We start from the raw sequence: 113,107 nt of genomic DNA, 5'->3' as shown, positions 1-113,107 counted from the left end.
CGTCCGGCCAGGTCGCCTGGTACGCGACCACCACCGGGGTCTCCGGCGGGTAGCCACCGGCCAGCAGCTCGGCCTGCGCCTGCCCAGAGCGGGCGGCGGAGAGGAAGAGCGCCATGGTGGTGCCGTGCCGGGCGAACTCCCGGACCCGCTCCCCCGCCGGCATCGGCGTCTTGCCACCCTCCAGCCGGGTGAGGATCACCGACTGGGCCACCTCGGGGATGGTCAGCTCCCGGCCGACGAGGGCGGCGACGGCGGTGAACGAGGAGACCCCCGGGACGATCTCCACGGCCAGGCCGAGCGCCGCGCAAAGGTCGAGCTGCTCCTGCACGGCACCCCACAGCGCCGGGTCGCCGGAGTGGATCCGGGCCACAGTCAGCCCCTCGGCGGCGGCCCGCTGGTAGAGCGGCAGCACCCCCTCGATGGGTAGCTGCGAGGAGTCGACCAGCTCGGCGCCCGGGCGGGCGTGGGCGAGCACGTCGGCGTGGACCAGGCTGGCCGCCCAGATCACCACGTCGGCCGTACCGATTACCCGGGCGGCGCGCAGGGTGAGCAGGTCGGCGGCGCCGGGACCGGCCCCGACGAACCAGACCTTCCCGGTGGTGGTCACAGTTTTCCTCCCCGGCGGTCCCGGCGGGCCGGCACCAGCAGCGTCGACAGGTACGGCAGGTCGGCGGCGTCCGCGTCCACCGACCCGACCCGCTCGTCGGACATGCCGAGCGCACGGCCGAGCACGGCGTCGCCGAGCCGGCCCTGCCGGCGCAGCTCGTCGACGAGGTCGGGGTGGCGACGCCAGCCCTTGTAGACGACGACGGTGCCGGGGCCGGCGAGCGCGTCGGCGACCGGCGCGAGCCCGGCGGTAGCGGGCAGCAGGGTGAGCGGTTCCCGCCCCTCGCAGAGCGGGACGCCGGCGCGGGCGGCCAGCTCCTGCATGGCGGTGACCCCGGGCACGGTGCGCACCCGGACCGCCGGCCGCAGCGCGCGCACCCCGTCAGCGAGGTAGCCGAAGGTGGAGTAGACGTTCGGGTCGCCGATGGTGGCGAAGGCGAGCGCGCGGGCGCCGGCATCGACCGCGGCCAGCACCGCCCGCGCGGCGGCGTCCCAGGCCCGCTCCCGGCGCGCGGTCACCCCGCCCCGGTCGTCGAGCGCGAACGGCAGCCGGCGCAGCCGGTCCGCGGCCACGTGCACCCGGACCACCGTCTCGGCCCGGCCGCCGGGCGCGTCCGGGTCCGCGGCGTGCCGGTCCAGCACAGGTACGAGGACCACGTCGGCCTCGCGCAGCACCCGGACCGCCCGGAGGGTGAGCAGTTCCGGGTCGCCCGGGCCCACCCCGACCCCGGTCAGCGTGACGGTGTCGGCGCTCACCAGCTCGCCGCCTCGACCAGCCGGCGGGCCGCGTACGGGTGTCCGGCCCAGTGGGTGTGCAGGTAGGAGGCGTGCACCCGGCCGGCGACGAAGCCGTGGGCGGTGTCGTCCCAGCGCCAGGCCGGCCGGTCGCCGTGCCCCGGGTCGGTGACGGTGCGGTGGAACTCGTGTCCGCGTACCCGGTCGCCGGCGCGGTGCACCGGGGAGTCGGCGGCGGCCACGGCGTCGCGGTAGCCGAGAGTGAGCCGGCCGGTCATCCGGGCGGTGTGGCCGAGCCGCCCGCACATCGGCACCCCGTCCAGGGAGCGGCCGAGATAGAGCAGCCCGGCGCACTCGGCGACGATCGGACCGGCGAAGTCGGCCAGCTCGGCACGGAGCGCGGCGTTGCCGGCGAGGGCCTCGGCGTACACCTCGGGGAAGCCGCCGCCGACCACCACGGCGCGGGTGCCGGGCGGCAGGGCCGGGTCGCGCAGCGGGTCGACGATTGCCACATCCGCGCCGGCCGCAGTGAGCAGTTCGGTGGTCTCGGCGTAGGAGAAGGTGAAGGCCGCGCCGCCGGCGACCGCGACGACCGGGCAGGCCGTGCCGGCGGGCCCGGCCACGGCGGCGACCGGGTCCCAGGCCGGCTCGGTCAAGGGCGGTGCGGTACGCGCCAGGTCGAGCACGGCGTCGAGGTCCACCGTGGACGCGACCAGGTCGGCGAGCGCGGCCACCACGGCGACGGACTCGGGCGCGCGTTCGGCCACCGGCACCAGCCCGAGGTGGCGCGCCGGGGCGCTCACCTCGACGGCCCGGGTCACCGCCCCCAGCACCGGTACGCCCACCTCGGCGAGCGCGTCGCGCAGCAGCGTCTCGTGCCGGGGCGAGCCGACCCGGTTGAGGATCACCCCGCCGATCCGCACACCGGGGTCGAAGGCGCGCATGCCGAGCACGAGGGCGGCGGCGGACCGGCCCTGCGCGGTGGTGTCCAGGACCAGCAGCACCGGTGCCGCGATGAGCCGGGCGACGTGCGCGGTGGACGCGTATCCGCCGTGCCCCACCGCGCCGTCGTGCAGCCCCATCACTCCCTCCACGACGGCGACGTCGGCGGGGGTGGGGACGCTGGCGCCGTGGCGCAGCAGCGGGGCGACCCGCTCCGGCCCGACCAGCCAGGGGTCGAGGTTGCGGCCGGGGCGGCCGGCGGCGAGGGCGTGGTAGCCGGGGTCGATGTAGTCGGGGCCGACCTTGTGCGGGCTGACCGTCAGGCCCCGGCGGCGCAGCGCGGCGAGCAGCCCGGTGGCCACAGTGGTCTTGCCGTGCCCGCTGGCCGGGGCGGCGACGACCAGCCGGGGCAGCTCCCACGGGTCCGCCGGGCCGCGCGGCGGGCTCACCATTCGATGCCCTTCTGGCCCTTCTGGCCGGCGTCCATCGGGTGCTTGACCTTGGTCAGCTCGGCGACCAGGTCGGCCGCCTCGACCAGGCGCGGGTCGGCGTTGCGGCCGGTGATCACCACGTGCTGGAAGCCGGGCCGGTTGCGCAGCGTCTCGACCACCTCGTCGACGTCGACCCAGCCCCAGGTCATCGGGTAGGTGAACTCGTCGAGCACGTACAGGCCGTAGCGCTGCGCGGCCAGGTCGCGCTGGATCTGCCGCCAGCCCTCCCGGGCGTCGGCGGCGTGGTCGGCTGTCTCGCCGCGCTGGATCCAGGACCAGCCCTCGCCCATCTTGTGCCAGGTCACCGGGGCGCCCTGCCCGGTCCGCGCGTGCAGCTCGCCGAGGGCGCGGAAGGCGTTCTCCTCCCCCACCCGCCACTTGGCGCTCTTGACGAACTGGAACACGCCGATCGGCAGCCCGGCCGTCCAGGCCCGCAACGCCAGCCCGAAGGCGGCGGTCGACTTTCCCTTCATCTGTCCGGTGTGGACGATGACCAGTGGCCGGTGCCGCCGCTGCCGGGTGGTCAGCCCGTCCTCGGGCACGTGGGTCGGCTTCCCCTGCGGCATCAGGCGGCGCTCCTTGTCGGCGTGGTGGTGGCGACGGCGGCCAGGGAGTCGCTGGCCACCCGGTCGAGGGGGTGGTGCTGGGCCCGGAGCTGGGCGGCGAGGCGGCCGGCCAGGCCGAGGCGGACCGGGCCGGACTCGCAGTCGACGACGACGCAGGGGGCGCCGGTCGCGGCGAGCACCGCGGCCGCCCGGGCGGTCCGGTCGAGCGGCTGCGGTCCGGCGGTGGCCCGCCCGTCGGTGACGACCAGGACCAGAGGGCGCCGCTTCGGGTCGCGCAGCCGCTCCATTCGGAGCAGGTCGGCCGCCGCGAGCAGGCCCTCGGCGAGCGGGGTACGCCCGCCGGTGGGTAGCTCGGCCAGCCGGGTCGAGGCGGCGAGCACCGAGGAGGTGGCCGGGAGCAGGGTCTGCGCCCCGGTGCCCCGGAAGGCGACCACGGCCACCTTGTCCCGGCGCTGGTAGGCGTCGGTGAGCAGGGCGAGCACCGCCCCCTTGACGGCGCTCATCCGCTGCCGGGCGCCCATCGATCCGCTGGCGTCGACCACGAACAGGACGAGGTTCCCCTCGCGTCCCTCGCGGACCGCCTCGCGCAGGTCGTCCGGGTGCAGCCGCAGCGGGCCGCCGTGCCGGCCGCGGGCCGCCTGGTGCGGGGCGGCGGCCCGGACCGTGGCCGGCAGGTGCAGCGCGCCGGGCCGCCCGGCGGGCACCCGGGCGCCGGTGGTCCGGCCGCGTCCGGTACGGGCCCGGGAGCGCCGGCCGGGCACCCCCTCGCCCACGCCGGGCGCCGTGAGCAGCCGCGCCCGCAGCCCCCGATCGGGTACGGCCACCGGGCCGGGCCCGTCGACGCCGTCCGGCTCGCCCGGCCGGCCGGCGTGCCCGTCCCGCCGGACGCGCGGTCCGGCCCGGTCGGCGCCCTGGCCCGGGGTGTCCTCACCCGCCCGCCGATCGGCTTCGGAGTCCCCGCCGAATCCTTCGGCGTCGCCCGCTCGGCCGGGGCCCTCCGAGGCGGACGCGTCGCCGCCAGCGCCGCCCCAGCTGTCGCCGCCCGACTGGTCGAACGGGTCGTCGCGGCCGACCTCGCCGCGGCCGTCGTCGCCGGCCCGGCCGTTGACCGGCCACCGGCCGTCCCGGCCGGTCCGTCGCCCGTCATCCGGCGCACCCGGGTGCTCGCCCGAGCCCCGCCCGTCGGGCGCCCCGCCCTCGGCACCCCCGCCCAGGCCGCCGGCCGGGCCGCCGGGACCGCCGTCGGGGCGGGATCCGCCGCCCGGGCCGTCGTCGTCCGGGTCGTCGTCCGGGTGCTCGTCCCGGGCCCGGCGCAGCGCCTCGTCCAGGCGCTGCTCGTCCAGGCCCGGCGTGTCGAAGGGGTCCCGCCGGCGACGGTGCGGCAGGGCGAGCCGGGCGGCGACCCGGACGTCCTCGGCGGTCACCCGGTCCCGGCCCTGCCACGCCGCATGGGCGACCGCGGCCCGGGCGGTGACGATGTCGGCCCGCATGCCGTCCACGTCGAACGCGGCACAGACCTCGGCGATCTGCCGCAGCGCCGCGTCGGGCAGCGCCACGGCGGGCAGCCGGTGGCGGGCGGCCGCGACCCGGCGGGCCACCTCGGCGTCCGCGTCGGCCCAGCCGGCGGCGAAGCCGGCCGGATCGGCGTCGGCGGCGAGCCGGCGGCGGACCACCTCGACGCGTACGGCGGGGTCGCGGCTGGCGGCCACCTCGACGGTGAGCCCGAACCGGTCGAGCAGCTGCGGGCGCAGCTCACCCTCCTCCGGGTTCATGGTGCCGACCAGCAGGAACCGGGCGGCGTGGCTGACCGAGACACCCTCCCGCTCGACGTGGCAGCGACCCATGGCGGCGGCGTCGAGGAGCAGGTCGACCAGGTGGTCGTGCAACAGGTTGACCTCGTCGACATAGAGCACGCCGCGGTGCGCGGCGGCGAGCAGGCCGGGCTCGTAGGCGCGTACCCCCTCGGCGAGGGCGCGTTCCAGGTCGAGCGAGCCGACCACCCGGTCCTCGGCGGCGCCGACCGGCAGTTCGACCAGGCCGGCCGGGCGGCGCTCGACCGCCGACCCGGCCCGGTGCGGCCCGTCCGGGCAACCCGGGTCGGGCGCGGCCGGGTCGCAGGCGAAGCGGCAGCCCTCGACCCGGTCGACCGGCGGCAGCAGCGCGGCCAGGGCTCGCACCGCGGTGGACTTGGCGGTGCCCTTCTCACCCCGGACGAGCACCCCGCCGATGGCCGGGCTGACCGCGTTGAGCAGCAGCGCGAGGCGCATCTCGGCCATGCCCAGTACCGCACTGAACGGAAAGCTGGTCATTGCCGCTCCTTCGTTCGCGACTGCGGGGCTCGCAAACCCGGCTCACTCCTCGCGCTCACTGCCGCTCCTCCAGGTCGCCCTCGCTGGCCAGGTACGTCTCGTGCAGCCGGTCGAGAGTGGCCGGCTCGGGGGCGGCCCACAGCCCCCGATCGGCGGCCTCGAGCAGGCGTTCCGTGATGCCGCGCAGCGCCCACGGGTTGGACTCCGCCAGGAAGGCGCGCGTCGTGTCGTCGAACAGGTACGCGTCGGCGAGCCGCTCGTACATCCAGTCGTCGACGACCCCGGCGGTGGCGTCGTAGCCGAACAGGTAGTCGACGGTGGCGGCCAGCTCGAAGGCGCCCTTGTAGCCGTGCCGGCGCATCGCGGCGATCCAGCGCGGGTTGACCACCCGGGCCCGGAACACCCGGCGGGTCTCCTCGCCGAGCGTGCGGGTACGCACGTCGTGCGGCATGGCCGAGTCGCCGACGTACGCGGCCGGGGCCGTGCCGGTGAGGTGGCGGACCATCGCCACCATCCCGCCGTGGTACTGGAAGTAGTCGTCGGAGTCGACGATGTCGTGCTCGCGGGTGTCCTGGTTCTTCACCGCGACGGCGATCCGGGCGAAGGAACGTTCCATGTCGGCACGCGCCTCCCGCCCGTCCAGCCCGGCCCCGTACGCGTAGCCGCCCCAGACCGCGTACACCTCGGCGAGGTCGGCGTCGGTGCGCCAGTTTCGGGCGTCGATGAGCGGCAGCAGCCCCGCCCCGTACGCCCCGGGTTTCGAGCCGAAGACGCGGGCGGTGGCCCGCCGCTCGTCCCCGTGCTCGGCGACGTCCGCGGCCACGTGCGCCTGCACGTAGTTGTCCGCGGCCGGCTCGTCCAGCGCGGCGACACGCCGGACCGCGTCGTCGATCAGGGCGACGACGTGCGGGAAGGCGTCCCGGAAGAAGCCAGAGATGCGGACGGTGACGTCGATCCGCGGGCGGCCGAGTTCGGCGAGCGGCACCACCTCGACGCCGGTGACCCGGCGGGACCGGTCGTCCCATGTCGGACGGACACCGAGCAGTGCCAGCACCTCGGCGATGTCGTCACCCTGCGTCCGCATGGCGCTGGTCCCCCAGACGGTGAGCCCGACCGAGCGTGGGTACGCCCCGGTGTCGGCGCGGTGCCGGGCGAGCAGCGAGTCGGCGAGGGCCACCCCGACGTCCCAGGCGTTGCGGCTGGGGATGGCCTTCGGATCGACCGAGTAGAAGTTGCGGCCGGTGGGCAGCACGTTGACCAGTCCCCGGGTGGGTGAGCCGGACGGGCCGGGCGGGACGAACCGGCCGTCGAGCGCGCCGAGCACCCGGCCGATTTCGTCGGTGGTGCGGGCCAGCCGGGGCACCACCTCGCGGGCGGCGAAGCGCAGCACCTCGGCGGCGTCGGGCACCGCGGTGCCGACGACCTCCTCGACCACCGCGTCCGCCTGGGCGCCGTCCCAGCCGAGCGTCTCCATGCCGAGGACGAGCCGCCGGGCGAGGGCCTCGATCAGGTCGACGGCGTCGGCGGCCGTGGCGGCGGGGCCGTCGACCGCCTCGGTCAGCGCCACCGGCACGGTGATCCGCTCCCCGGGCGCGGCGAGCAGCGCCGCCTCGTCGAGGCCGACGTGGGCGGCGAGGGCCTGGCGCAGCCCCGGCAGGGCGCGGACACCGCCCCAGACCTGCGGGGCGCGCAGCACGGCGAGGACCAGGTTGACCCGCGCCTCGCCGGCCGGCGCCTCGGCCAGCACGTGCAGGCCGTCGCGGATCTGCACGTCCTTGACCTCGCAGAGGTACCCGTCCAGGTGCAGCACGAAATCGTCGAAGTCGTCCTCGGCGGGCATCTCCGCCTGGTGCAGGTCGTGGTGCAGCTGCGCGTCCCGCACCAGGTCCCAGATCTGCCGCTGGACCGTGGGCACCTTGGCCGGGTCGAGGGCCTGCACGGTGGCGTACTCGTCGAGAAGCTGTTCGAGCTTCGCCAGCTCGCCGTACGTCTCGGCGCGGGCCATCGGCGGGACGAGGTGGTCCACGACGACGGCGTGCGCACGGCGTTTGGCCTGCGTTCCCTCGCCGGGGTCGTTGACGATGAACGGGTAGACCAGCGGCAGGTCGCCGAGCACCGCGTCGGGGGCGCAGTCGGCGGCCAGCCCGAGTCCCTTGCCGGGCAGCCATTCCAGGGTGCCGTGCTTGCCGAGGTGGACCACGGCGTCCGCGCCGAAGCCGTCGTCGGCGACCGGCGCGGCCAGCCACCGGTACGCGGCCAGGTAGTGGTGGCTGGGCGGCAGGTCCGGGTCGTGGTAGATGGCGACCGGGTTCTCCCCGAAGCCGCGGGGCGGCTGGATCAGCAGCACCACGTTGCCGAAGCGCAGCCCGGCGAGGACGATGTCGCCGCCGTCGGTGTAGAGCTGCCCCGGCGGCTCGCCCCAGTGGTCCCGCAGCCGCGCGCGCAGCTCCGCCGGGAGCGCGCCGAACCAACGCCGGTACGTCTCCCCCGGCACCCGGGCCTCGGCGGCGGCGAGTTGCTCCGGGGTGAGCCACTCGACGTCGTGCCCGCCGGCGGCGATCAGGGCGTGGATCAGCGCGTCCCCGTCGTCCGGCAGTGGCCCGGCACCGAGGTCGTAGCCGGCGTCGGCGAGGGCGGCGAGCAGGCGTACCGCCGAGGCCGGGGTGTCCAGGCCGACCGCGTTGCCGACCCGCGAGTGCTTGGTCGGGTAGGAGCTGAGCACGATCGCCAGCCGCTTGTCGGCGTTCGGCACGTGCCGCAGCCGGGCCTGGCGGACGGCGATGCCGGCGACCCGGGCGGCCCGCTCCGGGTCGGGCTCGTAGACCGAGAGCCCGTCGGCGTCGATCCGCTTGAACGAGAACGGCACCGTGACGATCCGGCCGTCGAACTCGGGGATGGCCACCTGCATGGCCGCGTCCAGCGGGGAGAGCCCGGCGTCGCTGGCCGCCCACCGGTCGCGGGTGCTGGTCAGGCAGAGGGCCTGGATGACCGGGACGTCCAGGGCGGCGAGCGCGCCGACGTCCCAGGCGTCCTCGTCGCCCCCACCGGACGCGTCCGCGGCGACAGTGCCGCCGGCCGCCAGCACCGTCACCACGAGGACGTCGCAGCGGGCGAAGAGGCCCGTCGGTCCGTCGCCGGGGGTGAGCCCGCGCAGCGAGCCGCAGAAGATCGGCAGCGGACGCCCGCCGGCCGTGGTGACCGCGTCGGCCAGGGTCTCGACGAACGCGGTGTTCCCGGCCAGGGCGTGTGCCCGGTAGAAGACGATCCCGACCGTGGGCCGCCCGTCCCCGGCCGACGCCGGGTCGGGGCCGAGGATGCCGTACGGCGGGGTGGGCGCGGGCGGGGCGAAGCCCTCCCCGGTGAGCAGGACGGTGTCGGAGAGGAACCGGGCCAGCTCGGCGAGGTTGTCCGGGCCGCCCTCCACCAGGTAGGCGAGGGACTCGGCCGCCACCCCGGCGGCCACCGTGGACGCCGCCATCAGCTCCGCGTCGGGCAGCGCCTCACCGCCGAGCACCACGGTCGGCACGCCGGAGGCGAGCACCGCGGCCAGGCCGTCCGGCCACGCCTGCCGGCCGCCAAGCAGGCGCACGACGGCCAGGTCGACGCCGTCGAGCAGCGCCGGCACCGCGTCGACGGCGAGCCGCGCGGGGTTGGCCAGCCGGTAGTCGGCGTCGCTGGCGCGGGCGGCGAGCAGGTCGGTGTCGGCGGTGGACAGCAGCAGGATGCGCACGGACGGCTCCGGAGCGTGACGCCCGGCGGCACGGCAGGGCCGGCGGCGGGCGGGGGTGGGCGCGGGTTCAGCGGGTACGCGGGTCCGGGCGGGCGGCTCACCGACGGCGGGCCGGCAGGGACGCCCGGCCGGGCGCGAAACCCGGCGGGGCGGAACTCAGCGGCGGACGGCGCGACCCCGCCCGGCGGCGGGTTCGAGGACGGCGCGAGCGACTCCGGCGACGCCCGGACGGGCGGCGGCGCGGCGAACGGTCGGGTGCGCGGGACCGCGCGCTGCCCGCGGTGCGGCGGGGCGAGCGGTCAGCGGCACGTCGGTGCGCGCCGGCCGGATACGACGATCACCGTCGATGGCGGAAAGGCCGTGCATCGGGTCCTCCTCGGGTGTCCACGCCCTGGGGCTCTCCGACGGCCGAAGTATCCTGGCTCCCGGATCGACGCTCTCCCCCGGCCTTCCAACCGCGCACGCACGGCCGTGACTCACGAGGGGGGATCGCTCCCCGGTGACAGTGGCGGGACCGCGCCGGATTCACACCGGCTTCCTTCACTGCCGTCTGGCCGCGAATGCTGCCACAGCCTCCGGCCCCGGGTCAACGGCAGGTCGGCGGCGCCACCGCGGCCACGACCGATGGACTCTGATCGATCAGATGGATCGGCGAACAGTGCCGCTCGCAATGACGCACACCGATCGGTAGGTCGGTTTAACCCGCCGCCCGGCACCTTAACCAACACCGTTCCGTCGGACGGCGCGGCACGGTTCGGAAACCACGTCCGTGCTGGCGGGGCGGTCTGGGACGCGTCGGGCCGATAGCATCGCGATCGACTACGGACCGCACTTCCGCCCGGCGAGAGGAATGGCCGCCATCGACACCGTCACGCCCCGACAGTTGGCCGGCCGGGTCTGGTTGTTCCCCGGCGACCCGGACCCGTACGCGGTCCGCCCGACCGTCGCCGTCGTCGCCGACGAGCGCGGAAGTGTGATCGTCGACGCGGGGCAGAGCCCGGCCCATGCCCGCGAGGTCCAGGCCGGACTGCGCGCGGCCGGACTGCCGGCTCCCCGCTGGCTGGTCTACACGCACTGTCACTGGGACCACGTCTGGGGCGCCTGCGCCTGGCCGGGGGTGGAGATCGTCGGGCACGAGGCCGGCGTCGCGCCTCTGCGCGCCGAGGCGGCCCGGCCGTGGAGCCACCGCTACCTGCGCGATCAGGTACGCGAGAACCCCCGGCTCGGGCACAGCTTCCGGGCCCGGGCCCTCACCATGGACTCCTGGGACGGTTTCACGGTTCTCCCGCCGACCCGCACCTTCACCAACGACCTGACCCTGCCCACCGGGGTCGTGGTCCGGCACGTGGGCGGCCGGCACGCCCCGGACTCGTCGGTGGTGCTGGTGCCGGACTCGGGGGTGCTGCTGCTCGGCGACTGCTGGTACCCGCCGCCGGCCCACCTGCGTGCCCCGGGGGACAGGCCCGACCTGGCGATGGCGCGCGGCCTGCTCACCGACGACGTCGAGTGGTACGTCTCCGCCCACGACGAGCCGGTACGGCTGGCAGAGGCGCGGGCCGCGCTGGCCGGCTGACGGCAGCGCCCGAAGGGGGCCCCGCGACGCAGCGGCCCGTCCTATCCTCGGTCGATGCGGGACCGCCGGGTGCTTCTGCTGTGGACCGGGTTCGCGTTGGCCGCCGTGGTCTCCGTCGGGCTGGTGGCACGACGCCCCGACCACCTCTCCGACCTGCACATCTACTACGGGGCGCTGACCGACCTGCGGGCCGGGCGGCCGCTGTACGGGTATGTCGCGAAGAACGGGGGTCCGTTCACCTATCCCCCGTTCGCGGCGCTCGTGCTGGCGCCGATCACCGTGCTCCCGGAGCCCGCGCTGGGCGTGCTCTGGCTGCTGCTGACGGTCGTGGCCGTGGTCGCCATCGCCGTACCGGTCGGTGGGGTGCTGGCGCCCGAGCGGTCCCGACGGCCGCTGGCCGTGGCCGCGGTCGCCACGGCGCTGATGCTCTCCGCGCCGGTGCAGAGCAACCTGCGCTTCGGCCAGGTGAGCATCTTCATCGTGCTGCTGGCCCTGCTGGACGGCATGGGGGTGGTTCCGCCCCGCTGGCGCGGGGTGCTGGTCGGGTTGACCGCGGCGATCAAGCTGACGCCGCTGCTCTTCGTGGCGTACTTCCTGGTCAGTGGCCGCTACCGGGACGCCGGTCGGGCGGCGGCTGCGTTCCTGGTGGCGGCGGGGGTCGCCGCGGCGGTGTTGCCGGCGGAGAGCTGGACCTACTGGACCGGGACGGTGCTGCAGACCTCCCGGATCGGCGACCTCGCGTCGCTGGGCAACCAGTCGCTGCACGGGATGCTGCTCCGCGTCGGCGTCGCCCCGGCCACCCTGCCGCTGCTCTGGGCCGCGCTGGTGGGCGTCATCTGCGCGGTGGCGCTGCTGCGGGCCCGGCAGCTCACCGGGCTCCGCCGGCCGGGGCACGCCGCCGTGCTGGTCGGCTGCGCCACCGTGGCCGCCTCCCCGGTGTCCTGGACCCACCACCAGATCTGGCCGGTGCTGGCCGCCATGCTGCTGGTCGGCGCGTCCGGGGTGGCCCGCCGGATGGCCGGCGCCGCCCTGCTGGTGGCCATGGTGGTATCCCTCGGCGCGGCGCTGGGCCCGGTGTCCGCCCGGCCCGGCGTGCAGTTCCTACTGGAGAACGCCCGGGCGCTCGGCGTCGGCGCGCTCTGCCTCGTCGGGTTCGGCGGCGTCGCGGTCACCGCCACCCGGGCACACCGCCGGGCCACCGCCCGCCGGGCCTGGCTACGGGTGGGCGTGGCCGCCGCCGCGACGCTGGCGTTCTTCGCCGTGCAGCCGCTCCCGGCCGGCGCGGACCCCACGTTCAAGGCGTACGCCCTCGACGACGTGGCGAACCCCCGATACTTCTTCGTCTGCCGTGGGGCCGCCGAGTGCGACGCGTACGGCGGGGACGCGGCGGTCTCCTTCGGCACGGCCGTCGAGCCGACGAAGGTCCGGGTCAACGGGGTGGTCTCCGGGCAGGTGGCCCGGTTGGCCTACTACTCGGCGCCGGGCGGGGCACCCCGGGCCATCCCATTGCTCGACGCCTACCCAGGGTCCCGGATCTTCTCGTTCCGCGCCGCGACCATGACGCACGGCCGGCTGGTCGCGTACGCGGCCGACGGCCGCCCGATCGCCACCTACGACGACGAGCTGGCGGCGGCGTTCCGCGCGCACCGCTGACCCCCGCCGGCGGCGGTCAGCGGGCCCGGCGCTCCGGATGGGCCCGGTTCCAGGCCCGCATCCGCTCGGGGTAGCCGGTGCGGGCCGCCTCGTACAGCGGGATCGCGTGCCGCTGGGCGATCTTCCCAGCGGCACGGGGCGAGCCGGTGCGGCGGCGGATCCACTCGCCGTCGTACGCGATGGCGACCACGGTGGTGTCGGTGGCGGTGGTCTCCGGCTCCAGGTAGAACTCCACCCCGCGGCGGCTGGTCACGAAGGCCTCCAGCGCGGCCAGGTCCTCCGCGGTGGCCTCACGGTCGAGCTTGGTCGGGGTCGTCCGGTCGGCGCCCCGTCGGCTGAACCAGCCCATGCCCGCCTCCTCTCCTCGGCGTCGCTCCCAGTGCAGCAACATCACCTGGCAGGTGGCTGGGAGCGCCGTGGGAGTCCGCTGACCGGCCGTGGTCACCCGGTTCCGGTCGGATCCGGCCCGTCCGGGCACCGCGACAGGCCGTGGCCCGGGTCGATCAGCCCTGGCCCGGCGGGGTCCCCGGAGCGGGCGGGCGGAGCACCGGGACCAGCGCCAGGGTGGGCAGCAGCAGGAGCGGCACGACACCGAGGGCGGGCAGGATGCCAAGGTGGTCGCCGAGGAAGCCGAGCAGCGGCGGCCCAGCCAGGAAGGCGGTGTAGCCGATCACGGCGACCACGCTGACCCGGGCCGGCGCCCGGTCCTCGTCGTCGGCGGCGGCGCTCATCCCGACCGGGAAGCCGAGCGACGCCCCGATCCCCCAGAGCGCCACGCCGACCACGGCGAGCGGCCCGGAGCCGGCCAGCACGGCCAGGGCGGCGCCGACGGCGGCCAGCCCGATGGTGCCGAACAGCACCGCCACCCGCCCCCACCGGTCGATGGCGATCGTGCCGACGGTCCGGCCGAGCGTCATGCCGACCACGAAGACGCCGAAGACGACAGCGCCGACCGCCTCGCTGACGCCGTACCCGTCGACGAACGCCACCGCCAGCCAGTCGTTGGCGCTGCCCTCGGTGAATGCCATGACCAGCACCAGCAGGCCGATGAGCAGGGTGCGCGGCTCCCGCCAGGTGGCCAGCAGCGCCCGGCGCCGGGCCGCCGGGTCCGCCGTACCCTCCGCCTCCGCGGGGGCCGGCAGGAAGGCGCGGGCACCGAGCAGCGCGCCGACCAGGACCACGACCGCGAGCGCGGGCAGGTGCACCCCCACCGGTACGCCCAGCCGGGCCGCCCCGGCGCCGATCCCGGCCCCGGCCACCGAGCCGAGGCTCCAAGCGGCATGGAACCGGGGCATGATGGTCCGGCCGAGGCGTTTCTCCACCGCCGCGCCCTCGACGTTCATCGCCACGTCCCAGGTGCCGGAGCCGTAGCCGAAGGCGAAGAGGCCCACGGCGACCCCCAGCACCGACCCGGCCAGGCCGGCGGAGAGGCCGGCGACGACCGTGCCGAACGCGACGAGCAGGACCGAGGCCGCCACCGTGCGGGCCGGTCCGAGCCGCTGGGTGACGAGCCCGGCCATCGGCATCGCCAGCACCGCGCCGGCCGACAAGGCCATCAGCAGCAGGCCGAGCCGCCCGGTGCTGAGCCCCAGCGCCTCGCGTACCGCGGGCACCCGGGAGAACCAGGTGCCCACCGCGAGCCCGTTGAGGGCGAACACGACCGCCACCCCGGTCCGGGCGGCCAGGACCGCCCGGGGCACGACCGGCCGGTCGACGCTCGACGCGTCGATGGTGCTGCTCACGCGATGTCTTCCTCTCCCCCGAGGGCTGCTCGCCGATCATCCCATACCTGGGAGCGCTCTCACGGCAAGCGCTATCACCCTTACCGTCGGCGGCCCGGACGCGGCATGATGCCGACAGTGGCCGGCGCGGGGGGCGCGGCCGGTAAGGAAGGACGACGCATGGACACGCCGACGGCACGTCCCGCCACCCTCGACGACGTCGCCCAGGCGGCCGGGGTGTCGCGGGCCACCGCGTCCCGGGTGCTGGGCGGCTACGGGTTCGCCTCGCCGGCCGCGCGGGACCGGGTCACCTCCGCCGCCGACCGCCTCGGCTACGTGCCGAACACCACGGCCCGCGCGCTGGTCCGGGGTGCCGGGGTACGGCTGGTGGTGGCCGTCGCCGGCACCGACGCCGCGATCCTCGACGACCCGTACGTGGACCGGGTGGTGAGCGCGGCGGCCCGGCTCTGCGCCCCGCACGGAGTCGGGGTGGCGCTGGAGTGGCTGCCGCTGAGCTCCCCGGCCCGCCTGCGCCGGCTCGGCGACGACCGCAGCGTCTGCGGGGTGCTGCTGATCAACACGACCGAGCGGATGCTCGACGCGGTGCCCGCCACGCTCCGCGGCCGGGTCGCCTCGATCGGCATCGGTTCGGCGGCCGTCCCCGCCTTCGACGTGGACAACGCCGCGGGCTCCGACGCGGTGCTGCGCCACCTGCACGCCAACGGTCGCCGCCGGATCGTCATGGTCACCGGCCCCCGCTGGCTCAGCTGCGCGGAGCGGTCGGTGACCGTGTACCAGGCGTTGATGCGGTCGGCCGGGCTGCCGGTGCGTCTGGTGACCGGCGACTTCACCGCCGCGCGGGGCGGCCGGGCGGCGATGGAGGCGCTCACCCGCTGGCCGGACACCGACGCGATCTACGCGGCCAGCGACACGACCGCGCTGGGTGCGATCGCCGCGCTGCGTGGGCGTGGGATCCGGGTGCCGCACGACGTGGCGGTGGCCGGCTTCGACGACATCCCGTACGCGGCGGTCAGCAGCCCGGCGTTGACCACCGCCACCCACCCGGTCGCCGGGATCGCCACCGCGGCGGCCACGGCGGTGCTGGAGGGCCGGCGGGTACCGCCGGTCACCGCGTTCCCGTCGGCGCTGGTCGCCCGGGAGAGCGCCTGAGCCGGCGGGTGGTCAGCGCCGAGGCGGCCGCCGGACCCGCGCGGCGGGCCGCTCCCGGCGGTTGAGCCGGCACCAGCCGGGTATGCGCCGGCGGACCGACCGACGACCGAGGGGCGAGCATTGACCGAGCCCGCGCCGCCGCACCGGCAGCCCGAGGAGGGGCATCGGCACGGCCGGCTGACCGCCCGCCCCGCCGTGGTGGCCGCGCCCGGCCCGACCGGGCTGACGTCGGTCCCCGATCCGGAGGGCGGGACGCCGGCGCTGCGGTACGCGCCGGCCGTCGGCACCGGGCCGTACCGGGTGGTGGTGCTGCTGCACGGCGCCGGCGGGTCGGCCCGGCAGGGGCTGGACCTGCTGCTCCCGCTGGCCGACGCGCACCGGCTGCTGCTGGTCGCGCCGCAGGCCACCGCGAGCAGCTGGGACCTGATCGCCGAGGGGTACGGCCCGGACGTCCGCCGGATCGACGCGCTGCTGGGCGCGGTCCTCGCGGCGTACCCGATGGCCGGGGTGACCCTGGGCGGCTTCTCCGACGGGGCGTCGTACGCCCTCTCGCTGGGCCTGACCAACGGCGACCTGGTCGACGCGATCGTGGCCTTCTCCCCCGGGTTCGCCGCGCCGCTGGTCACCCACGGCCGGCCGCGGGTGTTCGTCTCGCACGGCACCGACGACCGGGTGCTGCCGGTGGACGTGTGCAGCCGGCGGCTGGTCCCGCGCCTGCACAGCCTCGGCTATCCGGCCGAGTACGCCGAGTTCCCCGGCGGCCACGAGGTGCCGGCGGAGATCCGGCAGCGGGCGGTGGACTGGCTGGTCGGCTGACACGACCGTCGGGAGACTCGCGGCCCCGAGGGCCCCGGCGGTCTCTGGTCCGGCGTCAGTCCGGGGGTCCGGCGACCGCCGTGTCGACCCGGGTGAGCACCGACGCGTCGTCGTCGGCGCCGACCCCGCGCAACAGGTCGATCGCGGTGGCCCGGACCTGGCCGATGATCATGGCGAGGGGCAGCGTCTGGCCGGGGGTGAAGAGCCGCCCGGCCGCCCGGACCGCCTCCAGCGCGGCGACGTCCGCCCGCTCGGCGTGCCGGTCGGCGATCTCGTCCTGCCCGGTCAGGTCGGCGGCGAGCGCATCCCCGGCCGAGCGGACCGCCCCGGCCAGGGTCCGCACGGCGGCGCCCAGTTCGGGTGGCACCGGCGCCGGGCCCCGGGTGAGGGTCACCGCGGCGCGGGCCAGCACCCGCACGTTGCGGACCGCGTAGTCGATCTGCCGGATAGAGCTCTCCACCGAGCGCAGCCGCCCGAGGTGCTGCCGGCGGCGTACGTGGAGCCAGAGCGCCTCGCCGGCGGCCTGCACCGCTCCGCGCAGCCGCTCCACCCCAGCGTCGGCGTGCCGGGCCCGCTCCAGCGCGGCCAGCGCCGCCTCGGCGTCGGTCCGGTCGAGCGCCGTCGCGATCTCGTCGAGCACCCCGGCCAGTTCCTCGAACGTGTGCCGGAACTCGGCGACCAGCGGGGCGAGCGGGCGGCGGGCGTCGATGAGCAGGCTCGCCACGATGGCCACCCCACCCCCGATCAGCGCGTCGACGAACCGGAACGGGACCAGCGTCTCGGTGGGCGGTGCCACGACCACCAGGTAGAGGGCGGACACGGCGGCCTGCACCACGGTGACCGAACTGGCGCCGACCGCCACCGCGAGGGCCACGGTGAGCAGGATGACGGTGAAGACGGTCCAGCTGGCGTGCGGGCCGAGCGCCTGCACGACCAGGTCGGCGACGAGCACCCCGGCGGCCACCCCGAGCACCACCTCGACGGCCCGGCGCAGCCGTTGGCCACGGGCCTGGCCGAGCACGATCAGGGCGGCGGCCGGTGCGAAGAACGGCTGCGGGTGGCCGACCAACCGGGTGGCGAGGACCCAGGCGACGGTGGCGGCGAGGGTCGCCTCGACCACCGGCAGCCAGCCCCGCCGCAGCCGCCCCACGGCCGCCCGGACGGCCGCTCCGGGCCGCGGCGTGGTGTCAGACCCGCCGAGCCCGAGCGGCCGGAGCCTGCCCCACCGCGCCATCGCCGCCTCCCGTCGCCACTTCGACCACCCATGGTGCGCTGCGGCCGGTCCGGCCGCAGCGGCCGGGCTCACCGACGGCGAGTGGCCTCTTTCACGTGAAGCTGCGCCCACGGCCGCATCCGTGGCGCGCGGCGGGGGATCAGCGGGTGAGGCGGGCGTATTCGGGCGAGGCGAGGAAGCGGGCAAGGACGTCCGCGGTGCCCGGGGTGTACGGGCGGCCGTCCAGGACCTCCGCCGGGGCGGTGAAGACGAGCGCGGCGCCCTCGCCGAGCACCACGTCCTCCTGCCCGGCTGTGGTCGTGCCCCAGAAGTAGTGCTTGATCCGGCCGGCTTCCGAAATCTCCTGCTCGGTGAAGAGCCGCAGCCGGCCGTCCGGGCGCAGCCCGGACTCCTCCCGCAACTCCCGCAGCGCCGTCTCCTCGATCGTCTCTCCCGCCTCCCAGTGCCCGCCGGGCAGGCACCACACGTTCGGGTGGTACGTCGCGTGCTCGTCGCGGAGCTGGAGCAGCAGCCGGCCGGCGGGGTCGACCAGCAGGATGCAGGCGATCGGGTGCATCCGATCAACCTAGTCCGACCCGCCCGGGCCGCTGCCACCTGGCGACCAGCAGCGCCGCCTGCCCGCGCAGCGGGTAGTTGGTGCCCCGATGTATCGCGGCGCCGGACGGGGCGTTCACCCGCCCTGCTGAGGAGTGATCCCGGCCCTCACCCGACCGGGCGGCCCTGGCCCGCCGGGGACTCGGCGTACTCGGTGAGGACGGCATTCAGCATGTGCCGGGCCTCGGCGGCGCGGACCGGATCGGGGTTGTCGAGGGTGATGAGGGCCTTCCAGAGCACCCACCCGCGCCCCCGGGCCCAGGTCGCCTCGTCCACGCCCAGTTTCGTGCGGAACGCCGCCCGGCTCGGGCCGGACAGCAGCGTCCAGGCGATGGCCAGGTCGCAGGCGGGATCGCCCATCCCGCAGCAGCCGAAGTCGATGACCGCGGCGAGCCGGCCGTCGCGGACCAGCAGGTTGCCCCAGGCGACGTCGCCGTGGAACCAGACCGGCGGCCCGGTCCAGGTGGACGCAACGCGTTGGCCCAGATCCGGTTGACGGTGTCGGTCGGGATCCGTTCGCCGAGCAGCTCGACCGCTCGCCGGGTCTCACCGTCGTAGGTGGCCAGCGGGGCACCCCGGAACGCGCTGTGCGCGCCGGCCGGCGGGCCACCCGCCGGCTCGGTGCGGTGCAGGGCGGCGAGGAAGCCCGCGAGGTCGGTGGCGAAACGGACCGGGTCGCCGATCCGGTCGGTGGCGGCGGTCTCGCCCTCGATCCAGCGGCACACCGACCACGGGAACGGGTAACCCTCGCCGGGCTTCCCCTCGGCCAGCGGGGTGGGCACCGGCAGCGGCAACCGGCGCGCGAGGACCGGCAGCCACCGCTGCTCCTTCCGCACCTGGGGCACGTACCCCTCGGCGCTGGGCAGGCGCACCGTCAGCTCATCGCCCAGGTGGAAGGTCCGGTTGTCCCAGCCACCGACGGCGACCGGCCGTACCGGGAGGTCGGCCCAGCGCGGAAACTGGCTCGCGATCGGCCGGCGGACCAGCGCCACGTCGATCGGGGGGACGGCGGGTCGCATCGCCGTCGGGTCCGTGGTCTCGTCCTGCCGCGCCATCCCGGCCATGATCACGACCACCACCGGACGCGGCAACCGATTTCCGCCGGGAGCACCGTCCGCTGGCCTCCCATCCCCGGCGCTCGCCCGGACCGTCCGGTCGGGAAAAGGATCACTGCGAAGGCAGTGGAATGGTCAAACCTCCAGAATATCGATCGCCCAACTTTTCCGGGTCGGCCGAATGGGAGCAGCGACCGGTAAGATCGGCGACAGGCTTGTGACTGATCGCTGACTGCGGGATGTGATAGCGATCACACAGACTGGTGTCCATGAATAGGAGACTCCACCGCGGCCAAGCATTCCGCCTCGCGGTGTGTCTCGCCCTCGTGGCGGCGTTGAGCGGCTGCATGCAGCTCAACCTCGGGCTGACCGTGAACGCGGACGACACGGTCACCGGCCAACTCCTGGTGACCGCCGACAAATCCCTGCTCAGGGACCGGAACCCGGACGTCGAGGCGGCCTTCACCGACATGCGCCGGCAGCTCCCCACGCTTCCCGCCGGCGACGAGAGCCGCTACGAGGACGCCCGGTTCTACGGCGTGCAGGTCGTGTACCGGAAAAAGCCGCTGTCGCAATTCACCAGCGACAGCGTGAAACTGGTCCGCACCGGCGACCGCTACCGCTTCTCGTTTCCGCTGGACCCGGAGAAATACGCCGGGAAGATCCCCGAACGGGATCCACGGAATCGGCAGCTGTTCGTGCGGTTGATGTCGTTCGAGATATCGGTGACCTTCCCGGGCCGGGTGCTCACCTCCAACGGCACGGTCACCGGCCGGTCGGTGACCTGGAAGGTGGACGCCAACCAGCCCAAACCCGCGGAGCTGGTCGCCGAGGCGGAGGCGCCCGCGAGCCCCTCGACCACCGGCGCCGCCGAGCCGGTCTCCGGCGGCGGCTTCCCCTGGCTCCTGATCGTCGGCGGGGTGGTCGTCCTGCTGCTGGTCGCCGGGGCCGTCGTACTCCTGCTCCGCCGCACCCGCGGCCCGGCCGCCGCCCCCACCGCCACCACCCCCGCGCCGGCGCCCCCGGTCGACCATCCGGGGCCGGTCTGATCCGGCGCGACACCGCCACCCGGGCGGCCCCGGCCCGGACGGACCCGGCCGCCGCACCACCCACCCCGACCCGCACCACCGCACCATCCGAAGGGAGATCGCCGTGAACGATCTCTTCACCTTTGCCGCCCTGGGCACCCTGACCGGTGCCAGCGCCGCCACCCTGCTGGCCGCCAACGTCATCGGCGGTCTGATCGGCCCGGGCGGCGACAAGGCACGCAAATGGATCGCGCTGGGCATCGCCCTCGCGCTGTCGTACGTCGCCGCGGCGTTCGCCGATGCCGGCCCGGAGAAGTGGATCGTCGCGTTCTTCAACGGGCTGGTCATCTTCTCCGCCGCGCTCGGCGTCAACCAGCTGCCGCCCGGCAACCGGCAGGCGACGAGCGCGTCGCCGACCCAGCTCGCGCAGGGACGCGAGCCCCGCTACATCCGCTCGTGGGTCTGAAGGAGGTGGCCCCGATGGTCTTCGGCATCGTCAGCGCCGCCGTCCACATCGTCCTCGGCGCCCTGCTCGGCCAGTGGGCCGGCGGCACCCTCGGCCTGGTGATCGGCGCGGTGGTGGGACTGCTCGTCGGCGCGCCCTTCGGCTGGGCGGTCGCCGCCGCCGGCAGCTACGGGGCGGACCCGAAGGGGGTCTTCCTCTTCGTGGTCGACCACACCTGGAGCCTGCTCAACACCGTGGTCGGGGCGGTCTACCTGGCCCTGCACCTGGTCTTCGGGCACCAGCTCGACCGGGTGGTCTCCGCCGCCAGCGGCCGGGTCAACGTGGTCGAGGGGGTCTCGCCCCGGTACGCCACCACCATCGGCACCGTCTGCGCCGGGTCCAGCCCGGGCATCCAGCGGCACGAGGACGTGCACATCCTGCAGGCCCGGCTGCTCGGCCCGCTCTACCTGCCGCTGGTGGTGCTCAACTACGCGCTGTTCACCATCGCTCCGGTGTGGCTGCTCTGGCACGACCACACCAACGCGCCGATCAACCGGTTCACCCGGTACTTCGAGATCGGCGTCTACCCGCACGTGTGGAACGAGGCCATCGCGTACCGGATCCAGGGGACCCCGCCGCGATGACCGGCGCGATCGAGGCGGCCGTCGCGGACCTCGCGGCCTGGCTGACCGGGGCGGCGGGCGACCCCGTCCCGGTCGGCCCGCCCCGCGACGACCCGGCGGACGGGCTGACCGTCTGGCCGCTGGAGCTGCGGCCGGCACAGCAGACCGTGGGCAGCGGCGGGGCCCGCGAGCCGTACCGGTTCGTGGTCCGGCTGCTGGTCAGCGGCGCCGGGCTGGCCGCGCTCCCCGCGCTGGACCGGGTGCTCGCCGCCGCCGCGACGGCCGGCACGCCGGAGGTGGTGCTGACCGCCGGCGACCCCGCCCTGTGGCGGGCCTTCGGCGTGGCGCCCCGGCCGGCGCTGCTGGTCGACGTGCCCGCGCAGATCGTCCGGCCGCGGCCGCCCGCACCGCCCGTGCGGCACCCGCTGCGGCTGCGCCAGCTGGACATGCTCACCCTCGACGGCCAGGTGGTCGGGCCGGAGCGGCAGCCGCTCGCCGCCATGCGGGTCGAGGTGGTCGGCACCCCGTACGCCACGCAGACCGACCACGCCGGCCGGTTCCGGCTGGTCGGTGTCCCGCACGACCCCGACGCCCCCGGCCGGCCGGTCCGGGTCCGCCTGATCGGCCGGGGCCGCACCCTCACCGCCGACCTCGATCCCGGCGACCCCGACCTCGTCATCGTCTGCGCTCCCGACTGAGCCGTCTCCTCAAGGAGGACCGATGCCCACCTACTTCTCCCCCGGCATCTACGTCGAGGAGGTCCCCAGTGGTGCCCGCCCGATCGGCCCGGTCGGCACCAGCACCGCCGCCTTCGTCGGGGTCGCGCCGAACCGCACCGCCCACGTCGACCAGGCGCTCGCGGTGAACAGCTGGTCGGAGTTCCTCCGGCTGTACGCCGACGGCGAGGACCTGGCGAGCACGGACCTCGCCCGGGCGGTGTTCGGCTTCCTCGACAACGGCGGTACCCGCTGCTGGGTGGTCAACGTCGGCGAGGGCGGCCAGCTCACCGGCACCGGCGGGCGGCGCAGCGGTCTGCAACTGCTGGAGGCCATCGACGAGATCTCCATCCTCGCCGCCCCCGGCTACCACGACCCGGTGTCCCACGACGCACTGATCAGCATGGCGGAGCGGCTGCGCACCATGGTGGCGATCTGCGACCCGCCGCCGGACGTGGACGACGTGTCCGCGCTGACCCGGGTCGCCACGCCGGGCAAGCCGCCCGGCAAGCCCACCGACGGCCCGCCGAAACCCGCCGACGACGACGGCCCGGGCGCGCACCGGCCCCGGCAGTCGGACTTCGCCACCTTCTACTTCCCGTGGATCCGGGTACGCGACCCGCTCAGCGGCGAGCTCGTGCTCACCCCGCCGAGCGGGCACGTGGCCGGCATCTGGGCCCGCACCGACGCGCTGCGCGGCGTGCACAAGGCCCCGGCCAACGAGCCGGTACGCGGCGCCGTCGACCTGGCCTGCCTGGTCACCCGCCCCGAGCACGACGTGCTCAACCCCAAGGGCGTCAACGTGATCCGCTACTTCGCCGGCGAGGGCATCCGGCTCTGGGGCGCCCGTACGCTCGCCGCCGAGGCCAGCGAGTGGCGCTACCTCAACGTCCGGCGGCTCTCCATCGCCATCGAGCAGGCCATCGCCAACGGCACCCGGTGGATGGTCTTCGAGCCGAACGACTACACACTCTGGCGCTCGATCCGGCGGGACATCGGCGCGTTCCTCACCCGGGTCTGGCGCGACGGCGCGCTGCTCGGGCGTACGCCGGAGGAGGCGTTCTTCGTCAAGTGCGACGAAGAGACCAACCCGGCCGACGTCCGCGACGCCGGCATGGTCGTCGCGCACATCGGCATCGCGGTGGTCAAGCCCGCGGAGTTCGTGGTGTTCAAGCTGAGCCAGTGGGCCGGCGGCACCGAGACCGAGACGATCGGAGGCTGACATGCCGACCACGGCCACCCCGCAGCCGGGCGCCCCCGTCGACCCCTACCGGGCGTACCACTTCAAGCTGCTGATCAACGGGATCACCAACGGGCACTTCACCGAGGTCAGCGGCTTCGACGTGAACATCCCGTCGCTGGCGTACCGGGAGGCCGGCAACGAGCGGATCCGGGCCGTCCCCGGGCAGGTCGAGTACGCCCCGGTCACCCTCCGCTTCGGGCTCACCTCGTCGCGGGAGCTGTGGGACTGGGTGAACGCGGCGGCGAAGGGGACGGTGAGCCGGCGCAACGTCTCGGTGGTGCTGCTCGACCCGGCCGGCACCGCCGAGGTACTGCGCTGGAACATGATCAACGCGTGGCCCACCCGGTGGCGGGGCGCCCACCTGAACACCCTCGCCCAGGAGATCGCCATCGAGGCGCTGACCCTGGCGTACGAGGGACTGGAACTGGAGTCCGGCAGTGCGGCCGCCCCGACGACCCCGTGACTGGCTGGCCCGGGCGCTGCGCGTAGCGGCCGACCGCCTCTCCGCCCCGCCCCCCGACCGCCTCGCCACCCCGACCCGCCGGCTCGCCTCCCCCGCTGCCGAACGGCACGCCGCCCCCGCTGCCGAGGGGCTCGCCGCGCCGACCGCCGACCGGCCCGCAGCCTGGGCCGCGGTGGACCAACCCGCGCTCCGCCGCCCCGGCGAGCCCCCCGAGCACTGGCTGCGCCTCGTCGCCGCCCACGCCCCCGGTCTCCTCCACGACCTCTCCCCGGCCGATCTCCCCCTTCTCGACCTCCCCGCTGTTGATCAAGGAGTTTCGGTCGGATCCGAAGCGTCGGTCGACGCGAACCCCTTGATCGACGGGCGGGAGGGCGGGGCGGGTGCGGACGGGGCGCCCGGAGCGGGCGGGTGGGACGGTGGGTCGGGGCGCCGGGGGGACCGGACCGTGGTCGGGACTAGGGGCGGGTGGCGGCGGCCGGTGCGGTCCGGGCGCGACGTTCGGCGCCGGTGGAGGCGCCCCGACGCGGTCTCGACGGCCGGATCGGACCGGCCGGTCCGGTCGGACCTGGGCACGGCGTCCGGCCAGCGCGATGACGGGGAACGGCTCGCTCCCGCCGGTGGCTCGCAGGGCCGCGCCGAGACCGCCGGGCAGCAGGGGTTGTCCGCCTTCGGCCACCACGGCGACACCGCTGGGACGGCCTCGGGTATCCGGTCCGATCCGGCGCCCACCGGCTCCCCGGACCGCGGCGAGTGGACGACTGGCGAGCGGGGGTCAGGCGCCACCGCCGGGACCAGCCGTGCCTCCGGACCGGGCGAGCAACCCGCCACGGTACGTGGCACCCGCCCGGGCGAGCGCACCACCCGGACCGGGCCCGGCGAGCGCACCACCCCGACCTGGTCCAGCCTGAGCACCGAGCCCAGCCAGAGCGCCGGGCCCCCGACGATCACCGGGTGCCCCGGCCACGGTGACGGCCTGACTGTTGCCGGGTACCGCGACGGGCCCGCGTCCCGGGCGGACCGGGGGACCGACGGGAATGCGCCTGATGCCGGACCGCCACCGCGCGACGGTGGACCGCTCGGCGTGGGCCGCGCCGATCCTGCCGCGGGCCTTCGGATACGTCTGTCGGCGCTGGGGGGACAACAGATGCACTCGAACGGCGGCTCGGGCCGGACGGCAGTGCGGGCCGACGGCTCCGGTGCGGCGAGCGGACCGGCGGTGGCCGCTGCGGAGTGGAGCGAGCGGGCCGCGGCGTCCGCCGCCCGGCAACGGCCGCCGCGCACCGCCGCCGGGACGTGGCCGGCGCTGCCCGACGAGACCCGGGGCGCACCCCCCGCCGGGGCCCCCGGCGCCGTACCCGATGGCCGGGGCCGGCGGGACCCGTGGCCGACGCTGCCCGACGACCGGGAGCTGTGGCTGCCGGCGGCCAGCACGGTCGACGCCGCGCGGCTGCGCCGGCTGGACCGGGAACAGGCAGGTTCCTGATGGAACGCGTGGCCTTCCTCGTGGACGAGTCCGGCGCCCGGGTGGACTGCCTGCTCAACCCGGAGACCGTGCAGGTCGCCCGGCTGGCCGGGGTACGCCCGCGGGGCACCGCCGACGGCCGGCTCACCGGTGCCGGCCTGGCCGACGACCCGCTGCTGTTCACCGGCGGCGGGCGCACCGAGCTGGTGCTGGACCTGCTCTTCGACACCGACCTCGTCGAGTCCCAGGTACGCCCCGAGGACGTCCGCACGCTCACCCGTCCGCTGTGGATGCTGGCGGAGAACTCGGCCACCGAGCACGGCTGGCTGCGACCCCCGCTGGTGCGGCTGGTGTGGGGCAAGACCTGGAACGTGCCCGGAGTCATCGTGGCGATCGCGGAACGCTTCGACGCGTTCGCCCTCACCGGCACGCCCCGCCGCTCCTGGCTGCGGTTGAAGCTGGTCCGGGTGGCCGAGTCCTCCGAGGCGGCCCAGGCGGGCTTCGAGGAGGAGCTCGCCGCGGCGAGCACCCCGTTGCCGCCCGGGTCGGCGGTGGTCGCCGCGGCGGACGGCGCGGCCGAGCCGGGCTGGTCCGGAGTGCGCTTCGACCTGCTCGCCCACGACGCGCTCGGGTCGCCGCTGCGCTGGCGGCTGCTCGCCGAGCACAACCGGATCAGCGACCCGCTGACCGTGCCGGCCGGCGCGGCGCTGGCCGTGCCGCCGGCCACCCCGACGGTCGCGACGCCGACCGACGGCGGGACGGGAGGGACCACGCCGTGACCGCACCGCAGCCCGCCGGAACGAACGAACGCCGCGCCGTTTCCGCACCCGGGCTCGCCGGCCCGGCCGGACGCCACGCCCCGAGGGAACGCGACGACGCGAGGGGTGGTGCGGCGTGAACCGGGCCGCCACCGTGACGATCGACGGCACCCCGCTGGCCGAGCCCCGGCGGCTGCGGGGCGTCCGGGTGGCCGCCCGCCTCGACCAGCCGACCCAGTGCGAGCTCACCCTCGCCGCCGGGCCGGGTACCGCCGCCCTCGACCCCCCGGTACGCCCCGGCGCCAACCTCGACCTGCGCCTCGACGGCCAGCCGGGCGCCCTGTTCACCGGCGAGGTCACCGCCGTAGAGGTGGAGTACGCCGCCGACGGTGTCGCCCTGCTACGGATCCGGGCGTACGACCCGCTGCACCGGCTGCGCAAGCGACAGGAGCTTCGGGTCTTCGAGGCGGTGACCGCCGCCGAGCTGGCCGGGGTGCTCTGCGCCGACCTCGGGCTCACTGTCGACGCGGAGACCGACGGGCCACGGCTGGACCGGCTGCTCCAGCACCGGCACAGCGACCTGGAGCTGCTCCGCGAGGTCGCCGGCCGGGCCGGCCTGCACCTGGCCGTGGACGACGACCGGCTGCGGCTGCTGACCCTCGACGGCTACGGCGAGCCGGTCCCGCTGACCCTCGGCGACACCGTCCACGCGCTCCGCGTCGCGGAGAACCTGGACCGGGCCGGCGCGGAGTGCGCCGCCCTCGGCTGGCATCCGCAGCGCGCCGAACCGCTGCGCCAGCAGGTCGACGCGGCCCGCTCCGGACGGCGCATCCCGCTGCGTCCCGAGCCGGGCGAGGTGGGCGCGGACGGGGTACGGACCGCCGTGGACCAGCCGGGGCGCAGCGACGACGAGCTGGCCGCGCTGGCCCAGGCCGGGCTGGACGCGCGGGTGGCGGCGCTGGTCACCGCGGAGGGAACGGCCGAGGGCGACCCCGCGCTGCGCCCCGGTCGACGGATCGCCCTGGCCGGCGTGCCCGCGCCCGTCGCCGGGGTGTACGTGCTCACCGAGGTGGTGCACACGGTCGACGCGAACGGCCACCTGACCCGGTTCTCCACCGTCCCGCCGGAGCCGCCGCCGGCCGCCGCGCCCGCCCCGGCCACGGTCACCCTCGGCACGGTCACCGACGTGGACGACCCCGACCGGCTCGGCCGGGCCCGGGTGACGCTGCCCGCGTACGGGGATCTGGACGCCGGCTGGCTCGCCGTGGTCTGCCCGGGCGCCGGCCGGGGCAAGGGCATCGTGGCGCTGCCCGACCCGGAGGACACCGTGCTCGTGGCGCTGCCCGGCGGCGAACCGACCGCCGGTGTCGTGCTCGGTTCGCTCTTCGGGGCGGTCGAGCCGTACGACGCGGGGATCGTGGGCGGGCGGTCCCGGCGCTGGTCGATGCGGACCGGCACCGGCCAGTCGATCGTCATCGACGACGACGGACGCACCCTGCGCCTGGCCACCGACGCCGGCAGCTTCGTGGAGCTGCGACCCGAGCTGACCACCGTGCACGCGGCCGGCGACCTGGTGCTCTCCGCGCCGGGCCGGGCCATGGTGGTCCGCGCCCGGACCGTCGACTTCCTGCACGCCGACGCGGCCGAGGACGCGGACACCGCCGCCACGCAGGCCCGCACCCTCGCCCGCGCCCACGGAGGTGGCTGATGCGCTGGATCCACCACGACTCGCTGATCACCTGCGACCACGACGGCCGGGTCGCCAACCGCGCCTCCCAACAATGGCTCACCGTCGAGGGCGTCCCGGTGCTGGTGGCGACCGACCCAGAGGGGCGGGACATCACCGCCTGCCCGAACTACGGCCCCACGATCAAGCCCTGCGCCAAGACCCTCCAGGTGACCGTCGGCTACAGCACCTGGCTGCGCGTCGACGGCCACCGGATCGTGCTGTCCCACCTGGACGGCCTGACCGACGGCACGCCGCCCGGGCTGGTCCACCACACCGCCCGCGACCCGCGGCAGAGCTTCCTGGAGGCGGACGCATGAGGGCCTTCCGCTTCGTCGGCGCCGGCTTCGACGCGGGCCGCACCGGCGGCCTCGCGTTGACCGCCGCCGGCGGGCTCGCCATGACCGAGGGCGACGAGACGGTCCGCCAGGCGCTGTACCTGCTGCTGTCGACCACGCCGGGCGAGCGGCTGATGCGCCCCGGGTACGGCTCCCGGCTGCACCGGCTGGTCTTCGCACCCAACGACGACACCACCGCCGGCCTGGCCATCCACTACGTGCGGCAGGCGATCCGGCGCTGGGAGCCCCGGGTCGAGGTGATCGACGTGGACGCCGGCCCCGACCCGGACGCCCCGTGGCGGCTGGTGATCCGGCTGGACTACCGGGTCCGGGCCAGCCTCTCCCCCGGCCAGCTCGTCTTCTCCGTCGACCTGCTGCCCGCCGACGACGGCGAGGAGGGAACGTCATGACGCTGCCCGTGCCGCACCTCGACGACCGCGCCTTCCTCGACCTGGTCACCGAGGCGCGGGAACGGATCCACCGGTCCTGCCCGGACTGGACGGACCTCTCCGCGCACGACCCGGGCATGGCGCTGCTGGAGGCGTTCGCGTACCTCACCGAGGTGATGATCTACCGGCTGAACCAGTTGCCGGAGAAGGCGTACGTCGCGTTCCTCAACCTGCTCGGCGTGACCCGGCACCCGCCCACGGCCGCCTGGGCGGACGTCCGGTTCAGCCGGACCGGCCCGGACCAGGGCACGGTCCGCGTCCCGGCCGGCACCCGGGTCGCCGCCGCCCGCGGCGCCGACCCCCGGCCGATCGTCTTCGTCAGCACCGAGCCGGCCCTGCTCCCCGAGGGGGAGACCGAGGTGACCGTACGCATGCACCACTGCGAGCCGGTCGAGGCGGAACTGCTCGGCGTCGGCACCGGCCAGGCCGGGCAGGTGTTCCGGGCGGCCCGGGCACCGCTGACCCGGACCGCCGAGGCGCTGGACCTGCTGCTCGGGGTGGAGGTGCCGGCAGGCTCGGTGGAGCTGGGCGCGGCCGCCCGGGAGCACGAGGGACGCACGTACGAGATCTGGCGGCCGGTGGACAGCTTCGCCGGCACCGGCCCGCAGGCCAAGGTCTACCTGGTCGACCGCGCCTCCGGGGTGGTCACCTTCGCCCCCGCGCTGGACCTGCGCCCGCCGGCCGGGCCGGAGACCGGGCCGGGCGTCGAGGGGGCGCCCGGCCCGGCATCCGACGGCGGCCCGGCCGGCGGCGATCCCGGCGCGGCGGGACGGGCCCCGCGCGGCCTGGTGACCGTGGCGGCGGTGCCGCCGGCCGGACGGCAGATCCGACTCTGGTACCGGTGCGGCGGCGGGCCGGCCGGGAACGTCGCCGCGGGGACGCTGACCAGCCTGCGCGACCCGCTGCCGGGGCTGCGGGTGGACAACCCCGAGCCGGCCGGCGGGGGCCGGGACCTGGAGTCGCTGGAGTCGGCACTGACCCGCGGGCCGTACGAGTTCTTCGCCCAGCAGCGCGCGGTCACCGCCCGCGACTACGAGATCCTCGCCGCCGGCTCCGGGGCGGTGGCCCGGGCCCGCGCGTTCACCCGGGCGGCCGTCTACAGCTTCGCCCGCCCCGGCGAGGTCGAGGTGGTGCTGGTGCCGTACGTGCCGGAGCAGGCCCGCCCCGGCGGCCGGCTGCCGGTGGACGTGCTGCGCGAGCACGAGGTGGAGGAGGCCCGCCGCCGGGTGGAGGCCGACCTGGACCGGCGGCGGGCCCTGGGCACCGCGGTCCGGGCCGGCTGGGCCCGCTACAAGGCGGTGTCGATCCGAGCCCGGGTGGTGGTCCGCCGGGAGGAGGACGTCGACGCGGTCCGCCGCCGCATCCACGACCGGCTGCACCAGACGCTCAGCCCGCTGCCCACCCCGCTCAACCCGACCGGCTGGGTGTTCGGTGAGCCGCTGCGGGCGTCCAACGTGTACCGGATGCTGGAGCACGCCGAGCCGGGCGTGCGGTACGTCGAGTCGGTCCGGTTCGTGGTCGACGAGGCGCCCGACGCGCAGGTCCGGACCGTCGCCGTCGACCAGTACCAGCCCGGCACCTGGTACGCGGGCCGCGGCCCGGTGCTGTTCCGCTCCACCAACGCCGGCGCCGGCTGGGAGCCGGCCGGCCGCTTCGACGCCGAGACCGTGGTCCGGGTGGTTCCCGCCCCCGCCCCGGTACGCCCCGGCATCGTGCCCCGGGCCGGCTCGGTCGCCGTGGTCACCGCCCGCGACTCCGGCGGTTCCCGGGTCCGCCTGAGCACCGACCTCGGCGAGACCTGGACCCTGCTGACCGACCTGGACTCCCGGGTGCAGGACCTGGCCTGGATCGACCGGGACGGCGCGGGTGCGCTGCTGCTCGCCACCGACGCCGGCCTGTACGAGGTCTCCCTGCTGCCCGGGGCGGTGCCGCTGCAGATCCTGGTCGACCCCGCCGACGCCGACCGCGGCTTCTACGCGGTCCGCGCGTTCGTCTCCGAACGGGGCGCCCCGGGGGTGGCGGTGGCCGCCCAGGCCGGTTTCGGCGTCTACCTGTCCACCGCGGCCGGCCGCCCCGGCACCTTCGCCCACGTGGGCCTGGCCAACGTGGACAACCGGGTCCTCGCGGTGCAGTACGACGGCCCGGCGACCCTGCTGTGGTGCGGGGCCGGCGAGCCGGACCCGAGGAAGCCCGGCCAGGGCTGCCACCGCACCCGGCTGTTCGAGTCGGACGTCAAGTGGCAGGCCGTGCAGGCCGGCTGGATCGGCGGCACCTGCCGGGACCTGGCGTTCAGCGGCACCCTGGCGGTCGCCGCCACGCAGAGCGGCGGGGTGGTCCGGCTGGACACCCTCGCCGCCCAGCCGCAGTGGCAGCCGGTCATGGTCAACTGCGGGCTGCCACTGCGGGACCGGACCCGATTCGTCCCGGTCGACGCGATCGCCGCCACCGTGCCGTCCGCCGGCGCTGATGGCGCCGCCCGGCTGATCCTCGCCGGCGGGGAGCGCGGGGTGTACCGCAGCGGCGACGCGGCCGACTGGACGGCCAGCGCCAACCAGGCCACCGCCGACGTGGTCACCGTGCCCGGAACCTGGCTGCTCTGCTCCGGCGAGCACGACATCGAGGTGGTGCGGCAGGATGCGCCGAGCGGCGATTGAGCGGCTGCTGCCCGCCGCGTACCAGCGGGCCGCCGGGCCGGGCAGCGTGCTGGGCGCGCTGCTGGACGTGATGGAGGCGTTGCACGCCCCGGACGAGGCGGTGCTCGCCGACGTCGACGCACTCTTCGCGCCGTACCGGACCCGGGACGGCTTCGTCGCGTACCTGACCCGCTGGGTGGCGATGGACCACGTGATCGCCGCGCCCCGGGCCGACGCGCCACTGCCGCTGCCGGTGGGCCGGCTACGGGACCTCGTCGCGCACGGCGCGCTGCTGGCCCGCTGGCGGGGCACCCCGTACGGGATGCGCACCGCGCTGGAACTGGCCACCGGAGTGAGCGGCTTCCTGCTCGAGGAGCCGGCGGACCAGCCGTTCCACGTGGTGGTCCGGGTGCCGCCGGCCGCCGCCGACCAGCTCGCCGTGATCACCCGCATCGTCGAGGCGGAGAAACCGGCCGCGGTCACCGCCGAGATCGTCACCGCCGAGATCGTCATCGCCGTCCCGTCCCCGCCGTCCGTGCCGTCCCCAGAGGAGCCGTCATGACCACCGAATGGGCGGTCGTCGCCGCCGCCGAGCAGTTCACCCTGGACGCCCGCAACAGCGGCGAGCTCACCTTCACCGTCTCCAACCCGGGCACGGCACCGGACACCGTGGTCTTCGACGTGGCGCCCGGCGAGGGCAGCCAGCGCGCCTGGTTCACCGTCGCCGAGCCGCAGCGGGTGGTGCCCGGGCAGGGCTCGGTCTCCTTCCTGGTCCGGCTCACCGTGCCGCCCGGCACCCCGCCCCGGCGCTACGACATGACCGGCTTCGCGTACTCGGCGAACACCGCACCCGAGGAGAGTTCCCGCTCCAGCGGTCGGGTGACCTACGACGTGCGGGCCGCCGTACCGCCGAAGCGCCCGCTGTGGCCATGGCTTGCGGCAGCGGCCGCGCTGGTGCTGGTGGTGGCCGGGGTGGTCGGCTGGCTGGTGACCCGCGGCGGTGACCCGCCGCCTCCGCCGCCCCGGGCACAGGAGGTGACCCTGGAGGCGGAGAGCCTGGTGCCGGACGCGGTGGTCCAGTCGGCGGGCCCGGTGGCGGCGACGGTGGTCGAGCAGAAGAACTGCTGCCTCGTCACCTGGTCGGGCGACGCCCAGCTGTTCTTCCAGGGTCGGACGGTCGGCGACCGGGTGACCGTCACGGTGGACCTGCCGGTCGACGGGACCTGGCGCTTCGCCACCGTGCGCACCACCTCGTTCGACTACGCCAACACCATCTTCCTGGTGGACGGCCGGCAGGTCGGCGACACCTTCTTCGGCTTCAGCCCGACCGTGGTGAAGACCGACTGGATCGACGTCGGCACGCTCACCCTGAGCAAGGGCACCCACCAGGTCACCCTGGTGGCGGTGAGCAAGACGCAGGGCACCGACCGGTACTTCGCCGGTGTCGACCAGCTCCGGTTCAGCCAGCTCATCCAGCCATGAGCGAGCAAATCATCCGACGGAGCGCCCCTCAGGGCGGGTCGGAGCGAAGCGGAGATCGGCCATGAGGGGGCGGCAGAAGGTGCTGCTGGCGGCGCTGGCCGGGCTGCTGGTGGCGCTCTACCTGATCGCGGTCGGCGGGGGCCGGCACGACCGGGGGGACCCGGCCGCCCGGCCGGGCTGGCTGAGCGGGCTGGGCGGCGGCACCGCCACAGTCGACCCGGCCACGGTCACCGTCGCCTGCGCGCCGCCCGCCGCGCCGCCGACCACGTCCCCCGACGGCGCGGTGGTCACCTTCCGCACCGGCTGCCTGCTGCGGGTCGCCGACCCGGGCGGCCTGCGCACCCTGGTGCTGCGCAGCCCGGCGTCGTTCGAGGTGTCGGCGCCCGCGCCGGGGGACGCCGAGGTCACCGTCCGCGACGAGGTGAGCCCGGGTGACGACGGCACGGCGGTGGCGAAGGTGGCCGTCGACCGGGCTACCGAGGTCGCCCTGAGCTGCCCGGGAGGTGGCGGATGCACGGTCACCGTCGCCAGGTCCTGATCGGACGGACGGCCGGGGTCGCGCCAGGGAGGGAGGCACGTCATGGGTGAGCTGCGCAAACCGTTCCTGCTGCTGGCGCTGCTCGCGGTGGCGCTGGTGGTGGGGCTGGAGCTGGGGGCGGCGCTGCTCGCCGGCGGCGGGGACGCGGGCGGCGCGCTGCGGGACAGCGCCGGGCAGTTGGGCGTGGACCTCGGCGACGTCGGGACGGTCACCGAGCCCGCCGGCCGGGGCACCGGCTACCTGGCGCTGATCGACGTGGTGGCGCTCTGGACCACCGGGCTGTTCAGCCTGAGCCTGGTGGTGCCGGACCGGATCCAGGGCCGGCTGCAGGGGGTGGCCACCCTGATCTTCGGGATCGTCCTGCTGATCGTCTCGGTGGTCCTGCTGATCGTGGCCTTCGTCGAGCTGACCGTGATGGTGTCGCTGTTCCTGGCGGCGCCGTTCGGCACGCTGGCGTACCTGGCGGTGTGGGGGTTCTTCCCGGTGGGCGACGCGGCCGTGCTGCTCGGCCTGGTGCTGCTGCTCAAACTGGTCTGGGCCGGCCTGCTGCTGCTCGCCCAACCGCGCTTCCTGCAGAACAAGGGCCTGGTGCTGCTGGCACTGACCACGTTGGTCTGCACGGTGGTGCTGGTGTTCCTGCACCGGCTGGTGCCGGGGATCCTGGTCAGCATCACCGACGACCTCGGCGCGCTGGTCTTCGCCGTGGTGGCGGCGGTCTGGGCGCTGGTCCTGCTGGTCGGCTCCATCCCCGCCATCGTCAAGGCGGTGCGGACCACCGCCACCACCTCCCGACCCGCCGTCCCGTCCCGATGACGCGGGGTTGGGGGGAGGTCGGCGTCCGCCGATCAGGCAAGGGCTTTCCCGACCATCCTGCGGTAACCTCTCGACCGGGTAGGAAAAGGGGTGGTATGGCGACGCTGGCCGACGTCGCCCGCCGGGCGGGCGTCTCCCCCGCGACCGCGTCGCGGGTGATCAACCGCAGCAGCAAGCCGGTCGCGGACGATCTGCGCGAGCGGGTGCTCAGGGCCGTCGCCGAGCTGCGGTACGTCCCGAACGCGCACGCCCAGCTGCTGGCCCGGCCGCAGCGCAGCGTGGTCGGCGTGGTGGTGCACGACGTCTCCGACCCGTACTTCGCCGAGGTGACCCGGGGGCTGCAGCGGGTCGCCACCGAGCAGGGCCGGCTGGTCATCATCTGCAACAGCTACCGCGACCCGGAACGCGAGCTGGAGTACGTCGACCTGCTCCGTGCCCAGCAGGTGGCCGCGATCGTGCTGGCCGGGTCGGGCTACCACGACGAGGGCGTCAACGCGCTGCTCGACGAGCGGCTCACCGCGTACGTGGCCACCGGCGGGCGGGTGGCGCTGGTCGGCCGGCACCGGCACCGGGGGGACGCCGTGCTGCCGGCCAACGAGGAGGGCGCCCGCCTGGTCGGGGCGGAACTGCGCCGGCTCGGCCACCGGGTGGTCGGTGTGATCGCCGGCCCGGACCAGTTGACCACCACCACCGACCGGCTCGCCGGCCTGGCCGCCGGCCTCGACGAGGCGCTCCCCACCAAGCGGATCCGGTACGCCGACTTCACCCGCGACGCCGGGGCGCGGGCCACGGCGGAGCTGCTGGACGCCGTACCGGAGCTGACCGCGGTCGTGGCGCTGAACGACTCGATGGCGGTCGGCGCCCTGTCCGTGCTCCGGGATCGCGGCGTACGCGTGCCGGACGAGGTCTCCGTGGTCGGTTTCGACGACATGCCGATCGCCGCCGACGTGACACCCACCCTGACCACGGTTCGGCTGCCGCTGGCCGAGCTGGGCGCCCGGGCGATGACCCTGGCCCTGGACCCGGACGCCGACGGGGACCGGATCGAGACCCTCCCCGCCGAGCTGGTCCGCCGCGACAGCCTCGGCCCCGCCCCAACCTGACCGGCGGACAGCCTTGCTGGCCAAGGAGCTCGCGTCAGCCAGGGCCGGGAGTTCGACGCCAACTTCTTGATCAACCGGCGTGGGTGTCCGGCGAAGACTCCTGCCGGGCGCGGCGGGCGGCCCGGCGGGACCGGACCACCCGGACCAGCACCAGCAGCACCACCACGGCCAGCACCACCTCGCCGCCCCAGCCGAGCCGCCGCTCCAGCAGCCGGTACGACGCCCCGGCCAGGTAGCCGAGCACGGCCACGGTCGCCGACCAGAGGGCCCCGCCGGCGATGTTCGCCACGGTGAACGTCCGGCGCGGCATGTGGCTCGTCCCGGCCAGTCCCGGCACCAGCGCGCGCAGCGCCGCCGCCCACCGGCCCAGCACCACCGCCAGGGCACCCCGGCGGCGTAACAGGTCCAGCGCCTGTTGCAGCTCGCCGGAGCGGACGAACCGGCGGGGCACCCGGTCCAGCAGCCGCCGGCCGTAGCGGCGGCCGACCAGGTAGCCGACCTGATCGCCGAGGGCCGCCCCGGCGATCGCGGCCACAATCACCGCCCAGAGCGGCAGCCGCCTCTCGTGGGCGAGCACCCCACCGACCAGGACCGCGATCTCCCCCGGCACGAGCAGCCCGAGGAAGGTCGACGCCTCCAGCGCCGGCAGCAGGAAGACCAGCGCCAGAACCAGGGCGGGCGGCAGCGCCACCAGCAGGTTCAGCAGCCGGTCCATCCGCCGATTGTCGCTGCCACCCCGGCCGTACGCACAGTCAACCAGCGTTCCGGCGGCGAGTGCGGGACGTCGGGTGGCCGACGGCGCGACCCCGGTGGCAGCGAAGATCAGTTATAAGTGGACCATGGAGTTCCCCGCGTACCTGGCCACCATGCCGATGCACGCGATCACCGAGATCCACGGCGAGCCGGGCCTGCTGGCGCGGTTCCGGCTGGAGATCCGCGCGTTCGACGACGCCGCGCGGGCGCGGCTGACCGAGGCCCTCGACCTCGCCGCCGAGCTGCACCGCGACGACCGGCGGGTTCGCGAGCCGTACCTCAACCACCTGCTGCGGGTGGCGATCCGGATGATGCACCACTACCAGGTCCGCGACGTGGACGTGATCGTCGCGGGCCTGCTGCACGACGCGGTCGAGGACCACCCGGCGGAGCTGGCGAGCCTGGACCCGCGACAACTCCCGCTCGGCGCGTCCGACACCGCGCAGCGACCTGGAGCCGTCGGGGGCGACGCGACGGCGGCGGCGCTGGCCACGCTCGCCGAACGGTTCGGCCCGCGGGTCGCCCGGCTGGTCGGCGCGGTCACCAACCCGGCGTACGACCCGGGGCGCGACCGGCACGTCCAGTACCGGGAACACGTCGCAGCCAGCCTGGACCGGGAACCCTGGGCCCGGGTGATCAAGGTGTCGGACTTCACCGACAACGGGGTGGGCGTGATCCACACGGTGGGTCCGAAGGTGGCCCGGTCGGCCGCCAAGTACCGGCCCCTGGTGCCGGTGTACCGGGACCTCATCGCCCGGCCGGACACGCCGCTGTCCGCGCCGGTCAAGCGGCACATCTTCGCCCAGCTCGACCTCGCCGAGGAGCGGTTCAGCGCCATCCTCGACCAACCCAACTGACGTCCGCACAGATTCACGGAAAGTGTTCTCATCTCGTACCCGGAGGCCATTCTTTCCCTGAAGTAGGGGCTTGTCCGGCACCGCCCGGCTGGCGCGCCCGTCGGCGGGCGGCATGGGGCGGGCACGGGGGCGCCGTAGGGCGGGCCCGGTCAGTGGGTGTCCGGTGGCTGAGCGGGAGCCCGGTTGGCCATGGCGGTGGCGATCCGGTGCCGGAGCGCGGGCAGCCGGTCCGGGTGGTCGCGCAGCACCACGCGCAGTGGCGCGTGCCCGATGGCGGCGACCCCGCCGAGCACGTCGAGCAGAGCACCGAGCTGCGCGGGTGGCTCCTCGGCCAGCAACTCCCCTGCGTCCCGGACGACAAGCGTCAGCGGACCGGTGTCGAGCCGATCGGCCAGCACGTCGGCGAGCGCGTCCCAGTTGCGTCCGAAGTAGTCGGGTAGGGGCAAGGCCGTGGCCAGCGCGTCGAAGAGGCCGGCCCGGGTGCGGGCGACCGCGCCGGCAAGGACGACCCCGGCAGGCTCGACGTCCGGCCCGGCAGGCTCGGCGTCCGGCCCGGCGTCGAACGTGAGCCAGGCCGGCGGGTGCGCCGCCGCTGACGCCATCCGCATCTCCTTCGCGGTCGCGTGGGTCGGGCCGGCGGACGGCCCGACCCGCGACACCCTGATCAGAGCCGGTAGAAGTTCGCGTAGTGGTCGGGCGAGAACCAGGTCACGCCGGTGCTCTTGTTGACCACGATCCGGTACGCGTCCCGCGCGGCGCCGCAGGCGCGCGGGTGGACGTCGAATTCGTAGTAGGTGGCGTTGGCGGGAAGCTGGCCCTCACGGTTGTAGAACTGGCCACCGGCGAAGTTGCACTGGCCGCCGCTCCAGGAGTACCAGCCCCGGCTGGTCGGGAAGCCCTTGCCGGACCAGCCGGAGCGCGCGGTGCGGGCGTCCGCGCAGCGAGTCATCGTGCAGGAGCTGTAGACGGCCGCCTGAGCGGGGTCGGCGAGGGTGGGCGACACCACCGACGGGCCGACGAGCGCGGTGGCGACCATGGCCGTGAGCAGCGCGAACGCGCCGAAGATACGACGTACGCGAGCAGCGGGGGAAGGCAGTGGGGCCGCGAGCGTGGTCAAGGGATCCTCCCTGTCCTGGGGCGACTTGACATCGATCAGCTCCGATCGGGCCCCAGTCTGGCGGTGATCCGCTCCGGCGTACAGCCCCCGCACGGAAACCGTTTCCACCGTGCCGGTGAACGATTGATGATCGACCACGGGCCAGACACTCGCGACGGGTGGCCCGGCGCCGTCAGGCCAGGGCGCGGGGCGGACGGCCGGTCCAGGCCCACAGCTCCAGAGACTGCCGGTCCACCAGGTTGATCCCGAGCCGGCGAGCAAGGTGGACGCCGTCCCCGTTGGTGAAGTACCCGTTGGTCACGATCATGCAGAGTTCGCCGCCGTGGATCTCCCGGCAGGTGCCGGCAAACCGCTGGATCGCCGCGCTTCCCACCCGGTTGCCGGCGCTCTGCCGCTTGCACTGCGCCACCACCCGCCGGCCGTCCGGGGCGACTGCCGTGACGTCCGCGCCCCGGTCGCCCGACCCGCCGCAGACGCGTACCTGGCGGAAACCCGAGCCGGCGAGTAGGCGGGCGAACCACTGCTCGAACGCCGCGCCGCTCATCACGTCGGTCACCGCGATCAGCCGGTCCCGCTCCGCCTGCTCCGCTCGCTGGCGGCCGCGCTCCCGCACCGTCAGCGCCAGCACCGCCGCGACCGCCATCAGGACGAGGGCGACCACGAACGCCGACCAGTACGGGTGCCGCCCGACGAAGTCGACAATCAGGACCACCAGCGCCACCGCCCCCAGGACGGCGAGCCCGACCCCCAGGTTGACGCCCGACGATCGGGACCCTCGACGCCGACGAGCAGTCGACGCCGATCCGGCACGGCGGCGCTTCCGGTAGTGCGCCCGGACCCGGGCGCCGTCCCTTCTGGTGTGCGACTTGACGTAGGGCATGGGCACCTCCGGCGGCGGGAGGACCAGTCTCCCGCCCGGGTCCGACACTCAACGGCACCGCCGTCGATACTGTCAGCTACCCGTCAGTTCGCCAGCTGACCGTCAAGGTTTGCGCATCCAGGCCTTCGGGTCGGTGACGACGAAAGGGTTGCCGGGCATGACGAGCAGTCGAACACGAACCAGTCACCGGAGGCAGCGTTAAGCTGATTCGCGAACCCCAGAAGCAAGGAGCGGGTTAGGCAGCCTTGAAAACGGTGTCCAGGTGCCACTCGAGGAATTCGGCATTGGGCCTGTCACGCCGCCGCTCCGGCACTGCGATGGTGGTGCCGGCCATGGCGTAGAACTGGTCACCGTTGCCAAATTCGCTACGCAGCCGAGGGCTGACCAGCAACCGGTGCTTCGGATCTACGCCGAGGTACCCCCGGTCGAAGAGGATATGGACGTCTGACTTGAGCAGCAGTCCATTGTCGACGCGGTGCTCTCCACCGTTAGGGAGTGGCCGGATGTGAGCTGCCTGCAGCACCGGCTGAACCTTGTTTCCAGTGATCGCGCAGCGCCGCCCATAGACACCAAGGACCACCGCCTTAAACGACTGCTGGCCGAGACGCTGCGGCACGAGCCGGGAATCACCGTACACCGGTCCGTGTCGATGCCAGGGCTCGCTAAGATCCAGTTCCACAGTCACACCACCTAGGAGGCGGTGCAGCAGAGGCTCGAAATACCCGGCCACGGACCGATCAGCAAGATCATACGTTTTCCCCTGCACCACATTAGACGCGAACCCCGGAGGCGGGTCGGCCGTCGAATCATCGGGGAAATAGACAGTATCCCGAACGAAGATGCAGCCGATGATCGGGTCTTCGTCGAGTCCGATCGGCTGCTTTCGGTACCGGCCGACGCTGCGGCGCATCTCATCGAGGCTCGCGACGCCGTTGGCCACACCGAATAGCTCCCACGCCTCGGAAATCCTCAACTGAGTGAAGCCGCTGAAGAAGCCTCCGCCGACTATTCGGTTGAGCGGGTAGTGCGCCTTGAAGAAGAAGGGCTCACCGGGCGTGAGAGCACGGAAGCTCCCGCCGGAGGGCCGCCAGAAGTTGACCTCTGTCAGGCCGGGACGCGCGGCCAGAAACCGATACCACTTCTCGTCCGTCACGCCGACGAAGGTCTTCACACCGGTAAGGGTGCACCTGATTTGATCTCGTCGCCACCCCCTGATCGGCCGCCACCCCGGAAGGCGCAAGTTTCAGGGCTCGCGCATCCAGAGCCTGGGGTCGTTGACGAAGATGCCTTTGCCTTGGTGGCGCCAGATAACTCGCAGCGCTTCGAGCCGCACGTATACCTGCTTGACGGTTGACGGGCTGACCTCGTGCATCGCGGCGAGCTGCGCGATCGAGGGCAGCTTGTCTCCCGGCTTGAGCTTGTTGGCTCTGATGTCGGCGACGATTTCGTCGGCGATGCGGATGTAGTCGGCGGTGATCGGCATGACTCCCCCTGCGTGGCATGCCAATTCGATCACGCAACGACACCTCACAACAACTCATCGTTTGACTCAGACGACTGGGACAGCTAAGTTGAGAACCGCCTCTCCCCTTGCGTGGCAACAAGGAGCAGAGGCATCCCCCTGGTCGGGGCGGGTGCGCGTGCCCGTCCCGACCCATCGGACTGCTCCGCTGTCGTACCGCTGATCAGAGCTGCGGCGGCGGAGCCGGGCGGGCCGCCCGCGGCCGGCGTGCGGACGGCCCACCCTTCCAGACCCACCGCACTGACCTCCGCGCTCCCGCGTGTTCTGGAAAGGACTGACGTGGCCCAGGTGTATCGAGGTGGCCAGCTCTACGGGACCGGCCAGCCGGCCCGGTTGACCCCGCACGAGGTGCGGACCCACACGTTCGACCCGCGTCGCCGTGGCGCCGACCCCGATCAGGTACGTGAGTTCCAGGCCCAGCTCGCCGACGAGCTGACCGACCTGCACGGGCAGATCCGCCGGCTGAGCGAGGAGAACGACCGGCTCAAGCGGGCGCTGCGCGACTGGCAGACCATGCACGCCCGGGAGTGCCGGCCCAACGAGGGCCACTGGTAGCGGTGCGGCCAGAACCTGGCGACCTGCTGCGGATCGACGGCCGCGCCTCGGTGCAGTTCGCCGGCGGCTGCGCCCTGACCTTCCGCGTCGTGTCGGTCTGCGACCGCCCGACGTACGCCGGCTGGGTCTGGCTGACCGGCTACGTCATCAACCGGCGCGGCAACGCGACCGCCAAGCGGGAGATCTACGTCCAACTCGCCGGCCTCCGCCGCGCCACCGCACCCCTCGACGGCAGTCCGGCACCCCGGTGCATCCGCTTCCCGAACAGATTGCCCCGTTGTCCCTGTTCACCGGCACAAGCCAGGTGATCTGTCGCGCCGCCACTCACCGACGCGCCACGAGGGCGCGGATATCAACGGCGCTGGCACCACGACGAAGAAGGCGACGGTGAACGCCGCCCTTGGGGCCGTGGTCAAGCGGGAAAGCGCCGCGAGTTCGGCGGCTTCGAGTGGCTGGCCATGCCCGACGAGATCTGGGATCGGAGCCGGAGGACGACGCACCCTTGCCCGTCACAGCGGGCCGCTTCACGCTCGGCGCCGCGCGGCTGCCGGGGCCGGCGTCTCCGGGTTGTTAGCGTGGGCCGGCAGAGCGGCGCGACACCCCTCGACCGACCGCCGGACGGTGGCACGTGCTCAGGAGGGGTGAGATGACCGACGCGTCGGGCGGGAAGGCGCCCTCGCCGGACCGGCGGCCACCGTGGATCGACCGGGGTCGAGACTGGGCCGGGTGGGCCGGCCCCCGGCTGAAGGCGGGCGTGCGTACCACGTGGGCGCGGCTGCTTCCGGCGCTGCAGAGGTTGTGGGCGGCGGCGGACGGGGACGTGCCGTCTCCCTCTTCCGATGAGACGCACGAGCACCGGGAGCTGTCCTACCCGATCGTCGTCGCGGCCAAGGGGCACGTGTTCACGTTCACCGTCCGGGCCGTGCTCACCTGGTCGATCACGGGCGAGCGGCCCGAGGTGCCGATCTGGTACGTGCGCCATTTCACGCCCAAGGTGATTCAGCAGTTGCGGCGTGCGGCCGCGGACTGCGCGCGCGACTTCGCCCCGCACCGGGCGGGGGACCTCGAGGCGGCCCTGCAGAAGGCCCTGACCGGGCAGGATCCGAAGCTGTGGCGCTACACGCGCGGCCGTGTGACGGTCCAGTGCCGGCCGGAGGTGTGGTGGGTTCGCCACGACGACCGGGTCCTGCAGACGCTGCGGCCGCACTGGGACCGCATGATCGAACTGGAGTGCGAGTACGAGCTTTACCTGGCTCGGGCCCGGTACGCCGAGGACCTGAACCGGCGGTGGATGACGATCCTCGACGAAATGCTCGACGATCCCCCAGGCGGCGAGGAGGCGGAGGCGATCAACGAGGAGTTGTCCCGGGCGCGCCGGCACATGGCCGCGGAGCAGCGGGCTGCCGCCCAGTGGAGCGCGGAACTCCTGCGGGACCGGCGGAACTTCGACCAGATCTTCGAGCCGTTCACTGCCATCCCCATCGTCCCGCAGCAGGCAGCCGGCCCCGATCGAGACCCCTCGGGCGACGCACCGAAGGCGACGTCCGGCGACGCCACCGCGAAGGCGACATCGACCGAGGCCGCCTCGAAGGCGACGTCAAGCGAGGGGACCGATCCGAAGGCAACGCCCGCCGAGGGGACGACGCCGGAACGAGGTCAGGACGGGCGGCGCTGACGTCGCGCCGCTCCGGTCCGCGCTGTCGGGCTCGCCTGCCGGTTGCGCAGGAACGCGCCCAGTCCCTGCCCGTCCTCGTTGGCCAGGAACGCGCCACGGGCGTTGAGCAGGGTCTCGTCGGCGTGCGCCAGGCAGCCCCACACGGTGTCGCCCCACGAGTCGGCGAGCTTCACCTCGGCCGGCTCCGGGCACGCCTCGCCGCGTGGGCCGCCGATCTGGCAGCGGGCCGGCGCGCCGCCGTGCTGTCGGACCCGCTCGGCGGCCTCGCGGATCAGCGAGAACCGGACCTCTTTGTCGGCCTCCGGGCTGCGGGCCTGCTCGGGGACCGCCCGCCGCTGCCCGAACAGGACCACGTTGCCGTCCGGGTCGGTGGTGCGGCACTCACCGCCGGGGGCGTGCTCCGGATACCCGGACCGCTCGACGGCGTACCCGGCGGCGGTCAGCCGGTCGATCGTGGCGGTGAGGTCGTCGACGTAGAGGTAGATGAGCAGGGGCAACTCGACGGTGACCAGGCGGGGCGTGATCGCGGCCAGCAGCAGGGTCAGCTCCCCGCACTGCAGATAGGACCAGCGGGACTCACCGTCGCCCCCGGTGCGCAGCTCGGCGTAGCCGAAGACCTCGTAGAACCGTCGCGCGGCATCGGCGTCCGCGACGTACAGCACCGGCACCTGGGCCTGCACTCCGTTGGGCACCGCACCACTGTACTCGTAGTGGAAGTCTAAATCACGTTTTTGACATCGGGTTTTCCTGCCGAAGCAGCGCCGCGTGGGACCGTCAGGCGTCGTGCCACATGGGGACCGCGCGGCGCAGGGTGAGTGCCACGATGTCCGGGGCCCGAAGCACCCTGGCGAGCCGGTACGCCACGCCGAGCGCCAGCGGCCCGAACATCGGATGCCCGATCAGCCGATGACAGGCATGCAGGCCGATCTCGGCGAACTCCCGGCGGGTCAGCACCGGGCGGTTGCCGCGCCCGCGCTCGGCGCTGACCGCGACACGGATCCGCCGCAAGGTCTCGGCCCGCTCGTCGGTGACCCGGCGTAGCACCGCCGCCGACCACCGCCAGGTCTCGACGAGCGGGAGCAGGTCCGACCCGGCGGGCAGCAGGTCGGCGAAGTACAGGTCGTACCGGCAGATCGCCACCGCCTCGGTCGGCTGCCCCTCGGCGAGGGTCAGCCCGGCCAGCAGCCCGGCGGCCAGGGGCGCGGACCACTCGGCGTCAAGTCCGGCGGACCGCACGGCGTCGACCAGCCGTTCGCACGCGTCCCGCGCCGCCACGTCGCCGGCGGCGTACCGCAGCACCGCCTGGAGTTCCGCGGTGGCCGGCTCGGGCCGCCCGCTCCGCTCCTCCCGCGCGGCCAGTTCGTCGGCGGCGGCGAGCAGTTCCCGCACCGGGGCGTCTCGGCCGACCAGCTCGGCGATCACCCGCCGCTGCTCCTCAACCGGGGTACGGGCCGCCCCGGTGGCCGGCGGCGCCGGGAGCTGGGCGAGCAGGTCGGCCAGGCCGCTCCAGTGCCCGGCCGCCGCGCCGACCAGGACCGCCCGGCGCAGGGCCACCCCGGTGCGATCGTCGTCGAGCCCGATGTTGGCCGCCCGGGTGTCGGCGACGCCGGCCAGCGTCTGGAACGCTTCCGGCCAGTAGCCGGCCCCGGCGAGTTCGACGGCGAAGTCCTCACGCAGCCGGCTGCCGCGCCGGCCGGCCACCGATCCGGCGGCCAGCCGGGCCTGCAGCCGGCCGTGCCGGAACCGGTAGGCACCCGCGCCGTGCCGGAGCAGACCGACCGCGTCGGCGTGATCGAGGAAGGCCAGCAGGTGGTACGGGAGCCGGTTGCGCGCGGCGAGCACGAACCGGGCCACGCCGAAGCGGAACCAGGCGCTGCCGCCCCGCCGGTACAGCCACCAGCCGAGGCCCAGGCCGAGCCCGGCGTACCCCTGTGCCACCGGCGGCGGGAAGTCGGACAGGCCGGCCAGCCACAGGGCGGCGAGGCCGAGGAACCACAGCGCCACGGCCCGGACGGCGGTCAGCGGCAGCGCCGCGATCGTCGCCGCGCGATCCGCCCGCAGCGTCCCCGCGGGACTCAGCGCGCTCAACTCCGCAGCTGGGACGGACAGGTCGACGCGCAGCGCGGAGCGGACGACGGTGAATCCGCACCAGCCGACCCCCACGGCCAGGGCGCACTGGGTGGGCACCGACCAGTGCGTCACGGCGGGCACGGCGCCGAGCAGCGTGCCGAGCCGTGGCGGCGGCCCGATCGCCACGAACAGCGGCCAGGTCAGGGCGCCCCAGAAGGCACCGCCGACCAGTCCGGCCACCAGTCCCTCGAGGAGGGCCCGGAATCCGCCGGTGAAGACCGGCCGTACCGGCGGCACGCCGTGGTGCGGGTCGTCGCGGAGCGCCGACCGGACGGCCGCCGCCAGGGCCGCCAGGACCACCAGCAGGGACGGCCGGGCGGTGACGCCGTGCAGCAGCTCCCGGACCTGGGCGTGACCGGTCACGGCGACGAGGGCGCCGAGCGCCTCCCCGACCGGCGACAGGGCGATCCACGCCGCAACAGCGGCCCGCAGACCGTCGAAGGCGACCCAGAACGGACGCGGGAGCGCGACGGGGAGCTGCCACCAGCGGAACTCGCGACTGTCCAGGGACTCCAGGTGGCTGGCCAGCTGGGCGAGGTAGCGGCGGGACCGGTCCGGTTCCCAGCGGCGCAGGCCCTGCCCGCCCCGCCGCGACCGTAGGGCCGCGTCGACCGCGCGGGACAGCACCTCGTCCTCCACCGAACGCCGGCCGCGCTCGGCGGCCAGCGGGAGCAGTTCGCGCGGGTCCGTGCCGGGCTGGTCGAACGCGGTCCGGGCCAGGGCCACCAGCAGCGGGGTGGACAGCGCCGCGGCCAGCTCGGGGTCGGCGTCGAGCCGGTCGGCCACCGTGGACCAGTTGCCCACCTGGTGCAGCGGCGCGGCGTCCCGCAGGTACCGGCCGACCTGCGCGGCGGTCAGCGGCGCGAGGGTCACCACGGCGGTCGCCCGCAGCCGCTCGCCCTGGATCAGGTACGTCTCGTAGACGGCGGAGCGGCAGGTCAGCACGAACCGTTGGGTCGGCAGCTCGTTGAGCTCCTCCAGACAGGCGCTGAGCCGGTCCTCGGGCAGCTCGTCCAGGCCGTCCAGCACCGGCACCACCAGGTCGGCCAGCAGCAGGTCACGCACCACCGCCTCACGGCGCGGATGGCCGCCGGCGAGGTACGGGTACCGCCGGGTGATCCGGTCGGCCAGCCAGTCGTGGAACCCCTCGGCGCCCGGGTCCCAGGAGTCCACTGGCAGCAGCACCGGGATCGGCGCCTCCGGGTCGCGCCGGGTGGCGAACTGCCGGACCAGCCGCAGCGCGATGATCGATTTGCCGGATCCGGGTGGTCCCAGCACCAGCAGGCGCCCTGAGGGCACCGAGCGGTAGCACTCCCACAGCGCTCCGTCCCGCCCGGCGAGGTCGACGGGTCCGGCGTCGGCGGACCGGCCGATCGAGCGCCAGGACGGCATGAGCCGCTCCGGGGCGTTGTGCCAGGCCACCGGCAACGGGTACGGCTCGTCGACCGCGCGCAACAGCGTCTGCTCGGTGGGCTCCCGCCGGATCAGCTCGGCGAGCTCGTCGGCGGCGGCCCGCCGGTGCACCCAGGCCGTCGGCGGGGCGGCCTCCCGCCCGGCGAAGAGCTGGTCCACCACCACGTAGACCGCGATGACCCCGGCGACCACACCCCAGAGCCAGTTGACCTTCTCGAAGTCGTACCGGAGCCAGACCCAGGCAGTGCCGCCGGCGCCCAGCAGGGTCACGACGGTGACGAGACTCCATTTCCACACGCCGCGCCGCACCGGACGATTCTGCGGGGCCGAGGAATCCCGCGCAGCCCCACCCTCCTGTCCGGACGGCGGACCGGCTGCGGGGCGCCGGGGGCGCTCACGGAAGCAGCAGGTCGCGGACCCGTCGCAGGTGGGCCTGCTCGGCGTGGTTGTCGGTCCGCGCGATCGCCGCGTCGTACGCCGCGGCCGCCTCCCCCGCGCGGCCGAGCCGGCGCAGCAGGTCGGCACGGACCGCGTGGAAGACGTGGTAGCCGGCCAGGTCCAGGCCGTCCACCTGGGCCAGCGCGGCGGCCGGCCCGGCCACCTCGGCCAGCGCGACCGCCCGGTTCAGCGCCACCACCGGCCCGGGAGCGTGCCGCATGAGCTGGTCGTACAGGGCGAGGATCTGGGCCCAGTCGGTGTCGGCCGCCGTCGGGGCGTCGCTGTGCACGGCGTTGATCGCCGCCTGGATCTGGTACGGGCCGGGCCGGTCCCGCCGCAGGCAGCGCCGGACCAGGCCCTGCCCCTCGGCGATCAGTGCGCGGTCCCACCGGCCGCGGTCCTGCTCGTCCAGCGGCACCAGAACGCCGCCGGGGGTGGTACGAGCTGCCCGCCGCGCCTCGGTGAGCAGCAGCAACGCCAGCAGTCCGAGCACCTCCGGCTCGTCGGGCATCAGCTCGCCGAGCAGCCGGCCCAGCCGGATCGCCTCGGCGCAGAGCTCGTCGCGGACAAGCTGGTCCCCCGAGCTGGCCGTATGCCCCTCGTTGAAGATCAGGTAGACGACGGCCAGCACGGCTCGCAGCCGGTCCGGCAGGTCCGCGTCGCGCGGCACCCGGTACGGGATCCGGGCGTCCCGGATCTTGGCCTTGGCCCGGACCAGGCGTTGCGCCATGGTCGGCTCCGGCACCAGGAAGGCCCGGGCGATCTCGGCGGTGCTCAGCCCGCCGAGCAGCCGCAGGGTCAGCGCGACCCGGGCGGCGGCGGCCAGCGCCGGATGGCAGCAGGTGAAGATCAGGCGGAGCCGGTCGTCCCGCACGGGTCCCTCCTCGGCCGGCGCGTCGTGGGCGTACAACAGGGCGGCCTGCGCCTGCCGGTCGGCGCGGGACGCCTCGCGGCGCAGCCGGTCGATGGCCCGGTTCCGGGCGGTGGTGATGATCCAGCCGGCCGGGCTGGGCGGCGGCCCCGCGGCGGCCCACCGGTCGACCGCCGTGGCGAAGGCGTCCTGGACCGCCTCCTCGGCGAGGTCGATGTCGCCGAGGAGGCGGACCAGCACGGCGACCGCGCGCCCGTACTCCGCGCGGAAGAGCCGTTCGACGTCGGTCGGGTCGGGCACCCCTCAGACCTCGCCCTGGAACGGGCGCACCTCGATCGGCAGCGTGGTCGCCAGGGCGTACCGGCGGCCCCACTCCAGCGCCGCGTCGAGGTCGGGGGCGGTGATGATGGTGAAGCCGCCCAGGTACTCCTTGCCCTCCACGTACGGCCCGTCGGTGATCAGCACCTCGTCACCCCGCGGGTGCAGCACGGTGGCGGTCTCCGGGGCGTGCAGGCCGTTGCCGAAGACCCAGGACCCGGCCTCGACGAGCTCGTCGTGGATGGCGTCGATCTTGCGCATCACGTCGGCCAGGAACTCGGGGTCCGGCAGCCCCTCGCCGGCCGGCTGGTACATGCTGATCAGGTACTGCTTCATGCGCTTCTCCTCGCCCGTCCGGGCCGGCCCGCCGCCGGCCCCTTCACCCTCCATACGAACGGCCGGCGCCGGGATCGACACGCCGGCCGAAGCGTTCTACGCGCCTGGTGTGTGCGGGGGCTGCCCGAAAATCATTAAGATGATCTTCCATGTATCTATTGAAATTTGTCTCCATCCTGTGACGTAATACTGACAGTTCCTTTCACCAACTCCCGCCGCCGCGAGCGGCAGACCCCCCGGGAGGGAAAGATGAACCGTCCCCTGCGATCGGCGCTACGTACGGCCGCCACGGCCGTGCTCGCCACCGTCACCCTGGCCGCCTCGGCCCTCCTCGGCGCGACTCCCGCCAGCGCCGCGCCGGCCGGCCTGCCCGGCATGGACGTCTCCAGCTGGCAGGGCAACGTGAACTGGTCCGCCGCCTGGAACAACGGCGCCCGCTTCGCGTACGTGAAGGCGACCGAGGGCACCGGCTACACCAACCCGTACTTCGCCCAGCAGTACAACGGCTCGTACAACGTCGGCATGATCCGGGGCTCGTACCACTTCGCCCGGCCGGACGTCTCCAGCGGCGCCACCCAGGCCAACTACTTCGTCGACCACGGCGGCGGCTGGTCCAAGGACGGCAAGACCCTGCCGGGTGCCCTGGACATCGAGTACAACCCGTACGGTGCCACCTGCTACGGGCTGAGCCAGGCCTCGATGCGCAGCTGGATCGCCTCGTTCGTCAACCAGTACTACGCCCGCACGGGCCGGTGGGCCACCATCTACACCACCACCGACTGGTGGACCACCTGCACCGGCAACACCTCGCAGTTCGCCGCGAACAACCCGCTCTGGATCGCGCGCTACTCCAGCAGCGTCGGCACCCTGCCGGCCGGCTGGGGGACGTACTCCTTCTGGCAGTGGGCCGACTCCGGCGTCTTCCCTGGTGACCAGAACGTCTGGAACGGCACCCTGGACCGGCTCAAGGTGCTGGCCTGCAACGGACCCTGCTGATCCCGCTCCGGTGGCGGGCGACCCTCTCGACCACTGCGGCGCGGCGTGTCTGACGCCACGCCGGGCCCCGGGAGCAGCCGCCCGCCACCGGCGTCCGTACTCCTGAGGAGGCCCCGATGTCCGTCCCCGTCCCCCGGCGGGCCGTGCTGCGCGGCGCGGTCCTGCTCGGCGCCGCGGCCGGCGCCACGGCGTTCACCCAGTTCGGCGACGACCGCGACGCGCGGGCCGTCGCCACCCGGGTCGACCAGCCGGATATCGCCAACTGCGCGACCTGGGGCGCCCGCCCGCCCTCGACCAACGTCAGCGTCGTGCAGAGCCGCCCCAACAAGATCATTATCCATCACACGGCGTTCCCGAACACCACCGACTACAGCCTGGCGCAGGCCTACCGAAACTCGCGCGACATTCAGAACCTGCACATGGACACCAACGGCTGGCTCGACTCCGGGCAGCACTTCACCAACAGCCGCGGCGGCTACCTGACCGAGGGCCGGCACGGCAGCCTGTACGCGTTGCTGCACGGTCAGACCATGGTCCAGGGCGCGCACTGCGTCGGGCAGAACAGCCAGGCCATCGGCATCGAGAACGACGGCATCTACCTCGACGTGCAGCCACCGAAGGCACTCTGGGACAGCCTGGTGTGGTTCTGCGCCTTCACCTGCCAGCAGTACGGCATCCCGTCCAGCGAGCTCTACGGGCACAAGGACTTCAACAACACTCAATGTCCTGGCCTGCTGCACGACCGGCTGCCCGAGCTGCGCAGCGCGGTGGCCGCCCGGCTCGGCGGCTGACGGCCCGTCGCGGGGCGCCTCACCGGGGTGCCCCGCGACCGCCAGATCCTCTTCAGCCGCAGCCCTGTCGGGGCCGAAGCCTGACGACTCACGAGCCAGGCGGGTAACGTGCTGCGGCGTGACCGTCACACCGTACTCACACTGCTCGTACTGCGGTGCCGCCTATCCGGCCAAGGCCGGCTGGCCGCGGGTCTGCGCGGCCTGCGGCGGGACGGTGTGGCGTAACCCGCTGCCGGTCGCGGTGGCGGTGCTGCCGGTCCGGACGCCGGCCGGGCTCGGCGTGGTGGCGGTCCGCCGGGACATAGAACCGGCCGCCGGGCAGCTCGCCCTGCCCGGCGGCTTCATCGAGTACGGCGAGGAGTGGTCGGAGGCGCTGGTCCGGGAGCTGCGCGAGGAGACCGGCCTGCTGGCCGACGCCGAGCAGGCGCGGCTGTTCGCGGTGCACGGGGCGCCGGCGGGCGGCACCATGATGGTCTTCGGCGTACTGCCCGAGCGGGCGGTCGGCGACCTGCCGCCGTCGGCACCGACCGAGGAGGCCACCGAGTGGCTGGTCCTCACCGAGCCCGTCGAGCTGGCCTTCTCCACGCATACCCGGGTGCTGGCCGACTTCCTCGCCGAACGGTGGGCGGCCTGACCCTCGTCTTCGAGGGCATCGTCCGCCACCTGGTCACCGCGATCTGACCTAGTTGTCGCCCGTCGGCGGGCCGTGGCGACAGCTTCACGGTCAACGCGGTGCGGGCGCGTCAGGCGGTGAGGTAGGCGGCGGGCACGACGTCGGTGAGCCAGACGCCGTTGGCGCTGCGGTAGAAGAGGTAGCCGTTGCCGGCCATGGCGGCCGCGTCCACGGTCAGCACCACCACCGCGCCACCCCGGCGCGCCCCGACCCGGCGGGCGGTCGCCCCGTCCGGCGACAGGTGTACGTGGTGCCGGCGGCCTCGGCGCAGCCCCTCGACCCGGATCGCCGACAGGACGCTCTCGCTCGTGCCGTGGTAGAGCCGGTCCGGCGGCGGGGCCGGCGTCAGGCCCAGGTCCACCGGGACGGAATGGCCCTGGCTGGCCCGGATCCGGTCGACACCGTCGGGTCCACGCTCGACGGCGAAGCGCTGCTTGTCGTTGCCGGCGACCACGGCGTCGAGTTCGCCGCGGCTGATCCGCAGCGCGGCGAGCAGGTCGGCGACGGGCACCCAACCGGCCCGGTCGAGCGCCAGGCCGAACCGGTCCGGGCGGTGCCGCAGCGCGAGCGACATCCGTTTGCTCACCCGGACCAGATCACGATGATCCACACCGTCAGTGTGGCGCACGCCGGCGTACCGGTCGACGGATATCAGCCGCCGGCGGCCGGCGGTCAGGCGGCGGCGCGATCCGCGAGGGGGCGGCGCCGGCGGGCCGGGTCGGTGAGGACGGGCGACGACCAGGCGCCGTCCGGCTGGTAGAGGTTGGTGCCGGGCGGGACGATCTCGTCGATCCGGTCGAGCATCGCGTCGTCGAGGGTGAGCGACGCGCCCTTGAGTAGCCCGTCGAGCTGCTCCATGGTGCGCGGTCCGATGATCGCCGAGGTGACCCCGGGGTGCGCGACGGCGAACGCGACGGCCAGCTCGGGCAGGGTGCAGCCGACCTCGTCGGCGAGCGCGACGAGTTGCTCGACGGCGGCGTACTTGGCCGCGTTGCCGGGCAGCGCCGGGTCGAAGCGGGCCGGGGTGAGCGCCGGCCGGCCGGCGGTGAGGTCCACAGTGCGGCCCTGCCGGTAGCGGCCGGACAGAAAACCGGAGGCCAGCGGGCTCCAGACCAGCACGCCCATGCCGTACCGCTGGCAGACCGGGAGCACCGCGGTCTCGATTCCACGGGCCAGGATCGAGTACGGCGGCTGCTCGGTGCGGAAGCGGCCGAGCGCCCGCCGCTCGGCGACGTGGTGCGCCTCCACGATCTCCTCGGCCGGGAAGGTCGAGCAGCCGAAGGCACGGACCTTGCCGGCCCGGACCAGGTCGGTGAGCACCCCGAGGGTCTCCTCCACGTCGGTGGTGTGGTCGGGCCGGTGCACCTGGTAGAGGTCGATCCACTCGGTGCCCAGCCGGCGCAGGCTCTCCTCCACCTCCCGGACGATCCAGCGCCGGGAGTTGCCTCCCCGGTTGGGTCCCTCCCCCATCGGGAAGTGCACCTTGGTCGCCAGGACCACGTCGTCCCGCCGGCCGCGCAGCGCCTTGCCGACGATAACCTCGGACTCGCCGGCGGAGTACATGTCGGCGGTGTCCACGAAGTTCACGCCCTGGTCGAGGGCGGCATGGACGATGCGCACGCAGTCGTCGTGGTCGGGGTTGCCGACCGCGCCGAACATCATGGTGCCGAGACAGTGGGTGCTGACCTGGATGCCGGTGCCGCCGAGAACGCGGTAGCGCACAGGGTTGTTCCTTCCTGAGGGGGTACGCCGCGTTGACCGGGCGGCGGCCGGTCCGGCAACCCTAGGAGTTCGAGTGCACTCGAGGTCAACTGGTCAGCCCGGACCCTCCCCCGCCCCGGCCAGGTAGCCGGCGGCCTGGAGTTCGAACAGCTCCCGATAGGGCCCGTCCTGCGCCATCAGCTCGTCGTGGTTGCCCTGCTGGATGAGGCGGCCGTGGTCCAGCACGAAGATCCGGTCGGCGTGCCGGACGTTGGCCAGCCGGTGGGTGATCAGGACCACGGCGCGGTCGGGGTGCCGCCGCAGGTGCTGGAAGAGGGCGTGTTCGGCCCGGGCGTCCAGGGCCGCCGAGGGTTCGTCGCAGATCAGCAGCCGGGCGTCCCGGTAGAGGCCGCGGGCGGCCACCAGCCGCTGCCACTGGCCGCCGGAGAGGTCCTGGCCGTTCTTGAACTGCCGGTCGAGCAGCGTGTCGTACCCGAACGGCAGCCCGGTGATCATGTCGTGGGCGGCCGCGCCGCGGGCGGCGTCCTCGACGGTCGGGCCGGCGGGCCCGGCGGCCCGGTCGTGCCGGCCGATCCGGATGTTCTGCCGGGCGGTGAACGGGAACTTCCGCCAGTCCTGGCTCATCACCGCCACCTGGCCGGCAGTCTGCCGCGGATCCAGCTCGGCGAGGTCCACCCCGTTCCAGCGGATCATCCCCTCGGTGGGCCGGTAGAGGCCGGCGATGAGCTTGGCGAGGGTGGTCTTGCCGGACCCGTTCTCGCCCACCAGGGCGATCACCTCCCCCCGCCGGATGGTGAGGCTGACGCCGTCCACGGCCGGGACATTGGTGTCCGGGTAGCACATCGTGACCTGGTCGAGCTCGATGTGTTCGACGGCGTCGACGCCCCGGTCGCCGCCGGCCGGCACCCGCTGCCCGGCGCGGTCGACGAAGTTTCGGTAGTCCTGGTAGTAGAGCGCGTCCTCGTAGAGCGAGTTGGTGGCGAACACGGCGGTCCGCAGCCCGGCCCGGGCGGACTGCACCGCCAGCAGGGCGGTCGCGGCGGCCGCGAGGGCCACCACGCCGGTCAGCAGCAAGCCGCCGAGGACCGCGTAGAGGGCGAACGCGGCGACCCCGGTGATCGACAGGCCGACCGCGCGGGTGGCGGTCAGCGCGCGGGCCAGCCGCAGCTCGGCGCGGGTCTCCAGACCGATCACCCGGCGATACTCGGCGAGCAGGAAGTCCCGCATCTGGTACGCCCGGATCTCCGCGGCGGTGTGCCGGTCGGCCATCAGCTCGGCGAGCATCCACATCCGACGGCGCCGGGTGATCCGGCCCAGCCAGTCGAGGTGCCGGCGGCGGGCCATCTTCACCGCGGTCACCGCCTCCGGCGCGGCGGCGAGCAGCAGGCACGGCAGCAGCACCGGCTGGATCACGGTGACCGCGGCGGCGGTGGCCAGCACCCCCACCAGCCCGGTGACCAGGTTGACCGTGTCGTCGACGATCGACGCGGCCTCGGCCATGCCCCTGTCCCGGGCGCGGTCCATCTCCTCGGCGAAGCCGGCGTCGTCGAAGGCGGCCAGCTCGACCGCCGTGGTGGTCTCGAAGAGCCGCAGCTCCACCTGGTAGTTGATCTGCGGGATGAGCCGGGCCTGCGCCCAGCCGGCGGCGATGGTGAGCGCGCCACGTGCGGTGACCGCCAGCGCGGCGAGGAGCAGGGCCGGCAGGGCGGCGCGGATCCGGTCGGGTGTCGGACCGGCGGCGAAGAGCTGCCGCAGCACCCCGGTGGTGGCGAGCAGCCCCAGCGTGGTGAGCACGCCGGCGGCGACGTTCAGCCCGATCGAGGCGAGGGTGTCCCGGCGGCTGGTCGCCCAGGCCAGCGCGACCGCCTCGCGGACCAGGGCGGGGAGCCGGCGGGCCACCGAGCCGAAGCTGGTGTGGGCGAACTCGGTGGCCCGGTGCATCCAGTGGCCGTCCTCCAGTTCCGGCAGCGGCTCCGCCGGACCGTCGGCCGGCTCGTCCTCGTCGGACGGAGGCCGGGGCCCGATCACCGTCGTCATGGGCCCTCCTCACCGGTACGGTCAGTGACCGGAGCGTACGATCCGCTACCGCACGCTGTCTCCCCGCAGTCGACGTGTCGAACAGGTGTCGCAACCGGCGCGGCGCGTGGCGCCCGTTCCAAGGGATGGGTGATGCCAGGTCCCGTCGCGCGCACCTCCGGCGGGTGGCAGGCTGGTGGGGTCGCCGGCAGCGGGGCGACGACGGCCCGCTGGCAGACCCCGTCGTGAAGGAGAAGATCGGCCCGATGACTGTGGACATCACCACCACGGACGAATGGCAGGCCCTGCGCAAGCACGCCGAGGAACTGCGCGGCACCCACCTGCGGGACCTGTTCGCCGCCGACGGGCAGCGGGGTGAGCGGCTCACCGGCGACGTCGCCGACCTGCACGTGGACTACAGCAAGAATCTGCTCACCGACGAGACGCTGCGCCTGCTCACCGCGCTCGCCGAGCGGGTCCGGCTGATCGACCGGATCGCCACCATGTTCGCCGGGGAGCACATCAACTCCACCGAGGACCGGGCCGTCCTGCACACCGCGCTGCGCCTGCCCCGCGACGCGTCGCTGGTGGTGGACGGGCAGGACGTGGTCGCCGACGTGCACCGGGTGCTGGATCGGATGTCGGCGTTCGCCGAGCGGGTCCGGTCGGGCGCCTGGCGCGGATACACCGGCGAGCGGATCACCACCGTGGTCAACATCGGCATCGGCGGCTCGGACCTCGGGCCGGTGATGGCGTACGAGGCGTTGAAGGCGTACCGGGACGCCGGGATCAGCTGCCGGTTCGTGTCCAACATCGACCCGACCGACATCCATGACAAGACCACCGACCTGGACCCGGCCAGCACGCTGTTCGTCGTGGTCTCCAAGACGTTCTCCACCCAGGAGACCCTCGCCAACGCCGACCAGGCTCGGCGCTGGCTGCTCGCCGGGCTGGACGCCGACGACTCCGCGATCGCCCGGCACTTCGTCGCGGTCAGCACCAACGAGCAGCGGGTCCGCGACTTCGGCATCGACCCGGAGAACATGTTCGGCTTCTGGGACTGGGTTGGCGGCCGTTACTCGCTGCCGTCGGCGGTCGGCCTGTCGGTGATGCTGGCGATCGGGCCGACGCGGTTCCGCGAGATGCTGGCCGGCTACCACGCCGTGGACGAGCACTTCCGCACCGCGCCGGTGGAGCGGAACGTGCCGGCGCTGCTGGGCCTGCTGAACGTCTGGTACACGGACTTCTTCGACGCGGAGACCCACGCGGTGCTGCCGTACGCGCAGTACCTGCACCGGTTCCCGGCGTACCTGCAGCAGCTCACCATGGAGAGCAACGGCAAGTCGGTGACCGTCGACGGCCGGCCGGTGACGTACCCGACCGGGGAGATCTTCTGGGGCGAGCCGGGCACCAACGGCCAGCACGCCTTCTATCAGCTGATGCACCAGGGGACGCGACTGATCCCGGCCGACTTCATCGCGTTCAGCCAGCCCAACCACGACCTGGGCGACATGCACGACCTGTTCATGTCGAACTTCTTCGCGCAGACCGCCGCGCTGGCCTTCGGCCGCACCCGGGAGCAGGTCGAGGCGGAGGGCACCCCGGCCGACGTGGTGCCGCACCGGGTAATGCCGGGCAACCACCCGACCACGTCGATCATCGCGCCGAAGCTGACCCCGTCGACGCTGGGCCAGCTGATCGCCCTGTACGAGCACATCGTCTTCACCGAGGGCACGGTCTGGGACATCAACCCGTTCGACCAGTGGGGCGTGGAGCTGGGCAAGGTGATGGCCAACCAGCTCGCGCCCAAGCTCGCCGGTTCCCACCCCGAGCTCGGCGACGTGGACTCGTCGACCGCGGCGCTGATCCGTCGCTACCGAGCCCAGCGCGGCCGGGACTGACCCGCATTCCGGCGTGGTGACCGCCATGCCGAGGAGCGACCGCTAAGGGCTCCGCGGTGTGGCGGTCCGGCGGGCGCCGGGCCGGTCGCGCGGGTCAGTCGCGGAGGAACTCGGCGTGGGCGGCCCGGAGCCGGGCCAGCGCCGGGTCGCCGGCCGGGACGCGGCGCTCCAGCTCGGCCCAGACCTCGGCGAGGGCGTCGGTGAGCGCGCGCCGCTCGGCCGCGTGCCGCCGGCTGCTCTGCCGGTGCAGCTCCTCGAGGCGGCGGGACCAGCCGGCGCTGATCGCGGCGATCCGCTCGGCGTCGGCCCGGGCCTGGGCCGCCGTGCGCGCGGCCGGGGCCGGCACGATCGCGGCGACCGGGCGGGTGTCGCCGTCGCGGGTGACGATGGTGACGGTGTCGGTCAGCTCGGCGAGGGCGACGAGCTGGGTGAGCCGGGTGCGGACCTCGCGCAGCGGCAGGGCGCGCGGCTGGGGGGACCGGTCGGCCAGGGCGGGGGCAGCCATGGACAGATGTTCACGCCCGGGTACGACAAAACTGTGCCGCGTGGCGGTGGCGCGGGTCAGTGGGCGGCCGGCGACCCTGCCGTCCACTCCGGAGCCAGCACCGACCAGACCTCCATGTCGGCCCGGCCGGTCGGGCCCGGGGCGGCGGCGCGGAGGACTCCGTCGCGGCGCATGCCCAACCGTCGGGCGACGGCGATGCTGCGCTCGTTGCCGGCCTTCGTCACCCACTCCACCCGGTGGATGCCGCGCTCCCGGACCGCCCAGTCGATGATCACCCGGGCGGCGCGGGTGACCAGGCCCTGCCCCTCGGCGCCGGGCTCCAGCCAGCAGCCGGCCTCGCAGACGCCGGTGGTGGTGTTGAGCGACACGAACAGCACCCCGCCGACGAGCGTGCCACGCTGCCAGATGCCCCAGATGCCGCCGTCGTCGCGCGCCCACCGGTCGGCGTAGTTCTGCAGGACCCGGCGGGCGGACTCGGCGTCGATGGCCACGAAGGACGCGCCCACCCAGGGGGCGATGTGCTCCCGGCACCGGTCGAGATTGGCGAGGAACTCGTCGGCGTGCCAGGGCTGGAGCGGCCGCAGCTCGGCGTCGTCGGTCAAAGGCAGGGCGAACACCGGAGCAACCTAGCAACCGGTAGGCGGATCACGCCGGGCACCTCGGGCGAGCGGAGATCGGGCGTCCCGCCGCCGGTGCCGCCACCTCAGATGATGAAGTGCGTCCAGTAGGTCAGCCACACCACGAACAGCGCGCCCTGGGTGAGCGCCAGGGCGGCGGTCAGCCAACTGTCGAGGGTGGCTCGCTGCGCCCAGCGGGCCAGCACCAGCGCGACCGGGAAGGCGGCGAGCAGGTAGCGGAGCAGGCTCCGGTACACCAGCGGTCCCATCGACAGCGGCACCAGCACCACGATCACCGTGTAGACCAGGTAAGGCAGCTCGACCCGGCGCAGGCCGACGAGCGCCATCACCAGCACGGCGACGGCGACCCAGGCCCGTAGGGCGTCGCCCGACGAACCGGTCAGCCCGTGGATGATCACCCCCAGCGGGTTCTGCACGCTGATGCCCCAGCCCTCTTCCTGGGCGTGCTTGTACGCGTACCAGTCGCCGCTCTGCCACTTGCCGAACGCCATGAAGGTCAGCCACCCGGCCGGTACGAGCAGCAGCGGCCAGCCGATCCTGAGGTACCGACCGATCGTCCGGAGCCCGAGGTGGTAGCCGTGCTGGCGCAGCAGGACCAGGGCGAGCGGGACGACCACCAGGAAGCCGATCGAGCGACTCAGCGCGAGGAAGTAGCCGACGATCCCGACCAGCGCCCAGCGGCCCCGCTCGGCGTACCAGAAGGCGGCCAGGACGAGGCAGAGGAAGAGCGACTCGGTCAGCGCCGCCTGAAACAAGAAGGCGGCCGGCAGGAGCAGCAGGTAGCGGGTGAACCGACGCCCCGCGGCGCCGGCGGCGTCCGCTCCGTCGTCGCCGAGCAGGCGGCCGCCGAGCTGATGGGCGTAGTAGAGCTGGAACACGAGGGCGACGTTGCTGACCAGCAGCAGCGCCCACGCGGTGTGCCCGCCGAGCAGCACGGCGAAGGGCCGGGCGAGGAACGGGTAGAGCAGCGGGAAGCCGAAGTCGCGCCAGGGCCGGTCGAGCGGCACTTGGGCCAGATGGTCGTAGAGGAACGAGTCCCACGCGAACCAGAGGGAGATCCACCGGTGCGGTGAGACATCGTGCTGCTGGGCGCGCATCAGCGCCTCGTCTGGGGGTGGCGCGCCGGGCACCCCGTCCCAGGCGGCCAGCACGGTCACGCCGATCAGGCTGAGCACGACCTTCGACCCGACGAAGACCGCGAGCACGAAGCCCCAAGGGGTGGGCACCCGGGCGGCGAGCCTAGACGCCGCGCGGGCCAGCGACCGCAGCCGGTCGCGGCGGCGGGAGCACCGCGCCACCGGGGCCGCTTGGCCCGCCCGCAGCCCTTCACCCATCCGTCCCCCACCGGTCGTCGCGGCCGCGACCGACCGCCGGACCGCGGAGGTCCCCGGCATCCCCGCTGGCACCTCGCCCACCCGTGGTCGTCGCCGAACCGAGGGGATTGTGTCCACGGGCGAAGCCGCGGCGGACCGGATGCGGTGAGATTCGCCCGGCCGACACAGGTGAGACGGGGTGCCGGACGGGTATGCGCGCTGCCGCATCAGACACGGCGGGGGGCTCCGGGCAGCATGGGCGACAACAACGGCACCGTGATCATCGGCGCGGGACCGGCCGGTCTGACCGCCGCGTACGAGCTGCTGCGCCACGGCGAGCCGGTCCGTGTCTTCGAAGCCGACGACATCGTGGGCGGCATCAGCCGCACGGTCGAGCGGGACGGCTGGCGCTTCGACATCGGGGGGCACCGGTTCTTCACCAAGGTCGCCCGGGTCGACGCCTTCTGGCACGAGATCCTGCCGGACGAGGACTTCCTGCTCCGGCCCCGGATGAGCCGGATCTACTACCGCGGCGCGCTCTTCGACTACCCCCTGAACGCCGGCAACGCGCTGCGCAACCTGGGCATCGCCGAGGCGGTTCGCTGCGTCGGCTCGTACGCGTGGACGCGGCTGCGGCCGCCGAAGGACCAGTCGCACTTCGAGGGCTGGGTGTCCGCCCGGTTCGGGTGGCGGCTCTACTCGATCTTCTTCAAGACGTACACCGAGAAGGTCTGGGGGATGCCCGCCGACCAGTTGCAGGCCGACTGGGCGGCGCAGCGGATCAAGAACCTCTCGCTTGCCAAGGCGCTGCGCAACGCCCTGCTGCCCGGGCACAGACGCACTGACGTGACCAGCCTGATCGAGGAGTTCCAGTACCCGAAGTTCGGGCCGGGGATGATGTGGGAGCGCTGCGCCGAGGAGGTGGAGAAGCGGGGCGGATCGGTGGCTACCCGCGTCCGCGTGACCGCCGTGCACCGGGATCCCGCGGCCCAGCGGGCGACCGGCGTGACCGTGGCCGACGCGGACGGGGAACGCACCGAGCGGGCCGACCATGTCGTCTGCTCGATGCCGATCTCCGCGTTGGTCCACGCCATGCGCCCGGAGGCCCCGGCCGAGGTCCGTGCCGCCGCCGACGACCTGTGCTACCGGGACTTCCTGACGGTCGCCCTGGTGGTGCCCGCCGAGTTCTCCTTCCCCGACAACTGGATCTACGTGCACGATCCGGCCGTGCGGGTGGGCCGCATCCAGAACTTCGGCTCCTGGTCGCCGTACCTGGTCAAGGACGGGCGTACCTGCCTCGGGCTGGAGTACTTCGTCTTCGAGGACGACGAGATGTGGCGTACCCCGGACGAGGAACTCGTCGTGCTCGCCACCGCGGAGCTGGAGTGGCTCGGCCTGGTCCGGCCGGAGTGCGTGGAGGCCGGCCACGTGGTGCGGATGCCGAAGGCGTATCCGGTCTACGACGAGCGGTACCAGGGAAACCTGGACGTGATCCGCGACTGGCTGGCCCGCGAGGTGCCGAATGTGCACCCGGTGGGGCGCAACGGGATGCACCGCTACAACAACCAGGACCACTCGATGCTGACGGCGATGTTGACCGCCGAGAACATCGCCCGCGGCACCCGACACGACGTCTGGACCGTCAACGTCGAGCAGGAGTACCACGAGCAGCGGTCGTCCGGCGACGGCCGGCACGGCACCGGCCGGGACGCCCCGATCGTGCCCGCCCGCCCGCGCGGCCGCGTCGGGTACCGCCGGATCGGGTTGGTCCGGACCGTCCAGCCCGCTCCGGTACGGCGCCCCTGAGCCGGCCGGGTAAGGGCTGTGACGTGAGGGTGGTCATAACGGCTGGACGTCCCGGGTGGGGCTGCTGCTAGCCTTCTCGCCAGGTCATGAGCGCCAGCGCCAAGCCCCGGCTCGCTGGCCGGCAACCCTCCTCCGCGGTGGGGTGCCCCGGGTGAGGACCAGGCATCGGCAGCACGCCGGTGCAAGCGTGGCCTGGTACCCAGGTCATCACCGACCAGGGAGAACCATGTCTGCTCACCTCCGCACCCTGCCCGCTGACGGCGTCGCCTATTCGGCCGGTTTCGCGCTGGTCAAGCGCCGGCACGTCGACCTGATGCGGGTGTGCAGCGACGCCTGTCGCCGAATGCGCTAAGCGCCCACCTCCCTTCCTTCCGCACCATCCCTTCCGGCTCGTCCGTCGCGGCGCGCCGTCGGCGGCGTACGCCCACGTCGCCATTCGACCCTGGAGACACCTGTGCGATTCCTTCCTGCCCTGACTCGCGTCGCCGCGCTCGGCGCCGCCGCTGTGCTCGCCGCCACCGCCCTTACCGCCTGCGGCGGCGACGGCGCCACCAGCGAGGCCGCCAACCCGTACGGCCTGCTCCAGGCCGGCGTGCTGCGGGCCGGCACGCTCACCGACGCCCCGCCGAACGTCTACCTGAAGGACGGCAAGTTCACCGGCTTCGACAACGACCTGCTCAGCGCGGTCGCCGCCAAGGTGGGCCTGAAGGTCGAGTTCGTCGGCACCGACTTCTCGGCCCTGCTCTCGCAGGTCAACAACCGCAAGTTCGATGTGGGCAGTTCGTCCATCACCATCACCGAGGCCCGCAAGAAGACCGTCGACTTCGGCAACGGCTACGACTTCGGCTACTTCGGACTGGACGTGCCGGCCGGCTCGTCGATCACCAGCTTTGACCAGCTCGCCGGCAAGCGGGTGGTGGTCGTGCAGGGCACGGTGCAGGACGACTACGCCACCCGGGAGAACCTCAACCCGGTGCGGGTGCCCGACTACAACGGCGCGATCAACCAGCTCAAGGCCGGCACCGCCGACGCCTGGATCGCCCCGGCCGAGATCGGCGACAAGTCCGCCGCCGACAGCAACGGCAAGATCAAGGTGGCCGCCAAGCAGCTCAGCCCGGCCCCGACCGCGTACGCGGTCGCCAAGGGCAACGACAAGCTGCGCGAGGCGCTGGACAAGGGCCTCGACGAGGTGATCGCCGACGGCACCTGGAGCAAGCTGCAGGCGCAGTACTACCCGGGCCGGCCGATCCCGGCCGACTTCAAGCCCGGCAGCGGCACGGTCGCGGTGCCGTCGCCGTCGGCGGCTTCCTGACGTACGTACGACGAACGAGCGGGGCGGTAGGAGAGACGTCTGATGGATCCGTTGAGCACCCTGTGGGAGACCTTCTTCGACTGGGACTCCATGCGCGAGGCGCTGCCCGAGATGCTGACGGTCGGGCTGCCGAACACGCTGATCCTGGCGGTCTCCGCCGCCCTGCTCGGCTCGGTGCTGGGCATGCTGCTGGCGATCGCGGGCATCTCGCGTACCCGATGGTTGCGGTGGCCGGCCCGGGTCTACACCGACGTGTTCCGCGGCCTGCCGGCGGCAGCGACCATCCTGCTCATCGGCGTCGGCCTGGCGCCGCTCGGCATGCAGGTGTGGGGGCCGAACCCCTATCCGCTCGGGGTGCTGGCGCTGTCGCTGATCGCCGCCGCCTACATCGGGGAGATCTTCCGCTCCGGCATCCAGAGCGTGGAGGCCGCCCAGTTGGAGGGGGCCCGGGCGCTCGGCTTCTCCTGGGGCGAGGCGATGCGGCTGGTCATCGTCCCGCAGGGGGTACGCCGGGTGCTGCCGGCGTGGGTCAACCAGCTGATCGCCCTGATCAAGGACTCCAGCCTGGTCTACTTCCTCGGCCTGGTGGCCAGCCAGCGCGAGCTGTTCCGGATCGGCCAGGACTACGCGGCCACCACCGGCAACGAGTCGGCGCTGCTGCTGGCCGGCCTGTTCTACCTGGCGCTGACCGTGCCGCTGACCCACGCTGTCAACTGGATCGACCGCCGGCTGCGGCAGGGCCGCAGCGTCGCCGTCGCCCCGGACGACGCCGACGACGCCGGCCTGGCCCTGGCCGGAGAGACCGGCCTGCCCACCACCGGACGGAGGGACCCGCGATGAGCACGACCGCCACCACCGCCACCTCGGTCAGCCTGGCCGTCCGGGACGTGCACCTGGCCTTCGGCGCGCACCAGGTGCTGCGGGGCGCCGACCTGGACGTGGCGCGGGGCGGCACCACCTGCGTGATCGGCCCGTCCGGATCCGGCAAGTCGACCCTGCTACGCACCATCAACCGGCTCATCGAGCCGGACCGCGGCGACGTGCTGCTGGACGGCCGCAGCGTGCTGCGGGACGACCCGGACGCGCTGCGCCAGCGGATCGGCATGGTCTTCCAGCAGTTCAACCTCTTCCCGCACATGACCGTGCTGCGCAACATCACCCTCGCGCTGCGGAAGCTGAAGAAGCTCTCCGAGGACGAGGCGGTGCAGGTGGCCCGGGCCCAGCTGGAGTTGGTCGGGCTGGCCGCCAAGGCCGACGCCCGGCCGGCGCACCTCTCCGGCGGGCAGCAGCAGCGGGTGGCGATCGCCCGGGCGCTGGCCCTGCGGCCGCAGGTGATGCTCTTCGACGAGGCCACCTCGGCGCTCGACCCGGAGCTGGTCAAGGGCGTGCTCGCGGTGATGGCCGACCTCTCCGCCGCCGGCATGACCATGGTGGTGGTAACCCACGAGATGGGGTTCGCCCGCGAGGTGGCCGACACGGTGGCGTTCATCGACCGGGGTGTCGTGCTGGAGGCCGGCGAGCCGGCCGCCGTCTTCGAGACGCCGGAGCACCCGCGGCTGCGCCGGTTCCTGTCCCAGGTGCTCTGAGCGCCCCACCGGTTCGCCAGTTCGGCGAGGCGGCGGTGTCCGGCGCGTCGGGACACGGCCACCTCGCCGACCTCGCGCCGCTACCCGCCGCTGAGCCCCCCGCCGCGTCCGTCGCAACGGTCGGAGAGGGCGTAGCGGGTGAGCACCACGTCACCGATCTGGCGTACCTCGACGATCCGGGCACGGCGGCCCGGATGCCAGGGGTAGCGCCCGTCCGCCACGAAGCGGGGCGCCCGGCCGTCGCCCACGAAGAACGGCGCCACCACCAGGTGCAACTCGTCGGCGATGCCGGCGGCGAGGAACTGGGCGTGCACGCTGCCGCCGCCCTCCACCATCAGCCGGCGTACGCCCCGCGCGGCGAGATCGGCGAGCACCGCCTCCGGGGTGACCGGGTCGCCCGCGTCGACCACGGTGGCCACCTCGCCCACCTGCTCCCGGGTCTTCTCCACCGCGCCACCCGGGCAGTAGACCAGCTTCGCCCCGTCGCCGAGGGCGAAGAAGCGGGCGGCCGGGTCGAGGTCGCCGCTGCCGGTGACGGTGACCTTGATCGGCGACGGGGGCAGGCCGCGCGCCACCCGGTCGGCGCGCCGCCGCGCGGAACGCACCAGCAGCCTCGGATCGTCCCGGCGGACGGTAGCGGCACCGACCAGGATCGCGTCGCACCCGGCCCGGACCTCGTCGATCCGATCGAAGTCGGAGTCGTTGGAGAGCAGCAGCCGCCCGGTGGAGGCGTCGTCGATGTAGCCGTCGATCGACATCGCGCAGCTGAGCAGCACGTACGGCCGGGCGGTCACGGCACGAACGGCAGGTCGAGGGCATGGTCGGCGCGGCTCGCCTTCGCCGCCAGGTAGCTGGCGTTCGCCGGGGAAAGGTGCACCCCGGTCGGCACCCGGTCGACCACCGTCACGCCCAGCCGGTCGAGCTGGGCCGCCTTGTCCGGGTTGTTGCTGAGCAGGTCCACCCGGGTCACGCCCAGCGCGGCGAGCATCTGCGCGGCCACCGTGTAGTCGCGCTCGTCGGCGCCCCGGCCCAGCGCCACGTTAGCCTCATACGTGTCGAGGCCCCCGTCCTGAAGGGCGTACGCGTCGAGCTTGGCGTACAGACCGATGCCCCGGCCCTCCTGGCGCAGGTAGAGCAGGTAGCCGCCGGCCCCGGCGATCCGCTCGACCGCCTCCCGCAGCTGCGGCCCGCAGTCGCAGCGCTGGCTGCCGAACACGTCCCCAGTGAGGCACTCGCTGTGCGGGCGCACCAGCGGCGGGGACGCGTCCAGGGCGGCCCCGTCCCCGGCCCCCGCCCGGTCGCCGAGCCCGAAGGCGAGGTGCTCGCGGCCGTCCACCAGGCCGTGAAAGGAGTAGACCCGGGCGGCCGTCACGTACCCGTCGGGGAACCGCAGCGGGACCGTGACCTGGGTCCGGACCGTCGCCGTGGGCAGCGCTTCGTCCATCCGCTCTCCTTCGTCCGGGGCCGCCGGACGCGCCGGCAACGCACACCTCGCACCCTCACCGTAGGCGGGATCACCGACAGTCGCCGGACACCCGCGAAGGGAACCGGCGCACCAGCAGCACCGCCGCGCCGGGCAGGCTGGCGACCAGGACCAGCGCCCCGTACACCGTGGCGGTCGCGACGCCCTGGGCGGCGGTGAGCCCGGCGGCGGCGAACGCCCAGGCCGCCACCCCCTCGCGCGGCCCGAAACCGGCCACGTTCGCCGGCACCCCCATGGCGAGCAGGGCCAGCAGGGTCAGCGGCAGCAGCCGGGACAGCGGCGCGTCGGCGCCGGCGGTGCGCGCCGCGATCAGGAAGGTGGCCAGGTGGCCGGCGACCACCACGACGGAGGCCAGCACCACGCCGAGCCAGGTCCGCCGGGCGAGCAACCCGGCCCGGACGTCCGCCACCGCGGTACGCGCCGCCCGGGCCCACCGGGACGCGCCGGAGCGGGGCACCGCCCGGGCCAGCAGCACCAGTCCCAGCCCGGCGGCGACCAGCCCGGCCACCACCGCCGGCAGGTACGGCCGGACCGGGGAGGGCAGCACGGCCAGCACGGCCACCGCGATGACCAGCTGCACCACCTGCCCGGCGGTACGCTCCCAGACCACCGCCCGGACGCCCCGAAGCACATCCCCGGCGTCGCGGCCGTGCCGGACCGCCCGATGCACGTCACCGAGCACCCCGCCCGGCAGCGTGGAGTTGAGGAAGACCGCCCGGTAGCAGTGGGCCACGGCGACGGGCAGCGGCAGCCGGATACCCAGCCCGCCGGCGACCAGCGACCAGCGCCAGGCGCAGCAGACCGTGGTGACCGCCCCGACGGCGGACGCGGCGGCGAGGGCCGGCGCGTCGATCAGCCGCAGCCCGGCCAGGAACGGGCCGGTACCCACCGACCAGACCAGGACGGCGAGCACCCCGAGCCCGCCGAGCGTCCAGACCCACGGCCAGGGCGACCGGGCCGGCGGGATCGGGCCGGCCGGGACGGGGCGGGCGACCGGCTGCTCCGGGTCGCGGCGTGGCGTCAGACCCGCCGAGCCGGAGTGGCCGGAGGGAGGGTCCGCTAGCGCCTGGGTGGGCGCGACGGTGGTGGCATGTGACAACCGGCCCTCCCTTGATCTACCTGTTGTCACGTGCCGCAGGGTCGCGCGGTTCACCCGGCCAGCAGGTCGGCGTGGTGCAGCACCACCCGCAGCCGGCCGGCCGCCGCCTCGGCCAGCCGCCGGTCCCGGTACGCCCCGACCGCGCCGGCCAGCTCCGGCCGCTCCGCCACGGCCGCGTCGAGCCAGCCGACCAGCCACTCGGCGGTCAGCGCCGCCTGGTCGGGGCCGAGCCGCCACGGGCTGGCGCGGACAAGCACGCCGACCTCCCGGCGGCGGAAGGCCGCCACGGTGGCGTCCACCGCGTCCGGCCCGAGCAGGGCCCGCCCGTTGACGGTGCGGCGCTGGTGGGCGTTGAACGCGGCGGCGAGCCTGGCGTCGAGCGGGTCGGCCGGGCTGAACTCGACCCGGCCGAGCACGGAGATCGCGAAGAGGGTGGGGTGGCCGGCGCAGGCGGCCACGATCTGCTCGATCTCCTCGGCGGTGAGCATGTCCAGCAGCGCCGACGCGGTGACCAGGTGGGCGTCGGCGAGGTCGGCGGCCCGCAACCGGGTGATGTCGGAGCCGCAGGTCTCCACGGTGACCGGGCTGCCATCGGCGGCCATGTGCACCAGCTCGGCGGCGGCGAGCGCCCGCAGGTCGGCGTCCCGCTCGTGCAGCACCCAGTGCTGCGGTCCGGGCAGCCGGGGCGCGAGCCAGCGGGCCATCGAGCCGGTGCCGCTGCCCAGGTCGTGCACGACCACCGGGCGGTGGGCCGGCAGCCGGTGGCGGACCGCGTCGACCAGCTCGGCCGAGCGGGCCGCCGCGTCGGCGGGCTCGCGCAGCCGCAGCCAGTCGGCGAAGTCGGGTGGGAGCAGGGTGGTCATGCCGTCGCCTCCGTCAGGGCCGTCGCCAGCCGGTCCGCGGTGACCGTCCAGCCGCTGAGGGTGTCCCGCCGGCGCCGGGCCGCGCCACGCAGCCGGGTCCGCAGGTCCGGCCCGGTGAGCCAGCCGCGCAGCGCTGCGGCCAGCGCCGCGGGGTCGTCGGGAGGTACGAGCAGGCCGGGCCGGGCGCCGTCCGGGGCGCGCCCGAGCGCCTCCGGCAGCCCGCCGGTCGCGCTGCCCAGCACCGGTACGCCCCGCGCGAGGGCCTCGGTGACCGCCATCCCGTACGTCTCCTGCCGGGACGGCAGGACCAACAGGTCGGCGGCGGCGTACGCGGCGTCCAGCGCGGCGCCCGTGCACGGCCCCGGCAGCCGGACCCGGTCGGCCAGGCCGGCGTCGGTGAGCTGCCGCCGCAGCCGGTCGACGAAGCCGGGATCCCGGGTGAGCGCGCCGACGCAGACGCAGGTCCAGGGCACGTCGGCGAGCGTGGCCAGGGCGGCGGCGAGCACGTCATGCCCCTTGACCGGGGTGACCGCCGCGACGCAGAGCAGCCGGCCGCCGGCCGGTGAGCCGGGGGCGACCGGCGCCGGGTCCACGCCGGGCGGGGCGGACCACACCCGGCCGGCGGGCAGCGCGTACCGGTCGAGCAGCCGGCGGCGGGTCCACTCGCTGGTGGTGACCACGCCGGCGGCCAGCGCCAGGGTCCACGCCTCGGCCTCGTCCTCCAGCGGCAGGTGCACCAGCACCACCAGGCGCAGCCGTATGGCGTGCGGTGCCAGCACCTCGGGTACCACGGACGCGACCAGCCCGTCGAGCAGGACGAGCGCGCCGTCGGGCAGCCCCGCGAGCACCCCGGCGAGGGCGGCCCGCTCCCCCGGGCCGGGGCGCGGCCAGCCGCCGGGCACCGGGTGCTCCCGCACCGCCCAGCCGAGGGCGGTCAGGCCGTGGCATGCTCGCCGGTCGTACGTGTTGCCGCCGCTGGGGGTGGCCGGGTCGTCGATGTCGCCCGGCAGCACCACGTGGACGACCCTCATCCGGCTACAGTGACCGCTCGTAGCTGGCCCAGGCGACGTGCGACTCGTGCAGGGTGACGGTGATCCCGGCGATGCCGCGGGCGCCCGCGCCGAGGCGGCCGGCGTGCACGGCCTCGGCGAGCCGGTCGGTGACCGTGCGGGCCAGCACCTCGGTGGTGGTGTTCATCCCCGCGAAGGCCGGCTCGTCGTCCAGATTGCGGTAGGTCAGCTCGCCGAGCACGGCCTTGAGCTGCTCGGTGGCCAGGCCGATGTCGACCACGATCCCGTCGGCGTCGAGCTCCGCCCGGCGGAAGGTGGCGTCGACGACGAAGGTGGCGCCGTGCAGCCGCTGGGCCGGGCCGAACACCTCACCCCGGAAGCTGTGGGCGACCATCATGTGGTCCCGGACGGTCACGCTGAACACGGATCACTCCTCGTCGTAGGTGATGAGGTGGCAGAGCGCGGGCAGCCGGCCCGAGGCGAGCCGGTCCAGCACGTCGGGCAGGTCGGCGAAGCGGGACCGGCCGGTGAGCAACGCGTCGAACACCGGGTCGGCGAGCAGTTCCAAGGCCAGCGCCAGCCGGTCGGCGTAGCCGCGGTCGGCCCGCCGGGGCGACACCGTGCCGACCTGGCTGCTGCGCACGCCCAGCCGCTTCGAGTGGAACGCGCCGCCCAGGGCCAGGGTGACCTGGCGGTCGCCGTACCAGCTCAGTTCGAGCACGCTGCGCTCCGGGCGGAGCAGGTCGAGCGCGCGTTGCAGTCCAGCGGCGGTGGCGCTGGCGTGCACCACCAGGTCCCGGTCGCCGGCCGCGTCGGCGGGGAGGGCGAAGTCGACCCCGAGCGCGGCGGCCACCTCGGCCCGCGCCGGGTCCGCGTCCACCAGCTCGGTGCGTACGCCGGGGAACCGGGCCAGCAGGGCGGCCACGCAGCAGCCGACCATGCCCGCGCCGATCACGGTCACCCGGTCGCCGACCAGCGGCGCGGCGTCCCAGAGCGCGTTCACGGCGGTCTCCACCGTGCCGGCCAGCACCGCCCGGGCCGCCGGCACGTTTTCGGGTACGGCTACCACCGCGTCGGCCGGCACCACGTACCCGGTCTGGTGGGGGTGCAGGCAGAAGACGGTCCGCCCGCGCAGCGTGTCCGGGCCCTCCTCGACCGTGCCGACGCTCAGGTAGCCGTACTTCACCGGGGCCGGGAAGTCGCCCTCCTGGAACGGGGCGCGCATGCTGGCGTACTGGTCGGCGGGGACCCGGCCGGTGAAGACCAGGGTCTCGGTGCCCCTGCTGACACCGGAGAAGAGGGTGCGGACCAGCACCTCGTCGGGGCCGGGCGGGGGGAGTTCGACCGGGCGCACTTCACCCTCGCCGGGGGCGCGGAGCCAGAAGGCGCGGGCTTGCCGGGTCACCGATTCTCCTCTGCTCCGCATCCGGACCGAACCGGTCGGCCGGATTGCCCGTGTTGATGGACAGGGGTTGCCGATCATAGACACGGAGGCAGGGTGTCCACGGTTCGAAACGGCCCACTGGTCGGGCTGATCGTCCAGTTCGTTCTGCTGTCCGGGCTCGCCGGCACGGTGGGGCTCGGCGTGCCGGGCTGGCTCGCCGGTCTGGCGTACGGCGGGGTGCTCTGCGGCCTGCTGTGGCGCGGCCTGCGCGCGAGCGGCGCGGAGCGGCTCGGCCCGGCCGACCGGGTGACCCTGACCCGGGCGCTGCTGGTCGGCGGGGTGCTGGCCCTGGTGGTGCCGGGCGGGGCCGGGCCGGCACCGGCGGCGGTGCTGGTCCCGCTCACCGCCGTGGCGCTGGCGCTGGACGCGGTCGACGGCGCGGTGGCCCGGCGTACCGGCACGGCCAGCGCGCTGGGCGCGCGGTTCGACATGGAGGTCGACGCGTTCCTGATCCTCGTGCTCAGCGCCCACCTGGCGCCGTCCGTCGGCGGCTGGGTGCTCGCCATCGGCGGCATGCGGTACGCCTTCGTCGCGGCGAGCTGGCTGCTGCCCTGGATGCGCGGCACGCTGCCGCCCCGGTACTGGCGCAAGGTCGTCGCGGCGGCGCAGGGCGTGGTGCTGGCGGTCGCGGCGAGCCACCTGCTGCCACCGGTGGCGACCGCCGCGCTGGTCGCCGGCGCGCTGGCCCTGCTGGTCGAGTCGTTCGGCCATGACGTGGCCTGGCTGTGGCGGCACCGCCCGGCCCGCGCCACCGCTCCTGTCGCGGCACTGGCTGCGATTCGGCCGGCCTCGGCCGTCCCCCTCGACGCGGTCGGTCCGGCCGCGCCGGGCAGTCGCCCCGCGCGGCCGCCCGTTCCCGCCCGGATCGCCGCTCGCCAGCCGGTCTGAGCGCATCCCCGCAGGGAAGGACGTGGCGTGTCACCCCTCATCTCCCGGCGGCGGCTGGCCGTGGGCCCGCCCGTCCCGCCGCCCCGCACCCCGACCTCGGCGACCTCATCCGGCGAGGCCGGCCCGCCGAAAGAGCCGACGTTGCCGGGCGAAGCCGGCACGCCGGATGAGCCGACGTTGCCGGGCGGGGCGATCGCGCCGCAGGAGCCGACCGCGCCACGCGAGGTGGCGGCGTCGCGGGGACGCCGGATCCTGGCCGGGGCCGGCACCGGCCTCGCCCTGGTGCTGGTGGTGGCGGCGCTGGTCGTACCGGACGAGCCGCACCGGCTCGGGCCGGGCGCGTTCCTGCGGATCCCGCTGGAGGGGCTGGTCGCGGCAGGGCTGCTGCTCGTCCTCCCGGCCCGGGCCCGCCGGCCGCTCGCGGTGCTGCTCGGCCTGGTACTCGGGCTGCTCGGCCTGCTCAAGCTGCTGGACATGGGCTTCTTCGTGGCCCGGGGCCGGCCGTTCGACGTGCTGCTCGACTGGGCGCTGTTCGACGACGGTTTCGGCTTCCTCGCCGACTCGGTCGGCCGGGCCGGCGCGGTCGCCGCGGCGGCCGGGGCGCTGCTGCTCGCCGTCGGCCTGCCGGTCCTGGTGGCCTGGGGTGTGCTACGGCTGGCCCGGGTCGCCGTCCGGCACCGGGCCACCTCGGTGCGGGTCGTCGCCGCGCTGTCGGTGCTCTGGCTGGGCTGCGCCCTGTTCGGGGTCCGGCTCGCCGCCGGCGTACCGGTCGCCGGCCGGGACGCGACCGCGCTGGTCGCGGCACACGCCGGGCAGATCCGCGCCGGGCTGCGGGACCGCGTCGCGTTCGCCCGGGAGGTGTCCGTCGACGCGTACCGGGACGTCCCCGGTGACCGGCTGCTGACCGGGTTGCGGGGCAAGGACGTGCTGGTCGCGTTCGTGGAGAGCTACGGCCGGGACGCCGTCGAGGCCCCCGGGCTCGCGCCGGGCGTGGCCGCGGTGCTCGACGACGGCTACCGGCGGCTGCGGGCGGCCGGGTACGACGCGCGTAGCGGCTTCCTCCGTTCGCCCACCTTCGGCGGCGGCAGTTGGCTGGCGCACGACACCCTGCTCTCGGGGCTGTGGATCGACAACGACCAGCGCCACCGGGACCTGCTGGCCGGCGACCGGCTGACCCTGAACGGTGCGTTCCGCCGGGCCGGCTGGCAGACCGTCGGGGTGATGCCGGCCGCCACCCAGCCGTGGCCGGAGGGGAGGTTCTTCGGGTTCGACCGCTACTACGACGCCGAGAAGCTCGCCTACCGCGGCCCGAGGTTCAGCTACGCGCCGATGCCCGACCAGTACGCCCTGGCCACCTTTCAGCGGCTGGAGCGGGCGGAACCGCACGCCCCGCTGATGGCGGAGATCCCGCTGATCTCCAGCCACTCGCCGTGGTCGGCGATCCCCCAGCCGGTGCCGTGGGGGGCGGTCGGCGACGGCACGATCTTCCACCGGGCCAGGATCGAGGGCCCGGTGCAGCGGGACAGCGCCGCGATCCGCGCCGGCTACCGGCAGTCGATCGAGTACACGTTGCGCACCCTTGTCTCGTACGTGCTGACATATGGCGGGGACGACCTGGTGCTGGTGTTCCTGGGCGACCACCAGCCGGCGGCACCGGTGACCGGCGAGCACGCCAGCCGGGACGTGCCGATCACCATCGTGGCGAAGGACTCGAGGGTGCTGGACCGGATCGCCGGCTGGGGCTGGCAGGACGGCCTACGCCCCGGGCTTCAGGCCCCGGTGTGGCCGATGGACGCCTTCCGGGACCGGTTCCTCGCCGCCTTCGGCCCGACCCACTGAGCCGGCCGCGCCATGCCCCTGTCGGCAGGCCTGAGGGCCGTGGCGGACGAGCCGGACATTCTGGCGGGTGCGGCGGGCGCCGCACGGCGGGCTCCTGCTCGGCGCTACGAACTTGATGACGTAGCTGGATCGGCCTGGGAGATTGTCCGCCTCGAGCCCTTTCGAGCTGACTGCGTGCCCGACTCAGCCCACGACGACCGGGCCTGAATCGTTTACGCCATCAGGTCTGTAGCGGGCGAGGAGAACCTCCGCCCCGGCGCGCCGTCGTCAGGCGGCCTCGCGCCGCCGGTCGCTTGCCATCGGGTCGGGCGCCTCCTGGGTCGCGTACCGCCGGCCGCCGCCCCGGGCCAGCAGCATCGCCCGGCGGGCGTAGACCAGTGGCGCGCAGGGCACGCCCTGGTCGACGCAGAGCGGACTGGCACAGGCGCCCGTCGCGTCGGGTTGGTGAGCGGCGGCCACGTCGTACGCCACCCGCCACAGCAGCGTGTCGATCACGTCGTCCGGCAGCACTGCGTCGTGACTCGGCCGGACGCGGTTCGTCTCGGGCACCCCTTTCCCCTCTCGTCCTCGCTCTGGGTTCGATGACCGGAGCAGGTTGACGTCAAACCTGCCCCGGGCGACCGGTCACCGTCCATGAGGCGTCCGTCACTCAGGGAATTCTCAGGCCGGGTGCGCCGTCTATTTGATCTTCCGGGTCGACCGGACCACGATCTTCTCGTACTCCGGGTGCTTGCCCAGCCACCCGTCGAGGAACGGGCAGATCGGCACCACCGTCCGGCCCCTGGTCCGCGCGTCCTCCATCACTGCCCGGGCCAGGGTCGATCCGACACCCTGCCCCTCGAACTCCGGGTCGACCTTGGTGTGGGTGTAGGCGATGATGCTGCCGGTCAGCTGGTAGGTGACCACCCCGGCAAGCGTCCCCGCCTCGTCCCGCGCCTCGAATCGCTCCCGCTCAGGTACGTCTGTCACGGTGAACTGCACCCCGCCATCCAACCACGGCGGTCAGCGGGCTCCCGGGTCCCCGGGAGTCAGCCGCACCCACCGCAGTGTCTGGGCGTTCAGGGCCACGACGATCGTCGACGCGGACATCAGCACGGCGGCGGCGGCCGGGCTGAGCGAAACACCGGCCCAGGCGAAGACACCGGCGGCCACCGGGATCGCCACCACGTTGTAGCCGGCGGCCCAGATCAGGTTCTGGACCATCTTGCGGTAGGACGCCTTGGACAGCCGCATCGCGGCGGGGACACCGCGCGGGTCGGAGGAGGCGAGCACGACACCGGCCGACTCGATGGCCACGTCCGTACCGGCGCCGATGGCCAGCCCGACGTCGGCGCGGGCGAGGGCGGGCGCGTCGTTGACGCCGTCGCCCACCATCGCCACCCGGTGGCCGCGCTCCCGCAGGCCCGCCACGATCTCGTCCTTGTCGGCGGGCAGCACCTCGGCGAACACCTCGTCCACGTCGGGCCGGAACCCGAGGTCGGCCGCGACCGCCTCCGCCACCGGGCGGGCGTCCCCGGTGATCATCGCAATCTTCCGGACCCCGAGCTGCCGCAGTTCGACGATCGCCTGGCGGGCCTCGGGGCGTACCTCGTCCTCCAGCGCGAGCGCGCCGACGACCCGCGGGGCGTCGGCGAGCCGGACCAGATACAGCACGGCGGCGCCCCGCGCCGCCCACTCCCCGTCGGCGCGGCGCAGCCCGTCCGGGACCTCGGCGGGCAACTCCCGGAGCAGGGCCGGCCCACCCACCGCGTACGCTGTCCCGCCCACGGTGGCCCGCACCCCGCGTCCCGGCAGGAAGCGGAAGTCCCTGGCGGTGGCCGGGCCGACCCGCTGGGCCGCCGCGACGATGGCCCGGGCGAGCGGATGCTCGCTGTCGGCCTCCACCCCGGCGGCCAGCCGCAGCACCTCGTCCTCGCCGAGGCCGTCGACGGCGGCAACCCCGGTCACGGCGTGCTGCCCCTTGGTGAGCGTGCCCGTCTTGTCGATCAGCACCGCGTCCACGCTGCGCATCCGCTCCAGCGACAGGCGGTCCTTCACCAGAATCCCGACCCGCGCCGCCACACTGGTCGACAGGGCGATGACCAGCGGTATCGCCAGGCCGAGCGCGTGCGGGCAGGAGATTACCAGCACGGTGACGGTGCGTACCACGGCCTCGTCCACCCGGCCCAGCGCGGCCCAGACGACCAGGCTGACCACGGCGGTGGCGGTGGCGGCGTAGACCAGCCACGCGGCGAACCGGTCGGCGAGCGCCTGGGCCCGGCCGCCGGCCTCCTGCGCCTGGGCGACCAGCCGCTGGATACCGGCCAGCGTGGTGTCCTCCCCCACCGCGTCGACGCGTACCCGCAGGGCCGAGTCGGTGGCCACCGTGCCCGCCACCACCCGGTCCCCCGTTCCCCGCGGCACCGGTCGCGACTCCCCGGTGATCATCGACTCGTCCAGTTCGGCGGCGCCCTCGACGACGTGCCCGTCCGCGGGCACCCGCCCGCCGGGACGGACCAGCACGAGGTCATCCGGGCGCAGCCCGGCCACCGCCACCCGGTGCACCGAACCGTCCGGCCCGACCCGCTCGGCCTCGTCGGGCAGCAGGGCGGCCAACGCGGCCAGGGCTCCGCGCGCCTGCCCGATCGCCGTCATCTCCTGCCAGTGGCCGAACAGCATGATCGTGACCAGCGCGGCGAGCTCCCACCAGAAGTCCAGGTGGAAAACGCCGATGGTGGTCGCCAGCGAGGCGAGGTAGGCCACGGTGATCGCCAGCCCGATCAGCAGCATCATGCCGGGCGCCCGGTCCCGCACCTCCCGGACGGCCCCGACCAGGAAGGGCCAACCGCCGTAGCCGAACACCACCGAGCCGAGCACCGGACCCACCCACGTCACACCCGGGACGTCCAGCGAATAGTGCAGCCAGCTCATCACCAGGTGACTGGTCAGCACGATGGGCACGGTCAGCGCCAGGCAGAGCCAGAACCGACGGCGGAACATCACCGGGTCGTGGCCGGCGTGCTTGTCGTGCCGGTGGTGCGCTGCTCGGCCGCCGGCGCCGCCCGGCCGCCCGGCGCTGTGGTCCACCGCTCTCGCCTCCCGCGGGTTCCATCGGAGGCTACGGCTCCCGGGCTCCCCGCCGCAGGGGCAAGCAGAGAGATCAGACCAACGGGTGCCCGACGTGGCGGGCCGCAGGCCGGCAGGCACGGCTCGGCGTGCTGGCCGAGTTGCCGGTGGCACGTGCCGCGGTGGGCCGGTGCGGACGGCCACCCCGGGTTACGCTCGGCACACGACGGAGCCGGAGGACGGCATGAGCAGCCAGACGACCGAGACGGTGATGCCGGCGGCGTTCTTCGGGCACGGCAACCCGATGAACGCCCTGGAGGTCAACCGCTACACGGCCGCCTGGCGGGAGTTCGGCCGGGCCGTGCCCCGGCCCCGGGCGATCCTGGTGGTGTCCGCCCACTGGTACATCGGCGCCACCGCCGTCACCGCGATGCCCCGGCCGCGCACCATCCACGACTTCTACGGCTTCCCCCAGGAGCTGTTCGACGTGCGCTACCCGGCGCCCGGGCTGCCCGAACTGGCCGAGGAGATCAGCGACGCGGTGCATCCCACCTGGGTCGGCGCCGACCTCGACTCGTGGGGCATCGACCACGGCACCTGGTCGGTGTTGACGCACGCCTTCCCCGACGCGGACATCCCGGTGGTGCAGCTCAGCATCAACGCGTTCAAGCCGCTGGACTACCACCTCGACCTCGGCGCCCGGCTCGCGCCGCTGCGCGAGCGCGGCGTCCTCGTCGTGGCCAGCGGCAACGTGGTGCACAACCTGGGCGGGGTGGACCCACGGCTGACCGACGAGGGCTTCGACTGGGCGCGGCGCTTCGACGACGCGGCCCGGGACATCATGCGGGGCAGCCCGACCGAGGCGGCCCGGCTGGATGGGCACCGCGACTTCGACCTGGCCGTACCGACCCCCGACCACTTCATCCCGCTGCTCTACCTGGCCGGGTTGGCCGGCGCCGCCGACGGCCGGCCGGACGTGCTGGTCGACGGGTACGCGTACGGTTCGCTGTCGATGACGGCGTACACGCTGGGGCTCCACTGCCGCCAGGAGAAGCCCGCCGCCGGCGCACCCGCGCTCCCGCGGGAAGTGCCGCCGGACTCGGCCAACATCTGATCGGCGTGGAATTACCGCCCCGCCGCCCGGGGGCCGGCGCTCAGGCCGGTCACCGGATTCCGGCCCTGCCAGGGCCACCGGCCGTCGATTTCCACCTCCAGTGAGAAGCTGAGGAAGGTCCGGACCAGCACGATCAGGGCCAGCACGCCGACGCTGGCGAAGGTGGGCGAGACCGCCACGGTACGGATGATGTCGCCGCCGACCAGAAACTCCAGGCCGAGCAGGATGGCCCGCCCGACGCCCTGCCGGTACGGCGGGTAGACGTCGACCAGCCGGCGGGTCAGCCACCAGCCGCGCACGAAGACGCCCGTGGCCATGATGACGCCCCCGGCGATGACCAGCACCCCGGCGAGGTCCAGGAACTCGCCGATCAGCTGGATGATCTCCCTGGTCGACATCCGTCACCCCCGGTACCCGGCTCGCTGCGGGACCCACCATCCCGCATGCCCGATGCCGTCCGGGGCGGTTTCGGCAGTTCGGGGCGGGGCGACGGGAAAGCCTGCGGTGGCCCGTCCCGCCCACCTAGGGTGAGAACACAGGCGAGGCGCAGTTGGCGAGGAGCGGACGTGACGGAGCCGGAAGAGGACGAGGAGAAGACCCACAAGACCGACGAGGTGCTCTTCTCCCCCGACGGGGACCCGCACCACACCCCGTCCCAGAACCCACGGCCCGACGAGCACCAGCCCGTGCGGTTCCAGCACGACGGCGAGACGGACACCGTCGTGGACGAGTGACGACGGTGGAGGCGTCCGCCGACGCCCCCACCGCGGTCGTACTGGTCAGTCCTCGGCTCGCCAGCGGTAGAACGGCTTGGCCACCGAGTCCTGCGGCCCGCGCCAGATGTCCGGACGGTACGGGCTGATGTAGGGGCTGAGGTCCTCCATCACCTTGCTGAAGGCCGGCTTGTCATGGTTGTGCCGCATGACCTCGGCGAGCGACGCGTCCTGCTCGAGCAGGTGCACGTAGACGTCGTCGATGGCATACAGCCAGCGTCCGGTGACCCCCAGCTCGGCAGGGAGCGGACCGGCGTCGGACTCGGCGAAGACGCGCGCCACGTCGGGCTCGGCGCCGGGCTTGATCCGGCCCACGATCATGGTCAGCGTGGTGTCCTCGGGCCCCTTCCCGTCCGGCACCCACTGGTAGAACTCCTTCGCCACGGAGTCGGACGGGTTCTTCCAGTACCTCGGGTACGGCGTCACGTACGGGCCGATGGCCTCGGCGATCTTCTGAAACGCGGGCAGCCCACGGGTCTGGCCGGACACCTTCGGGTCCTGCTTGCGCTCGATGACGTGGATGTAGAGGTCATGGTGCGACAGCAGGATCCGCCCGATGACTCCGAGATCCTGCGGTCGGGTGGTCTTGTCGTAGTGCCCGAAGACGTCGCCGACGATGTTCTCACTGCCGGGGACCATGCGGCAGACGATCACGTTCCGGAAGACCATGGCTGCTCCTTGGGTGGGTTTCGGTGGTACGGCGGACGGGGACCCGGCGCGGCGGAGGTGCTAGGCGGCGAAGGTGACCGGAAGCTCCAGCAGGCCCCGGAACGGCGACGCGGCCGGCAGCCGGCGTACCTCGGCGACCGGCACGGCGAGCCGCAGCCCGGGCAGCCGGCGCAGCAGCGCACCGAGACCGATCTGCGCCTCCATCCGGGCCAGCGAGACACCCAGGCAGTAGTGGACGCCGTGACCGAAGCCGAGGTGCGGGCCGCGGACCCGTCGCAGGTCCAGCTGGTCCGGGTCGGTGAAGTGCGCCGGGTCGTGGTTGGCCGCATTGATCACCACTCCGACGATCGACCCGCGCGGAATGCACACCCCGTCGTACTCGACGTCCTCGGTGGCGATCCGCGGGCTGGCCACCGGCAGCGGGCCGTCGAACCGGAGCAGTTCCTCGATCGCCGACGGCAGCAGGTGTGGCGTGGTGCGCAGCAGTTCCAGCTGCTCGGGATGGGCCAGCAGGGCCAGCGTGGCGTTGCCGAGGAAGTCCGCGGTCGTCTGGTGCCCGGCGAACAGCAGCAGGAACGTGGTGGTGACCAGTTCCGCTTCGGACAACGCCCGATCCCGGTCACAGGAGTCGATCAGCGCGCCGATGATGTCGTCGGCCGGGTGCGCGCGTTTGGCCTGCATCAGGTCGACGAGGTAGTCGTGCAGCTTCAGCTGGGCCTCCTGTACGGCCGCCCGCTCCTCCTGTGGTGGGCGGCGGGAGGACCCGGAGGTCCGAATCACCTGGGTCCAGTCGAGCACCCGCCCGTGGTCGGCCTCCGGGATGCCGAGCAGCTCGCAGATCACCATCATCGGCAGCGGGATCGCGAACTCGTGCATCAGCTCGGCCCGGCCCTGCGGGACGATCCTGTCGAGCAGGCCGTCCACGATCTGCGCCACCCGCGGCCGCAGCGCCTCAATCCGGCGCGGCGCGAACGCCTGCGAGATGATCCGGCGCAACCGGGTGTGCTCCGGCGGGTCCGAGTTGAGCATGTTCTTGTTGAGGCCCTCGGAGTTCGGCCCGAAGAGCCGCAGGTAGTGCTGGCCGGGGCCGTAGAGGTCCTTGGACAGTCGCGGGTCGGTCAGCGCCGTCTTGGCGTCGTCGTACCTCGTGATCAGGTACTGGTCGAAGCGGGGCGAGCTGACCGGGCACACCGGCCGGTCGTCCCGCAGCCGCGCAAAGCTGGGATAGGGATCGGCGGCGAACTCGTCGGTGTAGAACTCCGAAGCGGGTAGGGCCGGCTCGGTCATCTCGCCTCCTCGGGCTCGCTGCCGACGCTGTGCAGCACCTGGTAGGTGTGCCGCTGCGCGGATTCGCGCAGCTCACGGATCATGCGCAGGAGCCGGTCCCGGTGCTCGCTGCGGCCGAAGGCGTCCAGCCGTTCCCGGTCCGCCCAGTCGCTGATGATCAGATAACTGCGCGGGTCGTCGGCGTCGCGGACCAGGTCCTGGTGCAGGCAGCCGTCCAGGGTGCGGATCTCCTCGGCCGCGGAGAGCCACTCCGCCTCGAAGCGGTCCTCGCAGCCTTCCCTGGTCCGCATCGCCAGCACCGTGCGCACCCGGGTCATCTCGCACCGCCGAACACCAGGTGCAGGTGCTTGCGGAGCGCGTCGGCGTCGATCGGCTGGCTGCGGAACCCGACGTGCCCGTCCGGCCGGACCAGGTACACGGCGGTGCCGGTGACCCCGTACGTGGCGCGGAACCGGCCCTCGTCGTCGCGTACCACCGGCGGCGCGAGCAGCCGCGGCGCCCGGCCGTCCGGACCGAGCAGCAGGTACCCGTCGACTTCCCCGGCCGTCTGGCCGCGGACCTCGGCGTACAGCTTCTCCACCGCGGCCAGCGCCGCCTCGTCGGCGGAGCCGTCCGCGTACACCAGCAGGGTGTGCCGGGTGCCACGGGTGAGGTCACGCAAACGCAGCGGGTGTCCGACGCCCTGCCGGCGCAGGCCACCGACATCGGGGGCGCGGTCGCCGGGCCGGGGGCCCTGCCGCAGCGCGTCCGGGTCGGTCAGGCACTCGCCGACGAGCGGGCTGTCGGCGTAGCTGAGCAGCATGGACATCTCCTGGAGGAACTGGCGCTTCAGGTCCTCGCGGTCCAGCTCGTCGGTGAAGGCCATCCGGACCGCGCGCCCGACGATCTCCTCGCCCTCCGGGCGCCGCTCGGTCTCGTAGCTGTCGAGCAGTCCGGGCGCCGCGATTCCGCGTACCGCCAGGGCCAGCTTCCAGGCCAGGTTCCAGGCGTCCTGGATCCCGGTGTTCATGCCCTGGCCGCCAGCGGGCGGGTGCAGGTGCGCGGCGTCGCCGGCCACGAACACCCGACCGTCCCGGTACCGGTCAACGATGCCGTGGCTGATCCGGAACACCGACGACCAGCGCAGGTTCGACGCCCGGGTGCCGGGCGGGGCCAGGTGGTCGAGCGCGGCCTGGACGTCGGCGAGCGTCGGCGCGGCCAGCTCCTCGCTGAACCCCGGCGGTGCGTCCTGCCCGCCGGTCTGGGCGAAGAACCGGGGCGGCGCTAACGTCGCGATCCGGTACCGGGCCTCGCCGCGCAGCGGGACGCAGACCAGCATCCCGTCCATCCGGCCGTCGGTCTCGTGCAGGAACCGGAGCAGGTGCCCGTCCGGCATGTCCCAGTCCACGTCGACGTCGCCGAGCATGAACAGCTGCGGGAACCGGCCGAGCCCGCCGGTGAAGGTCAAGCCGAGCAGCTCGCGGACCCGGCTGTGCGCGCCGTCGCAGCCGACCAGGTACTTCGCCCGGACCGTCTCCCGGCCACCGTCGGCGGTCGCGACCGTGGCCAGCACGCCGTCGTCGTCCTGGGTGAACTCGACCAGATCGGCACCGCGCTGGGGGCGTACGCCGAGGGTGGCCAGCCGTTCGGTGAGGATCCGCTCGGTCTCGTACTGGGGCAGGCCGAGGTGGGCGTACGGCAGTTCGGGCAGCTCCCAGCTCATCCGGTGGGTCTCCACACCGTTGACGAACACCATGTTCCCGGTCAGCCAGATCCCGGCGTCCATGGCCTCCCGCACGATGCCCTGGTCCTCCCAGAGCTCCATCGTGCGGCAGTGCACGCCGATCGCCTTGTCCGCCTGCCCGGGCGGCGTGGCCAGCTTGTCGATCACCCGGCACTCGATGCCGCGCCGGGCCAGCTCGACGGCGGCGGTCAGCCCGGTGGGCCCCGCCCCGACGACCAGTACGTCCGTTGTCCTGTCCACGTCGGCCTCCCTGCCGGTACTCAGTGCCCAGGTGCTCCCGGAATCGGCCGCGACGTGGAACAGGCGGCGCCGGAAGTCGAGAAGAAACGGTGCGATCGGCCCTGCCTCCTGCTCGGCGTGCGCCGGGTCGCCGATCCAGCGGTGGAACTCGGCTTCGCTGTTCCATTCAGCGAAGATGTGGAAGATGTCCGTACCGGGCTCGCGCAGCAGCTCCTCGCGCACGTACCCGGGTATCCCGGCCATCCGGGTGAGGACCTCGGCGTAGCCGCGCTCGAACTCGGCGAGCCGGGCGGCCGGCACGGTGACCTCGACGTCCACGAAGATCGTCGAGCCGGCGCCGCCGGGATCGCGCATCACCCGGTAGCTGCCCGGGCCGGGCGGCTCGACCAGCGGCCGGACGGCGCCGGCGAAGCGCCCGGCGACCGCCCCGTTCTCGTAGTCGCGCAGGGCCGACTCGTCGGCCCACTCGGTGACGACGACGAACACGCGCGGGTCGCTGGCGTCGAGCAGCAGGTCCTGCCGGAGGTTGCCGGCCAGGCCGGCGATCTGCCCGGCGGCCGTCCGCCACGCCGCCGCCACGGCGGGCTCGCACCCCGGACGCGCGCGCATCCGGACCATCGTCCTGATCATGAGGTCTCCTTCGACGGCCTACGCGGGGAGACGGTGGACCTGTCGAGGCCGGCGGGCCCGGACCACCACGACGTCGTCCTGCGCACCCTGCCGGAGGTCGCGTCAACCCGCCGTCACCGGCGCGCGGCGGGCAGTCCGCGACCGGTGACGCCGTGGGGACGGGCCGTCGGGGCGGACCTACCCGCCCAGCGCGGTACGCGGGACCATCTCGGGCGACCAGGTGAACTGGTAGCGCGGGCCGGCGACCGACTGGGCGAACGCCTTCGCCGCGGCCGAGGAGCTCACGATGCGCCAGTCCAGCTCCTTGTTCACCTCGAACCAGATGAGGCCGATGATGTCCTTGTGTCCGGGCAGCACACGGAACGCCTCCTTGATCCATTCGGCTTTGCGCTTGTGGCCGTCGGAGGCACCGGTCTCGGTGATGACCATCGGTTTGCTGCTGAACGTGCGGATCTCCTTGATGGTGGGGTTGAAGATCGAGTCGAAGGACCGGTACCTGGAGAACGCGCCCGTGCCGTAGTAGCCGGTAGCGCCCACCCAGTCGACGTAGTCGTCGCCCGGATAGAGGGCGGAGAGCTTCGGCGTCGACCTGCTCCACCGCGCGTTCGGGCTCCAGACCCAGCTGACGTTGGTGGCCCCGGCCGCTTGGAACAGATCATGTACGTGGCGCCACGCCTTGACGTAGTCGCCCTTTCGGTTGCCGTTGACCGACTCGCACCACGGGTACCAGAAGCCGTTCATCTCGTGTGCGAACCGGATCGCCACCGGGTAGCCGAGCGACTTGATCCCTTCGGCCCAGGACCGCAGGTAACTGTCGAAGTCCCCCCGCGCGATCCGGGACAACCGGTAGGCAGGCTGGTTGGAGCGGAGCTTATCGATCTCGCGGGCGGACAACCGCTTCTTGCGGGCCGCTACGTCCAGCCGGTAGTCCCAGGGTTCCCAGCCCAGCATCGGCAGCATGCCCCGGTCCTTGATCCGGTCGAAGGGCGTCCGGTCGAACTGGTCGGCGGCCCACCCGGCGCTGAACAGCATCACCTGCGGCTGGTGCTTGGCGGCCGCCGTGAACGTGTCCAGCGCGGTGAAGTCGTACGGGCCCTGCTGGGTGAAGGCCCCGATGAACGCCTTCCCCACGGGCGGGAAGAGTTGCTGCCCCGGTGGTGCAGACAGGATCGGGTCGGCTGGCGCGAGCCCGTTGGCTTCGGCGGTCACCACCGAGTCCTGTTGTTCGGCCGGTGCAGGGCGGTGGGACGCGGGTTCGTCCCGGAGCCGGGACGTGGTGACCGGCGCGACGGCGAAGGCGTACGCCAGCAGCAGCACGCCGACCGACACCATCGCGACCCGTGGAACAGTAAGCCTTACCAAGACACTCCCCCGTTTCGCCGCCACCCGCGACAGTTGCGGGCGGCGTTCCTTCCTGCCGGCCCGGACCGGCCGGCTCGTCTCCTCGTGCTGCTCACGCCGGCCCGCGGGACGCCTGGTTGTCGGGCGCGGTACGCGGCAACGAGCCCGGCGACCAGGTGAACTGGTAGCGAGGGTCGGCGACCCCCTCGGCGAACGCCTTCGCCACTGCCGGGGAGCTGGCGACCCGCCAGTCCAGCTCCTTGTTCACCTCGAACCAGATCAGGCCGATGATGTCCTGGTATCGGGGCAGCACCTGGAACGCGTCTTTGATCCACTCCGCCTTGCGCCCGGTGGCGTCCGAGGCACCGGTCTCGGTGATGACCAGCGGTTTCCTGCTGAACGTGCGGATCTCGGTGATGGTGGGGCCGAAGATCGCCTCGAAAGAGCGGTAGTCCGTGAAGACCCCCGTGCCGTAGTAGCCCGTGGCGCCCACCCAGTCGATGTAGTCGTCGCCGGGGTAGAACTCGGACATGTTCCCGGTGGACTTGTCCCAGCGGGCATTCGGGCTCCACACCCAGATGACGTTCGTGGCCCCGGCGGCCCGGAACAGATCGTGTACGTGGCGCCACGCCTTGACGTACTCGCCCGGGCGGTTGCCGTTGGTCGCCTCGGACCACGGATACCAGTCACCGTTCATCTCGTGCGCGAACCGGATGGCCACCGGGTAGCCGAGCGACCTGATCCCGTCGGCCCAGGAGCGCAGGTAGGGGTCGAAGTCTCCACCCGTGATGCGGGACAACTGGTAGGCAGGCTGGTTGGAGCGGAGCTTGTCGATCTCGCGGGCGGGCAGATTCTTCTCGCGGGCGGCCTGGTCCACCAGGTAGTCCCAGGGTTCCCAGCCCAGCATCGGCAGCATGCCGCGTTCGCTGATCCGGTCGAAGAGCGTCCGGTCGAACTGGTCGGCCGCCCATCCCGAACTGAACAGCATCACCTGCGGCTCGTGCTTGGCGGCCGCGGCGAACATGTTCGTCGCGGTGAAGTCGTGCGGGCCCTTCTCGGTCATCAGGCCGATGAACGCCTTGCCGGCCGGCGGGAAGAGTTCCGCGGCCGGTCGGGGCGGCGCGGTCGGTGCGGCCGTCGCCAGCGCCTCGCCCGTCCTCACCGCGCCCGGCTCGGCCCGCGCAACCCGGCCGGACGGGCCGGCCTCCCGGCCCCCGGACACGGTGATCGGTGCGATGGCGAACGCGTAGGTCAGCAGCAGCGCGCCGATCAGCACGACCAGGACTCGCGGAACGCTCAACCTCAACATTGCAGAATCCCTTCGGCCGCCACCCGCGACTTCGGCGGGCGTTCCTCGCTGTCGGCGCGAGCGACCAGCTCGGCCGAGTCGTCATCTGCGGGCAGGTACTGGGGCTCGGGCATCTAATCGGCCAGCTTCGTGCGCGGGAGCATGTCCGACGACCAGGTGAACTGGTAGCGAGGATCGGCGACCGCCTTGGCGAATGCCTTTGCCACGACCGGTGAGCTGACGATGCGCCAGTCCACTTCCTTCTGCTTGTCCACCTCGAACCAGATGACGCCGATGATGTCCTGGTAGCGCGCCAGCATCTGGAATGCCTCGGTGATCCACTCGGCCTTGCGCCCGTTGGCGTCGGAGGCGCCGGTCTCGGTGATGACCAGCGGTTTGCTGGTGAAGGCCCGGATCTCCTGGATGGATTGGCTGAAGATCGTGTCGAAGGACCGGTAGTCCGAGGTGAACACCGTGCTGTAGTAGCCCGAGATGCCCACCCAGTCGACGTAGTCATCCCCGGGATAGAACGTGGCAAGTTTCTGCGTCGAGTCGTCCCACCTGTTGTTCGGGCTCCACACCCAGGTGACGTTGGTCGCTCCGGCGGCCCGGAACAGGTCATGGATGTGCCGCCACGCCTTGACGTAGTCACCCGGTTGGTTGCCGTTGACCGACTCGCACCACGGGTACCAGTAGCCGTTCATCTCATGCCCGAACCGGATGGCCACCGGATAGCCGAGGGACTTGATGCCGTCGGCCCAGGACCGCAGGTAGCTGTCGAAGTCCCCACGCGCGATGTGGGACAACCGGTACTGGGGTTGCTCGTTCCGTGCCCTGTCGATCTCCGGGGTCGGGAGCCCCTTCCTGACGGCTGCTTCACCCGACCGGTAGTCCCACGGCTCCCAGCCCAGCATCGGCAGCATGCCCCGATCCTTGATCCGGTCGAACAGCGTCCGGTCGAAGGCGTCGACCGCCCACCCGGAGCTGAAGAGCATGGCCTGCGGCTGGTGTTCCGCCGCCGCGGTGAACATGTTCATCGCGGTGAAGTCGTGCGGGCCCTTCTCGGTCATCACCCCGATGAACGTCTTTCCCGCCGGCGGGAAGAGTTGCTGAGCCGGTCGGCGCGACGCGCCGGGCTGGGCGAGCGCCTCCGCGTCGGCCTTCGCCACCCGGCCGGACCGGGCATCCCCCGGGCCCCGGGAGGCGGTGACGGCCGGCAGGGCGAAGGCGTAGACCACCAGCAGCGCGCCGATCAGCAGCATCACGACCCGCGGCACGGTGAGCCTCGTCATCGCGGGACCCCTTCAGCCGGCACCCGTGACTTCGGCGGGTGCCGTTCCGCGCTGTCGGCGCCGGCGGCGGGCTCGGCCGCGTCGTCGTGCTGCTCCCGGCGGGTCCGGATGTTCGAGACGAGCGCGATCAGCGGTGGAACGAGCCCGGTGAGGAGGGTCAGGACCGGCCACACCCGCAGCATGGTGAAGCCGTGGTCCAGCACGAAACTCGCCCCGAGCAGGCCGGCGGCGAAGGCGGCCCAGCAGAAGTGCAGCCGGAAGGTGCCGAGCGACTCGATGGTGCGCAACTTCCCCTTGGCCGTCACCACGAACCCGAGCTTCCGCCGCAGCAGCGCACCGACCGCGGCGGCCACGTAGACCGGCCCGGCGAACAACGCGAGTGCCATGCCGACCAGCCCGATCTCTTCCCGTTCGTGCGGCGCGATGTTGAAGCGGCGCAGCCAGAGCCACAGCAGGAACCAGGTGCCCATGCTCGAGCCCCACAGCGCCGACCACACGGTGAGATCGAGCTGCGCCGAACTCACCCCGGTGAGCAGGTACAGGGCCGTGGCGAAGTTCCCCAGCAACAGGCTGACCGCCACGCTCGGGTAGTAGAACTGGAGCAGGCGGTACTGCCAGCGCCGTCGCGCGGGCAGCTCGCGCGGCGCGCGCAGCTCGGGGCGTACCAGGATCTCGCAGATGCCGGCCGCCCAGCGCTTCTGCTGGTTGAAGTAGTCCGCCCACGACGTCGGGCCCTCCCCGAGTGCCACCACGTCCGGGGTGTAGACGCCCTTCCACTGGTTGCCCGTTTCGGGGTTGACGGCGGCGTGGATCCGGATGCTGGTCAGGTGGTCCTCGATGATCGAGTCCTGGTAGCCGCCGATGGTCCGCCACGCCGACGGCCGGTAGAGATGGCCGGTGCCGGTGAGCAGCGGCGCGTCCAGGCCGTTTCCGCCGCGGGCGATCAGTCCGTTGTAGAGGTACTGCTGGACCGAGGCGCCGTGGGCCACGAAGTTCTGGTGCATGTTGCCGTAGACCTGCGGCGTGACCACGAAGGCGACGTCCGGGTCGCGGAAGTAGCCGAGGGTCCGTTCCAGGAAGTTCGGCAGCGGCACGTGGTCCGGATCGACGTTCGCGACCACGTCGTACCGGTCCTCGTGTTCGGCCCGCCAGGCGTTGTGATTGCCCGACTTCGTCCGGGCGCGGAACTCGCCGCTCGGCTGGTTGTACTCGGGGCGGCCCTTGCGGCTGAAGTGGTGCACGCCGATCCGGGCGGCCATCTCCCGCACCGCCGGATCGTCCCCCTCGTCGAGGATCCAGACGTCCACCTGGCCGCAGTAGACGATCTGCCGCAGCCGCCGCAGGGTCCGCTCGGCGACGTCGATCGGCTCCTTGCTGGGCACGATCGTGGTGAGCAGCGCCACCCGCAGGCCGACCGGAGGATCGACCGGCACCGGGTCCTTGGCGTGGTACGCGAACACCCAGACGACCACGTTCTGCGCGAGGCGGATCAGCTCGACCCCGACGACCACGCAGAAGCCGAGCCGGGCCGCCGCCGTCTGCCAGCCGCCGAGCCCGAGCACGCCCGAGCCGGGTACGTGCGCGGGCAGCAGCAGCCACCCGACGAGCAACAACCCGGCCGCGCTGTTGACGAGGACGAGAAGGGTCAGCATCAGCCGGGCCGCGGGCGAGGCGACATGGCGGAACTCGACCGGCGCCTGCGGGCCCCGCGGCGCGACCAGCGGTCCGGCGGTCGCACCGCACTTCGCGTACGCGAGGCGGGCCTTGATGTTCAGTTGCCGACGGTCGGGGCGCCGGCCGGCTGGCGGCTGCGCCGAGGTGACCGTCTGACGCCGGCCGGGGGTTCCCTCCCCCGCGGATTCAGACCGGCGCGTATCGACAGCGACGCCCACGTTTCCCCCAAGGGTTCGACTTGCTCGCCACGAACTCGGCACGGGCCGATCGTGAGCGGCTGATACGGATGGACACTGCGGATTGCGCGATGACGATCGACGGGCCCGGCGCTCACCGCCGGCGCGCCACCGGTCAGAGATCGCTCCGCTCGTTCACCAGCAGGGCCAGCGTCAGCCCCGTGAGTCTCCAGACCTGCGCCACCTGATACCTCGTGCGGAGCAGCCGCTCCTTCGCCCCGCCGATGCCCTGCACCGGGTCGGCGCGCTCCCCGAGCCGGATCACCCACACTCGCCGGGTGCCCCGCAGGCATCCGGCCACGTCGGCGCACTCGGCGACCGGCCCTCGGCCGTCGGCGCGCTGCGGGCTGGTGGCGAGGACGTCCCGCGGCCGGCGGCCGGCGGGCAGGTAGTGCGTCACCAGGTCCCGGCCGACCCGTCCGTCGCCCGCGTCCGACGAGCCGTAGACGGCGCCGTCGTTGGGTTGCAGGCGGCGTTCGACGAGCTCCGCGAGCCGGCGGCTGGCCTGCTGGTGTCCGTCCGGTTCCCGCAGGTCGGCCTGGGCCGGGACGCCGATCACCGCGACCGCCGCCAGCACCCCCGCGGCCCAGCCGAGCCGGGCGCGGGACAGCGCGGCCGCGCCGAGCATCGCCCACGCCGGAAGGGTGAAGAGCAGGTACTGCGGCAACCAGACAGGCGTCACCTGGGCGACCAGCAACAGCGCGAGCGGCGGCACCACCGCCCAGGCGGTACACACGGCGGCGGAGTACCGCAGCGGGAGGCTGAACAACGCCAGCGCGAGCAGCACGGCGCCCAGTGCGGCGACGCCGAACAGTTCCCGGGGGGTCGCGGCCAGCGCCGACAGGCTCGGATGCGCGTTCCGCGCGAGCGGTACGCCGTGCGGCGCGGCGAGCCAGAGCAACGCGGCCGCGGGCAGCGCGCCCGCCAGCGCGGCGGCCAGCCACCGGAGCGCCTTGTCGCGCCGGAAGGCGAACACCGCCCAGCCGTGCCCGACCAGCAGCAGGAGCGCGACGACGTTGCCCAGGCCCAGCAGCGCCACGGCACCGGCGTAGCGGGCGAAGCGCCAGAACCACGGCCGGTCGATCGCCGGCACCAGGAGCGACGTGGCGAGCACCGCGGCGAGCAGGGTCAACGCGTACGGCTGGGCCTCCTGCGCGTACCGCGTCGAGGTCGGCAGCAGCGCGAAGAGCACCCCGGCCAGGACCCCGGTGGCCGGCGCGAACATCCGGGCCGCCAGTACGCCGACCAGCGCTGCCGCCGCGGTCATGGCCAGCATGGACGGCGCGCGCAGGGCGAGGTCGGAGCTGCCGAAGACCTCCGCCCACGCGCGCATCAGCAGGTGGTAGGGCGCTTCGGTGGCCTCACTCGAGTGGAGGAGGGACCAGTTGTCCCGCCAGGACGAGTTGGCCCTGGCCCAGGTCGCGAGTTCTTCCGTGCGGAGTCCGGGTGCGCCGGCCCCGACGACGCTCAGCGCGCCCATCAGCAGCGCCGGTACCAGCCAGGCGGCGGTACGCCCCCGCGAGGCGTCGGTCGCCGGGCGACTGGGGGCGGGGACGCCGTGCCCTTCTCCCCAGGGGTCCTCGACGCTGGCCTCGGTCGACCCGAGCCGGGGCAGGACCATGGTGTCCGAGTCCTTCATCGTGTCTCACGCATCTCCGTGGGATTCCGGCGGTCGTGGCCCAGGCCGCCCCGAGGGACGTCAGGCAGGGTGTCCGCGTGGTGCGCGGATGGCGCGGCACGACCCGCGCCGGAGGGGCCTGGGCCGGTGCCGCAACTCGCTTCGGAGCTTATTGAGCAAACCTCAGCAGAGGACGTCGAACGCCCGCAAAAGCGGCGAAAGTGGCAGGTCAGGACAGATGCGGCAAAAGATGCAATGATCGCAGCATCAGGACGGGGCAGCCCACCGCCGGACGGCGGAGCTGCCAAGATCTCCCGGTACGACCGTACGGCTGAGCCAAGATCGACATCGCCGTGTACGGCGCGCCGAACTCAGCCTCGGGGCACTACCGGTCCAGGCTCGCCGGAAGGCCGAACGTGGCGAACAGGCCGGGTGCCTTGACCACGTCTATCGCGCGGAGGAGGCCCGCCTCCGGGCGTAGCACGATCAGCGCGAACGGGCGGAACGTGGCGTCGCCGGCACCGCGGACGTAGGCGGCCACGGCCGGCTGACGGTCGGCGGCCATGGCCAGCATCCGCCACTGACCGGGGGTGTTCATGTCCCGGCGCAGCGCGTCGGCGACGGCGGCCTTGCCGGACCACTCACCGACGTCCGGCTCGATCGTCAACCGGATGTCCTCGCGGAGCAGGTCCACCAGGGCCTGGGGATCGGCCCGTTCGTGCGCGGCGATGTACCGCCGCAGCAGCTCACGCTGCGCCGGATCCGGTGCACCGGTGGGCGACCACTCCAGTCGACCGCCCGGCCACCGGTCCCGGAGCGTCGCCCGAGCGCGCTGCAGGGCACTGTTGACCGCCGGCACGGTCGTGTCGAGCAGGGCGGCTGCCTCACTCGCCGACCAGGACAGCACGTCCCGCAGCACGAGCACGGCCCGCTGGCGGGGCGGCAACAGCTGGATCGCGGCGAGGAACGCCAGACCGAACGTCTCGCGGCCGATGGCCACCGCGTCGGGGCCCGGGTGCTCGTCGAGCAGTTGATCCGGGTACGGCTGCAGCGGCGGGCGGGTACGCCGTAGCGTGTCCAGGCAGGCGTTGGTGGCGATGCGGTACAGCCAGGTTCGGACGCTGGAACGCTCCTCGAACGCGTCCCTGGACCGCCACGCCCGCAGGAAGACCTCCTGTACGTGGTCCTCCGCCGCATCGAACGAGCCGAGCATCCGGTAGCAGTGGACCTGCAGTTCGCGGTGATACCGACGGGTCAGCTCCGCGAAGCTCGTGGCGTCCACAGCACCGTTCATACCCGTACCGACGAGAAAAAGTTGGCCGACTCATCGGACACTTCACGGCCCCACTGCGTCTACCCGGGCATGGCAGTTGTTGAAGCGGACATCTCGATGTCGCTGGACGGGTTCGTCACCGGGCCTGACCTCGACCGGTGGCCAGGGTTCGGCAAGGGTGGCGAACGCTTGCACGCGTGGCTCACACACGACGAAGGGCGGCGGCTGAGCAGGGCGACGTTCGCCGCGTCCGGCGCCGTCGTGACGAGCCGGCGGGTGTACGACGACACCGATGGCTGGGCGGCCGAAGGCGGCTTCTTCCGCATGCCGGTCTTCGTGGTGACCCACCGGCCACACGGCGCCGTACGCAAGGGCGACACCACGTTCACGTTCGTGACCGGCGGAGTGGCCGCCGCGATCGAAGCGGCCAGGGCGGCCGCAGGCGACCAACGGGTCCACATCATGGGCGGCGCGTCGGTCATCCAGCAGGCGCTGCGGACCGGCCTCGTCGATCACCTGCGGCTGCACGTCGTACCGCTCCTGCTGGGGTCCGGCACCGCGCTGTTCGACGGCACCGGTCCGGAACTGGACCACCTGGACACCGTCGACACCCCGGAGGCCACCCACGTGACGTACCGGGTGGGGCGAGTCGAAACCTGACCCGCGACGGCTGCGGCCGGCCGGCGGGCCAGGTCCGGTCGCTCAGTTAGCCCGCCACCGCCTCCAGCGACCAGGCCCGGACGGCCCGACATCCCGCCCATCCAGTCCATCTCGTGCTTCGGCACTACTAACGCAGCACCTCGGCGCGGTCCCGTAGCGGCTCCCACCAGTCCCGGCGCGACCGATACCACTGCACGGTGGCAGCCAGGCCCTGGTCGAACGGGATGCGGGGCGTGAAGCCGAGCTGGGTCCGGATCTTCCTGGTGTCCACGGAGTACCTGCGATCGTGGCCCTTGCGGTCATCGACGTAGCAGATCCGTTCCGGGCCGGCGCCGCACGCGGTCAGCAGCCGTTCGGCCAGTTGCCGGTTCGTCAGTTCCATGCCGCCGCCGATGTTGTAGACCTCGCCCGGCCGCCCTCCGCTGAGGACCGCGGCGACCGCGCGGCAGTGGTCGTCGACGTGCAGCCAGTCCCGGACGTGCTGGCCGTCGCCGTAGAGCGGCACGCTGCCGCCCGCCATCAGCCGGGTGATGAACAGCGGGATGATCTTCTCGGGGAACTGGTAGGGCCCGTAGTTGTTGGAGCACCGGGTGACCAGCGCCGGCACGTTGTGCGTGCGGTGGTAGGAGCGGACCAGGAGCTCCGCAGCGGCCTTGGTGGCGGCGTACGGCGAATTGGGCTCCATCGGGCAGTTCTCGTCCCAGGAACCGTGGGCTATCGACCCGTAGACCTCGTCGGTCGACACATGCACGAACCGGCGCGGCCGGTGCCGTACGGCCGCGTCCAGCAGCACCTGGGTGCCCTGCACGTTGGTGCGTACGAACGCCGCGGCCTGATTGATGGACCGGTCCACGTGCGTTTCGGCGGCGAAGTGCACCACGGCGTCGTGCCCGCTCATCAACTCGTCGACTAGGTCCTCGTCGCAAATGTCGCCGAGGATGAAGCGCAGCCGCGGGTCGTCGCCGACGGGGTCGAGATTGGCCATCACGCCGGAATAAGTGAGTTTGTCGAGCACCGTGACGCGAACGCCGTCCAGCGCCGGATAGGCGCCGCCGAGAATCCGGCGCACGAAATTCGAGCCGATGAAGCCGGCACCACCGGTCACCAGAAGCCTCATCACGCCGGTCCCTTCAGCCGAGCACCGTGGGCGGCGTGGCCAGCCGTGCCGAGTAGGTCGATGGCGACCGGGCTGCAAAGCTCCACGAAAACCTCCGGGAAGAGGAGCCGATGCGATGATTCGGAGCGTACGCCGCGCTCCCGTGCACTCTTTCTTTGGAATTGCCGGAACAGCGGAACAAGTGACGGTAATTCTGCGCCCGCGATTTCGGTGGCGAGCTGGGCGGGGTTGTTCGCCAGTGCGGAGATCCGCGGGCACCGCGCGAGTCGGGCGACAATTGCGCCGACCCGCCCGCGTGGGGTGCCCGCTCAGGCGGCGTCCGCCAGCTCCGCCTCGGGCATGGTCCGCGCATCGACCAGCCGGCCCAGGGCGTGCGTGCGGGCGTCGAGCAACGCGAGCAGGACCGGCGGGTCGAGGGCCCGGGCCGGCCGCAGGACCAGCTCGATGGAGACGAGCGTGTCGGGCCGGATGGTGATCGGCCCGGCGGTCGCGACCGCCACTGGTCGGTCGGCGCGGTCGCGGCCCAGGCGGGCCGGACCTCGATCGACCGAGACCGACTGGGCGAGCAGGTACCAACTGCCCGGCGGGGGGTTGTCGAACACGATCCGGTTGGCGTGCCGCAACACGCCGCAGCGTACCGGATGACCTTCGGGAAGGCGGTCGGCGAACAGGCCGACGAAGATCAGCGCGTTCTCGTCCGGGCAGGCCAATCGCACGTCGCAGGACAGGGCCGCGTTACCGAAGCCGGAGCCGTCGGCGCCGGCCCGGATCTCCGTGGCGTATCCGGAGCGGCGCCGGTAGATGGTGGGCGACATCCCGACGCTGCGGCTGAATCGGGAACTGAACGTGCCGACGCTGTTGTATCCGACGCTGACGCTGATGTCGGCCACCTTCATCCGCGTCGAGACCAGCAGCTCCTTGGCCCGCTGCAGGCGCAGGGCGGAGAGGAACCGACCGGGCGACACGCCCGTGACCCGCTGGAACATGCGGGTGAAATGGAATTTGCTGAACATCGCGGCACGGGCCATGTCATCCACCGTGAGTTGCTCACCCAGGCGTTCCTGCATCGCATTGATGGCTCGTAGAACCGCCGTTTCGGAAGTGTGCTCCATCACGTCTCCCCCTAGCAGGACCTCTCGAAAGGAATACCGCGGACACCCATTATTCGAAGGGTGGTCCCATGAATTGAAAGGCTCGACCGAATCAGATACAGGTCAGCATCATCAATTCCGCGATTTCCGTCGCCAGGCTAACTGGCCGCCCTCGTCCCGGGCAACCCTCGTCCGTGATCGACGCCGCCAACCGCAATCGCGAAGTAAAAATAGATACCGGTGATACTCGATATCGTGCGCACCGTGCGAGAGCTTCCCGCACTCCAGTGAACGGCCGCACCCCACCAGCGGAAACAAGAAACAACCCGAAGGACACGGGCCGGCGCACCTGAGGTGACCGAGCGCCGAACGCCGGCCCGCCGGCGGCGGCCAGGGCGGCTCAGGGACGTCCGTCAACGTCGGTCGTCGATACCGGCGGCCCGGAACTCGGCGGGGCCGGCCGGCGGACGGGTGGCAACAATGACGGCACGGCACAGTCCCTTCGCACGACGCTCACCGGTCGACACCATCGTCCGGGCGGCGTCGCCGGACCACATCTTTCCGCATTGCGCAGCGCCGCGGAATCGGTACCGGTCCCGGTGGGACCGCACGCCTCGCCGTTTACGGTGGACGGTCGCCGGCACCTTGTGGACAGCGGCGACAGGTCGACGGCATCGTCATTCATCGCTGGCCGCCCGGGCGCCGTGCGGCGGCCTCAGCACGGCAAGCCGGGAGATGTCCACTCACCCGGGGGACTGCCACGCTCATCCACATGAGCGAATTCGAGGGCAGGAAGGGACTTGCCACCGACGCCGGCAGCGGCATCGGACTGGCTACCGCGCAGCGCCTGGCCGAGGCCGGCGCACACGTCGTCATCGCGGGTCGCGATGCGGCGCGGCTCGAGCGATCCCGCCGAGGTGCCCGAGGTGGTGCTGTTCCTGCTGTCCGCAGGTCGTCGGACGTTACCGAGCAGGAGCTCGTGGTGGACGGCGGGCTGCTCCGTTCCGTCCCGCTCGCCCCCATGCCCAGTTGAGCACTGCGCGAGGAAGGTCGACCTACGATGGGTGAGAAAGCACGCCGGGCGCTGGTCCTCGGTGGCAGCTACGGCGGATTGTTCGCCGCTCGGGTGTTGTCCGAGCAGTACGACGAGGTCGTGATCGTGGATCGGGACCGGCTGGTGGGCACGATCGGGCCGCGGCGCGGCCGGCCCCAGGGCCGGCACATCAACGCCATGCACGTACGCGGGTTGCAGGTGGCCGAGGAGCTCTTCCCCGGATTCATCCAGGAGCTCGTCGCGGACGGCTGCCCCACCGGCGACTACGCGGGCTCGGTCCGCTGGTTCTTCAACGGCAAGCCGCTACGGCGTGAGGACATCGGCTACACCGCGGTGCCGGCGACCGCTCCGCTGATGGAACGGCACGTCCGGGAGCGGGTCGAGCAGTTGCCGGCCGTCCGGTTCGTCGAGCGGTGCGACATCGTCGACCTCGTGGCGACCGCCGATCGCAGCCGGATCACCGGCGCCCGGGTACGCCATCTGGAAGGCGACGGTGGCGAGGAGGTCATCGAGGCCGACCTGGTGGTCGACGCCACCGGGCGGGGTTCCCGGACCCCCGCGATGCTGGCCAAGTTCGGTTATCCCCGGGTGCCCGAGGACCGCATCAAGATCGACCTCGGCTACGTCACCCAGCACTACGAGCTGGACGACGATCCCTGGGGGGGCGACCTCGCCATCATCCCGGTGGCCTACCCGGATTCCCCGCGGGGCGCGATCTTCACACAGACCGACCACGGCAAGGTGGAGCTGACCGTCTACGGGCTGCTCGGCGACCACCCGCCGACCGATCAGGAGGGCTTCTACGCGTTCGTCAAGTCGTTGTGCGTGCCGGACATCCACGAGGCACTGCGCAGCGCCCGGCCGATCGACGAGCCCGTCCCCTTCCACTACCCGGTCACCCTGCGCCGCCGGTACGAGCGGATGTCCCGCTTCCCGGCGGGTCTCGTGATCACCGGCGACGCGGTCACCAGCTTCAACCCGGTGTACGCCCAGGGCATGACCGTCGCCGCGCTGTCGGCCCTGACGTTGCGCAGGCACCTCCGCCGGGACAGCGCGCCGGATCCGGCGGCGTACTTCCAAGACCTCGCCAGCAGCGTCATCGACGCGGCCTGGGAGATGACGACCACCGTCGACCTCGGCTTCGCCGGCGTGCCGGGCGACCGCTCGATGAAGGTCCGCTTCCTCCAGCGCTTCCTCTCGCTGGTGCAGGCGGCGGCGACCCAGGACCCGAAGGTGACCACCGCGTACATGCGCGCGGCCGGGATGGTGGACCCCCCGCAGGCACTGATGCGGCCGGCGACCCTGCTGCGGGTGCTCGTCGGCGCGCTCAAGCGCTCCACCGGCAGCCAGGCGCGGCAACCCGCGCTCACCCGCCCGGGCTGATCAGCCGGCCCACCGACGCGGGCCCGTCGCCGGTCTCCAGTGGACCGCGCGACGGGCCCGGCGTCTCAGTCGTCCCGCCCCGCCGCGTGACCGGTGTCCGCGGCGTGCCGCAGCAGAGCGTGGTGCTGGTGGGCCATGCGGTGCAGGACCGTGAACGCGACATTGAGGAGCACGGTCTGCGCCACCGCCGCACCCCGGTCGATGACGGCGTCCTTGTGGGCCAGCAGGTCCAGCTCGGCGATGGCCAGTTGCTCCGCGAGGGCCGCCAGGCCGTCGAAGGCGGTCAGCTCGGCGTCGCAGCCGAGCTCGCGGAGCGCGACGATCACCTCGGCGAGCACCTGGGAGCCGGAACGCCCTCGCTGGTGGTCCCAGGAGAGCCCGTCCACGTAGCGCGCCGCCTCATCGGCGTGCTCGTCGGGGGACGGGGCCGTCCCCCGGCTCGCCTGCGGGCAGAGCGCCCGGTTGACGGCGCCGACGACCTCGGTCAGCGGAACGCGCGTGTCGTCCACCGCGGCGAGCAGCTCGCGCACCGACGAAAGCTCCAGCCCGCCGATCCCGGCAAGCGCGCGAATCAGCCGCACGCGGCGAAGATGCTTTTCGCCGTAGACGGCCTGATTTCGTGCGGTGGGAGTGCCCGGCATGAGCAACCGTTCTCGGAGATAAAACTTGATGGTCGGGACCGGCGCACCGCTACGCCGGCTCAGATCCGATATGCGCATCGCTCCCCCAGGACATCATGGCCGTCTATACCTTACCTCGCTGGACGCCCTGGTAAACATGGCGATCGGGGCCGGCTGCCAGGGAGAACCTCGGCTGCCGGCGTCCGGCCAGGTGACGCCTACCATGCCCGACTTACCCGGTCAGATAGTCGCTCCACGGCTGCTCTCGGCCATCCAGACAGCGGCCTGTCCCTGCATTTCCGGTAGGCAATTTCGGCAGACCGCACGCCGCGCCCCGGCCGACGCACGGCGCATTGACCATCGGCCACCCCGTGGTTACCCTCTACGATGCCTGTGGCGCCCGGGACCGCCCAACGCCGACCCGGCCGCCCCGGCGCTCGACCAACTCCGGGGGGAGAATCGTTGCACTCGGGCGTGCAGAGAGCCGTGGAAAAAGTCATCGACCGAATGCTCATGAATCCGTCCGAGGAATTGACCGTCCAAGAAATGGCGCGTATTGCACGATTCAGCAAATTTCACTTCACCCGGGTGTTCCAGCGCGTCACCGGAATATCGCCCGGGCGATTCCTCTCGGCCATCCGGCTCCAAGAGGCGAAACGGCTGCTGACCACCACGAACCTCACGGTCGCCGACATCAGCATCCGCGTCGGCTACAACAGCGTGGGCACCTTCAGCACCCGATTCACCAAGAGTGTCGGGCTCTCCCCGACGACCTACCGCCGGCTCGGCGGCTTCGCCCCGGCGGTCTGCACCCGCCCCCGCCCGGCGCGGGCCAACACCATCACCGGCACGGTCAGCGGGGTACACCGCGGACTGATCTTCATGGGTGTCTTCCCGAACCGGATCCCCGAAGGCCCCCCGATGAACTGCGCCGTCCTCGACGAGCCCGGCACCTTCCACTTCAGCGGCATCCCCGACGGCACCTGGTACATCCTGTGCCAGTCCGTGTCCGGCTCCCCGCTCGACCTGACGCCCGACGACGTGACGGTGGCCACCGCCGGCCCGATCACGGTGTTCGGCAAGCGCGATTTCCATCTCGACGCGCAACTGCTGCCGGTGTCCAAGCTCGACCCGCCGGTCCTGCTCGCGCTGCTCGACAGCCGCAAGGAGTCACTCCGCCGCCGCGAGGCGGCCCTGGCGCACTGATCCGAGGCCCCGGCCAGTCCCCCGACTCCGCGCGGCCCGGCCCGACGTCGCCCCACACCGCCGGCCGGCGCGCCCGCCGTAGCCGGGACGGGTACCCGCCCGGCCGGCGCAGCTCGCGGTCACCCCGACACGCGCGCCCGCTGGAGCACCCGCTCACGCCGGCCGCAGCCCGCCGGCCGACCGCTCGATTGCCCCGGCGTCGGCCCGCCGTTCGGGCGCATGCACAGAGATGATTTCGGCCACAAACTGCGCGCAATATGTGTTCAGCCGGGCGGGGTCCTCGCCCTCTGAATCGATAGGAAAGCAGATGCGCGAAAAGTACGGCCCAAGCCAGCTGCGGGCGCGCCACGACAAGTTCCACGTCACCGAGGCGGCGGCGACTGAAATCTCATCCTTCAAATCCAAGCCGATCAACTTCAAGATCGGCTATTGGGATCCGAGAGTGAACGGAGTTCGGTATCTGAAATCATTGATGTATATTCTCGCCGACGGGCTGAGCGACGAGAACTGGAAGCGGCTGCGGAGCATCCGCAACCGCACCGTGGGGGAGCCGATCACCATCACCTTCGACGGTGAGCCGGTGTGCATGGACTACCTGCAGTCGGTGCTCGAACTGGACTTCATCGCCGGCAATGTCGAGCTCGAAGGCACGCGGGTCCTGGAGATCGGCGCCGGGTACGGGCGTACGTGCCACACCATCCTGTCCAACCACGACGTACGCGAGTACCACATCATCGACCTGCCGAACTCCCTGACCCTGTCCACCCGATACCTGCGCTCCGTGCTCGACGCCGAGCAGTTCGCCAAAGTCCGGTTCACCTCGATCGGTGACGTGGACGAGCAGTACACCGCCACCGATTTCGATCTCACGATCAACATCAGTTCGTTCTCGGAGATGACCGCGGAAACCGTCGACGACTATCTGGCGATGATCGACGCGCGAAGCCGCTACTTCTACATCCGGGACGCGGTCGGCAAGTATCTCGACAGCAGCCTCAACGGCAATTCTGACGGGTACGAGGTCGTCAAGCTGGCACTGAGCACCGGCAAGCTACGCGACGTGATCGACATCCATGACAACCGCGCCGTCGAGGCGCACGTCGGGGCCTTCGTCGAGGCGTACCGCCCCGGACCGCGGTGGACCTGCGTAGCCAACGCGTGGGCCCGGCCATGGGGCCACTACTGGCAGGCCCTCTACGGCAAGGACCAGATCCAGCGCCCGGTCGACGAACAGCTCGGGCTGGGCAGCGAGATCTGTCCCTGATCCCGCGGTCGCCCGTAGCGACGTCGGACCGGGCAGGCACCGGTACGCAGCCGGGCGCGCCCACCACCCGGCGTGGCCCCGCCGGCACGGCCCCGTGGCGGATGACAGCCACGGCGGTCAGGCCGAGACCCGCACGTCACCGGTTCCGGGACGGCGCCGTTCACCTCGGACGGCACCGTTCCGGCCGTGGTCCCGCCGGCAGACGCCACCCGGCCGCCGGTGGGACGTCACGGACCGGGACGCCGCGCTGCTGGACGTATCCGGATCGGGCTGCCGGCGGCCGGGCGTCGCGGCACGCCGACCGCTATCCGGCCCCATCGGCGGCTCGACCGACACACCCGGCGCCGGGCTGCCGGACCTACGCCGACCGACCGCCCGGGCACCGACCGTCACCGCACCGACCACCATGGGGAAGTGCCCTCCGCGATGGGCCGGACAAGACCGTAAACGGGTCCCGTCCTCCCAGCTCGGAGGGCATCCTCCAGCTCCTGGGTCAGTTCCTGACGTACGGGCTCCCCAGCCCACCAGGTTGGGCGGCACCGCGACGAGTTCCTCCTCGGTCCGCGCCAGCCGGCTGCTGCTGGGTGAGTTCTCCTTCCGGCGCGGTCAGATGTACTGGGTGTTCGGCGGCAGGCCACAGGCCAGCCGTCCGTAGAGCTCGAAGTTGGTGTCGGGGTGCATGATCGCGTGCAGGTTCAGCGCCTTGATGTCACGTTCGATGCGCTGGATCGGCACGTCGGTGTGCAGGGAGGAGCCGCCGCTGGCGTCGGCCAGCACGTCGGCGGTCTCCTTGGCCCGCAGGCAGACGGCGCCCAGGTCCAGCCGGGCCCGGGCGCGCTCCTCGAGCGTCCACGCGTCGCCGGCGGCCGCCTTGGCGTCGATCGTGTCGGCCGCACGGAAGATGTGGAATCCGGCCTCGTCCACCCGTACGGTCGCGCCGGCCACCTGCAGGTGGGTCAACGGCGCGGCGCTCTGCTCCGCGTAGTCGGTATAGGTGATCTTGCGGCCGGGCAGCCGCTCCAGGAACGCGTCCTTGGCGGCGACCGCCAGGCCGTACGCGACCGAACCGACGGTGGTGCAGGCGATCGGCATGAACGGCGCCCGCCACATCAGCGCGGCGGGGTTCTGCTGCAGCGGGTGGGCGCCGACGATGACGGGGCCCATCGGCACCACTCGTTCCGCCGGCACAAAGACGTTCTCGGCCACCGTACTGACGCTGCCGGAGCCGCGCATGCCGACGGTGTGCCAGTCGTCGACGACCTGCAGGTCACTCATCGGGAGCAGCACCATGATCGGCTCGTACTGCCCGTCCGGGGTGGGCCGGACCGCGGCGTTGACGTTCCAGCCGCTGTGCTGGGCACCGGTGTTGAACGACCACTTGCCGTTGACCTGGTAGCCACCGTCGACCGGCACGGCCATGGCGCTCGGGCTGAGGATCCCGGCGATCCGCACGTCCGGGTCGGCGAACACCTCGTCGCGTACGGCGTCCGGGAACAGGCCGGTCATCCAGCTGCTGATCAGCCAGACCGCGGCGGTCCAGCCGGTGGAGCCGTCGCCGCGGGCGAGCTCGGCCACCACCTCGGCGACGGTACGCATGTCCGACTCGTAGCCCCCGTAGCGCTGGGGCACCCGCATGCGCAGCAGGCCGGAGCTGGCGAGCGCGGCGATTGTCTCGTCGGTGAGTCGCCGCTGCTGCTCCGCCGCCAGCGCGTTGGCCCGCAGCAGCTTGCCGAGCTCGGCCGCGCGGCCCACCAGCTCAAAACGCGACGGCGTGGTGACTGTCTCCATCGATCCTCCTCGAACAGGACAGCAGAGGACCCGCAACCCTCCCGGGCCACCGCTCTTCGTGCAGGAATTGCCGGTCGGTCACAACCCGACCCGCCTCTCGACTCTGGCAGCCGGACCGGTGGCGACGCATCTTCCGCCATGCCCTTTCAGCCGCGGCCCCGGTGCGCCACCGATTGGCCCAGCTCAGCCAGCCGACGGCTGTCCACCTTGCCGGTCTCGTTGCGGGGCAGCGCGTCCGGGACGACCCGGAAGGTCATCGGCAGCAGCACGTCGCCGAACCGCTGCCGCACGTGCGCGCGCCACTGCGCCGGAGCGGGCTCCGCACGGGGCACGACGTACGCGACCAGCCGGGTGACGATGCCGTCGGCACCGGACACCGCCAGCACGGCGCACTCGGCGACCGAGGCGTGCCCGAGCAGTACGGCCTCCACCTCGGCCAACTCGATGCGGTGCCCCTGGATCTTCACCTGCTGGTCGCGGCGGCCGCGAAACTCCAGCAGCCCGTCCGGACGGCGCAGGCCGAGGTCCCCGGTGCGGTACCAGGGCCCCGGACCCCGGCCCGGCACGCCCCGGAAGGCCGGATGGCCACGATCGCCGTCGCCGGAGCGGCCGAGGTAGCCCGGGGTCACGTAGGGGCTGCGGACGACCAACTCGCCCACCGTTTCGGGCGGGCATTCCCGATCGAGCTCGTCGAGAACCAGCACCTCTCGGCCCGGAATCGGCCGTCCGATGGGGACCGGTCCCGGGCTGGTCCGTGGAATCCGGTGCCAGGTCGCCGCCACCGTCTCGGTCGGTCCGTAGAGATTGACCAGGTCCATCCCCGGGGCCGCCGCGTGCAGGCCCTGGACCAGATCGTCCGGGACCGCCTCGCCCATCAGCAGCAACCGCCGCAGCGCCAGCCGCGCCCGTGCCCCGCCGAGGCTCTGCCGCAGCAGCTCACGGGCGAAGCTGGGCACGGTCTGCAGGACGTCGATCCGCTCCGCCGCCAGCCAGTCGAGCAGCCGACCGGGGTGTACGCGGACCGCCTCCGGCACCGGGCAGAGCTGCGCCCCGGCCACCAGCGTCGCGAAGGTCTCGCACAGCGCCGGGTCGTGCTCCGGGGCCACCCACTGCGCCACCCGCACGCCCGGACCGAGCCCGAACTCACCGGCGAACCAGGTGCTGAACTGGGCCAGCGCGGCATGCGTCTGCGGCACCCCCTTGGGCTGCCCGGTGGAGCCGGACGTGTGCGCGATGTAGGCCCAGGCCTCCGGCGGGACGTTGTGCTCGGCCGGCTCGGCGTCTGGCAGGGCGGTCACGTCCAGCAGCGGGACGCCGGTGCGTTCGGCGTACCAGGCGGCGAGGTCGTCGTCGGTGCCTCCGGTCAGCACCGCCGCCGGGCGTACGCTGTCGAGGATCAGGCGGCCGCGCTCGCCGGCCGCGCCGGTGCCGGACCAGACCAGATGAGCGCCGGCGCGCAGCACGCCGAGCAGCGCCGCGTAGCGGTCGGGGCCGGCGGGCACCCGCACCGCGACCGGCCAGCCGGCGAGGCCGGGCAGGGCCGCGGCGATCCGGGCGGCCCGCCGGTCGAGGTCTCGGGCGGTGACCGGGCCGGTGCTCCAGGACACGGCGGTGGCCTCCGGAGCGGCTTGGGCGCGGTGCCGGACGAGCAGATGCACGGCGGTGCCGGGTGGTGCCAGGCTGGCGGCGGTCATGGCGGGGACACCTCCAGTTCGGGGCAGGCTCTGAGAAAGAGAGGTCGCCTGCCTGCTCCAGGGCCAGGTTCAGCGACCGGCGCCGCGAGGCGGCGACCAACGCGACGTTGCCGATGCGGTGTGGTCTGGCTCCGGACCCGCGGTCAGCCCCGGATCAGCGTGGCCAGGCCGCCGCGCGGTCCGGGGACCACAGGTCCGGGACCGTCCAGCCGTCCAGGTCGTACTCGCCGAGACACTGCTCGGCGAAGGCCTTGTAGGCGTCGATCTGGCCGGACGCGGTCTGGGCGTGCAGCAGCTCGACCCGGGTGTTCTCGTGGTTGCCGGCGTAGTTGCGTTCGTAGAGCTCGTGCCGCCCGCCGAACTCGGTACCGGTGGCGTCCCACAGCAGCTTCATCACCTTGACCCGTTGCTCGGCGGTCGAGCCGTCCGAGCCGCGCAGGAACCGGTCGAGGTAGAGCCGGATGTCGGGGTTGTGGAAGTCCTCGGCGCCGGAGTTCACGTAGATCAGCCCGCTGGCCACATCCTGTTGGATGATCTCCTTCACCCGCGGGTAGCCCACCTGCATGAACCACCGGTAGGCCATGCCGTACTGCGGGTTGGGCAGCAACGCGCCGTTCTTCCAGGCCACCGGGTTGCGGGCGGCGGCATCCGACAGGCCCCAGAAGAGGTTGCGCCAGGCGAGCACCTCACCCACCCGGCTCTGCACCCCGCGGAAGTCCTTGGTGCCGGTCAGCTCGAGGGCCTTGACCAGCAGCCCCGCGATGAACTCGAGCTTGACCGCCAGCCGGGTGCAGCCGTGGAAGGTGAAGCGCTCGCTGAAACCGGACTGCCCGGCGAACATCTGCACCTTGCCGAGATCGCCGTAGACGAACACGTTCTCCCACGGCACCAGCACCTTGTCGAGGATCAGGATGGTGTCGTTCTCGTCCAGGCGCGACGACAGCGGATAGTCGAACGGGCTGCCCATCGCCGCGGCGGTCGCACCGTAGGACGGCCGACAGATCAGCTTCACCCCGCTGGCACCCATCGGCACGGTCGCGATCAGCGCGAATTCCTTCTTGCGGATGGGCAGGCCGAAGTGGGCGATGAAGTTGTAGTGGCTCAGCGCCGACCCGGTTGCCACCACCTTCGCCCCGCTGACGATCAGCCCGGCGTCGGTCTCGCGTTCCACCCGGATGTAGACGTCGGCGACCTGGTCCGGCGCCCGGTTACGGTCGACCGGCGGGTGCACGATGGCGTGGTTCCAGAAGAGCACCTTCTCCTGTGACTCCCGGTACCAGCGTTCGGCGTTGTCGCTGTACGGGGCGTAGAAGCCGGCGTTGGCCCCAAGCGTGCCCAGGAACGACGCCTTGTAGTCGGGGCTGCGCCCCATCCAGCCGTAGCTCATCCGCGCCCAGGCGGCGATCGCCCGCTGGTCGGCGACCATGTCGTCGACGGTGTGCGGGGTCCGGTAGAACGGATGCGTGAACCCGCCCGAGCCGGTGTCGGTCGGCGCGGTCAGCACGTCGCGGTTCGCCGGGTCGTGCAGCGCATCGTAGAGCCGGGCGGTCATCCGGACCGGGTTGCGGAAGGCCGGGTGCGTGGTGACGTCCTTGACCCGCTCGCCGTAGAGGAAAATCTCCCGGTCGTCGCGCAGGCTCTCGACGTACTCGTCGCCGGTCAGCGGGCGGGTCACCTGATCTCGTCGCCGAGCCGCACCTGGGTGAACAGTCATGGCGTCAGCCTCACACCGCCGCCGACGCCGCCGCATCTCTGTCGATGCGCTCCGCGGCGGAGCGGATCCGCAACGACTCTTTACGCATTTGTGAAGGTGAGGAGCGCACATCCCGACGCCGTTTGTCGTCAGCCGGCGACCGGCATCGACCCGACCCAGGAGAACACGGTAATGGGCCGGCTCGCCGGGGCGCGGCCGCTCCGGCTACCAAAGGACCGAGGAGGCCGTCCGCCTGGCGGATCTGCGGCAGCTGCTGGCGTTCCAGCTGGCCGAGTGCGCCGCGCCCACGTTCAGGCGTCCCGGGCCCGTCGCCGTACCCCAGTCGGTCAGGGAACGATCTCCATCTGCGCCATCATGCCGATGCTGGAGTGCTCCAGGAAGTGGCAGTGGTAGGCGTAGCGGCCCAGATAGCCGTCGAAGGTGGCCTGCACCCGCACCGAAGTCCCAGCCGGGACGACCACCGTGTCCTTGTCGCCGGCGTCGTCTGGGGTCATCGGCGCGCCGGTGCGGCTCAGCACCCGGAACTGGGCCAGGTGCATGTGGAAGGTGTGCAGGATGCCGAACTCGGTGTCGTCGTTGTGGATGGTCCAGATCTCGGTGCTGCCCCGCTTGATGGTGAAGTCGACGCGGTTCGGGTCGTACGCCTTGTCGTTGATCAGGCCGACCGGGTCTCCGGTGAGGTCAAACCTCATCCGCACGTCACGCTCGACAGTCGCCTGCGGCAGCATCGGCAGCGCACGCAACCGGGCCGGCACCCGGCTGGTGTCGGGAGCCGTCCACCCCACGTCGAAACGCAGCACCGGACCCTTGTTCGCGTCGCGGAGAACCACCGACGAGCCCGACGGCAGGCCGGTGAAGTCGATCACCACATCCACCCGCTCCGCGGAGCCGAAGGTCACCGCGGGCCGCGCCACCGGCGCGGGCAGCAGACCGCCGTCGGTGCCGATCTGCCAGAGCTTGCCCTTGTCGATGCTCAGCGTGTAGACGCCCTCATTGCTCGCGTTGAGCAGTCGGAAGCGGTACTTTCGCGCGCTGACCGGGAAGAACGGCGTCGGCTTGCCGTTGGCGAGCACCGTGGTGCGCTCGTCGGGGTTGTCGAAGACCAGCGCGCCGGTGTCGTCGAGCTTCACGTCCTTGAGCATGATCGGCACGTCGTAGTTGCCGGTCGGCAGCCGCAGTTGCTGCTCGGCCGGATCATCGATCAGATAGAAGCCGTGCAGGCCGTAGTAGACATGCTCGGCCTCCAGCCCGTGGGCGTGGTCGTGGTACCACAGCGTCGTGCCACGCTGGCTGTTCGGGTAGTGGTAGACGCGCACGGCGCCCGGCTGGATCAAATCCATCGGGTGCCCGTCGTCGGCCGCCGCCACATGTCCACCGTGGAGGTGCACGTTGGTGGGCACGTCGAGGGAGTTGCGAAAGGTCACCTTGACCGGGTGCCCGGTGCGGCCGCGGATCGTCGGACCCACGAGACCGCCGCCGTAGCTGAGCACGTCGGTGGTCAGCCCGGGCACCACCTCGACCTGGGCCCGCCGGACCTCTACCTCGTACTCGTCGCAGATCGTGCTCTGGCGCACCGGCGCGGCGATCGGCGGGATCGGCATCCGCACCTGGAACGGCGCGACGGTCAACGGCGCGACGCCGGCGCGGGCCGGCACCAGCCCGGCATGCTGGTGTGCGGACCGGCCGGCGGCGGGGACGGTGGCGGACGTTCCGTTCGCGACGGCGCGCTGGGCGACGAACAACCCGCCGGCCACCGTTCCCCCCATGACCAGTAGGCCTCGTCGATTCACAGCACGGCTCCCATCAGCTGATGTCACCGGTACGGGTACGACTCCGGCGGTGGACGGGCCGAGGTTATCGACGAGTGCCGCGCCGATCTTCTTTCAGGTTGCTCACCTCAATCCGCGACCGGCGCGACACTGACCGGTACGCCGTTGAGGACCGCGTTGCCCGACGGCACGTCCAGGGCTCCGCCACCGGTCAACTCGTTGACGTTCACCCCGGCGTGCGCGGCGGCCACCTTCTGCGCCGTGCCCCCATGGCCCCAGCCGTGCGGCAGGCTCACCACGCCGGGCATGATCGTGTCGGTCGGCTCCAGCTCGACCGTCAGCTCACCGGAGGCGGAACTGATGCGGGCCCGGTCACCGAGACCCAGGCGGGCCACGTCGTCGGGGTGGATCTGCAGGGTGCACCGGTTGCTGCCACCGACCAGCCGCGGCACGTTGTGCATCCAGCTGTTGTTGGAGCGCAGGTGGCGACGCCCGATCAGCACCATCTGCGCCCGCGGGCGGCGCAACGCGTCGCGCAGCCGGGCGGTGTCCTCCACCAGCGGCTCCGGGGCCAGTTCGACCAGGCCGGACGGGGTACGCAGGATGTCGGCCAACCGCGGCTCGAGCGGGCCCAGGTCGATGCCGTGCGGCCGGTCCAGCAGGGCGTCCCGGTCGAGCCCGTACGGGCCCATCTTCAACATCGCGTCGAGCAGCAGGTCCGGGCCGTCGTCGCCCTTCAGGGCGGCCCGCAGGGCGGCCGGGTCGGCGCCGGTCAGCGGCGTGCCGGGGATGGTGACCGCCGCGCCGAGGATCGCGCTGAGCATCTGCTCGGGCAGACCGGCCGGGTCGGCGTCGGCCCCCAGGCCCATGGCGATCATCGTGAGCCGTTCCAGGATCTCGGCCTCGGAACGCTGCCCGGGCGCCAGCGGCAGCACCGCCGGGGAGTAGCGGGCGTAGTTGCGCACCTGGATGGTCGAGATGAGGAAGTCGTAGTGGGGCATCTGCAGGATCCGCGGCGGCGGCAGGATCACGTCGGCGTGCCGGGTGGTCTCGTTGCAGTAGGGATCCACGGCGACCATGAAGTCGAGCCCGGCCAGCGCCCGGTCGAGACGGGCGCCGTCCGGGGTGGACAGCACCGGGTTGCCGGCGACGACGACCAGGCCCTTGATCTGGCCGGCGCCCGGCTGCTCGATCTCGTCCACCAGGGTGGCGGCCGGGAACTCGCCCAGCGTCTCGGGCAGCCCGCGCACCCGGCTGTGCCAGCGCCCGGAGACGTACGGCTCGGGGCTCTTGTGCACCTCGGCCGTGGCGGGCCGGGCGAACATCACCCCACCCGCCCGGTCGAAGTTGCCGGTCAGCACGTTCAGCACGTCGACCAACCACTGCGTGAGCGTGCCGAACTCCGCGGTGCACGTGCCGATCCGGGCGTAGACCGCCGCCGCCGGGGCGGCGGCCAACTGCCGGGCGAGCCGGCGGATCACCGCCGCGTCGACCCCGCAGAACGGGGCCACCGCCTCGGGGGTGAACGAGGCCGCCAGCTCCCGCAGCCGGTCCAGGCCGGCGACCGGCACGTCGATCGCGGTGAGCTGCTCCTGCAGCAGGGTGTGCACCATCGCGAACAACAGCGCCGGGTCGGTGCCGGGCCGGACGAAGACATGCTCGTCGGCGAGTTCCGCCGTACGGGTGCGGCGGGGGTCGATGACGACGACCCGGCCGCCGCGACGGCGCAGCTTCGTAAGCCGGCCGGCGAAGTCGGGTGCCACGCACAGCGACCCGTTGGACACCGCCGGGTTGGCGCCGATGATCAGCAGGTGCTCGGTCCGGTCGAGGTCGGGCACCGCCACCGCCCACGGGTCGCCCAGCATCAGACCACCCGCGACGTGCTTGGGCATCTGGTCGACCGTGCTCGCGGAGAAGATGTTGCGGGTGCCCAGCGCGGCACCCAGCGGCCCGCGGTAGAGGATCCCGGCCATCGTGTGGAAGGTCGGGTTGCCGAAGTAGAGCGCGAGCGCCTCGCGCCCGTGCTCGGCGACCACCCCGTCGATCCCCCGGGCCACGGCGGCGAAGGCCTCGTCCCACCTGGCGGAGCGCCAGGACGCGCCCTCGCGGATCAGCGGGCCGGTGAGCCGGTCCGGATCCTCGTCCAGGCGGCCGAGGCTGGCGCCCTTGGGACACAGATAGCCCCGCGAGAACGGGTCGTCGGTGTCGCCGGTGACCGAGGTGACCCGGTCGTCGTCGAGGGTCAGGCGCAGCGCGCACGAGGTCTCGCACAGCGGGCAGGTGCGGTACGCGGTGCGCTCGCCCATCACGGCTTCCCGATCGGCTGAACTGCCGAGAAGATGGTCATGGCGAGGCCTCCCTAGTTGAGGCTGATGCCGGCGTCGCGTAGCGCGTCGAGCAGCGTGCCGCGTTCCAGCTCGGCGGCCATCAGCTCCAGGTCGTCGGCCATGTAGCGGTCGTCGTCGAGGCTGGGCACCAGCGAACGCACGGTGTCGTAGACGACGCGGGCACCCGGGCTGAGCCCGTCGAGACGCCCGGAGACGTCCACCGCCTGCGCGGCGGCGAGGAACTCCAGCGCGAGGATGATGTTGTTGTTGCGCAGCACCCGCCGCGCGTTGCGGGTGGCGATCAGGCCCATGCTGACGACATCCTGGTTGTCGCCGTTTGAGGGCACGCTCTGGGTGCTGGCCGGGGCGATCGTCCGGTGCTCGGCGACCAACGCGGTGGCCGGATACTGCGCGCCGGCGAAGCCGCTGTGCAGGCCGGGCTCACCCTTGATCAGGAACTCCGGCAGGCCGTAGCTCAGGTGCCGGTTCAGCAGCCGGTTGCTGCGCCGCTCGGACAGCACCCCGAGCTGTGTGAGCGCGATCGTCAGGAAGTCCATCACGAAGGCGACCGGCTGGCCGTGGAAGTTCGCGCCGTGGAAGATCTCCCGGCCGGTGAAGAACAACGGGTTGTCGTTGGCGGAGTTGAGCTCGATCTCGAGCTTGAGCTGAGCGTGGCTGAGGGTGTCGCGGACCGCGCCGATCACCTGCGGGATCGCCCGCAGCGAGTAGGCCTTCTGGAGGTAGACGTCGGAGCGGTGCACGCCGGAGCCGTTGCCGTTGGCCTTCTCCTTGCTGGCGGCCACCTGCCGGCGCAGGTCGGCGTGCTCGACGGTCAGCCGGCTGCCGTGCATCAGCGCGCGCATGTTGGCGGCGCTGGCGATCTGCCCCGCGTGCGGGCGGGCGATGTCGTGGCCCTCCGGCTGGAACGGGCTCATCGAGCCCTGCAGCGCCTCGATGACCATCGCCGCGGCGATCTCGGCGTGCCGGGCCTGGGCGAGGGTGTGCGAGGCCACCAGGGCGCCGACGCCGGTCATCGCCGAGGTGCCGTTGATCAGTGCCAGGCCCTCCTTGAAGCGCAGCCGCAGCGGCTCGATGCCCAGCGCGCGCAGCACCGGCCCGGTCGGCACCTTCTGGCCGTCGCGCAGCAGGTAGCCCTCGCCGATCAGCGAACTGGCGATGTGGGCCAGCGGGGCAAGGTCACCGCTGGCTCCCAGCGAGCCGATCTCGGGCACGGCCGGGGTGAGACCCTCGTTGAGATAGAGGGCGAGCCGCTCCAGGACCAGCGGACGAACGGCCGAGTGGCCCTTGGCCAGTGCGTTCAGCCGGGCGGCGACCACCGCTCGGGCTTCCGGCTCGGAGAACAGGGGGCCGACGCCGGCGCTGTGGCTGCGTACCAGGTTGGTCTGCAGCTCGGTCTCCTTGGCCGTGTCGACGAGCATGTAGATCATTTCGCCGTAGCCGGTGGTCACCCCGTAGACCGGAATGTTCTGCCGTACGGTTTCCTCGAACTGCGCCCGGCTCGACGCGGCGCGTTCCAGCACCTGCGGGCTGAGCGCAACCCGCGCGTTGTCCTCGGCGATGCGGCGCACATCCGGCACGCCGAGTGTCTCGCCATCGACATCGACGCGGACACCGGTTCCGACCATGGTCATTTCCGCTCCCAGGTGGGTGTGACGAACAAAGGCCGCTGCCGTGCGGCTGGTTGCGAATCGATTCTCATCACCGCCGGACCGGCCGCTGCACCTTCGTGATTGCCATCGCCGGAGGGCGCGGACGATCGCGCACGGCCGGAGAGGACCAGCTGGGCAGGGCCATCGACGTTGGACGTGCGGGCGCGGATCCGGCCGGTGCCGCGGACGGGGGCCGCGTCCCCGAGCGGGGCCGCCGATCGGGTCCCGGCGGCCGGTTCCGCGAGCCGGCACCGGCATGCACATGGTCTTCGCGACCCGGCAGGACTGACCCGGCACCGTTCCGGCCCCAGGTCGGCACTCGTGGAGATGCGACCGCCGACGGGGCCGCCCGAGCATGAATTCGACGTGGCGCCCAGTGCCGACCGGAAACGGCGAGGCTGATGCGGGGAGCATCCGAAAGCTCACGATCACCCATCGGCGCGGCCCGACCGCACTCCAGACCGCCTGTTGAGAGGACGCACATGATCCACATGTTTCAGCCGAGCGTCGGCGCCAAGGAGCTCGAGGCCGTCGGCAAGGTGTTCGACAGCAACTGGCTGGGATACGGGCAGCAGACCAAGGCGTTCGAGAAGGACTTCGCCGACCACCTCGGGGTACCGCCCGAGACGCTGCTCTTCGTCAACTCCGCCACCTCCGGTCTGGGCCTCGCGATAGAACTGCTGAATCTCGGCCCCGGTGACGACGTCGTCCTGCCCGCGGTGAGTTTCGTGTCCAACGCCAGCACCGTCGCCGCCACCGGTGCCCGTCCCGTCTTCTGCGACGTCGACTCCCGCACCCTGAACCCTTCGGTCGCCGACATCGCGGCTGTCCTGACTCCGCAGACCAAGGCGGTGACGGTGTTGCACTACGGCGGCCTGCCGGGCGACGTCATCGCCATCGCCGCGCTGTGCCGGGAGCGCGGGATCACGTTGATCGAGGATGCCGCCTGCTCGGTGGCCTCGACCGTGAACGGCAGGGCCTGCGGGACCTTCGGTGACATCGGCATCTGGAGCTTCGACTCCCGCAAGATCATCACGACCGGGGACGGCGGCATGATCTACGTACGGGACACCGAGCTGGCCCGTAGAGCACACCGGCTCGCCTACCACGGCATGGAGGACCGGGGCGCCTTCGCCGCCGCGGCAAAAGAGCCACGCCGCTGGTGGGACCAGCAGATCCACGAGATCGGCCGGCGGCTGATCGGCAACGACGTCACCGCCGCCATGGGCCGCGTCCAGCTTCGCCGGCTGCCCGACTTCGTCAAGCGGCGCGGGGCCATCATGGCCGAATATGACTGGTTGCTGGCAGACGCCACGGACATCCAGCGCCCCCCACGGCTGCCCGCCGGCCACGTCTCCACCAACTACTTCTACTGGGTGCAGCTGGACCCCGAGATCCGCGACGAGGTGGCGGAAGACCTGCTGCGGCGGGGCATCTACACCACGTTCCGCTATCCGCCGCTGCACCGGGTCCCGCTCTACGGTTCGGCGGCCGACCTGCCGGGTACCGACGCAGCCGCGGCCAGCACCCTGCTTCTCCCCCTGCACCAGGCGCTCACCGACACCGAGGTGCAGCGAGTGGCCCGCGAGCTCCTCGCCGCTGTAGACGCGCGCACGCACCGGCGCGCGGCCTGAGCACGCCGTCCTGCCGCAGCCCGCTCGTGAACCGGGACGGTCACGCCGCGACGCGGAGGCTTCGGACGCGGCACTCGTTACCTAGGAGGCTCCCATGCGAATCCTCTTCCTGACCTGTGCGAGCAGGACCCATCTGTACGCGATGGCGCCGTTGGCTTGGGCGCTGCAGACGGCCGGACATCACGTACGGGTCGCCAGTCAACCCGACCCGTCGGGAATGACCGTCGAGGACATCGCCCACACCGGCCTCACCGCCGTCTCCATCGGCGGCGAGATCGACGTGAGTGCGATGATGGCCGACGCGGTGGCCGAGACGACCCCGCAGGCGGCGGCGATCGACAGCCCGTACGAGCAGCAGCGCAAATCAGTGCAGGACGACTACGTTGCAGCGGATCCGCACCACGAACTCGACCTGCTGGCCCGCTACCATTTCACCGGCTTCAGCCCGGACTCGGTGATCGACGGCGCGGTGCGCTTCGCGCGCACCTGGAAGCCGGATCTGGTGATCTGGGACGGGATGACCATGGCCTTCTCCGGTCCGGTGGCCGCACGGGCCAGCGGCGCCGCGCATGCGCGTCTCATGATCAGTACGGATGCGCTGGTGCAACTGCGTACGGCGGCCCGGGAGAAGAACCCCGACCGCGACCCGATCCGGGATGCCCTGCAGCCGATACTCGACCGGTTCAGCCTCGACTTCGACGAGGAGATGGTGCTGGGCCAGTGGACCATCAACGCCATGCCGCCGTGGACCTGGCAACCGCCCGGCATGGACTACCTCATGATGCGCCCGATTCCGTTCAACGGCCCCTCGGCGGTGCCGGAGTGGCTGCAGGAGGAGCCTGAGCGCAGGCGAGTCTGCCTGACCCTCGGCCTGTCGTTCCGGGAGCTGAACGCCGGTGCGTCGATCACTGAACTGATCGAGGCGGTCGCCGGGCTGGACGTCGAGGTGGTGCTCACCCTCAGCAAGGAGCAGCTGGCGTCGCTGCCGAGCGTGCCGGAGAATGTTCGCCCGGTCCACTTCGTTCCGATGACCGCGCTGCTCCCCACCTGTTCGGCCATCGTCCATCACGGCGGCCTCGGCACGTTCACCACGGCGCTCGAACACGGGGTGCCGCAGCTCCTGGTGCCCGGAAAGTTCGGGAACGACAAGTTCTGGGGCCCGGTCGCAGTCGCCAACGGGCTGGAGGAGCAGGGCGCGGGCGCGTATGTGAGCGATCCGGGCCGGCTGACCGCGGAGGGACTGCGCGGCCACCTCCTGCGGGTACTCAACGATCCGGCGTTCGCCAGGAACGCCGCCCGGCTGAGCGCGGAGGCCGCCGAGCTGCCCACACCGAATGACATCGTCCCCGACCTCGAAAAGCTGACCCTCGAACGTCGCGGGCACCGCCCTTGACGGCCCGGGTCATCGGCTCGACCACCGCCTGATCGCGTCACCGTCGCCAGCCTGCCGTCTCGATCGGACGGCAGGCCGGCCCGACCACGATCATGCCGGCCCGTCGCGCCCGGTCCGGCCACCGCCGGCAACCCCGCTTCGTGAGCAGACCTGTATGGAGATGCGGTGCGGATACGCGAGCTTTCCGTCGAAGGTGCCGTCGAATTTACGCCCACGGCTCTGCACGACGACCGGGGCCTTTTCGTCTCCCCCTTTCAGGAGACGCCGTTCCGAAAGGCGACCGGCCGGCCGCTCTTCAATGTGGCGCAGACCAACCACAGCAGGTCCCGCCGGGGCGTGGTGCGCGGTGTGCATTTCACGGCGACCCCACCCGGCTGCGCCAAGTACGTGTACTGCGCCCAGGGCTCGGCGCTGGACATCGTCGTGGACATTCGGATCGGCTCGCCGACATTCGGCAGCTGGGACGCCGTCCGGGTCGATCCCCACAGCTTTCGTTCGGTCTATTTCCCGATCGGCGTCGGGCACGCGTTCATTGCGCTGGAGAACGACACGGTGATGTGCTACATGATCTCCGGGGAGTACGTTCCGGAGAACGAGCATGCGCTCCACCCACTGGACCCCGACCTCAACCTGCCGCTGCCGAAGGACATCCCGCTGGTCATCTCCGAGCGGGACCAGGTGGCGCTGACGCTGGCCGAGGCCGAGCAGCAGGGACTGCTCCCGCGGTACGAGAGGTGCCGGGAAGCGGAGGCGAC

Annotated in this window: 104 protein-coding genes, 2 pseudogenes and 2 riboswitches (2 of these 108 cut by a window edge); of the genes and pseudogenes, 46 read left to right on the top strand and 60 right to left on the bottom strand. The window is 73.1% G+C overall.

Going from position 1 to position 113,107, the window contains the following annotated elements; translation table 11 throughout:
• From cobM to A6A27_RS43260, 7 genes are all read right to left on the bottom strand, one after another.
• Positions 1–607, bottom strand: partial view of a precorrin-4 C(11)-methyltransferase gene (gene cobM, locus A6A27_RS20555; RefSeq protein ID WP_073836239.1) — the 5' portion only. Its footprint begins 269 nt before the window's first position; 607 of the gene's 876 nt are visible here — the first part of the coding sequence; its start codon is at positions 605–607; its stop codon lies off the left edge, out of view.
• Entirely contained in the window at positions 604–1,362 is a 759-nt protein-coding gene (gene cobI / locus A6A27_RS20550) for a precorrin-2 C(20)-methyltransferase (protein WP_073836238.1), read from the bottom strand. Before cobI ends, cobM begins: the two co-directional genes overlap by 4 nt.
• A complete protein-coding gene (locus A6A27_RS20545) occupies positions 1,359–2,735 on the bottom strand; it encodes a cobyrinate a,c-diamide synthase (protein ID WP_073836237.1) in 1,377 nt (458 codons plus the stop codon). Before A6A27_RS20545 ends, cobI begins: the two co-directional genes overlap by 4 nt.
• Positions 2,729–3,340, bottom strand: a complete 612-nt coding sequence (gene cobO / locus A6A27_RS20540; RefSeq protein ID WP_073836236.1) for a cob(I)yrinic acid a,c-diamide adenosyltransferase — start codon at positions 3,338–3,340, stop codon at positions 2,729–2,731. The genes A6A27_RS20545 and cobO overlap by 7 nt, the downstream gene beginning before the upstream one ends.
• Positions 3,340–5,649: a VWA domain-containing protein gene (locus A6A27_RS20535; RefSeq protein ID WP_143194086.1), complete on the bottom strand. Its 2,310-nt coding sequence runs from the start codon at positions 5,647–5,649 to the stop codon at positions 3,340–3,342. Before A6A27_RS20535 ends, cobO begins: the two co-directional genes overlap by 1 nt.
• A gap of 55 nt (positions 5,650–5,704) precedes the next feature.
• Positions 5,705–9,379, bottom strand: a complete 3,675-nt coding sequence (gene cobN / locus A6A27_RS20530; RefSeq protein WP_073836235.1) for a cobaltochelatase subunit CobN — start codon at positions 9,377–9,379, stop codon at positions 5,705–5,707.
• Between the two features lie 156 nt (positions 9,380–9,535).
• The gene (locus tag A6A27_RS43260; RefSeq protein WP_143194085.1) at positions 9,536–9,745 is read right to left on the bottom strand and encodes a hypothetical protein; all 210 of its coding nucleotides are present in this window, start codon (positions 9,743–9,745) and stop codon (positions 9,536–9,538) included.
• Between the two features lie 45 nt (positions 9,746–9,790).
• Positions 9,791–9,920: riboswitch (cobalamin riboswitch) on the bottom strand.
• 309 nt (positions 9,921–10,229) lie between these two features.
• Here A6A27_RS43260 and A6A27_RS20525 point away from each other — a divergent pair.
• Together A6A27_RS20525 and A6A27_RS20520 are read left to right on the top strand one after the other, a co-directional pair.
• Entirely contained in the window at positions 10,230–10,952 is a 723-nt protein-coding gene (locus A6A27_RS20525) for an MBL fold metallo-hydrolase (RefSeq protein WP_073836234.1), read from the top strand.
• A gap of 54 nt (positions 10,953–11,006) precedes the next feature.
• Positions 11,007–12,605 (top strand): glycosyltransferase 87 family protein, encoded by a 1,599-nt coding sequence (locus A6A27_RS20520; RefSeq protein ID WP_073836233.1) that lies wholly within the window; start codon positions 11,007–11,009, stop codon positions 12,603–12,605.
• A gap of 16 nt (positions 12,606–12,621) precedes the next feature.
• Here A6A27_RS20520 and A6A27_RS20515 read toward each other — a convergent pair whose 3' ends face one another.
• On the bottom strand, positions 12,622–12,954 hold the full coding sequence (locus A6A27_RS20515; protein ID WP_073836232.1) for a hypothetical protein: 333 nt from the start codon (positions 12,952–12,954) through the stop codon (positions 12,622–12,624).
• A 154-nt stretch (positions 12,955–13,108) separates the two neighbouring features.
• Complete coding sequence (locus tag A6A27_RS20510; RefSeq protein ID WP_083672727.1) at positions 13,109–14,347, bottom strand: MFS transporter; 1,239 nt, start codon at positions 14,345–14,347, stop codon at positions 13,109–13,111.
• Between the two features lie 159 nt (positions 14,348–14,506).
• Here A6A27_RS20510 and A6A27_RS20505 point away from each other — a divergent pair, with 159 nt between their 5' ends.
• Both A6A27_RS20505 and A6A27_RS20500 read left to right on the top strand, forming a co-directional pair.
• Entirely contained in the window at positions 14,507–15,496 is a 990-nt protein-coding gene (locus A6A27_RS20505; protein ID WP_073836231.1) for a LacI family DNA-binding transcriptional regulator, read from the top strand.
• A 120-nt stretch (positions 15,497–15,616) separates the two neighbouring features.
• Positions 15,617–16,312 (top strand): alpha/beta hydrolase, encoded by a 696-nt coding sequence (locus A6A27_RS20500; protein ID WP_073836230.1) that lies wholly within the window; start codon positions 15,617–15,619, stop codon positions 16,310–16,312.
• A 55-nt stretch (positions 16,313–16,367) separates the two neighbouring features.
• On the opposite strand, the gene A6A27_RS20495 is transcribed toward A6A27_RS20500, so the two are convergent.
• The 4 genes and pseudogenes from A6A27_RS20495 to A6A27_RS46040 all read right to left on the bottom strand — a co-directional run.
• Positions 16,368–17,546 carry an FUSC family protein gene (locus tag A6A27_RS20495; RefSeq protein ID WP_083672726.1) on the bottom strand — a complete coding sequence of 393 codons (1,179 nt, stop codon included), beginning with the start codon at positions 17,544–17,546 and terminating at the stop codon, positions 16,368–16,370.
• Positions 17,547–17,685: 139 nt separating this feature from the next.
• Positions 17,686–18,102, bottom strand: a complete 417-nt coding sequence (locus tag A6A27_RS20490) for an NUDIX hydrolase (RefSeq protein ID WP_073836229.1) — start codon at positions 18,100–18,102, stop codon at positions 17,686–17,688.
• Positions 18,103–18,248: 146 nt separating this feature from the next.
• Positions 18,249–18,626, bottom strand: coding sequence for a phosphotransferase (locus A6A27_RS46045; RefSeq protein WP_241825369.1), 378 nt, complete (start codon positions 18,624–18,626; stop codon positions 18,249–18,251).
• Between the two features lie 113 nt (positions 18,627–18,739).
• Positions 18,740–19,159, bottom strand: a pseudogene (locus A6A27_RS46040) (phosphotransferase); the annotation flags it as partial.
• A 305-nt stretch (positions 19,160–19,464) separates the two neighbouring features.
• Between A6A27_RS46040 and A6A27_RS20480 the strand changes: the two are divergent.
• The 17 genes from A6A27_RS20480 (at position 19,465) to A6A27_RS20400 (ending at position 35,015) form a co-directional block, all read left to right on the top strand.
• Positions 19,465–20,244, top strand: a complete 780-nt coding sequence (locus tag A6A27_RS20480; RefSeq protein ID WP_073836228.1) for an LppM family (lipo)protein — start codon at positions 19,465–19,467, stop codon at positions 20,242–20,244.
• A 103-nt stretch (positions 20,245–20,347) separates the two neighbouring features.
• Entirely contained in the window at positions 20,348–20,689 is a 342-nt protein-coding gene (locus A6A27_RS20475) for a hypothetical protein (RefSeq protein WP_073836227.1), read from the top strand.
• Positions 20,680–21,312: a glycine zipper family protein gene (locus tag A6A27_RS20470; protein ID WP_241825361.1), complete on the top strand. Its 633-nt coding sequence runs from the start codon at positions 20,680–20,682 to the stop codon at positions 21,310–21,312. Before A6A27_RS20475 ends, A6A27_RS20470 begins: the two co-directional genes overlap by 10 nt.
• Positions 21,309–21,989, top strand: a complete 681-nt coding sequence (locus tag A6A27_RS20465) for a hypothetical protein (RefSeq protein WP_073836226.1) — start codon at positions 21,309–21,311, stop codon at positions 21,987–21,989. Before A6A27_RS20470 ends, A6A27_RS20465 begins: the two co-directional genes overlap by 4 nt.
• Positions 21,990–22,011: 22 nt before the next feature.
• Complete coding sequence (locus A6A27_RS20460) at positions 22,012–23,229, top strand: phage tail sheath family protein (protein WP_073836225.1); 1,218 nt, start codon at positions 22,012–22,014, stop codon at positions 23,227–23,229.
• Position 23,230: 1 nt separating this feature from the next.
• Positions 23,231–23,713: a phage tail protein gene (locus A6A27_RS20455; protein WP_073836224.1), complete on the top strand. Its 483-nt coding sequence runs from the start codon at positions 23,231–23,233 to the stop codon at positions 23,711–23,713.
• Complete coding sequence (locus tag A6A27_RS20450) at positions 23,688–25,196, top strand: hypothetical protein (protein ID WP_073836223.1); 1,509 nt, start codon at positions 23,688–23,690, stop codon at positions 25,194–25,196. The genes A6A27_RS20455 and A6A27_RS20450 overlap by 26 nt, the downstream gene beginning before the upstream one ends.
• On the top strand, positions 25,196–25,954 hold the full coding sequence (locus A6A27_RS20445; RefSeq protein WP_073836222.1) for a CIS tube protein: 759 nt from the start codon (positions 25,196–25,198) through the stop codon (positions 25,952–25,954). The genes A6A27_RS20450 and A6A27_RS20445 overlap by 1 nt, the downstream gene beginning before the upstream one ends.
• A gap of 115 nt (positions 25,955–26,069) precedes the next feature.
• Entirely contained in the window at positions 26,070–27,641 is a 1,572-nt protein-coding gene (locus A6A27_RS20440) for a phage baseplate assembly protein V (protein WP_073836220.1), read from the top strand.
• The gene (locus A6A27_RS20435; RefSeq protein ID WP_073836219.1) at positions 27,641–27,979 is read left to right on the top strand and encodes a hypothetical protein; all 339 of its coding nucleotides are present in this window, start codon (positions 27,641–27,643) and stop codon (positions 27,977–27,979) included. The genes A6A27_RS20440 and A6A27_RS20435 overlap by 1 nt, the downstream gene beginning before the upstream one ends.
• Complete coding sequence (locus tag A6A27_RS20430) at positions 27,976–28,407, top strand: GPW/gp25 family protein (RefSeq protein WP_073836218.1); 432 nt, start codon at positions 27,976–27,978, stop codon at positions 28,405–28,407. The genes A6A27_RS20435 and A6A27_RS20430 overlap by 4 nt, the downstream gene beginning before the upstream one ends.
• Entirely contained in the window at positions 28,404–31,100 is a 2,697-nt protein-coding gene (locus A6A27_RS20425) for a putative baseplate assembly protein (RefSeq protein WP_073836217.1), read from the top strand. The genes A6A27_RS20430 and A6A27_RS20425 overlap by 4 nt, the downstream gene beginning before the upstream one ends.
• Positions 31,081–31,641 (top strand): phage tail protein, encoded by a 561-nt coding sequence (locus A6A27_RS20420; RefSeq protein WP_073836216.1) that lies wholly within the window; start codon positions 31,081–31,083, stop codon positions 31,639–31,641. The genes A6A27_RS20425 and A6A27_RS20420 overlap by 20 nt, the downstream gene beginning before the upstream one ends.
• On the top strand, positions 31,638–32,561 hold the full coding sequence (locus A6A27_RS20415) for a hypothetical protein (RefSeq protein WP_073836214.1): 924 nt from the start codon (positions 31,638–31,640) through the stop codon (positions 32,559–32,561). Before A6A27_RS20420 ends, A6A27_RS20415 begins: the two co-directional genes overlap by 4 nt.
• Before the next feature lie 61 nt (positions 32,562–32,622).
• A complete protein-coding gene (locus tag A6A27_RS20410) occupies positions 32,623–33,099 on the top strand; it encodes a hypothetical protein (RefSeq protein WP_073836213.1) in 477 nt (158 codons plus the stop codon).
• Positions 33,100–33,141: 42 nt separating this feature from the next.
• Positions 33,142–33,912, top strand: a complete 771-nt coding sequence (locus A6A27_RS20405; protein ID WP_073836212.1) for a hypothetical protein — start codon at positions 33,142–33,144, stop codon at positions 33,910–33,912.
• 95 nt (positions 33,913–34,007) lie between these two features.
• Positions 34,008–35,015, top strand: a complete 1,008-nt coding sequence (locus A6A27_RS20400; RefSeq protein WP_073836211.1) for a LacI family DNA-binding transcriptional regulator — start codon at positions 34,008–34,010, stop codon at positions 35,013–35,015.
• Positions 35,016–35,085: 70 nt separating this feature from the next.
• Here A6A27_RS20400 and A6A27_RS20395 read toward each other — a convergent pair whose 3' ends face one another.
• Positions 35,086–35,730: a DedA family protein gene (locus tag A6A27_RS20395; protein ID WP_073836210.1), complete on the bottom strand. Its 645-nt coding sequence runs from the start codon at positions 35,728–35,730 to the stop codon at positions 35,086–35,088.
• 124 nt (positions 35,731–35,854) lie between these two features.
• Here A6A27_RS20395 and A6A27_RS20390 point away from each other — a divergent pair, with 124 nt between their 5' ends.
• Positions 35,855–36,625 carry an HD domain-containing protein gene (locus tag A6A27_RS20390; protein ID WP_073836320.1) on the top strand — a complete coding sequence of 257 codons (771 nt, stop codon included), beginning with the start codon at positions 35,855–35,857 and terminating at the stop codon, positions 36,623–36,625.
• 149 nt (positions 36,626–36,774) lie between these two features.
• On the opposite strand, the gene A6A27_RS20385 is transcribed toward A6A27_RS20390, so the two are convergent.
• The 5 genes from A6A27_RS20385 to A6A27_RS20365 form a co-directional block, all read right to left on the bottom strand.
• Positions 36,775–37,227 (bottom strand): barstar family protein, encoded by a 453-nt coding sequence (locus A6A27_RS20385; protein WP_073836319.1) that lies wholly within the window; start codon positions 37,225–37,227, stop codon positions 36,775–36,777.
• Between the two features lie 62 nt (positions 37,228–37,289).
• Positions 37,290–37,661, bottom strand: coding sequence for a ribonuclease domain-containing protein (locus A6A27_RS20380; protein ID WP_083672744.1), 372 nt, complete (start codon positions 37,659–37,661; stop codon positions 37,290–37,292).
• Positions 37,662–37,914: 253 nt separating this feature from the next.
• Positions 37,915–38,622, bottom strand: coding sequence for a restriction endonuclease (locus tag A6A27_RS20375; RefSeq protein ID WP_143194084.1), 708 nt, complete (start codon positions 38,620–38,622; stop codon positions 37,915–37,917).
• Between the two features lie 235 nt (positions 38,623–38,857).
• The gene (locus A6A27_RS20370; protein ID WP_073836209.1) at positions 38,858–39,793 is read right to left on the bottom strand and encodes an HNH endonuclease; all 936 of its coding nucleotides are present in this window, start codon (positions 39,791–39,793) and stop codon (positions 38,858–38,860) included.
• Positions 39,794–39,865: 72 nt separating this feature from the next.
• Positions 39,866–40,105 (bottom strand): winged helix-turn-helix domain-containing protein, encoded by a 240-nt coding sequence (locus A6A27_RS20365; RefSeq protein WP_073836208.1) that lies wholly within the window; start codon positions 40,103–40,105, stop codon positions 39,866–39,868.
• A gap of 318 nt (positions 40,106–40,423) precedes the next feature.
• On the opposite strand from A6A27_RS20365, the gene A6A27_RS20360 reads away from it, so the two are divergent.
• The 3 genes from A6A27_RS20360 (at position 40,424) to A6A27_RS20350 (ending at position 42,374) form a co-directional block, all read left to right on the top strand.
• Positions 40,424–40,699 carry a DivIVA domain-containing protein gene (locus tag A6A27_RS20360; RefSeq protein ID WP_241825360.1) on the top strand — a complete coding sequence of 92 codons (276 nt, stop codon included), beginning with the start codon at positions 40,424–40,426 and terminating at the stop codon, positions 40,697–40,699.
• Between the two features lie 2 nt (positions 40,700–40,701).
• Complete coding sequence (locus A6A27_RS20355; protein ID WP_073836207.1) at positions 40,702–41,007, top strand: hypothetical protein; 306 nt, start codon at positions 40,702–40,704, stop codon at positions 41,005–41,007.
• A gap of 338 nt (positions 41,008–41,345) precedes the next feature.
• Entirely contained in the window at positions 41,346–42,374 is a 1,029-nt protein-coding gene (locus tag A6A27_RS20350; protein WP_073836206.1) for a hypothetical protein, read from the top strand.
• On the opposite strand, the gene A6A27_RS20345 is transcribed toward A6A27_RS20350, so the two are convergent.
• The 4 genes from A6A27_RS20345 to A6A27_RS20330 all read right to left on the bottom strand — a co-directional run bounded on the left by A6A27_RS20345 (position 42,356) and on the right by A6A27_RS20330 (position 47,880).
• Entirely contained in the window at positions 42,356–43,066 is a 711-nt protein-coding gene (locus tag A6A27_RS20345) for a VOC family protein (protein WP_073836205.1), read from the bottom strand. The genes A6A27_RS20350 and A6A27_RS20345 overlap by 19 nt on opposite strands.
• 82 nt (positions 43,067–43,148) lie before the next feature.
• On the bottom strand, positions 43,149–46,226 hold the full coding sequence (locus A6A27_RS20340; protein ID WP_143194083.1) for an NACHT domain-containing protein: 3,078 nt from the start codon (positions 46,224–46,226) through the stop codon (positions 43,149–43,151).
• Between the two features lie 85 nt (positions 46,227–46,311).
• Positions 46,312–47,526, bottom strand: a complete 1,215-nt coding sequence (locus A6A27_RS20335) for an RNA polymerase sigma factor (protein WP_073836203.1) — start codon at positions 47,524–47,526, stop codon at positions 46,312–46,314.
• 3 nt (positions 47,527–47,529) lie between these two features.
• Positions 47,530–47,880, bottom strand: coding sequence for a YciI family protein (locus A6A27_RS20330; protein WP_073836201.1), 351 nt, complete (start codon positions 47,878–47,880; stop codon positions 47,530–47,532).
• A gap of 249 nt (positions 47,881–48,129) precedes the next feature.
• Here A6A27_RS20330 and A6A27_RS20325 point away from each other — a divergent pair, with 249 nt between their 5' ends.
• The 3 genes from A6A27_RS20325 to A6A27_RS20315 all read left to right on the top strand — a co-directional run bounded on the left by A6A27_RS20325 (position 48,130) and on the right by A6A27_RS20315 (position 50,301).
• Complete coding sequence (locus tag A6A27_RS20325; protein ID WP_073836200.1) at positions 48,130–48,876, top strand: lysozyme; 747 nt, start codon at positions 48,130–48,132, stop codon at positions 48,874–48,876.
• Between the two features lie 116 nt (positions 48,877–48,992).
• Positions 48,993–49,667, top strand: coding sequence for a peptidoglycan recognition protein family protein (locus tag A6A27_RS20320; protein ID WP_073836199.1), 675 nt, complete (start codon positions 48,993–48,995; stop codon positions 49,665–49,667).
• A 118-nt stretch (positions 49,668–49,785) separates the two neighbouring features.
• On the top strand, positions 49,786–50,301 hold the full coding sequence (locus A6A27_RS20315; RefSeq protein WP_073836198.1) for an NUDIX domain-containing protein: 516 nt from the start codon (positions 49,786–49,788) through the stop codon (positions 50,299–50,301).
• Positions 50,302–50,410: 109 nt separating this feature from the next.
• On the opposite strand, the gene A6A27_RS20310 is transcribed toward A6A27_RS20315, so the two are convergent.
• The 3 genes from A6A27_RS20310 to A6A27_RS20300 form a co-directional block, all read right to left on the bottom strand.
• Complete coding sequence (locus A6A27_RS20310; protein ID WP_073836197.1) at positions 50,411–50,950, bottom strand: RNA 2'-phosphotransferase; 540 nt, start codon at positions 50,948–50,950, stop codon at positions 50,411–50,413.
• Between the two features lie 62 nt (positions 50,951–51,012).
• A complete protein-coding gene (locus A6A27_RS20305; RefSeq protein ID WP_073836196.1) occupies positions 51,013–52,062 on the bottom strand; it encodes an aldo/keto reductase in 1,050 nt (349 codons plus the stop codon).
• Between the two features lie 93 nt (positions 52,063–52,155).
• Positions 52,156–54,099: an ABC transporter ATP-binding protein gene (locus tag A6A27_RS20300; RefSeq protein WP_073836195.1), complete on the bottom strand. Its 1,944-nt coding sequence runs from the start codon at positions 54,097–54,099 to the stop codon at positions 52,156–52,158.
• A 245-nt stretch (positions 54,100–54,344) separates the two neighbouring features.
• Here A6A27_RS20300 and pgi point away from each other — a divergent pair, with 245 nt between their 5' ends.
• Positions 54,345–55,979, top strand: a complete 1,635-nt coding sequence (gene pgi, locus A6A27_RS20295; protein WP_073836315.1) for a glucose-6-phosphate isomerase — start codon at positions 54,345–54,347, stop codon at positions 55,977–55,979.
• 94 nt (positions 55,980–56,073) lie between these two features.
• On the opposite strand, the gene A6A27_RS20290 is transcribed toward pgi, so the two are convergent.
• The 3 genes from A6A27_RS20290 to A6A27_RS20280 form a co-directional block, all read right to left on the bottom strand.
• Positions 56,074–56,484: a hypothetical protein gene (locus A6A27_RS20290; RefSeq protein ID WP_073836314.1), complete on the bottom strand. Its 411-nt coding sequence runs from the start codon at positions 56,482–56,484 to the stop codon at positions 56,074–56,076.
• 56 nt (positions 56,485–56,540) lie between these two features.
• Positions 56,541–57,101, bottom strand: a complete 561-nt coding sequence (locus A6A27_RS20285; protein ID WP_073836194.1) for a GNAT family N-acetyltransferase — start codon at positions 57,099–57,101, stop codon at positions 56,541–56,543.
• An 86-nt stretch (positions 57,102–57,187) separates the two neighbouring features.
• Positions 57,188–58,516 carry a hypothetical protein gene (locus tag A6A27_RS20280; RefSeq protein ID WP_241825359.1) on the bottom strand — a complete coding sequence of 443 codons (1,329 nt, stop codon included), beginning with the start codon at positions 58,514–58,516 and terminating at the stop codon, positions 57,188–57,190.
• Positions 58,517–58,690: 174 nt separating this feature from the next.
• Here A6A27_RS20280 and A6A27_RS20275 point away from each other — a divergent pair, with 174 nt between their 5' ends.
• The 5 genes from A6A27_RS20275 (at position 58,691) to A6A27_RS20260 (ending at position 63,139) form a co-directional block, all read left to right on the top strand.
• On the top strand, positions 58,691–60,241 hold the full coding sequence (locus A6A27_RS20275; protein WP_083672724.1) for an NAD(P)/FAD-dependent oxidoreductase: 1,551 nt from the start codon (positions 58,691–58,693) through the stop codon (positions 60,239–60,241).
• Positions 60,242–60,323: 82 nt separating this feature from the next.
• Positions 60,324–60,435: riboswitch (SAM riboswitch) on the top strand.
• Positions 60,436–60,467: 32 nt separating this feature from the next.
• The gene (locus tag A6A27_RS46835; protein ID WP_274534566.1) at positions 60,468–60,593 is read left to right on the top strand and encodes a hypothetical protein; all 126 of its coding nucleotides are present in this window, start codon (positions 60,468–60,470) and stop codon (positions 60,591–60,593) included.
• 102 nt (positions 60,594–60,695) lie between these two features.
• Entirely contained in the window at positions 60,696–61,553 is an 858-nt protein-coding gene (locus tag A6A27_RS20270; protein WP_073836192.1) for an ABC transporter substrate-binding protein, read from the top strand.
• Positions 61,554–61,595: 42 nt separating this feature from the next.
• A complete protein-coding gene (locus tag A6A27_RS20265) occupies positions 61,596–62,393 on the top strand; it encodes an amino acid ABC transporter permease (RefSeq protein ID WP_073836191.1) in 798 nt (265 codons plus the stop codon).
• Entirely contained in the window at positions 62,390–63,139 is a 750-nt protein-coding gene (locus A6A27_RS20260) for an amino acid ABC transporter ATP-binding protein (protein ID WP_073836190.1), read from the top strand. The genes A6A27_RS20265 and A6A27_RS20260 overlap by 4 nt, the downstream gene beginning before the upstream one ends.
• An 80-nt stretch (positions 63,140–63,219) precedes the next feature.
• Here the strand turns inward: A6A27_RS20260 and A6A27_RS20255 are convergent, their stop codons facing one another.
• From A6A27_RS20255 to A6A27_RS20225, 7 genes are all read right to left on the bottom strand, one after another.
• Positions 63,220–63,933, bottom strand: coding sequence for a RibD family protein (locus A6A27_RS20255; protein ID WP_073836189.1), 714 nt, complete (start codon positions 63,931–63,933; stop codon positions 63,220–63,222).
• Positions 63,930–64,583, bottom strand: coding sequence for a GTP cyclohydrolase II (locus tag A6A27_RS20250; RefSeq protein WP_073836188.1), 654 nt, complete (start codon positions 64,581–64,583; stop codon positions 63,930–63,932). The genes A6A27_RS20255 and A6A27_RS20250 overlap by 4 nt, the downstream gene beginning before the upstream one ends.
• A gap of 70 nt (positions 64,584–64,653) precedes the next feature.
• On the bottom strand, positions 64,654–65,589 hold the full coding sequence (locus tag A6A27_RS20245; protein WP_073836312.1) for a lysylphosphatidylglycerol synthase transmembrane domain-containing protein: 936 nt from the start codon (positions 65,587–65,589) through the stop codon (positions 64,654–64,656).
• A 182-nt stretch (positions 65,590–65,771) separates the two neighbouring features.
• Complete coding sequence (locus A6A27_RS20240; RefSeq protein WP_073836187.1) at positions 65,772–66,584, bottom strand: SAM-dependent methyltransferase; 813 nt, start codon at positions 66,582–66,584, stop codon at positions 65,772–65,774.
• The gene (locus A6A27_RS20235; protein WP_073836185.1) at positions 66,581–67,615 is read right to left on the bottom strand and encodes a glycosyltransferase family 4 protein; all 1,035 of its coding nucleotides are present in this window, start codon (positions 67,613–67,615) and stop codon (positions 66,581–66,583) included. Before A6A27_RS20235 ends, A6A27_RS20240 begins: the two co-directional genes overlap by 4 nt.
• Before the next feature lie 4 nt (positions 67,616–67,619).
• The gene (locus A6A27_RS20230; RefSeq protein ID WP_073836184.1) at positions 67,620–68,018 is read right to left on the bottom strand and encodes a 6-pyruvoyl trahydropterin synthase family protein; all 399 of its coding nucleotides are present in this window, start codon (positions 68,016–68,018) and stop codon (positions 67,620–67,622) included.
• Positions 68,019–68,021: 3 nt separating this feature from the next.
• Positions 68,022–68,999 carry a zinc-dependent alcohol dehydrogenase gene (locus A6A27_RS20225; RefSeq protein ID WP_073836183.1) on the bottom strand — a complete coding sequence of 326 codons (978 nt, stop codon included), beginning with the start codon at positions 68,997–68,999 and terminating at the stop codon, positions 68,022–68,024.
• 93 nt (positions 69,000–69,092) lie between these two features.
• Between A6A27_RS20225 and A6A27_RS20220 the strand changes: the two are divergent.
• Positions 69,093–69,800, top strand: a pseudogene (locus A6A27_RS20220) (CDP-alcohol phosphatidyltransferase family protein); the annotation flags it as partial.
• A 153-nt stretch (positions 69,801–69,953) separates the two neighbouring features.
• The gene (locus tag A6A27_RS20215) at positions 69,954–71,765 is read left to right on the top strand and encodes a sulfatase (RefSeq protein WP_073836180.1); all 1,812 of its coding nucleotides are present in this window, start codon (positions 69,954–69,956) and stop codon (positions 71,763–71,765) included.
• 267 nt (positions 71,766–72,032) lie between these two features.
• On the opposite strand, the gene A6A27_RS20210 is transcribed toward A6A27_RS20215, so the two are convergent.
• The 3 genes from A6A27_RS20210 to A6A27_RS20200 form a co-directional block, all read right to left on the bottom strand.
• Positions 72,033–72,314, bottom strand: coding sequence for a hypothetical protein (locus A6A27_RS20210; protein WP_073836179.1), 282 nt, complete (start codon positions 72,312–72,314; stop codon positions 72,033–72,035).
• 129 nt (positions 72,315–72,443) lie between these two features.
• Positions 72,444–72,734, bottom strand: a complete 291-nt coding sequence (locus A6A27_RS20205) for a GNAT family N-acetyltransferase (RefSeq protein WP_241825358.1) — start codon at positions 72,732–72,734, stop codon at positions 72,444–72,446.
• A gap of 33 nt (positions 72,735–72,767) precedes the next feature.
• Complete coding sequence (locus tag A6A27_RS20200; RefSeq protein ID WP_073836177.1) at positions 72,768–74,831, bottom strand: heavy metal translocating P-type ATPase; 2,064 nt, start codon at positions 74,829–74,831, stop codon at positions 72,768–72,770.
• A gap of 223 nt (positions 74,832–75,054) precedes the next feature.
• On the opposite strand from A6A27_RS20200, the gene ygiD reads away from it, so the two are divergent.
• Positions 75,055–75,924, top strand: coding sequence for a 4,5-DOPA dioxygenase extradiol (ygiD, locus tag A6A27_RS20195; protein WP_241825357.1), 870 nt, complete (start codon positions 75,055–75,057; stop codon positions 75,922–75,924).
• 11 nt (positions 75,925–75,935) lie between these two features.
• On the opposite strand, the gene A6A27_RS20190 is transcribed toward ygiD, so the two are convergent.
• Positions 75,936–76,322, bottom strand: coding sequence for a DUF1622 domain-containing protein (locus A6A27_RS20190; protein ID WP_073836176.1), 387 nt, complete (start codon positions 76,320–76,322; stop codon positions 75,936–75,938).
• Positions 76,323–76,490: 168 nt separating this feature from the next.
• Between A6A27_RS20190 and A6A27_RS45085 the strand changes: the two genes are divergently transcribed.
• Entirely contained in the window at positions 76,491–76,658 is a 168-nt protein-coding gene (locus tag A6A27_RS45085) for a hypothetical protein (RefSeq protein WP_198940372.1), read from the top strand.
• A 45-nt stretch (positions 76,659–76,703) separates the two neighbouring features.
• Here A6A27_RS45085 and A6A27_RS20185 read toward each other — a convergent pair whose 3' ends face one another.
• The 10 genes from A6A27_RS20185 to A6A27_RS20140 all read right to left on the bottom strand — a co-directional run bounded on the left by A6A27_RS20185 (position 76,704) and on the right by A6A27_RS20140 (position 89,977).
• Positions 76,704–77,366, bottom strand: coding sequence for a TcmI family type II polyketide cyclase (locus A6A27_RS20185; protein WP_073836175.1), 663 nt, complete (start codon positions 77,364–77,366; stop codon positions 76,704–76,706).
• A 60-nt stretch (positions 77,367–77,426) separates the two neighbouring features.
• Positions 77,427–78,653 (bottom strand): cytochrome P450 family protein, encoded by a 1,227-nt coding sequence (locus A6A27_RS20180; RefSeq protein WP_073836174.1) that lies wholly within the window; start codon positions 78,651–78,653, stop codon positions 77,427–77,429.
• A complete protein-coding gene (locus tag A6A27_RS20175; protein ID WP_073836173.1) occupies positions 78,650–78,970 on the bottom strand; it encodes a putative quinol monooxygenase in 321 nt (106 codons plus the stop codon). The genes A6A27_RS20180 and A6A27_RS20175 overlap by 4 nt, the downstream gene beginning before the upstream one ends.
• Positions 78,967–81,246 (bottom strand): FAD-dependent monooxygenase, encoded by a 2,280-nt coding sequence (locus tag A6A27_RS20170; RefSeq protein WP_073836172.1) that lies wholly within the window; start codon positions 81,244–81,246, stop codon positions 78,967–78,969. Before A6A27_RS20170 ends, A6A27_RS20175 begins: the two co-directional genes overlap by 4 nt.
• A 177-nt stretch (positions 81,247–81,423) precedes the next feature.
• Complete coding sequence (locus A6A27_RS20165; RefSeq protein ID WP_241825356.1) at positions 81,424–82,578, bottom strand: glycoside hydrolase family 26 protein; 1,155 nt, start codon at positions 82,576–82,578, stop codon at positions 81,424–81,426.
• A 121-nt stretch (positions 82,579–82,699) separates the two neighbouring features.
• Positions 82,700–83,896, bottom strand: a complete 1,197-nt coding sequence (locus A6A27_RS20160) for a glycoside hydrolase family 26 protein (RefSeq protein WP_073836171.1) — start codon at positions 83,894–83,896, stop codon at positions 82,700–82,702.
• Between the two features lie 113 nt (positions 83,897–84,009).
• Positions 84,010–85,167 (bottom strand): glycoside hydrolase family 26 protein, encoded by a 1,158-nt coding sequence (locus tag A6A27_RS20155; protein ID WP_073836170.1) that lies wholly within the window; start codon positions 85,165–85,167, stop codon positions 84,010–84,012.
• A complete protein-coding gene (locus A6A27_RS20150) occupies positions 85,164–87,059 on the bottom strand; it encodes a glycosyltransferase family 2 protein (protein WP_083672723.1) in 1,896 nt (631 codons plus the stop codon). Before A6A27_RS20150 ends, A6A27_RS20155 begins: the two co-directional genes overlap by 4 nt.
• Before the next feature lie 133 nt (positions 87,060–87,192).
• A complete protein-coding gene (locus A6A27_RS20145) occupies positions 87,193–88,716 on the bottom strand; it encodes a glycosyltransferase family 39 protein (RefSeq protein ID WP_073836169.1) in 1,524 nt (507 codons plus the stop codon).
• A gap of 364 nt (positions 88,717–89,080) precedes the next feature.
• Positions 89,081–89,977, bottom strand: a complete 897-nt coding sequence (locus A6A27_RS20140) for a sigma-70 family RNA polymerase sigma factor (protein ID WP_241825355.1) — start codon at positions 89,975–89,977, stop codon at positions 89,081–89,083.
• Between the two features lie 81 nt (positions 89,978–90,058).
• Here A6A27_RS20140 and A6A27_RS20135 point away from each other — a divergent pair, with 81 nt between their 5' ends.
• Positions 90,059–90,628, top strand: a complete 570-nt coding sequence (locus A6A27_RS20135; protein ID WP_073836166.1) for a dihydrofolate reductase family protein — start codon at positions 90,059–90,061, stop codon at positions 90,626–90,628.
• 127 nt (positions 90,629–90,755) lie between these two features.
• Here A6A27_RS20135 and rfbB read toward each other — a convergent pair whose 3' ends face one another.
• The gene (gene rfbB, locus A6A27_RS20130) at positions 90,756–91,745 is read right to left on the bottom strand and encodes a dTDP-glucose 4,6-dehydratase (RefSeq protein WP_073836165.1); all 990 of its coding nucleotides are present in this window, start codon (positions 91,743–91,745) and stop codon (positions 90,756–90,758) included.
• A gap of 308 nt (positions 91,746–92,053) precedes the next feature.
• On the bottom strand, positions 92,054–92,857 hold the full coding sequence (locus tag A6A27_RS20125) for a helix-turn-helix domain-containing protein (RefSeq protein WP_073836164.1): 804 nt from the start codon (positions 92,855–92,857) through the stop codon (positions 92,054–92,056).
• Between the two features lie 751 nt (positions 92,858–93,608).
• On the opposite strand from A6A27_RS20125, the gene A6A27_RS20120 reads away from it, so the two are divergent.
• Both A6A27_RS20120 and A6A27_RS20115 read left to right on the top strand, forming a co-directional pair.
• Positions 93,609–93,869: an SDR family NAD(P)-dependent oxidoreductase gene (locus A6A27_RS20120; protein ID WP_073836163.1), complete on the top strand. Its 261-nt coding sequence runs from the start codon at positions 93,609–93,611 to the stop codon at positions 93,867–93,869.
• Positions 93,870–93,896: 27 nt separating this feature from the next.
• A complete protein-coding gene (locus tag A6A27_RS20115; protein ID WP_073836162.1) occupies positions 93,897–95,273 on the top strand; it encodes an FAD-dependent oxidoreductase in 1,377 nt (458 codons plus the stop codon).
• A gap of 65 nt (positions 95,274–95,338) precedes the next feature.
• On the opposite strand, the gene A6A27_RS20110 is transcribed toward A6A27_RS20115, so the two are convergent.
• On the bottom strand, positions 95,339–95,992 hold the full coding sequence (locus A6A27_RS20110) for a MerR family transcriptional regulator (RefSeq protein ID WP_073836161.1): 654 nt from the start codon (positions 95,990–95,992) through the stop codon (positions 95,339–95,341).
• A 447-nt stretch (positions 95,993–96,439) separates the two neighbouring features.
• Between A6A27_RS20110 and A6A27_RS20105 the strand changes: the two genes are divergently transcribed.
• A complete protein-coding gene (locus A6A27_RS20105; RefSeq protein WP_241825354.1) occupies positions 96,440–97,099 on the top strand; it encodes a helix-turn-helix transcriptional regulator in 660 nt (219 codons plus the stop codon).
• Between the two features lie 153 nt (positions 97,100–97,252).
• Here A6A27_RS20105 and A6A27_RS45080 read toward each other — a convergent pair whose 3' ends face one another.
• On the bottom strand, positions 97,253–97,519 hold the full coding sequence (locus tag A6A27_RS45080) for a hypothetical protein (RefSeq protein WP_198940382.1): 267 nt from the start codon (positions 97,517–97,519) through the stop codon (positions 97,253–97,255).
• On the opposite strand from A6A27_RS45080, the gene A6A27_RS20100 reads away from it, so the two are divergent.
• The gene (locus A6A27_RS20100) at positions 97,407–98,363 is read left to right on the top strand and encodes a putative sugar O-methyltransferase (RefSeq protein WP_073836159.1); all 957 of its coding nucleotides are present in this window, start codon (positions 97,407–97,409) and stop codon (positions 98,361–98,363) included. The genes A6A27_RS45080 and A6A27_RS20100 overlap by 113 nt on opposite strands.
• 606 nt (positions 98,364–98,969) lie before the next feature.
• On the opposite strand, the gene A6A27_RS20095 is transcribed toward A6A27_RS20100, so the two are convergent.
• From A6A27_RS20095 to cmdF, 6 genes are all read right to left on the bottom strand, one after another.
• A complete protein-coding gene (locus A6A27_RS20095) occupies positions 98,970–100,151 on the bottom strand; it encodes an acyl-CoA dehydrogenase family protein (protein WP_073836158.1) in 1,182 nt (393 codons plus the stop codon).
• A 146-nt stretch (positions 100,152–100,297) separates the two neighbouring features.
• Positions 100,298–101,845, bottom strand: a complete 1,548-nt coding sequence (locus A6A27_RS20090; protein ID WP_073836157.1) for an AMP-binding protein — start codon at positions 101,843–101,845, stop codon at positions 100,298–100,300.
• A 154-nt stretch (positions 101,846–101,999) separates the two neighbouring features.
• Complete coding sequence (locus A6A27_RS20085) at positions 102,000–103,559, bottom strand: 4-hydroxyphenylacetate 3-hydroxylase family protein (protein ID WP_073836156.1); 1,560 nt, start codon at positions 103,557–103,559, stop codon at positions 102,000–102,002.
• Between the two features lie 326 nt (positions 103,560–103,885).
• The gene (locus A6A27_RS20080) at positions 103,886–105,325 is read right to left on the bottom strand and encodes a multicopper oxidase family protein (protein ID WP_073836155.1); all 1,440 of its coding nucleotides are present in this window, start codon (positions 105,323–105,325) and stop codon (positions 103,886–103,888) included.
• A gap of 131 nt (positions 105,326–105,456) precedes the next feature.
• Entirely contained in the window at positions 105,457–107,634 is a 2,178-nt protein-coding gene (locus A6A27_RS20075) for a molybdopterin oxidoreductase family protein (protein WP_073836154.1), read from the bottom strand.
• A 53-nt stretch (positions 107,635–107,687) separates the two neighbouring features.
• Positions 107,688–109,307: a tyrosine 2,3-aminomutase gene (gene cmdF, locus A6A27_RS20070; protein ID WP_073836153.1), complete on the bottom strand. Its 1,620-nt coding sequence runs from the start codon at positions 109,305–109,307 to the stop codon at positions 107,688–107,690.
• A 500-nt stretch (positions 109,308–109,807) separates the two neighbouring features.
• Between cmdF and A6A27_RS20065 the strand changes: the two genes are divergently transcribed.
• From A6A27_RS20065 to A6A27_RS20055, 3 genes are all read left to right on the top strand, one after another.
• Positions 109,808–110,959, top strand: coding sequence for a DegT/DnrJ/EryC1/StrS family aminotransferase (locus A6A27_RS20065; protein WP_073836152.1), 1,152 nt, complete (start codon positions 109,808–109,810; stop codon positions 110,957–110,959).
• A gap of 94 nt (positions 110,960–111,053) precedes the next feature.
• Positions 111,054–112,352 carry an activator-dependent family glycosyltransferase gene (locus A6A27_RS20060; RefSeq protein ID WP_073836151.1) on the top strand — a complete coding sequence of 433 codons (1,299 nt, stop codon included), beginning with the start codon at positions 111,054–111,056 and terminating at the stop codon, positions 112,350–112,352.
• A gap of 165 nt (positions 112,353–112,517) precedes the next feature.
• Positions 112,518–113,107, top strand: the 5' portion of a protein-coding gene (locus tag A6A27_RS20055) for a dTDP-4-dehydrorhamnose 3,5-epimerase family protein (protein ID WP_073836150.1). The gene runs 13 nt beyond the window's last position; only the first 590 of its 603 coding nucleotides appear in the window; its start codon is at positions 112,518–112,520; its stop codon lies off the right edge, out of view.

Source organism: Micromonospora sp. CB01531 (genome assembly GCF_001905095.1).
GTDB lineage: Bacteria > Actinomycetota > Actinomycetes > Mycobacteriales > Micromonosporaceae > Micromonospora.
This window is presented reverse-complemented; position numbering and strand designations above follow the sequence as displayed.

Bases quoted from the DNA above. Each gene is read 5' to 3' on its own strand.
- A6A27_RS20375 (WP_143194084.1), bottom strand. From the start codon at position 38,622: ATGCCCTACGTCAAGTCGCACACCAGAAGGGACGGCGCCCGGGTCCGG.
- A6A27_RS20380 (WP_083672744.1), bottom strand. From the start codon at position 37,661: ATGGTCGCCACCGCGCTCGTCGGCCCGTCGGTGGTGTCGCCCACCCTC.
- ygiD (WP_241825357.1), top strand. From the start codon at position 75,055: ATGAGCAGCCAGACGACCGAGACGGTGATGCCGGCGGCGTTCTTCGGG.
- A6A27_RS20065 (WP_073836152.1), top strand. From the start codon at position 109,808: ATGATCCACATGTTTCAGCCGAGCGTCGGCGCCAAGGAGCTCGAGGCC.
- A6A27_RS20525 (WP_073836234.1), top strand. From the start codon at position 10,230: ATGGCCGCCATCGACACCGTCACGCCCCGACAGTTGGCCGGCCGGGTC.
- A6A27_RS20115 (WP_073836162.1), top strand. From the start codon at position 93,897: ATGGGTGAGAAAGCACGCCGGGCGCTGGTCCTCGGTGGCAGCTACGGC.
- A6A27_RS20320 (WP_073836199.1), top strand. From the start codon at position 48,993: ATGTCCGTCCCCGTCCCCCGGCGGGCCGTGCTGCGCGGCGCGGTCCTG.
- A6A27_RS20300 (WP_073836195.1), bottom strand. From the start codon at position 54,099: ATGACGACGGTGATCGGGCCCCGGCCTCCGTCCGACGAGGACGAGCCG.
- A6A27_RS20125 (WP_073836164.1), bottom strand. From the start codon at position 92,857: ATGGAGCACACTTCCGAAACGGCGGTTCTACGAGCCATCAATGCGATG.
- A6A27_RS20165 (WP_241825356.1), bottom strand. From the start codon at position 82,578: ATGGTGTCGGTCGGCGTGCTGCTGCTGGCGTACGCCTTCGCCGTCGCG.
- A6A27_RS20330 (WP_073836201.1), bottom strand. From the start codon at position 47,880: ATGAAGCAGTACCTGATCAGCATGTACCAGCCGGCCGGCGAGGGGCTG.
- A6A27_RS20180 (WP_073836174.1), bottom strand. From the start codon at position 78,653: ATGACCGAGCCGGCCCTACCCGCTTCGGAGTTCTACACCGACGAGTTC.
- A6A27_RS20425 (WP_073836217.1), top strand. From the start codon at position 28,404: ATGACGCTGCCCGTGCCGCACCTCGACGACCGCGCCTTCCTCGACCTG.
- A6A27_RS20505 (WP_073836231.1), top strand. From the start codon at position 14,507: ATGGACACGCCGACGGCACGTCCCGCCACCCTCGACGACGTCGCCCAG.
- rfbB (WP_073836165.1), bottom strand. From the start codon at position 91,745: ATGAGGCTTCTGGTGACCGGTGGTGCCGGCTTCATCGGCTCGAATTTC.
- A6A27_RS20390 (WP_073836320.1), top strand. From the start codon at position 35,855: ATGGAGTTCCCCGCGTACCTGGCCACCATGCCGATGCACGCGATCACC.
- A6A27_RS20490 (WP_073836229.1), bottom strand. From the start codon at position 18,102: ATGCACCCGATCGCCTGCATCCTGCTGGTCGACCCCGCCGGCCGGCTG.
- A6A27_RS20520 (WP_073836233.1), top strand. From the start codon at position 11,007: ATGCGGGACCGCCGGGTGCTTCTGCTGTGGACCGGGTTCGCGTTGGCC.
- A6A27_RS20185 (WP_073836175.1), bottom strand. From the start codon at position 77,366: ATGGTCTTCCGGAACGTGATCGTCTGCCGCATGGTCCCCGGCAGTGAG.
- A6A27_RS20480 (WP_073836228.1), top strand. From the start codon at position 19,465: ATGAATAGGAGACTCCACCGCGGCCAAGCATTCCGCCTCGCGGTGTGT.
- A6A27_RS20240 (WP_073836187.1), bottom strand. From the start codon at position 66,584: ATGACCACCCTGCTCCCACCCGACTTCGCCGACTGGCTGCGGCTGCGC.
- A6A27_RS20290 (WP_073836314.1), bottom strand. From the start codon at position 56,484: ATGGCTGCCCCCGCCCTGGCCGACCGGTCCCCCCAGCCGCGCGCCCTG.
- A6A27_RS20460 (WP_073836225.1), top strand. From the start codon at position 22,012: ATGCCCACCTACTTCTCCCCCGGCATCTACGTCGAGGAGGTCCCCAGT.
- A6A27_RS20410 (WP_073836213.1), top strand. From the start codon at position 32,623: ATGAGGGGGCGGCAGAAGGTGCTGCTGGCGGCGCTGGCCGGGCTGCTG.
- A6A27_RS20160 (WP_073836171.1), bottom strand. From the start codon at position 83,896: ATGTTGAGGTTGAGCGTTCCGCGAGTCCTGGTCGTGCTGATCGGCGCG.
- A6A27_RS20105 (WP_241825354.1), top strand. From the start codon at position 96,440: ATGGCGCGTATTGCACGATTCAGCAAATTTCACTTCACCCGGGTGTTC.
- pgi (WP_073836315.1), top strand. From the start codon at position 54,345: ATGACTGTGGACATCACCACCACGGACGAATGGCAGGCCCTGCGCAAG.
- A6A27_RS20435 (WP_073836219.1), top strand. From the start codon at position 27,641: ATGCGCTGGATCCACCACGACTCGCTGATCACCTGCGACCACGACGGC.
- A6A27_RS20280 (WP_241825359.1), bottom strand. From the start codon at position 58,516: ATGCCGGGGACCTCCGCGGTCCGGCGGTCGGTCGCGGCCGCGACGACC.
- A6A27_RS20365 (WP_073836208.1), bottom strand. From the start codon at position 40,105: ATGCCGATCACCGCCGACTACATCCGCATCGCCGACGAAATCGTCGCC.
- A6A27_RS20385 (WP_073836319.1), bottom strand. From the start codon at position 37,227: ATGGCGTCAGCGGCGGCGCACCCGCCGGCCTGGCTCACGTTCGACGCC.
- A6A27_RS20260 (WP_073836190.1), top strand. From the start codon at position 62,390: ATGAGCACGACCGCCACCACCGCCACCTCGGTCAGCCTGGCCGTCCGG.
- A6A27_RS20545 (WP_073836237.1), bottom strand. From the start codon at position 2,735: ATGGTGAGCCCGCCGCGCGGCCCGGCGGACCCGTGGGAGCTGCCCCGG.
- A6A27_RS20095 (WP_073836158.1), bottom strand. From the start codon at position 100,151: ATGGAGACAGTCACCACGCCGTCGCGTTTTGAGCTGGTGGGCCGCGCG.
- cmdF (WP_073836153.1), bottom strand. From the start codon at position 109,307: ATGACCATGGTCGGAACCGGTGTCCGCGTCGATGTCGATGGCGAGACA.
- A6A27_RS20350 (WP_073836206.1), top strand. From the start codon at position 41,346: ATGACCGACGCGTCGGGCGGGAAGGCGCCCTCGCCGGACCGGCGGCCA.
- A6A27_RS20430 (WP_073836218.1), top strand. From the start codon at position 27,976: ATGAGGGCCTTCCGCTTCGTCGGCGCCGGCTTCGACGCGGGCCGCACC.
- A6A27_RS20275 (WP_083672724.1), top strand. From the start codon at position 58,691: ATGGGCGACAACAACGGCACCGTGATCATCGGCGCGGGACCGGCCGGT.
- A6A27_RS20515 (WP_073836232.1), bottom strand. From the start codon at position 12,954: ATGGGCTGGTTCAGCCGACGGGGCGCCGACCGGACGACCCCGACCAAG.
- A6A27_RS20100 (WP_073836159.1), top strand. From the start codon at position 97,407: ATGCGCGAAAAGTACGGCCCAAGCCAGCTGCGGGCGCGCCACGACAAG.
- A6A27_RS20060 (WP_073836151.1), top strand. From the start codon at position 111,054: ATGCGAATCCTCTTCCTGACCTGTGCGAGCAGGACCCATCTGTACGCG.
- A6A27_RS20395 (WP_073836210.1), bottom strand. From the start codon at position 35,730: ATGGACCGGCTGCTGAACCTGCTGGTGGCGCTGCCGCCCGCCCTGGTT.
- A6A27_RS20455 (WP_073836224.1), top strand. From the start codon at position 23,231: ATGCCGACCACGGCCACCCCGCAGCCGGGCGCCCCCGTCGACCCCTAC.
- A6A27_RS20400 (WP_073836211.1), top strand. From the start codon at position 34,008: ATGGCGACGCTGGCCGACGTCGCCCGCCGGGCGGGCGTCTCCCCCGCG.
- A6A27_RS20090 (WP_073836157.1), bottom strand. From the start codon at position 101,845: ATGACCGCCGCCAGCCTGGCACCACCCGGCACCGCCGTGCATCTGCTC.
- A6A27_RS20420 (WP_073836216.1), top strand. From the start codon at position 31,081: ATGCGCCGAGCGGCGATTGAGCGGCTGCTGCCCGCCGCGTACCAGCGG.
- A6A27_RS20120 (WP_073836163.1), top strand. From the start codon at position 93,609: ATGAGCGAATTCGAGGGCAGGAAGGGACTTGCCACCGACGCCGGCAGC.
- A6A27_RS20175 (WP_073836173.1), bottom strand. From the start codon at position 78,970: ATGACCCGGGTGCGCACGGTGCTGGCGATGCGGACCAGGGAAGGCTGC.
- A6A27_RS20190 (WP_073836176.1), bottom strand. From the start codon at position 76,322: ATGTCGACCAGGGAGATCATCCAGCTGATCGGCGAGTTCCTGGACCTC.
- A6A27_RS20415 (WP_073836214.1), top strand. From the start codon at position 31,638: ATGACCACCGAATGGGCGGTCGTCGCCGCCGCCGAGCAGTTCACCCTG.
- A6A27_RS20495 (WP_083672726.1), bottom strand. From the start codon at position 17,546: ATGGCGCGGTGGGGCAGGCTCCGGCCGCTCGGGCTCGGCGGGTCTGAC.
- A6A27_RS20405 (WP_073836212.1), top strand. From the start codon at position 33,142: ATGGGTGAGCTGCGCAAACCGTTCCTGCTGCTGGCGCTGCTCGCGGTG.
- cobO (WP_073836236.1), bottom strand. From the start codon at position 3,340: ATGCCGCAGGGGAAGCCGACCCACGTGCCCGAGGACGGGCTGACCACC.
- A6A27_RS20110 (WP_073836161.1), bottom strand. From the start codon at position 95,992: ATGCGCATATCGGATCTGAGCCGGCGTAGCGGTGCGCCGGTCCCGACC.
- A6A27_RS20155 (WP_073836170.1), bottom strand. From the start codon at position 85,167: ATGACGAGGCTCACCGTGCCGCGGGTCGTGATGCTGCTGATCGGCGCG.
- A6A27_RS20465 (WP_073836226.1), top strand. From the start codon at position 21,309: ATGACCGGCGCGATCGAGGCGGCCGTCGCGGACCTCGCGGCCTGGCTG.
- A6A27_RS20235 (WP_073836185.1), bottom strand. From the start codon at position 67,615: ATGAGGGTCGTCCACGTGGTGCTGCCGGGCGACATCGACGACCCGGCC.
- A6A27_RS20535 (WP_143194086.1), bottom strand. From the start codon at position 5,649: ATGACCAGCTTTCCGTTCAGTGCGGTACTGGGCATGGCCGAGATGCGC.
- A6A27_RS20265 (WP_073836191.1), top strand. From the start codon at position 61,596: ATGGATCCGTTGAGCACCCTGTGGGAGACCTTCTTCGACTGGGACTCC.
- A6A27_RS20145 (WP_073836169.1), bottom strand. From the start codon at position 88,716: ATGAAGGACTCGGACACCATGGTCCTGCCCCGGCTCGGGTCGACCGAG.
- A6A27_RS20135 (WP_073836166.1), top strand. From the start codon at position 90,059: ATGGCAGTTGTTGAAGCGGACATCTCGATGTCGCTGGACGGGTTCGTC.
- A6A27_RS20170 (WP_073836172.1), bottom strand. From the start codon at position 81,246: ATGATCAGGACGATGGTCCGGATGCGCGCGCGTCCGGGGTGCGAGCCC.
- A6A27_RS20445 (WP_073836222.1), top strand. From the start codon at position 25,196: ATGGAACGCGTGGCCTTCCTCGTGGACGAGTCCGGCGCCCGGGTGGAC.
- A6A27_RS43260 (WP_143194085.1), bottom strand. From the start codon at position 9,745: ATGCACGGCCTTTCCGCCATCGACGGTGATCGTCGTATCCGGCCGGCG.
- A6A27_RS20325 (WP_073836200.1), top strand. From the start codon at position 48,130: ATGAACCGTCCCCTGCGATCGGCGCTACGTACGGCCGCCACGGCCGTG.
- A6A27_RS20250 (WP_073836188.1), bottom strand. From the start codon at position 64,583: ATGGACGAAGCGCTGCCCACGGCGACGGTCCGGACCCAGGTCACGGTC.
- A6A27_RS20080 (WP_073836155.1), bottom strand. From the start codon at position 105,325: ATGGGGGGAACGGTGGCCGGCGGGTTGTTCGTCGCCCAGCGCGCCGTC.
- A6A27_RS20075 (WP_073836154.1), bottom strand. From the start codon at position 107,634: ATGGGCGAGCGCACCGCGTACCGCACCTGCCCGCTGTGCGAGACCTCG.
- A6A27_RS46835 (WP_274534566.1), top strand. From the start codon at position 60,468: ATGTCTGCTCACCTCCGCACCCTGCCCGCTGACGGCGTCGCCTATTCG.
- A6A27_RS20085 (WP_073836156.1), bottom strand. From the start codon at position 103,559: ATGACTGTTCACCCAGGTGCGGCTCGGCGACGAGATCAGGTGACCCGC.